113 protein-coding genes, 1 tRNA gene and 1 pseudogene (2 of these 115 only partly in view) are annotated in these 110,020 nt (G+C 63.5%); 65 read left to right on the plus strand and 50 right to left on the minus strand.

Going from position 1 to position 110,020, the window contains the following annotated elements:
• The 5 genes from ureE to NKI69_RS07575 form a co-directional block, all read left to right on the plus strand.
• Positions 1–310 carry the 3' portion of an urease accessory protein UreE gene (ureE, locus tag NKI69_RS07555; protein WP_352720807.1) on the plus strand. It extends 284 nt beyond the left edge of the window, so only the last 310 of its 594 coding nucleotides appear in the window; the start codon falls outside the window, past its left edge; it ends in the stop codon at positions 308–310.
• Positions 303–974 (plus strand): urease accessory protein UreF, encoded by a 672-nt coding sequence (locus NKI69_RS07560; RefSeq protein WP_023810697.1) that lies wholly within the window; start codon positions 303–305, stop codon positions 972–974. Before ureE ends, NKI69_RS07560 begins: the two co-directional genes overlap by 8 nt.
• Positions 971–1,411, plus strand: a complete 441-nt coding sequence (locus NKI69_RS07565; RefSeq protein ID WP_128304225.1) for a DUF3995 domain-containing protein — start codon at positions 971–973, stop codon at positions 1,409–1,411. The genes NKI69_RS07560 and NKI69_RS07565 overlap by 4 nt, the downstream gene beginning before the upstream one ends.
• Complete coding sequence (gene ureG, locus NKI69_RS07570) at positions 1,408–2,052, plus strand: urease accessory protein UreG (RefSeq protein ID WP_013528407.1); 645 nt, start codon at positions 1,408–1,410, stop codon at positions 2,050–2,052. The genes NKI69_RS07565 and ureG overlap by 4 nt, the downstream gene beginning before the upstream one ends.
• An 82-nt stretch (positions 2,053–2,134) precedes the next feature.
• Complete coding sequence (locus NKI69_RS07575) at positions 2,135–2,902, plus strand: class II aldolase and adducin N-terminal domain-containing protein (RefSeq protein ID WP_128304224.1); 768 nt, start codon at positions 2,135–2,137, stop codon at positions 2,900–2,902.
• 5 nt (positions 2,903–2,907) lie between these two features.
• Here NKI69_RS07575 and NKI69_RS07580 read toward each other — a convergent pair whose 3' ends face one another.
• Positions 2,908–3,540 carry an HAD family hydrolase gene (locus tag NKI69_RS07580; protein WP_128304223.1) on the minus strand — a complete coding sequence of 211 codons (633 nt, stop codon included), beginning with the start codon at positions 3,538–3,540 and terminating at the stop codon, positions 2,908–2,910.
• A gap of 259 nt (positions 3,541–3,799) precedes the next feature.
• On the opposite strand from NKI69_RS07580, the gene NKI69_RS07585 reads away from it, so the two are divergent.
• Complete coding sequence (locus NKI69_RS07585) at positions 3,800–4,759, plus strand: sugar-binding transcriptional regulator (protein ID WP_023810701.1); 960 nt, start codon at positions 3,800–3,802, stop codon at positions 4,757–4,759.
• A 37-nt stretch (positions 4,760–4,796) separates the two neighbouring features.
• On the opposite strand, the gene NKI69_RS07590 is transcribed toward NKI69_RS07585, so the two are convergent.
• Entirely contained in the window at positions 4,797–4,982 is a 186-nt protein-coding gene (locus NKI69_RS07590; RefSeq protein ID WP_023810702.1) for a hypothetical protein, read from the minus strand.
• A 110-nt stretch (positions 4,983–5,092) separates the two neighbouring features.
• Here NKI69_RS07590 and gcvA (NKI69_RS07595) point away from each other — a divergent pair, with 110 nt between their 5' ends.
• The 10 genes from gcvA (NKI69_RS07595) to NKI69_RS07640 all read left to right on the plus strand — a co-directional run bounded on the left by gcvA (NKI69_RS07595) (position 5,093) and on the right by NKI69_RS07640 (position 16,683).
• Positions 5,093–5,998 (plus strand): transcriptional regulator GcvA, encoded by a 906-nt coding sequence (gcvA, locus tag NKI69_RS07595; protein ID WP_023810703.1) that lies wholly within the window; start codon positions 5,093–5,095, stop codon positions 5,996–5,998.
• A gap of 224 nt (positions 5,999–6,222) precedes the next feature.
• Entirely contained in the window at positions 6,223–7,533 is a 1,311-nt protein-coding gene (locus NKI69_RS07600) for an ABC transporter substrate-binding protein (RefSeq protein ID WP_128304222.1), read from the plus strand.
• Positions 7,534–7,656: 123 nt separating this feature from the next.
• Positions 7,657–8,529 (plus strand): carbohydrate ABC transporter permease, encoded by an 873-nt coding sequence (locus tag NKI69_RS07605; RefSeq protein ID WP_013528414.1) that lies wholly within the window; start codon positions 7,657–7,659, stop codon positions 8,527–8,529.
• A gap of 11 nt (positions 8,530–8,540) precedes the next feature.
• Positions 8,541–9,365, plus strand: a complete 825-nt coding sequence (locus NKI69_RS07610; RefSeq protein ID WP_023810705.1) for a carbohydrate ABC transporter permease — start codon at positions 8,541–8,543, stop codon at positions 9,363–9,365.
• 69 nt (positions 9,366–9,434) lie between these two features.
• Positions 9,435–10,433: an ABC transporter ATP-binding protein gene (locus NKI69_RS07615; RefSeq protein WP_023810706.1), complete on the plus strand. Its 999-nt coding sequence runs from the start codon at positions 9,435–9,437 to the stop codon at positions 10,431–10,433.
• A 2-nt stretch (positions 10,434–10,435) separates the two neighbouring features.
• Positions 10,436–11,206 (plus strand): L-iditol 2-dehydrogenase, encoded by a 771-nt coding sequence (locus tag NKI69_RS07620; RefSeq protein WP_128304237.1) that lies wholly within the window; start codon positions 10,436–10,438, stop codon positions 11,204–11,206.
• A gap of 146 nt (positions 11,207–11,352) precedes the next feature.
• The gene (locus tag NKI69_RS07625; RefSeq protein WP_023810707.1) at positions 11,353–12,831 is read left to right on the plus strand and encodes a mannitol dehydrogenase family protein; all 1,479 of its coding nucleotides are present in this window, start codon (positions 11,353–11,355) and stop codon (positions 12,829–12,831) included.
• Positions 12,832–12,846: 15 nt separating this feature from the next.
• Positions 12,847–13,530 carry an HAD family hydrolase gene (locus NKI69_RS07630; protein ID WP_023810708.1) on the plus strand — a complete coding sequence of 228 codons (684 nt, stop codon included), beginning with the start codon at positions 12,847–12,849 and terminating at the stop codon, positions 13,528–13,530.
• Positions 13,527–15,113 (plus strand): FGGY-family carbohydrate kinase, encoded by a 1,587-nt coding sequence (locus tag NKI69_RS07635; protein WP_023810709.1) that lies wholly within the window; start codon positions 13,527–13,529, stop codon positions 15,111–15,113. The genes NKI69_RS07630 and NKI69_RS07635 overlap by 4 nt, the downstream gene beginning before the upstream one ends.
• A gap of 166 nt (positions 15,114–15,279) precedes the next feature.
• A complete protein-coding gene (locus NKI69_RS07640; RefSeq protein WP_352720812.1) occupies positions 15,280–16,683 on the plus strand; it encodes an MATE family efflux transporter in 1,404 nt (467 codons plus the stop codon).
• A gap of 86 nt (positions 16,684–16,769) precedes the next feature.
• Here the strand turns inward: NKI69_RS07640 and NKI69_RS07645 are convergent, their stop codons facing one another.
• From NKI69_RS07645 to NKI69_RS07690, 10 genes are all read right to left on the minus strand, one after another.
• The gene (locus tag NKI69_RS07645; RefSeq protein ID WP_023810712.1) at positions 16,770–17,351 is read right to left on the minus strand and encodes a cupin domain-containing protein; all 582 of its coding nucleotides are present in this window, start codon (positions 17,349–17,351) and stop codon (positions 16,770–16,772) included.
• Position 17,352: 1 nt separating this feature from the next.
• Entirely contained in the window at positions 17,353–18,609 is a 1,257-nt protein-coding gene (locus NKI69_RS07650; protein WP_128304220.1) for a cysteine desulfurase-like protein, read from the minus strand.
• Between the two features lie 71 nt (positions 18,610–18,680).
• Positions 18,681–19,439 carry a cyclase family protein gene (locus tag NKI69_RS07655; protein WP_023810714.1) on the minus strand — a complete coding sequence of 253 codons (759 nt, stop codon included), beginning with the start codon at positions 19,437–19,439 and terminating at the stop codon, positions 18,681–18,683.
• Between the two features lie 2 nt (positions 19,440–19,441).
• On the minus strand, positions 19,442–20,620 hold the full coding sequence (locus NKI69_RS07660; protein WP_023810715.1) for an ABC transporter substrate-binding protein: 1,179 nt from the start codon (positions 20,618–20,620) through the stop codon (positions 19,442–19,444).
• The gene (locus tag NKI69_RS07665; protein ID WP_023810716.1) at positions 20,617–21,666 is read right to left on the minus strand and encodes a branched-chain amino acid ABC transporter permease; all 1,050 of its coding nucleotides are present in this window, start codon (positions 21,664–21,666) and stop codon (positions 20,617–20,619) included. The genes NKI69_RS07660 and NKI69_RS07665 overlap by 4 nt, the downstream gene beginning before the upstream one ends.
• Positions 21,663–22,565 carry a branched-chain amino acid ABC transporter permease gene (locus tag NKI69_RS07670; RefSeq protein ID WP_352720814.1) on the minus strand — a complete coding sequence of 301 codons (903 nt, stop codon included), beginning with the start codon at positions 22,563–22,565 and terminating at the stop codon, positions 21,663–21,665. Before NKI69_RS07670 ends, NKI69_RS07665 begins: the two co-directional genes overlap by 4 nt.
• On the minus strand, positions 22,562–23,293 hold the full coding sequence (locus tag NKI69_RS07675; protein ID WP_352720816.1) for an ABC transporter ATP-binding protein: 732 nt from the start codon (positions 23,291–23,293) through the stop codon (positions 22,562–22,564). The genes NKI69_RS07670 and NKI69_RS07675 overlap by 4 nt, the downstream gene beginning before the upstream one ends.
• Complete coding sequence (locus NKI69_RS07680) at positions 23,280–24,038, minus strand: ABC transporter ATP-binding protein (RefSeq protein ID WP_352720818.1); 759 nt, start codon at positions 24,036–24,038, stop codon at positions 23,280–23,282. The genes NKI69_RS07675 and NKI69_RS07680 overlap by 14 nt, the downstream gene beginning before the upstream one ends.
• Before the next feature lie 493 nt (positions 24,039–24,531).
• A complete protein-coding gene (locus NKI69_RS07685) occupies positions 24,532–24,831 on the minus strand; it encodes a nuclear transport factor 2 family protein (RefSeq protein ID WP_352720820.1) in 300 nt (99 codons plus the stop codon).
• Positions 24,832–24,911: 80 nt separating this feature from the next.
• On the minus strand, positions 24,912–25,271 hold the full coding sequence (locus tag NKI69_RS07690; RefSeq protein ID WP_352720822.1) for a hypothetical protein: 360 nt from the start codon (positions 25,269–25,271) through the stop codon (positions 24,912–24,914).
• Positions 25,272–25,352: 81 nt separating this feature from the next.
• Here NKI69_RS07690 and NKI69_RS07695 point away from each other — a divergent pair, with 81 nt between their 5' ends.
• The 3 genes from NKI69_RS07695 (at position 25,353) to NKI69_RS07705 (ending at position 28,163) form a co-directional block, all read left to right on the plus strand.
• On the plus strand, positions 25,353–25,931 hold the full coding sequence (locus tag NKI69_RS07695; RefSeq protein WP_127297537.1) for a TetR/AcrR family transcriptional regulator: 579 nt from the start codon (positions 25,353–25,355) through the stop codon (positions 25,929–25,931).
• Positions 25,932–25,975: 44 nt separating this feature from the next.
• The gene (fabF, locus tag NKI69_RS07700) at positions 25,976–27,241 is read left to right on the plus strand and encodes a beta-ketoacyl-ACP synthase II (RefSeq protein WP_128304214.1); all 1,266 of its coding nucleotides are present in this window, start codon (positions 25,976–25,978) and stop codon (positions 27,239–27,241) included.
• 106 nt (positions 27,242–27,347) lie between these two features.
• On the plus strand, positions 27,348–28,163 hold the full coding sequence (locus tag NKI69_RS07705; protein ID WP_352720824.1) for an oxidoreductase: 816 nt from the start codon (positions 27,348–27,350) through the stop codon (positions 28,161–28,163).
• 22 nt (positions 28,164–28,185) lie between these two features.
• Here the strand turns inward: NKI69_RS07705 and NKI69_RS07710 are convergent, their stop codons facing one another.
• The 4 genes from NKI69_RS07710 to speB all read right to left on the minus strand — a co-directional run bounded on the left by NKI69_RS07710 (position 28,186) and on the right by speB (position 31,443).
• Positions 28,186–28,833, minus strand: a complete 648-nt coding sequence (locus NKI69_RS07710) for an amino acid ABC transporter permease (protein WP_128304213.1) — start codon at positions 28,831–28,833, stop codon at positions 28,186–28,188.
• Positions 28,830–29,486, minus strand: a complete 657-nt coding sequence (locus NKI69_RS07715) for an amino acid ABC transporter permease (RefSeq protein WP_023810724.1) — start codon at positions 29,484–29,486, stop codon at positions 28,830–28,832. Before NKI69_RS07715 ends, NKI69_RS07710 begins: the two co-directional genes overlap by 4 nt.
• Positions 29,487–29,492: 6 nt before the next feature.
• Complete coding sequence (locus NKI69_RS07720) at positions 29,493–30,299, minus strand: transporter substrate-binding domain-containing protein (protein ID WP_023810725.1); 807 nt, start codon at positions 30,297–30,299, stop codon at positions 29,493–29,495.
• 82 nt (positions 30,300–30,381) lie between these two features.
• Positions 30,382–31,443 carry an agmatinase gene (gene speB, locus NKI69_RS07725; protein ID WP_352720826.1) on the minus strand — a complete coding sequence of 354 codons (1,062 nt, stop codon included), beginning with the start codon at positions 31,441–31,443 and terminating at the stop codon, positions 30,382–30,384.
• Between the two features lie 206 nt (positions 31,444–31,649).
• On the opposite strand from speB, the gene gcvA (NKI69_RS07730) reads away from it, so the two are divergent.
• From gcvA (NKI69_RS07730) to NKI69_RS07765, 8 genes are all read left to right on the plus strand, one after another.
• Positions 31,650–32,624, plus strand: a complete 975-nt coding sequence (gene gcvA, locus NKI69_RS07730) for a transcriptional regulator GcvA (protein WP_128304210.1) — start codon at positions 31,650–31,652, stop codon at positions 32,622–32,624.
• Positions 32,625–32,760: 136 nt separating this feature from the next.
• Entirely contained in the window at positions 32,761–34,065 is a 1,305-nt protein-coding gene (pncB, locus tag NKI69_RS07735) for a nicotinate phosphoribosyltransferase (protein WP_352720828.1), read from the plus strand.
• Between the two features lie 195 nt (positions 34,066–34,260).
• Positions 34,261–35,709: a hypothetical protein gene (locus tag NKI69_RS07740; protein WP_352720830.1), complete on the plus strand. Its 1,449-nt coding sequence runs from the start codon at positions 34,261–34,263 to the stop codon at positions 35,707–35,709.
• A gap of 151 nt (positions 35,710–35,860) precedes the next feature.
• Positions 35,861–37,165: an ABC transporter substrate-binding protein gene (locus NKI69_RS07745; protein ID WP_352610972.1), complete on the plus strand. Its 1,305-nt coding sequence runs from the start codon at positions 35,861–35,863 to the stop codon at positions 37,163–37,165.
• Between the two features lie 215 nt (positions 37,166–37,380).
• Positions 37,381–38,262 carry a branched-chain amino acid ABC transporter permease gene (locus tag NKI69_RS07750; protein ID WP_352720833.1) on the plus strand — a complete coding sequence of 294 codons (882 nt, stop codon included), beginning with the start codon at positions 37,381–37,383 and terminating at the stop codon, positions 38,260–38,262.
• On the plus strand, positions 38,259–39,221 hold the full coding sequence (locus NKI69_RS07755) for a branched-chain amino acid ABC transporter permease (protein ID WP_352720835.1): 963 nt from the start codon (positions 38,259–38,261) through the stop codon (positions 39,219–39,221). The genes NKI69_RS07750 and NKI69_RS07755 overlap by 4 nt, the downstream gene beginning before the upstream one ends.
• Positions 39,218–39,946 (plus strand): ABC transporter ATP-binding protein, encoded by a 729-nt coding sequence (locus NKI69_RS07760; protein WP_352720837.1) that lies wholly within the window; start codon positions 39,218–39,220, stop codon positions 39,944–39,946. Before NKI69_RS07755 ends, NKI69_RS07760 begins: the two co-directional genes overlap by 4 nt.
• Positions 39,943–40,662, plus strand: a complete 720-nt coding sequence (locus NKI69_RS07765) for an ABC transporter ATP-binding protein (RefSeq protein ID WP_352720839.1) — start codon at positions 39,943–39,945, stop codon at positions 40,660–40,662. Before NKI69_RS07760 ends, NKI69_RS07765 begins: the two co-directional genes overlap by 4 nt.
• Here the strand turns inward: NKI69_RS07765 and NKI69_RS07770 are convergent, their stop codons facing one another.
• Both NKI69_RS07770 and pncA read right to left on the minus strand, forming a co-directional pair.
• The gene (locus tag NKI69_RS07770; protein ID WP_352720841.1) at positions 40,663–42,057 is read right to left on the minus strand and encodes a sodium:proton antiporter; all 1,395 of its coding nucleotides are present in this window, start codon (positions 42,055–42,057) and stop codon (positions 40,663–40,665) included.
• A 208-nt stretch (positions 42,058–42,265) separates the two neighbouring features.
• Positions 42,266–42,880, minus strand: a complete 615-nt coding sequence (pncA, locus tag NKI69_RS07775; protein ID WP_128309136.1) for a bifunctional nicotinamidase/pyrazinamidase — start codon at positions 42,878–42,880, stop codon at positions 42,266–42,268.
• Positions 42,881–43,125: 245 nt separating this feature from the next.
• Between pncA and NKI69_RS07780 the strand changes: the two genes are divergently transcribed.
• Genes NKI69_RS07780 through NKI69_RS07805 form a run of 6 tightly spaced genes read left to right on the plus strand, consistent with a single transcriptional unit; the run spans position 43,126 to position 50,268 of the window.
• Positions 43,126–43,980, plus strand: a complete 855-nt coding sequence (locus NKI69_RS07780) for an FAD binding domain-containing protein (RefSeq protein ID WP_352720843.1) — start codon at positions 43,126–43,128, stop codon at positions 43,978–43,980.
• Positions 43,977–46,811: a molybdopterin-dependent oxidoreductase gene (locus NKI69_RS07785; protein WP_352720845.1), complete on the plus strand. Its 2,835-nt coding sequence runs from the start codon at positions 43,977–43,979 to the stop codon at positions 46,809–46,811. Before NKI69_RS07780 ends, NKI69_RS07785 begins: the two co-directional genes overlap by 4 nt.
• Positions 46,808–48,349, plus strand: coding sequence for a 6-hydroxynicotinate reductase (locus NKI69_RS07790; RefSeq protein ID WP_352720847.1), 1,542 nt, complete (start codon positions 46,808–46,810; stop codon positions 48,347–48,349). The genes NKI69_RS07785 and NKI69_RS07790 overlap by 4 nt, the downstream gene beginning before the upstream one ends.
• Positions 48,349–49,233: a UPF0280 family protein gene (locus NKI69_RS07795; protein WP_352720849.1), complete on the plus strand. Its 885-nt coding sequence runs from the start codon at positions 48,349–48,351 to the stop codon at positions 49,231–49,233. Before NKI69_RS07790 ends, NKI69_RS07795 begins: the two co-directional genes overlap by 1 nt.
• A complete protein-coding gene (locus NKI69_RS07800) occupies positions 49,226–49,810 on the plus strand; it encodes an amino acid synthesis family protein (RefSeq protein WP_127271009.1) in 585 nt (194 codons plus the stop codon). The genes NKI69_RS07795 and NKI69_RS07800 overlap by 8 nt, the downstream gene beginning before the upstream one ends.
• On the plus strand, positions 49,807–50,268 hold the full coding sequence (locus NKI69_RS07805) for a MarR family winged helix-turn-helix transcriptional regulator (protein ID WP_127271007.1): 462 nt from the start codon (positions 49,807–49,809) through the stop codon (positions 50,266–50,268). The genes NKI69_RS07800 and NKI69_RS07805 overlap by 4 nt, the downstream gene beginning before the upstream one ends.
• A 40-nt stretch (positions 50,269–50,308) precedes the next feature.
• On the opposite strand, the gene NKI69_RS07810 is transcribed toward NKI69_RS07805, so the two are convergent.
• From NKI69_RS07810 to NKI69_RS07820, 3 genes are read right to left on the minus strand one after another with little or no spacing between them, the layout of a single operon-like run.
• Positions 50,309–51,277: a substrate-binding domain-containing protein gene (locus NKI69_RS07810; protein ID WP_352720852.1), complete on the minus strand. Its 969-nt coding sequence runs from the start codon at positions 51,275–51,277 to the stop codon at positions 50,309–50,311.
• Positions 51,274–52,590, minus strand: coding sequence for an ABC transporter permease (locus NKI69_RS07815; RefSeq protein WP_352720854.1), 1,317 nt, complete (start codon positions 52,588–52,590; stop codon positions 51,274–51,276). The genes NKI69_RS07810 and NKI69_RS07815 overlap by 4 nt, the downstream gene beginning before the upstream one ends.
• Positions 52,587–54,170, minus strand: a complete 1,584-nt coding sequence (locus NKI69_RS07820; protein ID WP_352720856.1) for a sugar ABC transporter ATP-binding protein — start codon at positions 54,168–54,170, stop codon at positions 52,587–52,589. Before NKI69_RS07820 ends, NKI69_RS07815 begins: the two co-directional genes overlap by 4 nt.
• 220 nt (positions 54,171–54,390) lie before the next feature.
• Between NKI69_RS07820 and NKI69_RS07825 the strand changes: the two genes are divergently transcribed.
• Positions 54,391–55,410, plus strand: a complete 1,020-nt coding sequence (locus NKI69_RS07825) for a LacI family DNA-binding transcriptional regulator (RefSeq protein WP_127296487.1) — start codon at positions 54,391–54,393, stop codon at positions 55,408–55,410.
• Between the two features lie 32 nt (positions 55,411–55,442).
• Here NKI69_RS07825 and NKI69_RS07830 read toward each other — a convergent pair whose 3' ends face one another.
• The 3 genes from NKI69_RS07830 to NKI69_RS07840 all read right to left on the minus strand — a co-directional run bounded on the left by NKI69_RS07830 (position 55,443) and on the right by NKI69_RS07840 (position 58,862).
• Positions 55,443–56,444, minus strand: a complete 1,002-nt coding sequence (locus NKI69_RS07830; RefSeq protein ID WP_352720858.1) for an LLM class flavin-dependent oxidoreductase — start codon at positions 56,442–56,444, stop codon at positions 55,443–55,445.
• A gap of 68 nt (positions 56,445–56,512) precedes the next feature.
• Entirely contained in the window at positions 56,513–57,682 is a 1,170-nt protein-coding gene (locus NKI69_RS07835; protein ID WP_352720860.1) for an AI-2E family transporter, read from the minus strand.
• A gap of 118 nt (positions 57,683–57,800) precedes the next feature.
• Positions 57,801–58,862, minus strand: a complete 1,062-nt coding sequence (locus tag NKI69_RS07840; RefSeq protein ID WP_352440589.1) for an LLM class flavin-dependent oxidoreductase — start codon at positions 58,860–58,862, stop codon at positions 57,801–57,803.
• A gap of 301 nt (positions 58,863–59,163) precedes the next feature.
• On the opposite strand from NKI69_RS07840, the gene NKI69_RS07845 reads away from it, so the two are divergent.
• Positions 59,164–59,592: a DUF6481 family protein gene (locus NKI69_RS07845; RefSeq protein WP_023761392.1), complete on the plus strand. Its 429-nt coding sequence runs from the start codon at positions 59,164–59,166 to the stop codon at positions 59,590–59,592.
• A 140-nt stretch (positions 59,593–59,732) separates the two neighbouring features.
• On the opposite strand, the gene sugE is transcribed toward NKI69_RS07845, so the two are convergent.
• On the minus strand, positions 59,733–60,047 hold the full coding sequence (sugE, locus tag NKI69_RS07850; RefSeq protein ID WP_013528463.1) for a quaternary ammonium compound efflux SMR transporter SugE: 315 nt from the start codon (positions 60,045–60,047) through the stop codon (positions 59,733–59,735).
• Positions 60,048–60,252: 205 nt separating this feature from the next.
• Positions 60,253–60,378, minus strand: a complete 126-nt coding sequence (locus tag NKI69_RS07855) for a hypothetical protein (RefSeq protein ID WP_013528464.1) — start codon at positions 60,376–60,378, stop codon at positions 60,253–60,255.
• Positions 60,379–60,588: 210 nt separating this feature from the next.
• Between NKI69_RS07855 and NKI69_RS07860 the strand changes: the two genes are divergently transcribed.
• The 3 genes from NKI69_RS07860 (at position 60,589) to NKI69_RS07870 (ending at position 62,955) form a co-directional block, all read left to right on the plus strand.
• Positions 60,589–61,398, plus strand: coding sequence for a transglutaminase-like domain-containing protein (locus NKI69_RS07860; protein WP_023810752.1), 810 nt, complete (start codon positions 60,589–60,591; stop codon positions 61,396–61,398).
• A 125-nt stretch (positions 61,399–61,523) separates the two neighbouring features.
• Positions 61,524–62,489, plus strand: coding sequence for a cation diffusion facilitator family transporter (locus tag NKI69_RS07865; protein WP_128304191.1), 966 nt, complete (start codon positions 61,524–61,526; stop codon positions 62,487–62,489).
• A 61-nt stretch (positions 62,490–62,550) separates the two neighbouring features.
• Positions 62,551–62,955, plus strand: coding sequence for a GFA family protein (locus NKI69_RS07870; RefSeq protein WP_127296482.1), 405 nt, complete (start codon positions 62,551–62,553; stop codon positions 62,953–62,955).
• Between the two features lie 20 nt (positions 62,956–62,975).
• On the opposite strand, the gene NKI69_RS07875 is transcribed toward NKI69_RS07870, so the two are convergent.
• Complete coding sequence (locus NKI69_RS07875) at positions 62,976–64,247, minus strand: DNA recombination protein RmuC (protein WP_128304190.1); 1,272 nt, start codon at positions 64,245–64,247, stop codon at positions 62,976–62,978.
• A 103-nt stretch (positions 64,248–64,350) separates the two neighbouring features.
• Here NKI69_RS07875 and def point away from each other — a divergent pair, with 103 nt between their 5' ends.
• From def to truA, 6 genes are all read left to right on the plus strand, one after another.
• Positions 64,351–64,881 carry a peptide deformylase gene (def, locus tag NKI69_RS07880; protein ID WP_023810756.1) on the plus strand — a complete coding sequence of 177 codons (531 nt, stop codon included), beginning with the start codon at positions 64,351–64,353 and terminating at the stop codon, positions 64,879–64,881.
• A gap of 116 nt (positions 64,882–64,997) precedes the next feature.
• Positions 64,998–65,258, plus strand: coding sequence for a hypothetical protein (locus tag NKI69_RS07885; protein ID WP_023810757.1), 261 nt, complete (start codon positions 64,998–65,000; stop codon positions 65,256–65,258).
• Positions 65,259–65,263: 5 nt separating this feature from the next.
• Positions 65,264–65,680, plus strand: a complete 417-nt coding sequence (locus tag NKI69_RS07890; RefSeq protein WP_023810758.1) for a type II toxin-antitoxin system VapC family toxin — start codon at positions 65,264–65,266, stop codon at positions 65,678–65,680.
• Positions 65,681–65,723: 43 nt separating this feature from the next.
• The gene (fmt, locus tag NKI69_RS07895) at positions 65,724–66,677 is read left to right on the plus strand and encodes a methionyl-tRNA formyltransferase (RefSeq protein ID WP_128304189.1); all 954 of its coding nucleotides are present in this window, start codon (positions 65,724–65,726) and stop codon (positions 66,675–66,677) included.
• A complete protein-coding gene (locus tag NKI69_RS07900; RefSeq protein WP_023810760.1) occupies positions 66,674–67,180 on the plus strand; it encodes a GNAT family N-acetyltransferase in 507 nt (168 codons plus the stop codon). The genes fmt and NKI69_RS07900 overlap by 4 nt, the downstream gene beginning before the upstream one ends.
• 121 nt (positions 67,181–67,301) lie before the next feature.
• On the plus strand, positions 67,302–68,072 hold the full coding sequence (gene truA, locus NKI69_RS07905; protein ID WP_023810761.1) for a tRNA pseudouridine(38-40) synthase TruA: 771 nt from the start codon (positions 67,302–67,304) through the stop codon (positions 68,070–68,072).
• Here the strand turns inward: truA and NKI69_RS07910 are convergent.
• Positions 68,039–68,674 (minus strand): hypothetical protein, encoded by a 636-nt coding sequence (locus NKI69_RS07910; RefSeq protein WP_023810762.1) that lies wholly within the window; start codon positions 68,672–68,674, stop codon positions 68,039–68,041. The genes truA and NKI69_RS07910 overlap by 34 nt on opposite strands.
• Positions 68,675–68,679: 5 nt before the next feature.
• Positions 68,680–69,873 carry a succinyl-diaminopimelate desuccinylase gene (dapE, locus tag NKI69_RS07915; protein ID WP_023810763.1) on the minus strand — a complete coding sequence of 398 codons (1,194 nt, stop codon included), beginning with the start codon at positions 69,871–69,873 and terminating at the stop codon, positions 68,680–68,682.
• Between the two features lie 127 nt (positions 69,874–70,000).
• Between dapE and NKI69_RS07920 the strand changes: the two genes are divergently transcribed.
• Entirely contained in the window at positions 70,001–71,041 is a 1,041-nt protein-coding gene (locus tag NKI69_RS07920) for a 2-dehydropantoate 2-reductase (protein WP_023810764.1), read from the plus strand.
• On the opposite strand, the gene NKI69_RS07925 is transcribed toward NKI69_RS07920, so the two are convergent.
• From NKI69_RS07925 to dapD, 4 genes are all read right to left on the minus strand, one after another.
• The gene (locus NKI69_RS07925; protein ID WP_023810765.1) at positions 70,944–71,717 is read right to left on the minus strand and encodes a hypothetical protein; all 774 of its coding nucleotides are present in this window, start codon (positions 71,715–71,717) and stop codon (positions 70,944–70,946) included. The two genes, NKI69_RS07920 and NKI69_RS07925, sit on opposite strands and share 98 nt — an antisense overlap.
• A 13-nt stretch (positions 71,718–71,730) precedes the next feature.
• Positions 71,731–72,108 carry a DUF805 domain-containing protein gene (locus tag NKI69_RS07930; RefSeq protein WP_023810766.1) on the minus strand — a complete coding sequence of 126 codons (378 nt, stop codon included), beginning with the start codon at positions 72,106–72,108 and terminating at the stop codon, positions 71,731–71,733.
• The gene (locus tag NKI69_RS07935) at positions 72,101–72,463 is read right to left on the minus strand and encodes a DUF805 domain-containing protein (RefSeq protein WP_023810767.1); all 363 of its coding nucleotides are present in this window, start codon (positions 72,461–72,463) and stop codon (positions 72,101–72,103) included. The genes NKI69_RS07930 and NKI69_RS07935 overlap by 8 nt, the downstream gene beginning before the upstream one ends.
• Positions 72,464–72,535: 72 nt before the next feature.
• Entirely contained in the window at positions 72,536–73,390 is an 855-nt protein-coding gene (gene dapD, locus NKI69_RS07940; protein WP_023810768.1) for a 2,3,4,5-tetrahydropyridine-2,6-dicarboxylate N-succinyltransferase, read from the minus strand.
• Between the two features lie 226 nt (positions 73,391–73,616).
• Between dapD and NKI69_RS07945 the strand changes: the two genes are divergently transcribed.
• The gene (locus NKI69_RS07945) at positions 73,617–74,462 is read left to right on the plus strand and encodes an LOG family protein (protein ID WP_023810769.1); all 846 of its coding nucleotides are present in this window, start codon (positions 73,617–73,619) and stop codon (positions 74,460–74,462) included.
• An 81-nt stretch (positions 74,463–74,543) separates the two neighbouring features.
• On the opposite strand, the gene NKI69_RS07950 is transcribed toward NKI69_RS07945, so the two are convergent.
• Entirely contained in the window at positions 74,544–75,269 is a 726-nt protein-coding gene (locus NKI69_RS07950; RefSeq protein WP_023810770.1) for a pyrimidine 5'-nucleotidase, read from the minus strand.
• A 160-nt stretch (positions 75,270–75,429) separates the two neighbouring features.
• Between NKI69_RS07950 and NKI69_RS07955 the strand changes: the two genes are divergently transcribed.
• The 3 genes from NKI69_RS07955 (at position 75,430) to NKI69_RS07965 (ending at position 77,999) form a co-directional block, all read left to right on the plus strand.
• A complete protein-coding gene (locus NKI69_RS07955; protein ID WP_023810771.1) occupies positions 75,430–76,191 on the plus strand; it encodes a GGDEF domain-containing protein in 762 nt (253 codons plus the stop codon).
• A 195-nt stretch (positions 76,192–76,386) separates the two neighbouring features.
• Positions 76,387–76,563 (plus strand): hypothetical protein, encoded by a 177-nt coding sequence (locus NKI69_RS07960; RefSeq protein WP_023810772.1) that lies wholly within the window; start codon positions 76,387–76,389, stop codon positions 76,561–76,563.
• A complete protein-coding gene (locus NKI69_RS07965; RefSeq protein WP_352720866.1) occupies positions 76,560–77,999 on the plus strand; it encodes a GMC oxidoreductase in 1,440 nt (479 codons plus the stop codon). Before NKI69_RS07960 ends, NKI69_RS07965 begins: the two co-directional genes overlap by 4 nt.
• Here NKI69_RS07965 and phhA read toward each other — a convergent pair.
• Positions 77,972–78,853: a phenylalanine 4-monooxygenase gene (gene phhA, locus NKI69_RS07970; RefSeq protein ID WP_352720868.1), complete on the minus strand. Its 882-nt coding sequence runs from the start codon at positions 78,851–78,853 to the stop codon at positions 77,972–77,974. The two genes, NKI69_RS07965 and phhA, sit on opposite strands and share 28 nt — an antisense overlap.
• Positions 78,854–78,992: 139 nt before the next feature.
• Here phhA and NKI69_RS07975 point away from each other — a divergent pair, with 139 nt between their 5' ends.
• Positions 78,993–79,469, plus strand: a complete 477-nt coding sequence (locus NKI69_RS07975; RefSeq protein ID WP_352553158.1) for an Lrp/AsnC family transcriptional regulator — start codon at positions 78,993–78,995, stop codon at positions 79,467–79,469.
• Positions 79,470–79,585: 116 nt separating this feature from the next.
• Positions 79,586–81,154 (plus strand): magnesium-protoporphyrin IX monomethyl ester anaerobic oxidative cyclase, encoded by a 1,569-nt coding sequence (gene bchE, locus NKI69_RS07980; RefSeq protein WP_352720870.1) that lies wholly within the window; start codon positions 79,586–79,588, stop codon positions 81,152–81,154.
• A gap of 8 nt (positions 81,155–81,162) precedes the next feature.
• Here bchE and argB read toward each other — a convergent pair whose 3' ends face one another.
• Positions 81,163–82,056: an acetylglutamate kinase gene (gene argB, locus NKI69_RS07985; RefSeq protein WP_128304177.1), complete on the minus strand. Its 894-nt coding sequence runs from the start codon at positions 82,054–82,056 to the stop codon at positions 81,163–81,165.
• 158 nt (positions 82,057–82,214) lie between these two features.
• Positions 82,215–83,714, minus strand: a complete 1,500-nt coding sequence (locus NKI69_RS07990; RefSeq protein ID WP_352720872.1) for an amidase — start codon at positions 83,712–83,714, stop codon at positions 82,215–82,217.
• Positions 83,715–83,866: 152 nt separating this feature from the next.
• Here NKI69_RS07990 and NKI69_RS07995 point away from each other — a divergent pair, with 152 nt between their 5' ends.
• The 4 genes from NKI69_RS07995 to msrB all read left to right on the plus strand — a co-directional run bounded on the left by NKI69_RS07995 (position 83,867) and on the right by msrB (position 86,626).
• Positions 83,867–84,406 (plus strand): sigma-70 family RNA polymerase sigma factor, encoded by a 540-nt coding sequence (locus NKI69_RS07995; RefSeq protein ID WP_013528490.1) that lies wholly within the window; start codon positions 83,867–83,869, stop codon positions 84,404–84,406.
• A complete protein-coding gene (locus NKI69_RS08000) occupies positions 84,403–85,131 on the plus strand; it encodes an anti-sigma factor (RefSeq protein ID WP_023810778.1) in 729 nt (242 codons plus the stop codon). Before NKI69_RS07995 ends, NKI69_RS08000 begins: the two co-directional genes overlap by 4 nt.
• A 223-nt stretch (positions 85,132–85,354) precedes the next feature.
• Positions 85,355–85,912 carry a fasciclin domain-containing protein gene (locus tag NKI69_RS08005; protein ID WP_352440603.1) on the plus strand — a complete coding sequence of 186 codons (558 nt, stop codon included), beginning with the start codon at positions 85,355–85,357 and terminating at the stop codon, positions 85,910–85,912.
• A gap of 210 nt (positions 85,913–86,122) precedes the next feature.
• Positions 86,123–86,626: a peptide-methionine (R)-S-oxide reductase MsrB gene (gene msrB / locus NKI69_RS08010; protein ID WP_352553164.1), complete on the plus strand. Its 504-nt coding sequence runs from the start codon at positions 86,123–86,125 to the stop codon at positions 86,624–86,626.
• A gap of 113 nt (positions 86,627–86,739) precedes the next feature.
• Here msrB and NKI69_RS08015 read toward each other — a convergent pair whose 3' ends face one another.
• Positions 86,740–88,335, minus strand: a complete 1,596-nt coding sequence (locus NKI69_RS08015) for a DHA2 family efflux MFS transporter permease subunit (RefSeq protein WP_023810781.1) — start codon at positions 88,333–88,335, stop codon at positions 86,740–86,742.
• A 22-nt stretch (positions 88,336–88,357) separates the two neighbouring features.
• Complete coding sequence (locus NKI69_RS08020; protein WP_352720875.1) at positions 88,358–89,557, minus strand: HlyD family secretion protein; 1,200 nt, start codon at positions 89,555–89,557, stop codon at positions 88,358–88,360.
• Positions 89,558–89,689: 132 nt separating this feature from the next.
• Between NKI69_RS08020 and NKI69_RS08025 the strand changes: the two genes are divergently transcribed.
• Positions 89,690–90,424, plus strand: coding sequence for a TetR/AcrR family transcriptional regulator (locus tag NKI69_RS08025; RefSeq protein WP_023810783.1), 735 nt, complete (start codon positions 89,690–89,692; stop codon positions 90,422–90,424).
• Between the two features lie 152 nt (positions 90,425–90,576).
• Here the strand turns inward: NKI69_RS08025 and yihA are convergent, their stop codons facing one another.
• The 3 genes from yihA to NKI69_RS08040 all read right to left on the minus strand — a co-directional run bounded on the left by yihA (position 90,577) and on the right by NKI69_RS08040 (position 92,291).
• On the minus strand, positions 90,577–91,236 hold the full coding sequence (yihA, locus tag NKI69_RS08030) for a ribosome biogenesis GTP-binding protein YihA/YsxC (protein ID WP_024502094.1): 660 nt from the start codon (positions 91,234–91,236) through the stop codon (positions 90,577–90,579).
• Complete coding sequence (locus NKI69_RS08035) at positions 91,233–91,871, minus strand: CatB-related O-acetyltransferase (protein ID WP_352720877.1); 639 nt, start codon at positions 91,869–91,871, stop codon at positions 91,233–91,235. Before NKI69_RS08035 ends, yihA begins: the two co-directional genes overlap by 4 nt.
• A gap of 123 nt (positions 91,872–91,994) precedes the next feature.
• The gene (locus tag NKI69_RS08040) at positions 91,995–92,291 is read right to left on the minus strand and encodes a hypothetical protein (RefSeq protein WP_352720879.1); all 297 of its coding nucleotides are present in this window, start codon (positions 92,289–92,291) and stop codon (positions 91,995–91,997) included.
• A gap of 195 nt (positions 92,292–92,486) precedes the next feature.
• Between NKI69_RS08040 and NKI69_RS08045 the strand changes: the two genes are divergently transcribed.
• The 3 genes from NKI69_RS08045 to NKI69_RS08055 are packed head-to-tail and all read left to right on the plus strand — an operon-like array spanning position 92,487 to position 95,774.
• Positions 92,487–92,951, plus strand: coding sequence for a MarR family winged helix-turn-helix transcriptional regulator (locus NKI69_RS08045; RefSeq protein ID WP_128304172.1), 465 nt, complete (start codon positions 92,487–92,489; stop codon positions 92,949–92,951).
• Positions 92,944–94,236, plus strand: coding sequence for an HlyD family secretion protein (locus tag NKI69_RS08050; protein ID WP_128304171.1), 1,293 nt, complete (start codon positions 92,944–92,946; stop codon positions 94,234–94,236). The genes NKI69_RS08045 and NKI69_RS08050 overlap by 8 nt, the downstream gene beginning before the upstream one ends.
• Entirely contained in the window at positions 94,233–95,774 is a 1,542-nt protein-coding gene (locus tag NKI69_RS08055; protein WP_352720882.1) for a DHA2 family efflux MFS transporter permease subunit, read from the plus strand. The genes NKI69_RS08050 and NKI69_RS08055 overlap by 4 nt, the downstream gene beginning before the upstream one ends.
• 183 nt (positions 95,775–95,957) lie before the next feature.
• Here the strand turns inward: NKI69_RS08055 and NKI69_RS08060 are convergent, their stop codons facing one another.
• From NKI69_RS08060 to rpmH, 4 genes are all read right to left on the minus strand, one after another.
• Complete coding sequence (locus tag NKI69_RS08060) at positions 95,958–96,518, minus strand: fasciclin domain-containing protein (protein WP_023810789.1); 561 nt, start codon at positions 96,516–96,518, stop codon at positions 95,958–95,960.
• Between the two features lie 176 nt (positions 96,519–96,694).
• Positions 96,695–98,506, minus strand: coding sequence for a membrane protein insertase YidC (gene yidC / locus NKI69_RS08065; RefSeq protein ID WP_352440595.1), 1,812 nt, complete (start codon positions 98,504–98,506; stop codon positions 96,695–96,697).
• Between the two features lie 14 nt (positions 98,507–98,520).
• The gene (rnpA, locus tag NKI69_RS08070; RefSeq protein ID WP_013528505.1) at positions 98,521–98,874 is read right to left on the minus strand and encodes a ribonuclease P protein component; all 354 of its coding nucleotides are present in this window, start codon (positions 98,872–98,874) and stop codon (positions 98,521–98,523) included.
• Between the two features lie 16 nt (positions 98,875–98,890).
• The gene (gene rpmH, locus NKI69_RS08075) at positions 98,891–99,025 is read right to left on the minus strand and encodes a 50S ribosomal protein L34 (protein ID WP_008833937.1); all 135 of its coding nucleotides are present in this window, start codon (positions 99,023–99,025) and stop codon (positions 98,891–98,893) included.
• 278 nt (positions 99,026–99,303) lie between these two features.
• Here rpmH and NKI69_RS08080 point away from each other — a divergent pair, with 278 nt between their 5' ends.
• Complete coding sequence (locus NKI69_RS08080) at positions 99,304–100,806, plus strand: ATP-binding protein (protein ID WP_352440594.1); 1,503 nt, start codon at positions 99,304–99,306, stop codon at positions 100,804–100,806.
• A gap of 277 nt (positions 100,807–101,083) precedes the next feature.
• Positions 101,084–101,160, plus strand: a tRNA-Arg gene (locus tag NKI69_RS08085).
• Positions 101,161–101,307: 147 nt separating this feature from the next.
• Here NKI69_RS08085 and NKI69_RS08090 read toward each other — a convergent pair.
• Entirely contained in the window at positions 101,308–101,988 is a 681-nt protein-coding gene (locus NKI69_RS08090) for a response regulator transcription factor (RefSeq protein ID WP_352720885.1), read from the minus strand.
• Positions 101,966–103,570: a sensor histidine kinase gene (locus NKI69_RS08095; protein ID WP_352720887.1), complete on the minus strand. Its 1,605-nt coding sequence runs from the start codon at positions 103,568–103,570 to the stop codon at positions 101,966–101,968. The genes NKI69_RS08090 and NKI69_RS08095 overlap by 23 nt, the downstream gene beginning before the upstream one ends.
• 212 nt (positions 103,571–103,782) lie before the next feature.
• On the opposite strand from NKI69_RS08095, the pseudogene NKI69_RS08100 reads away from it, so the two are divergent.
• Together NKI69_RS08100 and NKI69_RS08105 are read left to right on the plus strand one after the other, a co-directional pair.
• A pseudogene (locus NKI69_RS08100) lies at positions 103,783–105,213 on the plus strand (SLC13 family permease).
• Position 105,214: 1 nt separating this feature from the next.
• Positions 105,215–106,405 carry a glycerate kinase family protein gene (locus NKI69_RS08105; protein ID WP_352720889.1) on the plus strand — a complete coding sequence of 397 codons (1,191 nt, stop codon included), beginning with the start codon at positions 105,215–105,217 and terminating at the stop codon, positions 106,403–106,405.
• 171 nt (positions 106,406–106,576) lie between these two features.
• Here the strand turns inward: NKI69_RS08105 and NKI69_RS08110 are convergent, their stop codons facing one another.
• Complete coding sequence (locus NKI69_RS08110) at positions 106,577–107,398, minus strand: alpha/beta fold hydrolase (protein WP_352720891.1); 822 nt, start codon at positions 107,396–107,398, stop codon at positions 106,577–106,579.
• 168 nt (positions 107,399–107,566) lie between these two features.
• Here NKI69_RS08110 and NKI69_RS08115 point away from each other — a divergent pair, with 168 nt between their 5' ends.
• The gene (locus tag NKI69_RS08115) at positions 107,567–108,331 is read left to right on the plus strand and encodes an SDR family NAD(P)-dependent oxidoreductase (RefSeq protein ID WP_352440617.1); all 765 of its coding nucleotides are present in this window, start codon (positions 107,567–107,569) and stop codon (positions 108,329–108,331) included.
• Between the two features lie 62 nt (positions 108,332–108,393).
• Here the strand turns inward: NKI69_RS08115 and NKI69_RS08120 are convergent, their stop codons facing one another.
• Entirely contained in the window at positions 108,394–109,095 is a 702-nt protein-coding gene (locus NKI69_RS08120) for a GntR family transcriptional regulator (protein WP_352720893.1), read from the minus strand.
• A 239-nt stretch (positions 109,096–109,334) separates the two neighbouring features.
• Between NKI69_RS08120 and NKI69_RS08125 the strand changes: the two genes are divergently transcribed.
• A protein-coding gene (locus tag NKI69_RS08125) for an ABC transporter substrate-binding protein (RefSeq protein WP_352720895.1) crosses the window boundary here: on the plus strand, positions 109,335–110,020 show its 5' portion. It continues 355 nt past the right edge of the window; the window shows 686 of its 1,041 coding nt (coding positions 1–686); its start codon is at positions 109,335–109,337; its stop codon lies beyond the right edge, outside the window.

Below are 110,020 nucleotides of genomic sequence, written 5' to 3' on the forward strand. Positions count from 1 at the left end.
CGGCGTGCATCTGGCCGAGCTCGCCTGGCACATCGGCAATCGCCATCTCGCGGCGAGCATCGAGGCCGGGCGCATCCTCATCCTGCGCGACCATGTCATCAAGGCGATGCTGGAGGGGCTGGGCGCCACCGTGACCGACGTGTCCGAACCGTTCAAACCGGTGCGCGGTGCCTATTCCGGCCATGATGGGCAAAGCCATGATCACGGCCATGCGCATGCGCACAGCCACGCGGAAGCGCACAGCCATTCTCATGGCGAAGCGCATTCCCATTCGCACAGTCATGCCGGCCATCGCCACGATCATGACTGACCAGCCTTCGAACATCGCCCTGCTGCGGCTGATGGCGTGGCTGTCGCCTGCCTTTCCGGTCGGCGGCTTTTCCTACAGCCATGGTCTCGAGCGCGCGGTGCATGACGGGCTGATTGCCGATGCCGACAGCCTCGCCTGCTGGCTGGAAACGCTGGTCGAGATGGGCTCCGGCTGGAACGATGCCGTGCTGTTCGCCGAGAGTTGGCGCCGCGCGCGCAACGCAGGCGATCTCGATGAAGTAGCGGCACTCGCGGAGGCGCTGGCCGGCTCGCGCGAACGCCACACCGAAACCATGCTGCAGGGTGCGGCCTTCCTCAAAGCGGCGGCGGCCTGGCCAAATCCAGTGCTGGAGCGCTTGCCGGCTGAATGCGCCTATTGCGTCGCCGTCGGCGCCATTGCCGGCGGCAACGGCATCGGGCTTCAGGACGCGCTGTCGGCCTTCCTGCAAACCTTCTTCTCCAACCTCGTGCAGGCAGCGATCCGGCTTGGCATCGTCGGCCAGAGCAAAGCCACAGCTCTGTTGGCCGGCTTCGAGCCACTGGCCCTGGCGACCGCGACCCGCGCCGCGCGCTCGACACTCGACGATCTCGGTGGCTGCGCCTTCGTTTCCGATGTCATGGCGATGAAGCACGAAACCCAGTATTCGCGATTGTTCCGTTCATGATCCTTCTCGCCTTCTCGCTTTCGACCGTTCTACTCCTGATTACCGCGCTGCACGCCTATTGGGGCCTTGGCGGCATCTGGCCGGGCCAGGATGCGGCCTCCTGCGCTCACGCCGTCGTCGGCTTTCGCGGCGTCGATGAGATGCCGACGCCGTTCGCCAGTTTCGCCGTCGCCGCGTGCCTGTGCCTGGCGACGCTGTGGCCGCTTGCGCTCATAGGCGTCTTTGCCTCGCCCTTCCCCCAGGAGGGGCTCGCCGCCACCTCGCTGCTCATCGGTCTGGTGTTCCTGGGACGCGGCATAGCCGGCTTCACGCCGTGGTGGCGGCGGCTGACGCCGGAACAGCCTTTCGCGCGGCTCGATGTCCGCTATTATTCGCCGCTGTGCCTGTTGATCGGGCTCGGCTTTGCCATCCTCGCCATCACGGAGTTTCCGACATGACACAGACAAATGGTCCGCTGCGCGTCGGCATTGGCGGCCCGGTCGGTTCGGGCAAGACGACGCTGACCGAAAAACTGTGCAAGGCGCTGCGCGACGAGTTTTCCATCGCCGTCGTCACCAACGACATCTACACCAAGGAAGACGCCATGATGCTGGCGCGGCTGCAGGCGCTGCCCGAGGACCGCATCATGGGTGTCGAGACCGGCGGCTGCCCGCACACCGCCATCCGCGAGGACGCGTCGATCAATCTGCAGGCGATCGCGCAGATGAACAGGAAATTCCCGGATCTCGACATCGTCTTCATCGAATCCGGCGGCGACAACCTCGCCGCCACCTTCTCGCCCGATCTCGCCGACCTGACGCTCTATGTCATCTCGGTTTGCCAGGGCGAGGAGATCCCGCGCAAGGGCGGGCCGGCAATCACCCGCTCCGATTTCCTGGTGATCAACAAGAGCGACCTTGCTCCTTACGTGAACGTCAACCTCGATGTCATGGAGAGCGACGCCGGCCGCATGCGCGGCAAGCGGCCGTTCGGCTTCACCGACCTGTCGCGCGGCAAGGGGCTGCAGGAGGTGATCGATTTCATCATCGAGCATGGCGGCCTGCGAGCCGGCGCTGCCGCTGCCAGCACGGCGGCGTGAGACAGCTATCCCTGCACCAACCAAAACCGGTTGCGGGGATCGACTGGCCACGGCATTCTTGCCGAAACCGGAGGATTTTTCGATGAGCCTTGCCCGTCTGCAAAAGGAAACGCTGACCAACCTGCCCTACTATGAGGAGCGCGTCGATCTCGCCTGCGCCTTCCGCTGGACGGCGCGGCTCAACATGCACGAGGCTGTGGCCAATCATTTCTCGCTGGCCGTCAATGATGGCGGCACACAATTCCTGATGAACCCCAACCAGGTGCATTTCTCGCGCATCAAGGCGAGCGACCTTTTGATGATCGATGCCAACGATCCAGAAACGCTCTCCGGCCCCAATGCGCCCGACCCGACGGCGTGGGGGCTGCATGGCGCCATCCATCGCAATGTGCGCCACGCGCGCTGCGTCATGCATGTGCACTCGATCCACGCCACAGTGCTGGCATCGCTCGCTGACTCGACACTGCCGCCGATCGACCAGAATTCGGCGATGTTCTTCAATCGCCACGTCGTGGACGCGCATTATGGCGGGCTGGCCTTCGAGGAGGAGGGCGAGCGCTGCTCGCAGCTTCTCGTCGATCCCAAGGTCAAGGTGATGGTGATGGGCAATCACGGCGTGCTGGTCATCGGCGACACGGTCGCCGATGCCTTCAACCGCATGTTCTATTTCGAGCGCGCCGCCGAGACCTACATCAAGGCGCTGTGGACCGGCCGCCCGCTGCGCACGCTGTCAGATGCGATCGCCGAAAAGGCGGCGAGCGAGATGGACGACTATCCCGGCCAGGCCGAACGCCATCTCAGCGAGTTGAAGGCGATCCTCGACGAGCAGGAACCGGTCTACCGAAACTGATTGCCTTACAGGCCTAGTTCTGCCCGGAGCTGATCGGCGCTGTTGATGACGACGGCGCCGGGCGGGCCCTCCATCGGCTTTTCCGGCCAGAAGATCGTCTTCATGCCCGCCGCCAGTCCCGCCATGGCGCCCGGCCAGCTGTCGTCGATCGCCACGGCGTGCGCGGGGTCGACACCGGCCAGATACGCGGCGCGCAGGAACGGCTCGGCATGCGGCTTGCCTTCGCGCACATCGTTGCGGCTGATCGTCTTCATGCCGGGGTAGATCAGGCCGACCATGCTCAGATTGGCGTCGACGATCATCCGGTCCGAATTCGAGACCACGGCCTGCTGGATGCCTCTTGCACGCAGCTCGTTGAATATCTCGATCGCGCCGGGGCGCGGCTTCAAGCTCTCCACCAGCGGCAGGTAGTGTTCGTATTTGCGCACGATCCAGTCGTCGAAAGGCAGGTCCAGGCCGAACTCGTCTCGCATCATCTCGTAGACCGGCCAGGCGGCAACGCCGAGCACGCGCTCATGCAGATCGTCCGGCGGGACAAGGCCGACATTGCGCATCGCCGCCATCAGGGCTGCTTCGTGCAGCGGTTCGCTGTCGACCAGCGTGCCGTCCATGTCCCAGAACACCGCTTTCGGCATCATGTGAGGCTCCTTTTTGCCATCCCTTAAAGGGTTTGAGCCGGGAGATAAACCTTCGGAGCGCAAGAACCTGCCGCCTGCCGGGACCGCGGCCAAGTCTCTTTGGCGACAGAGACTTCGTGGGAGAAGAAAAACTGCGCCGTGCTTACGTCGATGAACAGCAAGCAATTGCTCCCGAGATTGACAATTGCGCAGTTGGCCGTTCCCTGCGAAAGTGGGGCATGGGCCGCTCTCACAACCGGCGGTCTCGGGAGGCAGGACTTTGAATAGCCGGCAGGATGGTGGCAGCAACAGGCTGGACGATGCGGCGCGCGCCGGCTGGCTTTATTATGTTGCCGGCAACACACAGGACCAGATCGCTTCGACGCTCGGCATTTCGCGGCAGACGGCGCAGCGGCTGGTATCGCTGGCGGTGTCGGAGGGCTTGATCAAGGTTCGCGTCGACCATCCGATCGCCAACTGCCTCGATCTGGCGGCACGGCTGAGATCGCGCTTTGCGCTCGATCTGGTCGAGGTGGTGCCGAGCGACCCCAATTCGTCCTCGACCACGATCGGCATCGCCGAGGCGGCTGCCGCCGAGATCGAGCGGCGGTTGCGGTCTCCGACCCCGATCGTCATGGCGATCGGCACCGGTCGCACGCTAAAGGCGGCGATCGAGCAGCTGCCGCCAATGGAATGCCCGCAGCACAAGGTGGTGTCGTTGACCGGCAACATCTCGCCGGACGGCTCGGCCGCCTTCTACAACGTCATCTTCACCATGGCCGACAGGGTCAAGGCGCGCTCCTTCCCGATGCCGCTGCCGGTCATCGCCTCGTCGCCGGAGGAGCGCGAGATGCTGCTCAACCAGCCGATGATCCAGCCGACGCTGGCGCTGGCGGCGGAAGCCGACGTCACCTTCATCGGCATCGGCGATCTCGGCCCCAAGGCGCCGCTCTACGAAGACGGCTTCATTTCGGAGAGCGAATTGAAGGCGCTGCAGAAGGCCGGCGGCATCGCGGAGATCGTCGGCTGGGTGTTCGATAGGGAGGGCCGCATGATCGAGGGCATCACCAACGACCGGGTGTCGTCGGCTTCGCTACCGTCACGCGAGAAATCGCTGGTCATCGCACTGGCCATGGGCGAACGAAAGCTGCCAGGCATCCTAGCGGCCGCGAACCGGCGGCTGATCAACGGCCTCATCACCGATGAACGGACCGCCGCCGCCCTGCTGGCTGGCATCTGACCGGACCCACAACCGGTTTGCGATAAGGCCAACCGCACTAGCCGTGCCGCCCGAAAGGGTCGTTGCCATCGAGAAACCCGAGATCGCGCTGCAGATGCGGCGACAGGTCCCTGATATCGAGATGTGCCCGTTTTTTGGTCGCGAACCAGCCGAATCCATCCGTCAGCCACGAAAACCAGCGGTGATCCGGTGCGGGAGTGCATTTTTGCTGCGCCATGGTCATGATCGTCAACCTTCGCTATCCTGGACCCGAATGACGGGTTGACTGGGAATGTCGGTCTTGCCGGCGGTCTTTGCCAATCGAACATCGATCATGATCCATAAGGAGGCCTTATGCCGGACCTCGGCTCGCGACAGGTTTCGCCACTCCCGCCGCTGCAGGCGATCCGGGTGTTCGACGCGGTGGCGCGGCATCTTTCCTTCACCAAGGCCGCCGGCGAACTCGCCATGACGCAAGCGGCGGTCAGCTATCAGATCAAGGTGCTGGAGGAGCGTGTCGGCGCGCCGCTGTTCCTACGCCGGCCGCGGCAGATCGTGTTAACCGAGGCCGGGCAGCGCCTGGCACCTGCGGTCAGCGAGGCCTTCGCCATCCTTGGCCAGGCCTATGCCGCGGTGCGTGGCGGGGCCGACGGCTTGCTGTGCGTCACGACGGTGCTGACATTCGCCTCGAACTGGCTCGCGCACCGGCTGGGGTCGTTCCAGATCGCCCATCCGTCGCTGGCGGTGCGGCTCGAAACGTCGAGCCGCCTGACCGACTTTGCCCGCGAGGATACCGATATTGCCATCCGCTCGGGCGGCGGCAAATGGCCGGGCCTGGAAGCGCACAAGCTGCTCGATGCCGACTTCACGCCGATGCTGAGCCCGAAACTCGCGGCGACCATCGGCGGCGTCAGGGAACCGGCCGACCTCTTGCGGCTGCCTATCCTCGATCCCGGCGACATCTGGTGGACGGAATGGTTCTCGGCTGCTGGCGTGCACTCGCACGATCTTGCCAAGCGGCCCGGCAGCAGCATGGGCGCGCAGGCCTATGAGGCCAATGCGGCGATCGCCGGTCATGGCGTCGCGATCCTGACCAGGGCGCTGTTCAAGGCGGAACTCGCGGACGGGCGCCTGATCCAACCTTTCGATCTGGTTGGCGACGACGGCCATGCCTATTGGCTGGTCTATCCCGAGGCGCGCCGCAACGTGCCGAAGATCCGTGCCTTCCGCGACTGGCTGCTGGCCGAGATCGCCTGCTGACCGGCAAGCTTCCGGGCTGCACCTGGTTCTCGCAGATGTATCCGCCGTTGCCTCACTGTATGCGGCCGGGACGATCCGCGCCCTGGCAATTTCGCTCGTCCCGGCCTGCGGTGTCGCCCAAGTGCTGCGCTGCAGCATCGAATCCGGCTTGACATAATTCACGCCAAGTGAGTAATTGCCCAAAGCCAAGGCAAATGCTCATCTTGGTTCAAGGGAGGAATTTGATGAAACTTCGCACGCTCACCCTGGGCTTGTTGACGGCCAGCACGCTTGCGTTCGCCGCACATGCCGAATCCATCACCATCGCCACCGTCAACAATGGCGATATGGTCCGCATGCAAAAGCTGACCGAGGACTTCACCAAGGCGAACCCCGACATCCAGCTCAACTGGGTTACGCTCGAAGAAAACGTGCTGCGCGAGCGCGTCACCACCGACATCGCCACCAAGGGCGGCCAGTACGACGTGATGACCATCGGCACCTATGAGGTTCCGATCTGGGCCAAGCAGAGCTGGCTGCTGCCGCTCGACAAGCTCGGCGACGACTACGACGCCAAGGATATCATCCCGGCCATCGCCGGCGGCCTTTCGGTCGACGGCAAGCTCTATGCCGCGCCCTTCTACGGCGAAAGCTCCTTCGTCATGTACCGCAAGGACCTGATCGAGAAGGCCGGACTGAAGATGCCCGACGCGCCCACCTGGGACTTCATCAGGCAGGCCGCCGACAAGATGACCGATCGCGCCAATGGCGTGAACGGCGTGTGCCTGCGCGGCAAGGCCGGCTGGGGCGAGAACATGGCTTTCCTGACCGCCATGTCGAACTCCTTCGGGGCGCGCTGGTTCGACGAGAACTGGAAGCCGCAGTTCGATCAGCCGGAATGGAAGAACACGCTGCAGTTCTATGTCGACCTGATGAAGGCCGACGGCCCTGAGGGTGCGTCCTCCAACGGCTTCAACGAAAACCTGGCGCTGTTCCAGCAGGGCAAATGCGGCATGTGGATCGACGCCACCGTCGCTGCGTCCTTCGTCTCCGATCCCAAGGCATCGCAGGTCGCTGACAAGGTTGGATATGCGCTGGCACCCGACAATGGCCTGGGCAAGCGCGGCAATTGGCTGTGGGCATGGTCGCTGGCGATCCCCGCCGGCACGCAGAAGGCCGATGCCGCCCAGAAATTCGTCTCCTGGGCGACCAGCAAGCATTATGCGGAACTCGTCGCTTCGAAGGAAGGCTGGGCCAACGTTCCTCCGGGCACGCGCTCCTCGCTCTACGCCAATGCCGAATACCAGAAGGCGGCTCCGTTCGCCAAGATGACGCTGGACTCCATCAACGCCGCCGATCCGACGCATCCGACCGTCAAGCCGGTGCCCTATGTCGGCGTGCAGTTCGTCGCCATCCCTGAGTTCCAGGGTCTTGGCACCACTGTCGGCCAGCTCTTCTCGGCGGCTCTTGCCGGCCAGTCGAGCGTCGACGATGCCCTGAAGCAGGCCCAGGACGCTGCCACCGCGGCAATGACCGAAGGCGGATACATCAAGTAAGGCTCCTCCCGGTGCCGAATGCCGGTCGCCTCCTGACCGGCAACGGCCGCCCGAATTCCCAGTTCGGGCGGCCGCCTTTAACGCCTTTTGAAAATTCCGTCTGACCAGTGAAGGGTGACCGTCATGGCTACTCAGCAGACCCGTTCGCTTGCCCGTTTCATGATGGCGCCATCCGTGGTGCTGCTGTTCGTCTGGATGATTGTGCCGCTGGTCATCACCATCTGGTTCTCCTTCCAGCAGTACAACCCGCTCAATCCGATCCGCGACGGCTTCGTCGGCTTCTCGAACTACGCGCTGTTCTATTCCAACCCGGCCTTCCTGCAATCGATCCTCAACACGCTCACCTTGGTGGTCAGCGTGCTCCTGATCACGGTGATCGGCGGCATCCTTCTGGCGCTGCTGATCGACCAGCCGATGTGGGGCCAGGGCATCGTGCGCATTCTCGTCATCTCACCGTTCTTCGTCATGCCGCCGGTGGCCGCACTGGTCTGGAAGAACATGATCATGCACCCGCAATACGGGGTGTTCGCCGATATAGCCCGCTTCTTCGGGGCCCAGCCGATCGACTGGTTCGGGCAGCATCCGATGCTGGCGATCATCATCATCGTCGCCTGGCAATGGCTGCCTTTCGCGACGCTCATTCTCTTGACCGCGTTGCAGTCGCTCGACGGTGAGCAGAAGGAAGCTGCCGAGATGGACGGCGCCGGCTTCATCAGCCGTTTCATCTATCTGACGCTGCCGCACATGTCGCGCGCCATCACGGTCGTCATCCTGATCCAGACGATCTTCCTCCTCTCCGTCTATGCCGAGATCCTCGTCACCACCAATGGCGGCCCGGGATACGCCTCCACCAACCTGCCCTTCCTCGTCTACCAGAAGGCGTTGCTGGAGTTCAAAATCGGCCAGGCATCCGCCGGCGGTGTGATCGCCGTCATTCTCGCCAACATCGTTGCCTTCTTCGCCATGCGCGCGGTCGGCAAGAACCTGGACAAGTAAGGGAGGCTACGATGGCACGCTCAGTCACCACCCAGCACAAGACGATTGCGACAGTTGCCGCCTGGATTGTCGCCCTGCTGATCTTCTTCCCGATCCTCTACACGATCATCACCTCGTTCAAGTCGGAGCAGGAAGCCATCCAGGGTTTCAGCATCATCCCGTCGGGAACGTTCGAGAGCTATGCCGAGGTTCAGGCGCAAAGCGGCTACTTCAAGTTCTTCTTCAACTCGGTGCTGCTCTCGGTCGGCTCGACCATCTTGGCCCTGCTGGTCGCCATACCGGCGGCATGGTCGATGGCCTTCTCGCCGACCAAGCGGACCAAGGACATCCTGATGTGGATGCTGTCCACCAAGATGATGCCCGCGGTCGCGGTGCTGTTCCCGATCTACCTGATCTTCCGCGACACAGGACTGCTCGACAGCCGCATCGGCCTGATGATCATGCTGATGCTGATCAACCTGCCGATCGTGGTGTGGATGCTCTACACTTATTTCCGCGAAATACCGGGAGAGATCCTGGAAGCGGCACGCATGGACGGCGCCTCGCTGTGGAACGAGATCGTCTATGTGCTGACGCCGATGGCGGTGCCGGGCATCGCCTCGACGATGCTGCTCAACATCATCCTGGCCTGGAACGAGGCGTTCTGGACAATCCGGCTGACGACGACGGAAGCCGCACCGCTGACCGCCTTCATCAGCTCGTTCTCCAGCCCGCAAGGCCTGTTCTGGGCCAAGCTTTCGGCCGCCTCGACGCTGGCCATCGCGCCGATCCTGATCATGGGCTGGTTCAGCCAGAAGCAGTTGGTGCGCGGCCTGACATTTGGTGCGGTCAAATAATTGGTGGTGCGGTGAAATAACGGAATTGTTCGAAGCAATCGGCAGAAATAACCCCTCGGGGAGGAAATCATGGGAAACATCACGCTCAAGAACGTCTCCAAATCCTTCGGAGCGACGTCCATCATCCCCGGTCTCGACCTGGTGATCGAGAATGGCGAGTTCGTCGTCTTCGTCGGCCCGTCGGGTTGCGGCAAGTCAACGCTGCTGCGCCTGATCGCCGGGCTCGAGGACACCAGCGGCGGCTCCATCAACATCGACGGCCGCGACGTCACCGGCGAGGCACCGGCCAAGCGCAAGCTGGCCATGGTGTTCCAGTCCTACGCGCTCTATCCGCACATGACGGTGGCCAAGAACATCGGCTTTCCGCTGAAGATGGCCGGTGAGGACAAGGCGACCATCGACAAGAAGGTGGGAGACGCGGCGCGCGTGCTCAACTTGACCAACTATCTCGAACGCCGGCCCGGCCAGCTTTCCGGCGGCCAGCGCCAACGCGTCGCCATCGGCCGCGCCATCGTGCGTCAGCCGACCGCCTTCCTGTTCGACGAACCGCTGTCCAACCTCGATGCGGCACTGCGCGGCACCATGCGGCTGGAGATCAGCGAGTTGCACCATCAGCTCAAGACCACCATGATCTACGTCACCCACGATCAGGTCGAAGCCATGACCATGGCCGACAAGATCGTCGTGCTGAACGCCGGCAACATCGAGCAGGTCGGCTCGCCGATGGAGCTCTACAAGACGCCGAAGAACCTGTTCGTCGCCGGCTTCATCGGCTCGCCGAAGATGAACCTGATAGAAGGCGCGCCGGCTGCCAAAAACGGCGCCAAGACCATCGGCATCCGTCCCGAGCATCTGGAGATCTCGACCACGGCGGGCGAATGGAAAGCCACTGTCGGCGTCGCCGAACATCTCGGCTCCGACACCTTCCTGCACGTCCAGTCCGATGGCGTCGGTCCGCTGACAGTGCGCGCCGACGGCGAACTCGCCGTCCGTCACGGCGACACCATCTATCTGACAGCGGACAAGGCCAAGCTGCACCGCTTCGGCGCCGACGGAAAGGCGATGTGAGCATGAGACTGGCCGGCAAATCCGCGCTGATCACGGGTTCGGCCCGCGGCATCGGCAGAGCCTTCGCCGAAGCCTATGCCGGCGAAGGCGCAACCGTCGCCATCGCCGACATCAATCTCGAGGCGGCGCAGAAGACAGCCGCCGAGATCGGCGGCAAGGCCTATGCGGTCAAGCTCGACGTCACCGACCTCGCCTCGATCGAAGCGGCGGTGAAAGCCGTCGAGACGAAGACCGGTGGCCTGGATATCCTGATCAACAACGCCGCCCTGTTCGACCTGGCGCCGATCGTCGAGATCACCAAGGCAAGCTACGACAAATTGTTTTCCGTCAATGTCGCCGGCACGCTGTTCATGCTGCAGGCTGCCGCCCGCTCGATGATCGCCGCTGGCCGGGGCGGCAGGATCATCAACATGGCGAGCCAGGCCGGACGCCGCGGCGAGGCGCTGGTCGGCGTCTACTGCGCCACCAAGGCCGCCGTCATCTCGCTGACCCAGTCGGCGGGGCTCGACCTCATCAAGCACCGCATCAACGTCAACGCGATTGCCCCTGGCGTGGTCGACGGCGAGCACTGGGATCACGTCGATTCGCTGTTCGCCAAATATGAAAACCGGCCGAGGGGCGAGAAGAAGAAACTGGTCGGCGAGGCGGTGCCCTATGGCCGCATGGGCACGGCGCAGGACCTTACCGGCATGGCGGTTTTTCTCGCCAGCGCCGACGCCGAATACGTCGTCGCCCAGACCTACAATGTCGACGGCGGCCAGTGGATGAGTTGAGGGCGGGGGACGGCCTCTGCTCCTCGTACCTCCGCGAGGAGCAGAGGCCGACATCAGCGGGCGCGTAGCAAGTGCCACCCCTTATCCTCTCCCCGACCGGGAGAGGAGCGTAACGAAGGCCGAAATCCGGCCAAAGGGTAAAACAGATGACCGTGAAACTCTCGTCCTCAAACCTCTCCAAGCTGCCCACTGAGGTCGCCGGTCCGAAGTATGACCGCGCAACATTGAAGGCCGGCATCGTGCATTTCGGCGTTGGCAATTTTCACCGCTCGCATCAGGCCGTCTATCTCGACGATTTGTTCAATGCGGGCATCGGCCATGACTGGGCGCTGATCGGCGCCGGCGTGTTCGACGGTGAAAAGATCGGTCGCGGCAAACTGGAAGAGCAGGATTGGCTGACCACCGTGGTCGAGCAGGACAGCGGCCATATGAGCGCACGCGTCACCGGCGCCATGATCGACTTCCTGATGCCCGGCGATGCGGCCGGCATCATCGAACAGCTGGCCGACCCGGCCATCAAGATCGTTTCGCTGACCATCACCGAAGGCGGCTATTTCATCGACCCGGCCTCCGGCGTGTTCAACCCGACCCATCCCGACATCGTCGCCGATGCGCAGCCCGGCGCGACGCCGAAGACGGTGTTCGGCATCATCCTTGCCGGGCTGGTGCGCCGCCGCGACGAGGGTACCGTGCCGTTCACGGTGATGTCGTGCGACAACATCCCCCACAACGGCCATGTCACCTCGGACGGGGTCATCGGCCTGGCCCGTTTGATCGACGAGGATCTGGCGAACTGGGCCAGCGAGCATGTCGCCTTTCCGAACGGCATGGTCGATCGCATCACGCCGGCGACCACCGATCGCGAACGCGGCATTCTCGCCAAGGATTTTGGCCTTGAGGACAACTGGCCGGTGTTCTGCGAGCCGTTCCGGCAGTGGGTGCTGGAGGACCATTTCACCGGCGGCCGGCCGCCACTGGAAAAGGTCGGCGTGCAGTTCGTCAAAGACGTTGCGCCCTACGAATTGATGAAGATCCGCATCCTCAATGGCGGCCACGCCACCATCGCTTATCCGGCCGGGCTGATGGACATCCATTTCGTCCATGAGGCGATGCAGGAGCCGCTGGTGAGCGGGTTTCTGGCCAAGCTCGAACGGGACGAAATCATCCCGACCGTGCCGCCGGTGCCGGACACGGTCCTGGAAGACTATTACCAGCTCATCGAGAGCCGCTTCTCCAATCCCAAGATCGGCGACACGGTGCGCCGGCTCTGCCTCGACGGCTCCAACCGCCAGCCGAAATTCATCATCCCGACCATCGCCGACCGGCTGAAGGCCGGGAAAAGCGTCGTCGGCCTGGCGCTGGAATCAGCGCTCTGGTGCCGCTATTGCTTCGGTACGACCGACAGCGGTGCCGTCATCGAGCCCAACGATCCGAGCTGGGACCGGCTGCAAGCGACGGCAAAGGCGGCAAAGGATGCTCCCGCCGCCTGGCTCGCCATGGAGGACATCTATGGCGATGTCGGCCGCGCGACGGCGTTTGTCGAGGCCTTTGCCCATGCGCTCAACGTGCTGTGGGCGAATGGCGCGCGCGCGACGCTGACGCGCTACCTCGCCGGCAAGCTCTGAGAGCCATTCTCCATCATGACGCCTGAGCTGGTCATCTTCGACTGTGATGGCGTGCTGGTCGACAGCGAGGCGCTCTCCGTCTCGGCGCTGCTTGGCATGGTCAAACTTGCCGGCGGCAGCGTCAGTGAGGACGCCGCCTACGAGCATTTCCTCGGCAAGAGCATGAAAAGCGTGCGCGAGATCCTCGGCCGCGACTTCGGGCTCGATATCACCGACCTGCACCTGACCGAGATGCGCGTCGAATTGATGCGCAAATTCCGCGAGGAGCTGAAGCCGATCGCCGGCGTCAGGAAGATGCTGCCCAAGCTTGGGCTGCCGTACTGTGTCGCGTCCTCAGGCACGCTCGACCGCATCCGCTACGCGCTCGACGTCACCGGATTGCTTGGGCTGATGGAGCCGCATCTGTTCAGTGCCACCATGGTGGCCAAGGGAAAGCCGGCGCCGGATCTGTTCCTGCATGCCGCCGCCAGCATGCGGGCCCATCCGCGCAAATGCCTCGTCATCGAGGACAGCCCGGCCGGCATCGCTGCTGCGCGGGCGGCAGGGATGCGCGTGCTCGCCTTCACCGGCGGATCGCATGCCGGCAATCCCGCCTTGAAAGCGCGGCTTGCGTCGAGTGAACCGGACTTTATATTCGCTGACATGCTGCAATTGCCCGATCTGATTGCAGGCTTGGGAGCGAGAGACAGAGCATCTTGACGAAACAGTTCGTTTGCGCGGTCGATGTCGGCACCGGGAGCGCTCGCGCGGGCATTCTCGACACCAGTGGCACCTTGCTCGGCCGCGCCGAGCGGCCGATCGCCATGAACCAGCCGAAGCCCGATCACGCCGAGCATGATTCGCGCGATATCTGGTCGGCCGTCTGCACCGCCGTGCGCGCTGCCCGCGAAAAAGCCGGTGTCGAGCCTGAGGACATTGTCGGCATCTCCTTCGATGCCACCTGTTCGCTGGTGGTGCGCGACCGGCAAGGCAGCCAGCTCAGTGTCTCGGTCACGGGCGACAAGCGCTGGGACACCGTCGTCTGGCTCGACCACCGCGCCATCGCCGAGGCCGACGAATGCACGGCAAGCGGCCACGCCGTGCTGAATTACATCGGCGGCGTCATGTCGCCGGAAATGGCGACGCCGAAACTGATGTGGCTGAAGCGCAATTTGCCGGACACGTGGAATGAAGCCGGCTATTTATTCGACCTGACCGATTTCCTGACCTGGCAAGCGACGGGTTCGCTGGCCCGCTCGCAATGCACGCTGACCGCCAAATGGACCTATCTGGCGCATGAGGAGACAGGCTGGCGGCGCGACTTCTTCGAGCTCGTCGGCCTCGGCGATCTTTTCGAGCACGGCAGCCTGCCGGAAAAGGCCAGTCCCGTCGGCGCCGATATCGGTCGATTGACGGCGCAAGCGGCGGCCGAGCTTGGGCTGAGCGAGAAATGCCGGGTGGGCTCCGGCGTCATCGATGCCTATGCCGGCGCGCTTGGCGTGCTCGGCGGCTTTGCCGGCGACGAACAGGACATCGGCCGGCATTTGGCGCTGATCGCCGGCACGTCGAGCTGCGTCATGGCGATGTCACCGGATCCGCAGCCTTTCGCCGGCGTCTGGGGGCCGTATTACGGCGCGGCGCTGCCCAGGCTGTGGCTGTCGGAAGGCGGCCAGTCGGCGACCGGCGCCCTGCTCGACCACATCATCCGCTGGCACGGCGCCGGCGGCGAGCCGGATGCCGCCATGCATGCGAAGATCGCCAGGCGTGTCGCCGAGCTGCGCGCCATCGAGGGCGACAGCCTCGCCGCAAGGCTGCATGTGCTGCCCGACTTTCATGGCAACCGCTCACCGCTCGCCGATCCGCATGCCGTCGGCGTCGTCAGCGGGCTGACGCTGGATTCCTCCTTCGACAGCCTGTGCAAGCTCTATTGGCGCACCGCCGTCGGCATCGCGCTCGGCGTGCGCCACGTGCTGGAGGCACTGAACGAGAACGGCTATCTGATCGACACGCTGCACGTCACCGGCGGCCACACCAAGAACCCGCTGCTGATGGAACTCTACGCCGACGCCACCGGCTGCACGGTGATCGAGCCGCTGGCCGACGAGGCGGTGCTGCTCGGTACCGGCATGATCGCCGCCACCGCTGCCGGGCTGTTTCCCGACCTCAACGCCGCCTGTCTTGCCATGCAGCAAGGCGGCAGGACGCGCCCGTCGAACCCGAAATCATCAGGGCGTTTCGAGCGCGACTACAAGGTTTTCCTCGAGATGCACCGCCAGCGCCGGATGCTGGACGCGATCCGCTAGAGCATCGGGCCGGTCGCTGGCTCAATCCGTTCCCGTCCCTCCTCTCTTGCCTTCATGTCGCGTTTCGTCCAGAAGCTGACGCAAACGCGGCGAAACCGAAGGTTTTGCCGTTTGACATGCGGCTTCCGGCTCTGGCCGACGTGCCGTAGGTGGAAAGAGCGGAACAATGTCTGCGATCGAAGCCGGCGCTCGCGCGCCGGAAAATCTTTGGCGTCAGGAAATCAGGGCGACGCTGGCGCTCGCCTGGCCGATGGTGCTGACCAATCTCGGCCAGACCGCGATGACGGCCACCGACGTCATGATGATGGGTCGTCTGGGCCCGGATACGCTGGCCAGCGGCGCGCTTGGCGCCAACCTTTATTTCATGCCGCTGATCTTCGGCCTCGGCCTGATGCTGGCGACCTCGCCGATGATCGCTACCGAGCTCGGCCGCCGCCGCTATTCGGTGCGCGACCTGCGCCGCACCGTGCGCCAGGGCCTGTGGCTGGCGATCCTGATCTCGATCCCGATCTGGCTCGTGCTTTGGCACGGCGAGGGCATTCTATTGGCCATGGGCCAGGACCCGGTTCTGGCCCATCAGGCCGGCATCTATCTGCGCTGGCTCGAATGGGCGGTGCTGCCCTTCTACTTCTATATCGTGCTGCGCTCGTTCATCTCGGCGCTGGAACGGCCGGGCTGGGCGCTGGTCATCGTCTTCGTCGCCGTCGCCTGCAACGTCTTCTTCAACTGGGTGTTCATGTTCGGCAATCTCGGCGTGCCGGCAATGGGCATTGCCGGGTCGGGCCTTGCCACCTCGCTGTCCTCAGCGCTGATGTTCATCGGCATGGCTGCCGTGGTGATGCTGGAGAAGAAGTTCCGCCGCTACCGTCTGTTCGGCCGTTTCTGGCGCGCCGACTGGCCGCGCTTCAAGGGCCTGTTGCGGCTCGGCCTGCCGATTGCCGGCATCCTCGCCTTCGAGGTGACGATCTTCAATGCGGCGGCCCTGCTGATGGGCCTGATCGACGCGGATTCCCTGGCCGCGCACGCGATCGCCATCCAGATCGCCTCGATCTCCTTCATGGTGCCGCTCGGCCTCAACCAGGCGGTGACGGTGCGCGTCGGCCTTGCGCACGGCGCCGGCAATCCGGAATGCGTCTCGCGCGCCGGCTGGACCGCCTTTGTCATCGGCGTCTCGTTCATGGCGCTGATGGGGCTGGTGATGATCCTGTGGCCGCATCCGCTGATCAGCGCCTTCATCGATCTGGGCAATCCGGCCAATGCCAGGGTGATCGAACTTGCCGTGTCGTTCCTGGTCTTCGCGGCGCTGTTCCAGGTCTTCGACGGCGCCCAGGCGGTGGCCGCCGGCATGCTGCGCGGCCTGCATGACACCAAGGTGCCGATGATCTATGCCGCGATCGGCTATTGGGGCGTCGGCCTGCCGCTCGGCGTGCTGCTCGCCTTCCATTTCGGCCTGCATGGCGTCGGCATCTGGATCGGCCTGTCGACGGGGCTGGCCGTGGTGGCCGCGCTGCTGCTGGCGCGCTGGCTGCGGCGCGACCGGTTGGCGCCGCCGCTCGCGTTCGGGCATTGAAACAGAACGGCCGATGGCCCGGCGGCTGTTGTCCTGTGGGCGTTGGCTCATTGAACAACGCCTTCACAACTCCGCGATAGAGGCGGTCAGAATGTCGGCGGCGTGTTGACCCAGAGGATACGGACCGTGGTCGAACCGATATTGCGGTAGCCGTGGCCGAGTTCGGAGTTGAAATAAAACGCGTCGCCTGCCTCGAGCGCCACCACGTTCGTCTCGACCAGCAACTCGACGGAACCTTCGAGCACGTAGCCGAATTCCTGTCCCTTGTGGCTGATCAACTCGAGGCTGCCGCCGCCGGCCTCGATCACGTGGACATTGATCTGCAGCAGATATTCCGGACCGGATGGCACCAATTGCTCGAGCACGACATGGTTGCCCGAGCGCCGATGTCCCGTCTCCATGTGCGGACGCTCGTTTTGCCGCAACACGAACACTTCCGAGGCATTGTGCTGCAGCGTGCCGAACATAGCGTTCATGTTGATGCCCAGCGCCTGCACCAGCCGGTGCAGAGCCGCCATCGAGGGCGTCGCGCGGTCGTTTTCGATCTTCGAGAGATAACCCTCTGTCAGCCCGATGCGGGCGCCGAGCTCTTCCAGGCTGAGGCCAAGCACCTGTCTGGCATGGCGCAGCTTGACGCCGATCCTCGGGGTTCCGTTTCTGTCGCGCATGTCAGGTCCGCGTCTTCATCCAGTCCGCCAGCTTCGCCAACAGAAAATCGACTTCCGCCTCGGTGTTATAATGGGCCAGCCCGATGCGGACGACGCCGTTGCGGTCCGCAAGCCCCAGCCGCTTGATTGGCTCCAAACCGTAATTGTGGCCATGCCAGAGATAGATGCCTTCCTTTGCCATCGCCTTGGCGATATCGGCGGGATCGGTTCCGTCAACGGTGATCGACACGGTAGGCACCCGGCGCGCCAGCGCCGCCACATCGGTTATACCCTGGACCAAGACGCCATCAATTCTGGACAATCCGGCAATCAGCCGTGCTGTCAGGACACGCTCATAACGGTCGGCGACTTCAATGCCGGCGACGATGCGCTCGCGCCGCGTCGCCTGCGGGTGGACGTTGCCGAAGGACTGTCCGAGCCAGGCATAGTGCTCGACGGCGCCAAGCACCCCGGCAAGCGACTCGCGGCTTGTCGTCCCCGTCTCGAATTTTCCAGGTGGCGTGTTCGAAGCCGCGCGCACCTTGTAGGCGGTCAGCGCCTGCAGCAGATCGAACCGGCCCCACAACACCCCGTGATGCGGTCCGAAAAATTTGTAGGCCGAGCAAACCAGGAAATCACAGCCAATCTCCTGGACGTCGATCACTCCATGCGGCGCGAACTGCACCGCGTCGATATAGCTCAGCGCCCCGACCGCGCGTGCGCGCTGCGCGATCCGCTTCACGTCGTTGATCGTGCCGGTAACGTTGCTGGCATAGCCGACGGCGACCAGCTTGACCTCCTCGTCGATAGTGGCCTCCAGCGTCGACAGGTCGAGTTCGAACGTTTTTGGATCGAGGTCGATCCAGCGTACCTCAAGCCCGCGATCCTCCGCCAGCATCAGCCAGGGTGCGACGTTGGCGTCATGATCCATGCGCGTCAACACGATGGCGTCGCCGGCGTTCAGATCGCGGCCGATGGCGCGCGAGACGGCGAAAGTCAGCGTCGTCATGTTCTGGCCGAACACCACCTCACGCCGGTCCGCGGCATTGAAGAAATCGGCCATCGCCTGATGCGCGTCGTCGACCATCGCCTGGGCCGCGAGTGAGGTTTCGAAATAGCCACCAAGATTGGCGTTGGTCTCGATCATGGCACGCGTCATGCGCTCGATCGAACGGCTCGCCATCTGGGTTCCCGCGGGATTGTCGAAGAAAATCCGCTTCTTCGGCTCGGCACCTCTCGCCATCGCCGGAAAAGCATCGCGGACTGTGTCTATATCCATGTCTGAATTCCGTGTGTCTGGTGATCGTTGTGTGGCGGCCCCTAGACGCCGCCAGCTGCGGTTTCACGCGTTCAGCCGGCCGCTTCATGGATGGCGACAGCGCGAGCCGGGAAGCCGGATCCGGCCTTTGGCTTTGGCCAGCTTGCCATTATCAACGCGCCGGCGTCAGGCACCTTGTCGAGATTGGCCAGGAGCTCGATCTGCCAGCAGTCGCGGGACAGCACATAGTATTCCAGGCTTGCGTCACCCGCGGAAGTGGCGCGGCCGGGATCGGTGTCCATGCCCTCGTGCCCGATGGCAGCGACACCGCGGCGTTCCAAAAGTTCCTCCAGCACCGGCTTCGACCAGCCCGGCGCATGCGAGATACCGTCGGCCGACTTGTTCTGAAACGCCACGGGGTCTGGCCAGCGCGGCCACCACCCGGTGCGAAGCGCGACAAAACACTTTTCCGGGATACGGCCGTTCCGTGTCTCCCAGGCGGAAATGTCGTCGAGCGTCGGCGTCGCGTCGGGATCGGCGGCGACCCTGTCGCTGATGTCGAGGATGACCAACGGCAGAAGCATCTCCGCCACCGACAGTTGGTCGATCGAGCGGCCGCCGTCGATGAAGTGCACCGGCGGATCGACATGGGTGCCCCACTGTCCGACGAAGGCGTAGTGGTGGACCTGGAAGGCGTCGCCCTTCGAAAAATCGAGCAACGCACGGCGCTCCTCGTCCGGGAAGGCCGGGAAGTGCGGCTGGCCCGGATGAAACGCATGCGTCAGGTCGGTGAAGGTCGCGGCGGAGAGCCGCGACCTGTAGATGTCCCAAAGGGAACCCGGAGTGGACAAGATCACGGCTCCGCGACGAAGGTCGGTGCCGCTTCACTTGCAAGGACAAGCTTGCCGTCCTTGACACCGATGACCGAGACCGATTTGTCCGGCACCGAAATGCCCGGGCGGTAGGTGATCGTTCCGGTCACGCCGTCGAGCCCGGACGTAGCGGCCAGCGCGTCACGGATCTTGGCCGGATCCGGCGCACCGGCACGCTTGATCGCGTCGGTCATCAGCTTGACCGAATCGTAGCCGAGCGCAGCGAACGCGTTCTCCGGGGCATTGCCGGCCGACTTGGTGTAGGCGTCGATGAAGGCCTGCACCTTCGGGGTGGCGCCCTCACCGATATAGGCATGGGTGGTGAAGTAGGTGTCCTTGGCCGCGTCGCCGCCGACCTGGATCAGCAAGGGCGTGTCGTAACCGTCGCCGCCGACCACCGGCAGGTTGATGCCGGCCTGGCGCATCTGCTTCAAGATCAGGCCGATTTCCTCGGCATTCGACGAGGCATAGACGAAGTCGGGCTGCGGTGACAGCGCCTTCAGTTTGGCGATCTGCGCGGTAAAGGTCTTGTCGCCGATCTTGTAGGTGTCGCGCTCCAAGATCTTGCCCCCGCCATGCTCGTAGGCGGTGACGAAGTAGTCCGACAGCAGCGTTGTGTATTCGGTGCCGATGTCGGTCAGCAGGTAGGCGGTCTTGCCGTTCAGCTTGTTCAGCGCAAATTCCGCGCCAACCGCAGCCTGAACGTTGTCGCCGAAGGCGGCGAGGAAGATCTCGTTGCCGAGCTGGCTCGGCAATTTCGGCGAGGTCGCGCCGGGCGTGATGAACGGGATCTGCGCCTTCTGGACCTGCGGTCCGATGGCCAGCACCGAATCGGAATCGGCGAAGCCGATGATGCCGACGACCTTGTCGCTGTCGATCAACTGGCTGGCGACGGTCGAGATCGTCGTCGAATCGCTCTTGGAGTCGTAGATCACCAGTTCTATCTGTTGGCCGAGCACGCCGCCGGCGGCGTTGATTTCGCTTGCCGCCAGCTTGGCGCCATTCAGCATCGGACCGTCGAGCGAGGCCTGAATGCCGGTCAGGTTTGCCGGATAGCCGATCTTGATCGTGTCGGCAGCAAGTGCCGTGCTGGCCGAGGCAAGCGCGAAGAATGCGCCCAGTCCTAGGCCGATGGTGTCGCGTCGAGTGAGTTTGATCATCGTTTTCGTTCCTCTGTCTGGTTCACCGTTGCCGATCTTTGGGTTAATCCGAACGTAAGTTCCCGGTCCCCCATGATCCCCTTCGGCCGGAAGATCATGACTAGAATGAAGATGAAGCCAAGCACGATCTGGCTGGCGCCAAACAGGGCCGGCACCGCGAAATCGCCGATCGTGAAGCCGCGTTCGACCGAGCGCAGGACCTCCGACAACAGCGAAACGCAGATGACGCCAACCACCGCGCCGGTCAGGGAGCCCATGCCGCCTAGCACCAGCATTGTGATCAGGCTCATGGTCAGCGCGAAGTAGAAGGTGTTCGGCGAAAACGAGCCGAGATAATGTGCGTAGAGCGACCCGCCGACGCCTGAGAAGAACGCGCCGATGACGAAGGCGATCAGTCTGGTCCGCAACACGCCGATGCCGACAGCGCTGGCCGCGATTGTGTCGTCGCGCACCGCCTTCATGGCGCGCCCGAAAGGCGAATAGACCAGGCGCGCCAGAACGAACACCGTGATGGCGAGCCAACCCATCACCCAGGGCAACGTCGTCTCCAGCGGCACACCGGTGAAAGTGCGGGCGCCTCGGGTGAAATCCGACGCATTGATCAGCACCACGTTGACGATAATCAAGAATCCCATCGTCGCCACCGAAACGAAATAGCCCGACAGGCGCATCAAGGGATAACCGACGACCACGGCAAGCAGCGCCGTCAGAAGACCTGCCACCAGCGTCGCCGGCAGGAAGGGGAGGCTGAAAGCATGCAGAAACGCCGGCAGATGCGGCAGCAGTGCCATCTTCTGCTGTACGGGAATCGACAGTATCCCCGATATATACGCGCCGGCGCCGATGAAGCCGACATGACCGAGCGAAAACACGCCCGTAAAACCGTTGCTCAGCGACAGCGCCAGCACCAGGATTGCATTCAGCGCGATCAGCAGGATAATCCGGACGAAATAGTCGCTCAGCACGTGCGGTGCACCGAAAGCGACAGCTGCTCCCGCCACCAGGGCGACGAGGACGAGGAGTGTGATCCGCGCTTCCCGGCTCACAGCTTTATCTCCCGGTTTGGCTGGAGCAGCCCGCCCGGGCGCACCAGGAGAAAGGCGATCAGCACGGCGAAGACGATTGCGTCGCGATAGGACGAGACGCTGCTCGGCAGGAATGCGACGATGAATATCTCCAGCGCGCCCAATATGTAGCCGCCCACCAGGGCGCCCGCGATCGACCCGAAGCCGCCGATGATCGCCGCCACGAAAGCCTTCAGGAGCGGCGTGAAGCCCATCTGCGGCTGCACCACGCCGGCCTGTGCCGCCCACAAAATGCCGGCGAGGCCGGCATAGGCGGATGCGACGATGAAGGCGACGATGATCAGCCGGTTGACGTTCAGACCGACAAGGTGTGCCGCCGACATGTCCTCGGCTGCGGCGCGCATGCCGAGCCCGGTCGTGGTGCGCGTGATGAACCAGCCGAGGAGCAGCAGCGACACGAAGGTCAACGCGATGGTCAGGAGATTGATGCTGGTGAAGGTGATGGCGCCGTTCGACATTTCCCAGGAGGTGTTGAGAATATCGGGGAGTGGAAAATTGCGCGGCGAGGAGGTGAACACCAGGATGCCGACGTTCTCGATGATGTAGGTGACGGCGAGGCTGGTGAGCAGTCGTGCGACGTCGGGCGCGTCGCGGATCGGACGATAGGCGATGCGTTCGATGAGGAAGCCCGCGACGGCCGCCGCGGCGATGCCGCAGATCACGGCGACAGGGAACGGAACGCCGATCCCTGCCAGCAGAGCTACCCCGAATGCGCCTACCATCATTACGTCGCCATGCGCGAAATTGGTGAGCTTGAGGACGCCGAAGACGATCGACAGGCCGACCGACACCAGCGCGTAGAGGCTGCCGAGGCTCACCGCGTTGACGATCTGCTGCAGGATATAGTCCAGCTGGGTCATGTTGCCGCCCCGAGATATGCCTGCGCCACGCGTTCGCTGTCGCGCAGTTCCGCGGACCGGCCCGACAGCGCCACCTGACCCGTGCGCAGCACATAGGCACGGTCGGCGAGGTCCAGCGCGAGCGTGATGTTCTGTTCCACCAGCAGCATCGTCATGCCCTGGCGCTTCAGTTCGGCAAGCGCGCTGAAGATGTGGCGCACCAGCAGCGGCGCAACGCCGAGCGAAGGCTCGTCGAGCAGCAGCAGGCGCGGCGCCGCCATCAGCGCGCGCGCCAGAGCAAGCTGCTGCTGTTCGCCGCCCGACAGCGTGCCGGCCAGTTGCTTCAGCCGCTGCTTGAGAACCGGGAACAGCATGAACATGCGCTCGCTATCTCTGACGACGGCCTCCTTGTCGGTGCGGGTGCAGGCGCCGAGCCGCAGATTGTCGGCCACCGTCAGGCCGCCGAACAGGCGCCTGCCCTCCGGGCTCTGCGCGATGCCCAGAGTTACGATGCGCGACGGAGCGACACCTCCAATCGGCTTGCCATCGAAGATGATCTTGCCGCCGCGCGGCCGCGACAGGCCGGAAATGGTGCGCAAGGTCGTGCTCTTGCCGGCGCCGTTGGCCCCCACCAACGCCACCACCTCGCCGGCATGGACGTCGAGCGAAATGCCCTTCAGCGCACGCACCGCGCCGAAATTGACCTCGAGGTTCTCGACGCTGAGCAGAACGGGGCTAGGCGTGGCCAAGATACGCCTCCCGCACTTTCGGGTGTTCGCGTACCTGCTCCGGTGTTCCGACGCAGATCACCTCGCCGGTCGCCAGCACCTGGATGCGTTCGCACAGCGCCATGATCAGGTCCATGTCGTGCTCGACAACGACCACCGTTACGCCGTAGCGGTCACGGATCGTCCGAATCAGCGCCGCCAACACCTTGGTCTCGTTGGAATCAAGCCCGGCTGCGGGCTCATCGAGCAGCAGCAACTGCGGGCCGGTCGCCAACGCACGCGCAATCTCCAGCCGCCGCTGATCGCCGTAGGGAAGATCCGCGGCGACCCTGCCGGCCTGATCTGTCAGGCCCATGAGGTCGAGGAGTTCGTCGGCCTGCTGCCGCGTCGCGGCCACCCGCTCGCGATAGCGCTGACCGCGCAGCACGGTATCGGCGGGCCCGACAGGATGGCGCAGCTGCGCCGCCGTCAGCACGTTCTGTGCGACGCTGAGGCTGCCGAATAGGCGAGAACCCTGGAAGGTGCGGGCGATGCCCATCGCGACGATCTGCGATGTGCGCAGGCCGACGATCGAACGGCCCTCCATCTCGATGCTACCGGAATTCGGCTGGGAGAAGCCGGTGATCAGGTTGAAAAGCGTGCTCTTGCCCGAGCCATTCGGCCCGATTACCCCAACGATTTCACCTTCGTGCAGCTCGATGGAATGATCCCGCAGGGCAACCAGCCCTCGAAAGGCTTTTGTCAGCCCAACCGTCTTCAACAGCACTCGACTCGACTGTCTATCCACGCGCCGGTTTGCCCCTGTCCGCCCTCGCCGCCCCGTTCGGCCCGGTCAAGCATCAAATGGACAATTCGAACGGCAAGATGTCAAGGCCTATTCCTAGCAGGAAAGCTATATGCCTGCCTTGGCTCGACCGTTGCCGCGACAGCACCGGCATCGATGCAGCGCTGCGCTACCGAACTGGGTTTCCTGGCTTGCAGTCCAGCGCCGGCGCTGGCTTCTCGAGCCTCCGCGCATACTGCGCGGGCGGAAGGCACGTGACGAAAAAGATCAGCGCGACCGGCCCGTAACCTTGGCCGTCCTCGGACCGCGCTTCTGCTAGCTTGTTATCTGCTCGGCGACAGCTTCTTCGAGGCCGGCTGCGGCCTGGGCGGCGAGACCGCGCGCCGCCGCCTGTGAATCATAAAATTCCTCGAGCGCATGAACCGTGCCCCTCCGCAGCGTGAACACGTGAAGACCACGGTTGATGTAGGACGTATCACCGTTGAGCAGGGTTGCGGTGCCATCCCACTGGGCAAACACGGTGGCATGCCACGGCCAGCCCTTCACCCAGACGTGGTTGACCGTTGAGATGGAGAGCGGGCAGAACACGGCCGAGGCGCTCGAACCACCGGCGCAGGGCTTGCTTGTCGTGGCGCTCCCCACCAAGCGCGTGGGCGCCACCAACCCGGTGATGGACATGCGGCGCGATGGCCTTCACCGCCGCGTCCCAGCGATGGTTGTTGACGTCGTCGAAGCTCTGCCGGATCGATTTCTCGACAATATAGCTGTAAAGCATGTGACCTCTCCAGGCTCATTGGGATGGCGTGACCGGACGCGAGAGCCCCGGCCAGCATCGCGGCCGCGGCTTGCGTCAGGTCAGGGCGTTGTCGCATCGGCTCGCAGGGATATGTCCGTCTCGGTCGAGACCGTCACCTCGCTGCCGGACCTTGAGAAGGCGTAGAGCGAGCCGGGGTGGCCCGGTATGGAAAACGCCACGGCGTCACTGTTGGCGAGGCCCATGACGAACCGCAGCGGATCACCCCCGGTCTTCGGTACGAAAGTGGCGGTGACCTCAAGCAGGTCGCCGCGCGGAACGTAGTAGGCCACCATGTCCAGGTGTCCCTGGTGCAGGCTGCCGCCTTCGATCGGGCGTCCGATGGTGGCTTCCTCGGCGAGAGCCGGGGTTGCAAGAAACAGCGCCGCCAGGAGCGAGGCGCTCAGCGTTTTGCGGATCATCTCATTTGTCCTTTTTTTAGATTGCGTTCACCCTCTATATAGGGTATGGATTACGAATGCAATCTAAAAAAGGAGATGACGATGCGTGTGAGTCGCACTCAGGCCGCGGAAAACCGCGAGACCGTGATCAATGTGGCAAGCCGGCTTTTTCGGGAGCGCGGCTTTGACGGCATCGGCCTCAAGGATCTGATGAAGGGTGCCGGGCTGACCCAGGGTGCCTTTTACAAGCAATTCGAGTCGAAGGACGATCTGGCGGCGCTGGCGTCCAGGCGGGCGATGGAAAGCGCCACCCACAAATGGTCGGCCGCGACCGCAGCACATCCTGGGAACCCGCTCGACGGGGTGATCTCATTCTACCTCAGCATGGACCATCGCAGGGAAAAGATGGACGGCTGCCCGGTCGTTGCGCTCGGTTCGGATGCAGCCAGGCAGGGTGCCGAGGTGAAGGCGTCATTCGAAGACGGCATCAAGGCGTACCTTGAGATGCTCGGCGGTTGGGTTGGCGAGGGCGACAGCGAAAAGAGCGGAAAAAAGGCAATGGCCGTTCTCTCGACGATGGTCGGCGCGGTCGTGCTCTCGCGGGTCGTCAACGATCCCGACCTTGCGCGGGCTTTTCTGGATGCGGCGGCCGATCAGGTTCGCGAAGCAGTCGCCACTTGAACGGCGCGAGCAGCGCCGCCGGCACACCAAGGACAGGAGAGCAGATGCAACGGATTGTCGTCACGGGCATGGGAGCGGTCACGCCCCTGGCCGCCAATGTCGAAGCGTCCTGGTCACGCCTGCTTGCCGGCCGGTCCGGCGTTCGCAGGCTTCCGGACGATGTGGTGGGAGAGCTGCCGGTTAAGATTGGCGGCGTGGTTCCCTCCCTGGGCGAAGATCCGGAGGCTGGTTTCGATGCCGATGCCGTCCTGTCCGCGAAGGATCAGCGCAAGGTGGACCGGTTCATTCTGTTTGCGTTGGCGGCGGCGGAAGAGGCGCTTGCGCAGGCGCAATGGAAGCCTGCCCTGGAAACGGAGCGCCTGCGCACGGCCACGATCATCGCTTCAGGAGTCGGCGGGTTCCCCGCCATCACCGAGGCGGTGCGCACGGTGGACCTGCGTGGCGCCCGCCGCCTGTCTCCCTTTACGGTGCCGTCCTTCCTGGTGAACCTCGCGGCGGGCCACATCTCGATCCGTCATGGTTTCAAAGGTCCACTCGGCGCACCGGTGACGGCATGCGCGGCGGGCATCCAGGCGATCGGCGACGCCGCCCGCCTGATCCGCGCCAACGAAGCCGACATCGCCGTGTGCGGCGGAACGGAAGCGTGCATCAACACCGTCAGTCTCGGCGGGTTCGCCGCGGCTCGCTCTCTTTCAACCGGCTTTAATTGGGCGCCGGCTCAAGCCTCGCGCCCTTTCGACACATCGCGGGACGGCTTCGTCATGGGCGAAGGGGCCGGCGTGCTGGTCATCGAGGCGTTGGACCACGCGTTGGCGCGCGGCGCAAAGCCGCTGGCTGAGTTCGTCGGCTACGGCACGACCGCGGATGCCCACCACGTCACCTCCGGGCCGGAGGACGGCGACGGCGCGCGCCGGGCCATGCAGATCGCGATTGCCCAGGCAGGGATTTCGCCACGCGAGGTTCGTCATCTCAATGCGCATGCGACCTCCACGTCAGTCGGCGACCTGGGTGAGATCGAAGCGATCAAGAGCGTGTTCGGGCGCGATTTCGCGATAGCTGTCAGTGCGACGAAATCGGCGACCGGACATTTGCTCGGAGCGGCCGGCGGGCTTGGTGCGATCTTCGCAATCCTGGCGCTCAGGGATCAGGTCGCTCCGCCAACCCTCAACCTGGGCGAGGCCGATCCGGCCGGCGACGGAATCGACTTCGTCGCAAACGCGCCCCGGCCGATGGAGATGGAGTACGCGATCTCCAATGGCTTCGGCTTTGGCGGCGTGAATGCCAGCGCCCTGTTCAGACGCTGGAACTAACCTGTGGCCAGACGCGAGCGCCAGACGCAGTCATGACCAACGCCCTTTGCCCCGGCCCCTCATGCTTTTCCCAATCCAATCCAACGCAAAGAAGGATATGATTTCCATGAACAAGACCAATCCTGGCGTCGCTCTGGTGACAGGGGCATCTTCCGGCATCGGGCGCGCTACCGCCGACGCCTTGCTGGGCGCCGGCTTTCGCGTCTTCGGAACCAGCCGTCGCACGGCCTCCCAGCAATCCGCCGGCGTGACCATGCTGACCTGCGACGTGACCGACGACGCGTCCGTTGCGACAATGGTCGATGACGTTCTGGCCAAGGCCGGACGCATCGACCTGCTTGTCAACAATGCCGGTATGGGCCTGTTTGGCGGCGCGGAGGAGTCCTCGACCGCCCAGGCCAAGGCGCTGTTCGACGTGAACGTCTTCGGCGTCTTGCGCGTGACCAACGCGGTGCTGCCGGCAATGCGAAGCCAAGGGAAGGGCAGAATCGTGAATTTGAGTTCGGTGCAGGGGTTCATCCCCGCTCCCTATTTCGCGCTTTACTCAGCGACCAAACATGCCATCGAGGGGTATTCCGAGTCGCTCGATCACGAATTGCGCCCGTTCGGCATCCGCGTTTCGCTGGTGGAGCCCGCCTATACCCGAACGGCATTCGAGGACAATCTTGCCGCCCCCGACCGGTCGCTCGAAATCTACGACGCCGCGCGCGCCGGGATGACTGTATCCGTGCGGAAATCGATGGAGAAAGGCGATGCGCCCGAAGTGGTCGCCAACACCGTTTTGGCCGCGGCGACAGATCCCGCGCCGAAGAAGCGCTATGCGGCGGGAAAAATGGCGCGCCAGGTCAGTTTCCTGCGCCGTTTCGTCCCCGCGTCCGCATTCGACAAGAGCCTGCGCAAGCAGCTTGGGCTGCCGGCCTGAAGTCGAGCGCTGCCTTGGCGCGTCAGCGAGCAGCCGCCTGTTTCTCGAGCCTGCGGGCGTATTGCGTCAGCGGAAAGCACATGACGAAGAAGATCAGCGCCACCAGCCCGTAGACCTTGAACGGTTCGAAGGTCGCATTGTTGATGGCGTTGGAGGTCCGCACCAGTTCCTCGAAGCCGATGATCGAGGTCAGCGCGGTCGATTTGATCAGCTGAACCAGGAAGCCGACGGTGGGTGCGCGGGTGATCGAAAAGGCCTGCGGCAGGATGATCAGCCTCAGCTCCTGCAGATAGTGCAGGCCAAGGCTGGCGCCGGCGTCCCATTGGCCGAGGGGTAGCGCCGCGACGCCCGAGCGCCAGATCTCGGCGAGATAGGCGCTGGCGAAGAAGGTGAGGCCGAGCGCCGCCGCCGTCCACGGTTCGATGCGCAGGCCGAGCATCGGCAGGCCGAAGAACATCAGGAACAGCTGCATCAAGAGCGGCGTTCCCTGGAACAGGGCGATGTAGCCGGAAGCAACACGCCTGCTCCACTTGTTCTTGGCGATCCTGAAGAACAGCACGACCAGGCCGACGATGCCGCCGCCGATGAAGGCGGCCAGCGATAGCAGCACCGTCCAGCGGGCGGCGAGCAGCAGGTTGCGTACGATGTCCCAGAAGGTGAACTCGATCATGACACGCCGGCTCCGAGCGCACGGCGTCCGCCTGACACCAGCAGCCGGCGCAAGGCCATCGACAGAGCAAGATAGACCAGCGTCACGACGAAATAGGTCTCGAAAGAGCGGAAGGTGCGCGCCTGCAGCATATCGGCCTCGTAGGTCAGTTCACGCACGGCGATCTGCGACACCACGGCCGACTCCAGCATCATGATGACGATCTGGCTGGTCAGGGCGGGATAGATGATCTTGAGTGCCTGCGGCAGCACGATCTTGATGAAGACCTGGCGTGGCCGCAAGCCCAATGCGAGCGCTGCTTCCGTCTGCCCGCCAGGCACGGCGTCAAGCCCGGCGCCGACGATCTCGATGGTGTAGGCCGCCATGTTGAGCGTCATTGCCAGCATGGCGGCCAGGAGCGGGTCGAGCCGGATGCCGAGGCTGGGCAGCCCGAAGAAGATGAAAAACAGCTGCACCAGGAACGGCGTGTTGCGCATCACCTCGACGTAACAGGCGATTGCCCGCTTGAGCAGAACCGGGCCGTTTCGTCGCCCCGCGGCACCCAGGATGCTGAGCAGCGTTCCGGCAAGCGTGGTCACGGCGATCAGCAGGATCGTCGTGGCCGCGCCGTGCGCGATGTCGCCCAGAGCATCCGGGAGCCAGGCAAAGGCCACGGAAACTCAATCCTTGAGGTTTTCGGGATTGAGCGGCGTCTTCAGCCAGGCTTTCGAGCTTTCGTCCAGCTTGCCGTCGGCCAGCATCTTGGCGACCGCATCGTTGACGGCCTTCTTCAGGCCGTCCTCGTTCTTGTTGAGGCCGATATGCGAAGGCGAGGTCAGAAGCTGGAACTTCTGCTCCGGCTTCAGCGCATCCTGCTTGGCCAGCACCTGCGCGCCGACATCGTTGCCGACGACCATCAGCTGCGTCTGGCCGGAGATGAAGGCCTGGATCACCGAATTGTAGTTGTCGAAGCGCTTGATGTCGGCCGACGCCGGTGCTGCCTCGGTGAGCGAGGTGTCTTCCAGCGTGCCACGATTGACGGCGATCGACTTGTCGGCGAGGTCTTCCTTGCCCTTGACCGTCAGTGCCGCCGGACCGATCACGGCGATGTAGTAGGGCGCGTAGGCGGCGGCGAAGTCGATGACCTGTTCGCGTTCCTTCGAGTAGCCGACGCTCATCAGGATGTCGACGCGCTTGTCGTTCAGATACGGGATGCGGTTCTGGCCGGTGACGGCGACGGGATTGAGCTTCACCTTGAGCGTGTCGGCAATGTATTGCGCGACGTCCATGTCATAGCCCTTGAGGCTCATATCGGCGCTGGCCGAGGAGAAGGGCGGAAAGTCGGCGAAGACGCCGACATTGATGGTGCCGGCCTTGGTGATGTCCGCCAGTGCATCGGCGCTGGCGGCCTGAATCGACAGGCCGAAGCCGGCCGTGCCGAGCATCAGCACGGCGGCGATGGCTGAAAATGTCTTGCGGATTGTCATTTTTTTTATTCCCCTCTGGAAGCTTGTTTGTTGGATAGGGCCGCCGGCTCCAGCGCGGCGGCCGCCTTTGCTTTTCTGAAATTCAGGCGCCCTTGCCTGTGATCGCCGGGCTGAACACCATCAGGCTCAGGATCTCGAACAGAACCTGTGCCGCGGCGTGCGCCGTGTTGGTGGTCGAGTCGTATTGCGGTGCCACCTCGACGACGTCGCCGCCGACGATGTTGAGACCTTTGAGGCCGCGCAGCAGTTCGAGCACCTCGCGTGTCGTCAGCCCGCCGACTTCCGGCGTGCCGGTGCCCGGCGCGAAGGCCGGATCGACGCTGTCGATGTCGAAGGAGACATAGGTCGGGCCGTCGCCGACTATTCTGCGCGCCTTCTCGATGATGGCCGAAATGCCGAGACCGGTCACCTCCTCGGCATGCACCACGGTCATGCCGGACTCGTAGGTGAATTCCCACAGATATTCGGCCGAGCCGCGGATGCCGATCTGGATCGTGCGCGTCGGGTCGAGCACGCCGTCAAGCACCGCGTTGCGGAACGGGCCGCCATGGTGGAACTTGGTCATGTCGAACAGGCCACTGGTGTCGCAGTGGGCGTCGATATGGATCAACCCGACCGGAGCTTTCTTCCCGACGGCCTTCAGGACCGGATGGCTGATCGAATGGTCGCCGCCGATCGAAAGCGGGATGACGCCGGCATCGACGATCTGGTTGGTGCGGCGCTCGATATCCTCATGGCTGGTCTCCAGCCGGTAGCGGCTGCGGAACGGCGTGTCGCCGATGTCGGCGACCCGGAGCTCATGTGTGGGCGCGCATTCCAGCACGTGGTTGTAAGGGCCGATGCGCTCGATGGCACGCAGCGCTCGCGGCCCGAAGCGCGAGCCTGGTCTGTTGGTGACGCCGAGATCCATCGGCACTCCGGTCATCGCTACCTGAAGGTCGCCGAAATCCGGATTGTCGGCCGATATTTCCCGGTAGGGCGCGGCGAGGAAGGTCGGGATGCCTGAATAGGGCGCCAGCCGCGTGCCGCTTTTGGAGAAGATCTTGTCGGCGACCTTGCGGAATTTCGGGTCGAACATCTCGCCGCCATGGCTTTCACCATATTTGCGACGCAATGCGTCGAGCTTGCCGCGATCGTATCCCATGTCCGCTCCTCCTGGGCTGATACAGTGCCGACGCGGGTGACGCCTGCGAACCGACCGTCATCCGGCCGGGCCGCTGTCCCGCTGGCTGCCTGCAGATTTCACGTCTTGATGCTGTTCCAGGCCAGTGTCTGGCAGCGGCATTGAAAAATCAATTGATATTGTTAGGGTGCTTTCTGTGAGAAAATCTCACAATAAAGTTGATACCCATGACCAAACGCCTGCCACCGCTCAATCCGCTGCGCGCCTTCGAGGCAACGGCCCGGCATGGCTCGCTGACCAAGGCGGCCAATGAGCTGAATGTCACGCATGGCGCCGTCAGCCACCAGATCAAGGCGCTTGAGCAGTCGCTCAGTGTCAAGCTGTTCGAGCGGGTCGGTCAGCGGGTCAAACTGACACCGCATGGCGCGGAGCTTCTGCCGGCAGTGTCGACCGCCTTCGACGGCATCGCGGCCGCCACCCAGCGCATGACAAGGCCGGCGAGCAGCGGCACACTTTCGGTCTCCTGCGTGCCGGCGCTTCTGTTGTTGTGGATGACACCGCGGCTCGGCAGTTTCATGGCGCAATATCCCGACATAAGGCTGACGCTTATTCCTTCCAACGATCCCAAGGATTTGCGGGCGCCCACCATCGATGTCTGCGTGCATTATGGCGACGGCAGCTGGACCGATTGCTGGATGCGCAAATGGTCGGGCCTCGAACTGTTTCCCGTGGTCAGCCCGACACTGATCAACAACCGGCCGATCCGCAGCGTCAGGGATCTCGCCGACCATGTCTTCCTGCATGGCGACGACGGCCGCGAATGGCACACCTGGCTGGCGGCGGCCGATGCGCTGGACCTGGAGCGGGGTCGTCGCCATCACCTCGGCGATGCGCGTATGGCGACCGAGGCGGCGGTGCATGGCCATGGCGTGGCGCTGGGCGACTCGGTGACGGCAAGCGCGCTGCTGGCCAGGGGCATGCTGGTCGCGCCGTTCAGCCTGTCGGTGCCGGCGGTCGACGATTTCTATGTCGTCTGCCGCAACGAGATGCGGACGACGCCGATCGTGCAGGTGTTCATCGACTGGCTGTTCGCCGAGAAGGCCGGGGATGACGGGCGCGCCGACGCCCCGGTGGCCGGCCGCATCGTCAGCCGCCGCAAGCGTCCGGCGCTCAGGGTGATGGGCGCCAAATCCGCAGGCTGATGCCAGGCTGCGCGCCGCCGCATGCAGGCAGCTCTTTTTGTCGGGCCAGCCTGAAAGCGGGCAGCGTTCCGGCCGATTCGATGCTATGAGGCCTGTCGCGATTGTGGATGGCAGGCAGCGAAGGCGGTGTTGAAACATGGCTAAGACCGATATTGCGCGGCGCGTCTACAATCACACCTGGAAGCTCGATCCTATCGTGCGCAGCCTGCTCGACACGGATTTCTACAAGCTTTTGATGCTGCAGATGATCTGGGGCATGTATCCCAAGGTCGACACCACCTTCTCGCTGATCAACCGCACAACTTCGGTGCGCCTTGCCGACGAGATCGACGAGAGCGAACTGCGCGAACAGCTCGACCATGCCCGCACGCTGCGCTTCTCCAAGAAGGAGATGATCTGGCTCGGCGGTAACAATTTCTACGGCCGCAAGCAGATCTTCGAGCCGGAATTCCTCGCTTGGCTGGAAGGCTTCCGGCTGCCCGAGTACGAGCTGTCGAAGCGCGACGGGCAGTATGAGCTGACCTTCAGCGGGCCGTGGATGTACACCACGCTGTGGGAAATCCCGGCGCTCGCCATCATCAATGAACTTCGATCGCGCGCGGCGATGCGGGCGTTCGGGCCTTTCGCGCTCGACGTGCTCTATGCCCGCGCCAAGTCCAAGATGTGGGCCAAAACCGAGCGGCTGAAGGCGCTGCCCGGCATCCGCATCTCGGACTTCGGCACGCGCCGGCGCCATTCCTTCCTGTGGCAGCGCTGGTGCGTCGAGGCGCTGAAGGAAGGCATCGGCGAAGCGTTCACCGGCACCTCCAACGTGCTTCTGGCCATGGACAACGACCTCGAAGCGCTCGGCACCAACGCACATGAGCTGCCGATGGTGTTCGCCGCGCTTGCCGACTCGGAAAAAGAGCTGAGGCAGTCGCCCTACAAGGTGCTGCAGGACTGGCAGCGTTACTATGGCGGCAATCTGCTGATCGTGCTGCCCGACGCTTTCGGCACCGCGTCGTTCCTGCGCGACGCGCCGGACTGGGTGGCCGACTGGACGGGCTTTCGCCCCGACAGCGCGCCACCGATCGAAGGCGGCGAAAAAATCCTGTCCTGGTGGCGCGACAAGGGCAAGGATCCCCGCCAGAAACTGCTGATCTTCTCCGACGGGCTCGAGGTCGAAACCATCGAGGAGACCTACCGCCACTTCAAGGGCAAGGTGCGTATGTCCTTCGGCTGGGGCACCAATCTGACCAATGATTTCGAAGGCTGCGCGCCGACGGAAACCAACAGCCTCGACGCCATATCGCTGGTTTGCAAGGTCACCGAGGCCAATGGCAGGCCAGCGGTCAAGCTTTCCGACAATCCGGCCAAGGCGACCGGCGATGTGAAAGAGATCGAGCGGTATCTCAGGATCTTTGGCGAGAAGGACCGCGTGGAGCAATTGGTCAAGGTGTGAGGGGATGGGGCTCCTGGCATCGCCTGCAAAGATGGAATCTCGGATAGCTTGAGTTCCCGCACACCCCCCTCTGTCCTGCCGGACATCTCCCCCGCAAGGGGGGAGATTGGCCGCTTCGACCAGTCCGCCTTTTTCTCCGAAGTTGAAAATTGGCGAAAGCCTGGGCGACATCCGATCTCCCCCCTTGCGGGGGAGATGGCCGGTAGGCCAGAGGGGGGTGTGAAGGATCGCGGCGGCGAAGGTTATCGCCTCTTGATCACAAGCTTCATCTGCTTATTCGTATCCCTCCCCACCCCCGCCTTCGCGCACGCCTCCGACCGTGGCCACGTCCTGCTCCTGCCGACCGGCTACTATCTGGTCGGCGGCGCCTTCGCCGTGGCCGTCAGCTTCCTCGTCCTTGCGCTGCTGCCTGCGGATTCACTTGACCGCTTTTGGCGACGGCGCCTGCCGTTATTCGCCCTCGGTGACGCCACCCGCGCCGCCATCAGCCTGCTATCCTTCGCCGGCTTTGCAATTCTCATCGCCGCCGGCCTTTTCGGCAGCCGCGACCCACTTTCCAATCCTCTGCCACTGGTGATCTGGACGCTGTTGTGGGCCGGCCTCACGCTGTTGCAAGGCCTCTTCGGCGACCTCTGGTCATGGCTGAACCCCTGGTATGGACCATGGCGTCTCGCCTCGCGCCTGTTCGGGACCGGGGATCACGGAGCATGGCGCCTGCCCCGTTGGGTCGGCTGCTGGCCGGCTGCCATCCTGTTCTTCGCCTTCGCCTGGTTCGAACTCATCGATCCCGCGCCCGACGATCCGGCACGGCTGGCTTTTGCCGCCGGCCTATATTGGCTGTTCTCTTTCCTCGCCATGCTGGCGTTCGGCTATCGCGGCTGGAGCCGCAGCGGTGAATTCCTGACGGTCTTCTTCTCGATGGTGGCGCGCTTTGCCATGGTCGAACGCAACCAAGACGGCCGGCTTGCACTTTGCTGGCCCGGCGCCAAGCTGCTGGCCGCGGAGCCCTTGCCGGCCAGCGGCATCGCCTTTCTGCTGCTGGCCCTGTCGTCGGTATCCTTCGACGGCCTGTCGAAGACCTTCTTCTGGCTCGGCCTGTTCGGTATCAACCCACTCGAATTTCCCGGCCGCACCGCGCTGATCGGCAGCGGCACTTTCGGGCTGATCCTGACATTCGCGCTGCTGGCCGCGGTGTTCCTGCTTGCCGTCCGGCTCGGCCAGCGTCTTGCCGGCAGCGATCACACTCTCGGCCAGGCCGCAGGCCTGCTGGTGTGGTCGATCGTGCCGATCGCGCTCGCCTATCACGTCGCGCATTATCTGACGGCGCTGCTTGTCGACGGCCAATATACGCTTGCGGCACTTTCCGACCCGTTCGCGATGGGCTGGAACTTGTTCGGCACCGCCGACATGCAGATCGAGGCCGGCATCGTTGCCGGGGCGGACTCGGCGTGGTGGCTGTGGAATGTCCAGGCCTGCGCCATCATCCTTGGCCATGTGCTCGCCGTCCTCGTCGCCCACGGCTTCGCCTGGCGCCTGCATCCGCAGCCCTCCCGCGCGGCACTCAGCCAGTTCCCGCTTACCTTGCTGATGATCGCCTATACGGTGTTCGGCCTCTGGTTGCTTGCCACGCCGACGGTTGGATGAGAAAAGAGCGGCCTCGATATCGTTGGGGAAGCTCGCTTGCCACATCGAGGCTTTGATGATTTAGTTTGTACACATGCAATTTTTGCGTCCTCTAAGCGAGGATGCCGAAGCCGCCTTATCGTTGGTCAAAACTGAAAACAGGGGAACGAACATGGCTGACAAGAACGGATTTTTCGACCTCTCCAAGACTGGCCTCACCCGCCGCACGGCGCTGAAGGGCCTGGCCGCGGGCGCCGGCCTCGCCGTCGCGCCGGGCTTCGTCCGCTATTCCCAGGCGCAGAGTTCCGCGCCGGTCAAGATCGGCTTCCAGTCGCACCGCACCGGCATCGGCGCCGCCTACGGCCGCTGGTATGAGAAGACGACGGCTGCCGCGGTGAAGGCGATCAACGCCGCCGGCGGCATCAATGGCCGCCAGGTCGAGGTGATCATCGAGGATGACGGCACCGACCCCGGCCGTGGCGCCGAGGTGGTCGGCAAGTTCGCCACCCAGCACAAGACCGACATCGTCTTCGGCACGCTGTTCTCGCATGTCGTCATCGGCTCGGCGCCCGCCGCCGGCGAAAACAAGATGCCCTATTTCGTCGTCAGCGAAGGCCATCACGTCGCCTCGACAAAGCTGAACCGCTATGTCTTCCAGCCCGGCATCACCGACGTGAAGAGCCAGATCCAGTCGATGGCGCCGTGGATCGCGGCCAATGTCGGCAAGAAGGTGACGCAGATCTTCCCCGATTTCGCCTTCGGCTACGACCATCGCGACTACCTGCCGCCGGCACTGAAGGCGCAAGGCGCCGAGGTCATCGCGCAGATCGCCATTCCGCCGACGGAATCGTCCTTCACCAAATACTTCCCGCAGATCCCGGCCGAGACCGAGGTGATCTACCACGTCATGGTCGGCCCGGCCGTGCTCACCTTCGTCAAGGAGCTCGGGGAGTTCTACGGCTCCAACCGGCCGCAACTGTTCGGCTTCATCGATTCGCTCGAGGCCACCGACATCAACAGCCCCGGCCTCGAATTCCTCGACGGCAGCCATTTCTGGGAAGGCTCGCCGCGCTATGCGCAGGCCGATGATTCCGAGGCGCAAAAGGCCTATCGCACCGCCGTCGGCATCGACGACGATGGTGCGGCCGTCGGCGACCCCAAGGACGTCTCCACCGCAGCCCACATGTTCGGCTGCTGGGAGACGCTCTACGTCGTCAAGAAGGCGATGGAAGATGCCGGCTACAAGGGACCGGAAGACCGCGCCAAGCTGGTCGAGGCGACCGAAGCCCTGACCGAATTCGCCGAAGGTGCCGAGCATCCGCAGGGGCCGAAAACCTTCAACGGCAAGATCCACCAGTGCTTCGGCATCCAGAACATCTCCAAGGTCGAAGGCGGCAAGCTCAAGGTCGTGCACAAGACCAAGATCGAAGACGGGCTTTACGAGGCCGAGGGAGATTACACGACGCAGGCGCTGTGAGGCTTAGCTTCAGCAGCGTGAGCGCCAAGGCACCCCCCTCTGTCCTGCCGGACATCTCCCCCGCATGGGGGGAGATCGGCAGTTCGTGCGGCGGCGTCCATCTGCGAGCGTTGATGGTTGGCGAAACCAGTGAGGACATCCAATCTCCCCCCTTGCGGGGGAGATGTCCGGCAGGACAGAGGGGGGTGCCTCGCGCATCCGCCGGTGCGTAGCCGATGCACTTCGGTCCCCACCTTCTCCTCGCCGCCCTCGAAGGCCTCGTCACATCCGCGGTGCTGGCGCTGACCGCGCTCGGGCTGTCCCTGGTGTTCGGCGTCATGCGGGTGGTCAATGTCGCGCATGGCGAGTTCTTCATGCTGGGCGCGGTGCTCGCCTGGGCGATCACCACGGCCATCGGCGGTCACCCTGTGCTCGGCTTCCTGGCGGCGCTGGTGATTGCGCCGCTGATCGTCGGCGCCATTGCGTTGGTCGCCGAACGGCTGGTGCTGCGCCGGCTCAACTACAACCCGGAAGCCACCATCGTCGCCACCATCGGCATGCTCTACATCATCCAGCAATTGGCGCTGACTTTTTACGGCCCGGAGGCGCGGCCGGTGGAGCCGCCGTTCAGCTACCGCATCCTTTTGCCTTGGTTCGGTTACTCCGGCTACAAACTGTCTGTTATCGCCGCTTCCGCGCTGCTGCTCACCGCGACATGGCTGGTGCTGACGCGCACCAGGATCGGCCTCGTCATGCGCGCCACGCAGTATGACAGCGAGACGGCGCAAGCCTTCGGCATCCCTGTCGGCCGTGTCTATGGCTGCGTCTTCGCGCTCGGCGCCATGCTGGCGGCCATTGCCGCGGTGCTGATCGTGCCGATCAGCCAGGCGCATTATCTGATGGGACAGGATCCGCTGCTGCTCTCCTTTATCGTCGTCATCATCGGCGGCCTCGGCTCGCTGCGCGGCACGGTCGTCGCCGCCGTGCTGATCGGCCTCTCCGACGGCATCATCTCGATGTTCTTCTCGCCGACTTTGGCCAAGATCATCGCAACGCTGCTGGTCGCCATGGTGCTGGTGTTCCGCCCGCAAGGCCTGTTCGGGACGGCATCGCGATGAGCGAAGCTTCGCCGGCAAAAGCCTATGCCTTGCATCTCGGCGTCATCGCGCTGCTCTTCGTGCTGAGCTTCCTTTTGCCGGAGTATTATCACGGCCTGCTCGCCCGCATCATGGTGCTGGCGGTGTTCGCCATGGGCTACAACATGCTGTTCGGCTATGTCGGCCTGCTCAGCCTTGGCCATGCCATGTTCTTCTCCGCCGGTCTCTATGGCGCCGGCCTTGCCGTCATCCAGCTTGGCTGGGGCGTACCAGCGGCATTTGCCGCTGGGATTGCCTGCGGTGCGCTCCTGGCGCTGGTGATCGGCCTGCTGGCGTTGCGCACCACGGGCGTCGCCTTCATGATCGTCACCATGATGTTCGCTCAAGTGTTCTACCTCCTCATCCTCTACTTCGCGACTTGGACCGGCGGCGACCAAGGCATGGTCGTGCCGCAGCCGGCGCGGGTGCTCAGCTTTGGCGCTACATCGCTCGAACTCACCAATCCGACGGTGCGCTACATGACAGCGCTGGCGCTGTTTTCCATCGTGCTGCTCGTCACATTGGCCATCGTCCGCTCCCGCTATGGCCGCGTGCTGGTCGCCATCCGCGAGAATGAGGAGCGCACGAAGATGCTCGGCTACGACACGTTTTCGAACAAGCTCGCCGCCGTCGTCATCTCCGGCACCATCTGCGCGGCCTCGGGGGCCGCCTATGCGCTGCTGTTCGGCTATGTCGGATCGAGCTTCGCGTCGGTGCAGTATTCGATCCTGCCGCTGCTGTGGGTGCTGCTGGGGGGTGCCGCGACGACGCTCGGACCGCTGATCGGCACGCTGTTCATGTACTATGTCATCGATATCACCAGCGGCTACACCTCCGCCTATCTGCTGATCGTCGGCATCGCGCTGATCCTGCTGGTGCTGTTTTTCCCGAAAGGCATTCTGGGCAGCATCCGCCAGCGCTGGCTCGGGTGGCTGCCATGATGCCGCTTTTGACCACCAAGGGCCTGTCGCGCAATTTCGGTGGTCTGCGCGCCGTCGACAATGTCGATTTCGCGCTGATGCCGGGCGAGATCCGCGCCGTGATCGGCCCCAACGGGGCGGGGAAGACCACCTTCGTCAGCCTGGTCAGCGGCCGCATCCAGCCATCTGCCGGCATGATCGTCTTCGACGGCGCCGACATCACCAATCTGCCTGCCTATGTCAGGGTGCGCAGGGGCATCGCCTACACCTTCCAGCTCACCAGCGTCTATGCCAACCTGTCCGTTTACGCCAACGTCGCGCTGCCCGCGCAACTGACGCTGCGGCATGACAGCCATTCCAAGAACGCGATACAGGCCGCTGTCATGACCGCACTGGAACGCACCGGCCTGGCCGATCGTGCCCACATGCCGGCCGGCCAATTGTCCTACGGCCATCAGCGCCTGTTGGAAGTGGCGATGGGCCTGGCGCTGAAGCCGCGCCTGCTGATCCTCGACGAGCCGACGCAAGGCCTGGCCGACTCTGAGATCGACAATTTCATCACGCTGGTGCGCGAGATCGCCAAGAACGCCACCGTGCTTCTGATCGAGCACAACATGCCCGTGGTCATGCAACTGGCCGACCGCGTCACCGTCTTCAATGCCGGCAAGATCCTGGCCGAAGGCACCCCCGAAGCGATCCGCGAGAACGCGGCGGTGCAGGAAGCCTATCTTGGGACCGCCCCATGACTGAACCTAAGTCTCAAGCACTCACCATTTCGGGGCTCGACTGCTTCTATGGCGAGGTCCAGGTGCTCTATGGCCTCGATCTGGTGCTGAACAAGGGCGAGGTGCTGTGTCTGTTCGGCCGCAACGGCGCCGGCAAGACGACGACGCTCAAAGCCATCATGGGGCTGGTTCCCTCAAGCGCCGGCTCGATCAAACTGGCTGGCCAAGAGTTGACCGGTCTACCGGCGCATGAGGTGCCCAAGGCCGGCGTCGCCTATGTACCGCAGGGCAGACGGCTGTTCGCCGAAATGACGGTGGCCGAAAACATCGAGATCGGCCTGATGGCGCGCGGCAAGGGCAAGGCCGTGCGGGAAAATGTCCTCGACCTGTTCCCGCTGCTGCGCCAGCGGCTGCGGCAGCGCTCGGGCACGCTGTCCGGCGGCGAACAGCAGATGCTGGCCATGGCGCGCGCGCTCTGTCTCGAACCGCAAGTGCTGCTGCTCGACGAGCCGACCGAAGGGCTGATGCCGTCGATGATCGCCAAGATCCGCGAGACGGTGTCGAAGCTGCGCGACATGGGCGTCTCGACCATCCTGGTCGAGCAGCGTGTCGATGCGGTGCTTTCGATCGCCGACCACGTTGCCTTCATCGAAAACGGCCGCAACCGCGAGACGGTCGACGTCGAGAAGTTGCGCGCCGACCCGTCGGCGGTCCGCCGCTATGTCGGCGTCGGGTGATCAGCCGAAGAACAGAAAGCCCGCGACCAAAAATATCGGGATCAGCACCAGCCCAGACCACAGCATGTAGCCGAAGAAGCCCGGCATCTTCACGCCGCGATGGCGGGCGATGGCGTAGACCATGAAGTTCGGTGCATTGCCGATATAGGTGTTGGCGCCCATGAACACCGCGCCGGCCGAGATCGCGGCAAGCGTCGAAGCGAACTCCGTCATCAGGTGCCGGGGGTCGCCGCCGGCAAGCTCGAAAAACACCAGATAGGTCGGCGCATTGTCGAGGAAGGATGACAGCGCCCCAGTCAGCCAGAAATAGGCGAGGTCGTTGGGCGCACCCGAGGGTGAACTGACAAGCGACACCAGCGGCGCCAGTGCCCCCTCATGGCTCGCCCTGAGGATGGCGATGACCGGCACGATGCAGACGAAGATGCCGGCAAACAATTTGGCCACCTCCGCTATCGGACCCCAGTTGAAGCCGTTCGCCTCGCGGTGGCTCTTGTAGGAGAGCGGAAGCGACAGCAGGGCGAGCGCCAGGATGATGGCATCGCGCACCAGGTTCTGCAGTTCCAGGCTAACCCCGAACACGGAGAAGCTGACGCCCGGCTTCCAGGCCGCCGACAGCAGGATGGCGCCGATCACACCTGCCAGCAGCGGAAGGTTGGCCAGGCCGCGCAGACGCACCGTCGTGTCCGGCGTCGGATCCTTGATCTTCGGCGCGCCAGCCTCGCGCCGATGCAGGATGATGTCGATGCCCAGAAAAACGGCCAGCACGGCACCGCCGACGAACAGGGTCTCGCGCCAGAGATTGGCGGTCGTCCAGAAGAAGTCGACACCTCTGAGGAAGCCGACGAACAGCGGCGGATCGCCAAGCGGCGTCAGCGAGCCGCCGATGTTGGACACCAGGAAGATGAAGAAGATGACGACATGGGCGTTGAACGGCCTGTTATCGTTGGCGCGGATGATCGGCCGGATCAGGATCATCGAGGCACCGGTCGTGCCTATCACCGAGGCCAGCAGTGCGCCGACCAGCAGCAGGCCTGCATTCACCAGCGGCGTGCCGTGAATGTTGCCGGCAAGGAGAATGCCGCCCGAAATGGTGAACAGCGCAAACAGCAGGATGATGAACGACATGTATTCCGTGAGCAACGCATGCAGCACCGCTTCGGTCGCTGTGGGAACACCGAAGGCAGCCGCCAGCGGCACGATCACCAGTGCGGCCCAAAGGGCCGATATCTTGCCGTAGTGATGTTCCCAGGCATGAGGAAACAGCAGCGGACCGGTGGCGATCGACAATAGCAGCCCGGCAAAGGGCAGCGCCCACCACAGCGACATCGAAGCGCCGGGCAGGCCGTGGTCTTCGGCCGCGAATGCCTGTGCCGGAAACAGCATCGCGGCAATCATTGCAGCGCATGCTGCCGACAAGGGGATCAAATATAAAAAAGGCCCCCTCATCCGGCCGCTGCGCGGCCACCTTCTCCCCGAGGGGAGAAGAGACTCGGCGCCGACGCTCGCCTTCTCCTCTCCCCTCGGGGAGAGGTCGGATTGCCCCGAATTGCCCTTCGCAATTCGGCTGGCAATCCGGGTGAGGGGGTGCTTGCCCAACGGCCGTTCAATCCGACAAAGGATCTTCGAGCGTCACGCCGGCGTCGCGCAGGCGCTGCAGCATGGCATCGAGCGAACCGTTGAGATCGATGCCGCGGCAGGCATCGAGCCGCACTGTGGTTTTGAAGCCCTGGCTGACGGCGTCCAGCGCCGAAAAGCCGACGCAGAAATCGGTCGCCAGCCCGACCAGGGTCAGCGTGTCGATGCCGCGCTCCCGGAGGTAGCCGGCAAGGCCGGTCTGGGTCGTGCGGTCGTTCTCGAAGAAAGCCGAATAGCTGTCGATATCAGGCCTAAATCCCTTGCGAATGACGAGCTCGGCCTTGGTCCAGGCGAGGCCGGAATGGAAATCCGAGCCCAAGCTGCCCTGGATGCAGTGGTCCGGCCACAGCGTCTGCTGACCATAGGGCATTTCGATCATCGTGAAAGGCTGCGCGCCCGGATGGCTGGAGGCAAAGCTGGAATGACCGGCGGGATGCCAGTCCTGCGTCAGCACGACATGGTCGGTTCGCCGGATCAGGTCGTTGACCAGCGGCACGATCTCATCGCCGCCGGCAACCGCCAGCGCGCCGCCGGGACAAAAGTCGTTCTGCAGGTCGATGACAACAAGCGCCTCGTCGGCCATGGGCTTTCCTCTTCCGTATGCAGGCTCCAGTGGAAAATGCCGCTGACGCGACCGGACGCAGAAACTTGACCAGATGGCCGGCGGCGTCAACCTCTCGCGACATAACAAATGCGTGCCGGCCGGGCCGCCGCAAACTCGGGCTTTGACAAATCCTGCGGGCTTGATATCATTTGCATACGAATGAGTTTCTCGGCTCGAACGCCGGAAATACCGGATTCGGAAAGTTCCTTTCTGGAAGGCAAAGCGTGATCCGTTACGCGAAACCCACCTCGGTCGACGAAGCGCTCGCTTTGCTTGGCGAGGGCGCCTGGCGCATCCTTGCCGGCGGCACCGATTTCTATCCGGCACAGGGCAGCAAACCCTTCCGCGACAATGTTCTCGACATCAACGGCCTGGCGGCGCTGCGCGGCATTGCCGAGACGCACGACCATTTCGTCATCGGCGCGCGCACGACCTGGACCGACATCGTCCGCCATCCCTTGCCTCCGGCCTTCCACGCGCTGAAACAGGCGGCGCGAGAGGTCGGCTCGATGCAAATCCAGAACGTCGCCTCGGTCGCCGGCAATCTCTGCAACGCCTCGCCGGCCGCCGACGGGGTGCCGGGCCTGCTCATCCTCGATGCCGAGGTCGAGCTGCGCTCGGTGGCCGCGACGCGGCATCTGCCGTTGCAGGACTTCATTCTCGGCAACCGCCGAACCGCTCTGCTGCCCGGTGAGATGGTCACGGCCATCCGCGTGCCGAAGCCCAGCGGCACGTCGGCTTTCGTCAAGCTCGGCGCGCGCCGTTATCTCGTCATTTCCATCGCCATGGTGGCGGCGCGTCTGGTCGTCCAGGATGGCCTTGTCCGGCAAGCGGCGGTCGCCGCCGGCTCCTGTTCGGTGGTGGCCAAGCGGCTGGCCGGCGTCGAAGCCGCGCTGCACGGTCTGCCGGTGGACGGCGGACTCGCCGACGCGGTCCTGGCCGCGCCGATGGCAGAACTGTCGCCGATCGCCGATGTGCGCGGCAGCGCCGAATACCGGCTCGATGCGGTGCGCGAGATTGTTGCCCGCACGGTGCTCGCGGCTATGGGGCGTACGACTGGCGAAGAGGTGGCGGCATGAGCCAAAATTGGCCTGACGCGCGTGAAGCCCTGCCCGATCCGGGCAGTGCCCAGCCAGGCTTCGGCGCTGCGCGCGCCGATATCGCCTTCGAGGTCAATGGCACCGCCGTCTCGGTCAATGTGCCGCCCCTGCGCCGCCTGTCCCTGGTGTTGCGCGATGAATTGCTGTTGACCGGCACCAAGATCGGCTGCGACGCCGGCGACTGCGGCGCCTGTACGGTGCTGGTCGACGGCGATCCGGTCTGCGCCTGCCTGATGTCGGCGGCTTCCGCCGCCGGGACGGCGGTAACATCCGTCGAAGGCCTCGCCAATGGCCGGCTGTCGGCGCTGCAGGCCTCGTTCCTTGCCCATGGCGCGGCGCAGTGCGGCATCTGCACGCCGGCGCTGCTGGTCGCGGCAACGGCGTTGCTGGACAAACAGCCAAGCCCGACCGAGGCCGAGGTGCAGGATGCGCTGGGCGGTATTCTCTGCCGCTGCACCGGCTACCGGAAGATCATCGCGGCGGTGATGGATGCGTCCCTGCAGGGCGCAAGCCTCGATTTCCGCTTGCCTCGATCAGGCCATGCGATCGGCTCCTCACCCGTCCGGCTCGATGGCGTGCCGAAGGTCACCGGGGCTGAGAAATTCGGCGGCGATTCCTTCCCCGCCGATGCGCTGGCCGTGCTGGTGGTCCGCTCGCCGCATTATCACGCCAGCTTCGCCTTCGGCGACCTCGACGGCTGGACGAAGGCGCATCCCGGCATAGCCGGTGTCTTCACAGCAGCCGACATTCCCGGAAAAAACTGTTTCGGCGCTATCGGCCCGTTCGCCGACCAGCCGGCGCTGGCCGAAGGGTTTGCGCGGCTCCGTGGCGAGGCGGTGGCGCTGGTTGCCGGCGAGCGCGAGGCGATACTCGATCTCGATTTGTCGGATTTTCCTGTCCGCTGGAGCGAACTGCCGCATTTTCTGCAACCTGCCGAGGCGCAGGCTGAGGGTGCTGCGCTGATCCATGAAAGTCGGCCGGCGAACCTGCTCACCTCCGGCCTGGTCGAGCGAGGCGACCCCGAGACGGCGCTTGCCGGCGCTGCGTTCACCGTGTCCGGCGCCATCGACACCTCCTATGTCGAGCACGCCTATATCGAACCGGAAGCCGGCTATGCCTATCTGGACGGCGACACGCTGGTCGTCGTCGCCTGCACCCAGGCGCCCTATATGGACCGCGACGAGACGGCGAAGGTGCTCGGCCTAGCCGTCGACAAGGTGCGCATCGTGCCGACCGCGACCGGCGGCGGTTTCGGGTCCAAGCTCGACGTTTCGCTGCAGCCGCTGATCGGCCTGGTGGCGATGAAGACGGGGCGGCCGGCGGCACTTGCCTACACCCGCAACGAATCGATGGTGTCGACCACCAAGCGCCATCCGGCCGAGATGAAGGCGACCATCGGCGCCGATGCCGACGGCCTTGTCACCGGCATGATCTTCGAAGGTGACTTCAACACTGGCGCCTATGCAAGCTGGGGCCCTACCGTGGCCAACCGCGTGCCGGTGCACGCCTCCGGACCCTACGCGACGCCGAATTACCGCGCCGAAGGCCGCGCCATCCACACGCATGGGCCGATCTCCGGCGCCTTCCGCGGCTTCGGCGTGCCGCAGGCGACGATCATGCAGGAGACGCTGTATGACGAGCTAGCCGGCAAGCTCGGCATGGACCGGCTCGATTTTCGCTTGAAGAACTGCCTTCGTAACGGATCCGAAACGGTTACCGGGCAGCTTCTGGAGTCCGGCGTCGGCATTGCCGAATGCCTCGAATCGCTGCAGCCGCACTGGGTGCGCGCAACGGCTGATGCGGATGCATTCAACAGCGCCAGCAGGGATAGAAAGCGCGGTGTTGGCATCGCGTCCTGCTGGTATGGCTGCGGCAACACCTCGCTGCCCAACCCGTCGACCATCCGGGTCGGCATCGCGGCTGACGGCACGGTCATCCTGCACCAGGGCGCTGTCGATATCGGCCAGGGTTCGAACACGGTCATCGCCCAGATATGCGCCGACGCGCTCGGCCTGCCGCTTGAGAAATTTCAGTTGAAGAGCGCCGATACAGCCATCACCCCCGACGCCGGCAAGACCTCGGCCTCGCGCCAGACCTTCGTCACCGGCAAGGCGGCCGAAAAGGCTGGCCGCGCCTTGCGCGAAAAGATCCTGCGCTTCGCCAATGTTTCGGAAAAAGCCGCTCTGCAACTGGACGGTTCGGCGATCGTCATCCGCGAGGGAGAAGCCACCCGCCGCATCGATCTCACCACATTGGACGTGGATGCCGAAGGCTTCGTCTTTCGCGCCGAGGAGACCTACGACCCGCCGACGCTGCCCCTCGACGCCAAGGGCCAGGGCAAACCCTACGCCGTCTACGGCTATGGCGCGCAGATCGCCGAATTGGAGGTCGACCTCAAGCTCGGCACGGTGAAGCTGCTGAAAATCACCGCCGCGCATGATGTCGGCAAGGCGATCAACCCGCTGCTGGCCGAGGGCCAGATCGAAGGCGGCATTGCGCAAGGCATCGGCATGGCGCTGATGGAAGAGTATATCCCCGGCCGCACCGAGAATTTGCACGATTATCTCATCCCGACCATTGGCGACGTGCCGCCGATCGAAACCATCCTGATAGAAGTTCCGGATCCGGAAGGACCCTTTGGTGCCAAGGGTTTGGGCGAGCACGTGCTGATCCCGACGGCGCCGGCGATCCTCAATGCCATCCGCCACGCCACCGGCGTGCTGGTCACCAAGATTCCGGCGACGCCGACGCGTATCCGCGCTGGCATCCGCGAAAAAGATGGCATCCGCGAAAAGGAGGCACGCCGATGAGCGAGCTTGCCGAGCGCTTCGAAACGCATGATCCCGGCGAGAAGCTTGTGGCGGAGAAGATCCGCTGCGATGCCTGTCCGGTGATGTGCTACATCGCTGACGGGCGCACCGGCGCATGCGACCGCTACGGCAATGTCGGCGGCAGGATCGTGCGGACGGACCCGCTGACCATCCTCGATCATGCGGCCGAGACCGGCGCGGCGATCGTGCCGTTCGTCGCCGAGGGCGAGGCCTGGGACGGCGAACTGGTCAACACCGGCCGCCGCTTCGTCACCGCAATCGGCGCCGGCACCACCTATCCCGACTACAAGCCGGCCCCCTTCATCGTCAGCCAGGAGGTCGAAGGCGTCGATCTCGTCACCGTCGTCACCGAGGGCATCTTCTCCTATTGCGGCGTCAAGGTGAAGATCGACACCGACCGTCATATCGGACCCGAAACGGCTGTCGTACGATCGCAAGGAGAAGCGATCGGCCATGTCACGACGGGCGAGTATGGCTCGCAGATGCTGTCGCTGGGCGGTGTGCACCATCTGACCGGCGGCTCCAAGGCCGAGGGACGCGCCACCTGTGACGCGCTGCTCAATCTGTGCAACCGCAAGCCGGTGGAACTGGCCATCGACGGCGGCGCCACCATCATAGTCGAAGCCGGCAAAGCACCTGTCATCGACGGCAAGCAGGAACACCGAATGCGCGTCGGCTGCGGCTCGGCCACCATCGGCATGTTCGCCACGCAATGGCGCGGCCTTGTCGACGAGGTGGTGGTGGTCGACGACCACATCACCGGCGTCGTTTCCGAGCATCAGGCCGGCAAGGTGCTGGGCTGGCAGGATACCGGGATAAAAATCATCGGCCGCCGTTCGACGCCGGGCCGCTATTTCAAGGTCTCCGAACCCGGGCTTGGCTGGGGCGGCACCAGCATTTCAGACCCGCTGTCGATCCTCGGAGAGTGGAACGCCAAGAAAGGCGCGCGGCCGGGGCTGTCGCTGCTGATGGTGTCGACCACCGGGGAACAGTTCGCCTATTACGAACTCGACGACGAACTGAAACCGGTGCAAAAACCTTTCCCCGAACGGCTGCAGAAGTCGGTCGGGCTGATCGAGGACAATTGCGAGCCAGCTTTGTGCACAGTGCTGTTCATCGGCGGCGCCGGCGGCTCGCTGCGGGCCGGCGTCACCGAAAACCCGGTCAACCTCACCCGCTCGGTTCAGGGCCTGACCACCTATGTCACGGTCGGCGGCGCGCCGGTCTATGTCTGGCCGGGCGGCGGCATCACGCTGATGGTCGATGTCACCAGAGTGCCTGAGGGTGCCTTCGGCTATGTGCCGACGCCGGCGCTGGTGGCGCCTATCGAATTCACGCTGCGCCGCGACGACTATGTCAGGCTCGGCGGGTACGAGGCCGAGATCCGCAGCGTCGAGGATATTGTCGCAAAAGGCGGTGAGTACCTCAATCCGCGCCGCGGCACAGGCGCCGAAGCCACCAATCCATGGCCGCCACTCGCGCAGCTGCGCCGTGCCGGCTCGAACGGGGCCGGGTGATGCAAGGGCCGCAAGCCAACTGGCTGCAGGACGGCAAGCGGCTCCATCTCAACCACGGGCCGATCGACCTGATCGTCGAGGTTTTTGGTGAGGCGGATGAATGCCGCCGAGCCTATGAACAGGCGGTAGCGCGGTTCCAGACGATCCTGATGGAGCTGGTCGAGGAGCTCCCCGAATTGCGACTACCGGCGTTTTTCCTGGCGCCTCGCAGCTTCGCCGGCCCGACGGCGCGCCGCATGGAAGCAGCCGTCATGCCCCTGGCGGAATGCTTCATAACACCGATGGCCGCCGTCGCGGGATCGGTAGCCGACGAAATGCTCGCCGCATTGCTTGCCGGCCGCAAGCTCGATCGCGCCTATGTCAACAATGGTGGCGACTGCGCAATCCATATCGGCAGGGGACAGTCGATGGGATTGGCGGTCGCCGGCACCGGTAACGGCATGGCGGACCGGATCACGATCCGCGCGGAAGATGGCGTTCGTGGCGTTGCCACCAGCGGCTGGCGCGGCCGCTCCTTCTCGCTTGGCATTGCCGACGCCGTCACCGTGCTCGCGCGGACCGGCGCCGAGGCAGATGCGGCAGCGACCCTCATTGCCAACGCGGTGGACCTGCCCGGCAATCCCGCCATCAAGCGCATTCCCGCGCACGAACTGTCGCCCGACAGCGATCTCGGCGCGCGGCTGGTGACACATGGTGTCGGCACGCTTGGCCTTGGCGAAGTGGCGCGGGCGCTGGACAAAGGCCTTGCCGTCGCCGAAGATTTTCGCCGGCGCGGCCTGATTGCCGCATCGGCGCTGTTTCTTGGCGGTGAGATCCGCATCAGTGGCTCGGTTGCGCTTGCAGCGCCCAACAAAAGTTCGAGGGAGGAAGTTGCCCATGCCTGAGTTTTCGATCCGCAAAATCGCGGTGCTGACCGAAGAGATTTTTCACGAGGGCGGGCCGGTGGCCCAGGTGCCGCGCCGCCGCGCCGCCGCCATGGCCCTGGTGAAAAACCCGTTCGCCGGGCGCTATGTCGAAGACTTGCAGAGCGCCATGGACGATCTGAAGCCGCTCGGCCTGTTGCTCGCCGACCGGCTGATCGCGGCGCTCGGCGGCGACGTCAAGCAGATCGACGGCTACGGCAAGGGCGCCATTGTCGGCACGGCGGGCGAGTTGGAGCACGGTGCGCTGTGGCATGTGCCCGGCGGCTACGCCATGCGCGAACGGCTCGGCGACGCCAAGGCGATCGTGCCGTCGGCCAAAAAGGTCGGCGCGTTCGGTTCAAAGCTCGATGTACCGCTCGGCCACATCAACGCCGCCTATGTGCGCAGCCATTTCGACGCCATGGAAGTCGGCATCAGCGATGGTCCGCGCCCAGACGAAATCCTGTTCTGCCTCGCCATGACCTGTGGCCCGCGCATCCACAATCGCATGGGTGGTCTCGCGGCCGATGACATCAAAGCCTGGGATGGCTTGCGGTGAGCGGCGAGGACAATCTGCTCAAGCTGGTCGAGGTCGAGGCGCCGGACGACCAGGATTACCTGCTGCAGGAGCAGGTCGGCTTCATCCTGCGCAAGGCGCATCAGCGCCATGTGGCGATATTTGCCGCGCATATCGGCGATCTGACGCCGCCGCAATTCGCGGCGTTGGCCAAGCTGCGTGACGTCGGCGAGACCTCGCAGAACCAGCTCGGCACGCTGATCGCGATGGATGCGGCGACGGTGAAGGGCGTCATCGACCGGCTGAAGGCGCGCGGCCTGGTCGAGCTTTCCAGGCACGAGGTCGACAAGAGACGGCTGCTGGTCAATCTGACCGCGGCAGGCCGCGATGCCATCGACCGCCTGATCCCGCTGGCGCGCGAGATCACCCAGGAAACGCTGGCGCCGCTCTCCGCCAAGGAGATCGCCACCTTCATGAAGCTGCTGGTGAAGCTGGCTTAGACCGCCGGGCGCCAAAAAGGCACCCGGCAGGAAGCTTGGCTCAGAGGCCGTTGTCCTTCAGCACCTGGGCGGCGTTTTCCTTGGTGATCTTCTCGGTCGGCAGAGTGATGGTCTTTTCGACCTTCTCGCCGTTGAGGAACTTGATCGCCTGGCGCAGGCCTTCGGCACCGGGAGTGACATAGGTGAAGGTTGCCGTCAGCTCGCCCTTGTTGACCATCTGCACGCCTTCGTTGGGCAGGCCGTCGATACCAATGAACTTGATGTCCTTCTCGCGGCCGACATCCTTGGCGGCGAGATAGGCGCCGTAGGCCATCGGATCGTTGTGTCCGTAAACGAGATCGATCTTCTCGTTGCTCTTCAGCGCGTTGGCCATCAGATTGTAGGCCTGATCCTGCTTCCAGTCGCCCGACTGCTGGTCGAGCAGATATTTGATGCCCGGCTCTTTGTCGGTGAATTCGTGGAAGCCGTCGTGGCGGTCATGCGCCGGCTGGGTGCCCATGCCGCCCCAGATCTCGACGACGTTGCCTGCAGCCTTGCCCTTGCCGCCAAGCAGTTCGACGGCATATTCGCCGGCCGCGCGGCCGATCAGCGCGTTGTCGCCACCGACGAACTGCGTGTAGTCCTTGGTCTCGACATTGCGGTCGAGCACGAAGACCGGGATCTTGGCATCGATCGCCTGCTGCACGACGCCGGTCAGGCCGGCCGATTCCTTCGGCGACACCAACAGCGCATCGACCTCCTGGCGGATCAGGTTCTCGACATCGGCGACCTGCTTTTCGGTCTTGTCCTCGCCGTCGGTGATGATCAGTTCGACCTCGGGATGCTTGGCGGCTTCGGCCAGGATGTCCTTGTTGAACTGCGCGCGCCAGGGCTCGATGGTCGTCACCTGCGAGAAGCCGATCTTCCACTTCTTGTCCTGGGCGAAGGCATTGCCGGTGGTCAGAAGCGCGGTGGTGGTCAGCAGCGCCGCGGTCAGGGCGGCAAGCTTCAGCATGTCACGTCGTTTCATTTTTTGTTTCCTCCGAGATTGAGAGACGGTGTCTCTTGCGACGGCCGCTTTGCCGCGGCCGTTTCCTTGTGCGCCGATTGCCCGCCGGGCAGGCGCAGATAGGCCAGGAGATCACCGGCATTGCGCTCCTGCACGAGCACGGTGCCGATGATGATCATCCCCTTCAGCACCAGCTGAAGGTTCGAATTGATGTTGTGGAGCTGCAGGATGTTGGAGAGCAGGCCGAAGATCAGCACGCCGCAGAACGTGCCGGTGAGACTGCCGCGGCCGCCCATCAGGCTGGTGCCGCCGATGACCACGGCGGCGATGGCATCGAGCTCCAGCCCGGCGCCGGCATCCGGCTTGCCTTGCCGGTACTGCGCGACATAGAGCACGGCGGCGATGCCGGCGAGCAGCCCGGAGACAGCATAGGTAGCGATCTTGACGCGACCGGCGGCGATGCCGGAGAGGCGCGCCGCCTCCTCGTTGCCGCCGATGGCGTAGACATAGCGGCCGAACGGCGTGAAGCGCAGCACCGCGCCATAGATCAGGATGGCGCCGAGGAAGAACAGGCCCGGCATAGGGATGATGCCGAACACCAATGAGCGCAGGATCTCGAAATCGGCGGTCGCGTTGGAGCCGGTATAGACCGGCAGCACCGCATTGTTCTGGCCGGCGGTCAGCCGGGCGATGCCGAGCGCCGTCACCATCATCGCCAAGGTGACGATGAAGGGTTGCAGCCGCCCGGCAACGATGATGAAGCCGTTGAGCGCGCCGAACAGCAAGCCGACGCATGGCGCCACCAGCAGCACGCCGAGCACGCCGAATTTCGGCTCGATCTGCGGCAGCAGAAACCACAGCGACAGGCAGCACAGGACCACGCCGACGACGGCGGGCGTGACCAGGCCGCGAATCCCGTCCAACTTGATCTCACGGAGGAGGTCGGCGCCGGCACGGGATTTTGCCAGGTTCTGGAAAATGAAGCGGGTGACGACGAAACCGAGGCAAAGCGCCACCAAAGCGACGGTCGGCACGCCCAGCACGACGCCTGGTGTCACGCCTGGAACCGTCAGCAGCATGGCGCAGACCACCGAGCAGATAGCCATCAGCGAGCCGACGGAGAGATCGATGCCGCCGGTGATGATGACAGCCGTCATGCCGGTGGCGATCAGGCCGGTGGTCGACACCTGGCGCAGCACATCGAGCAGATTGCCGTAGGAGAGGAAGATGTTGTTGCCCTTCGAGCTCATCGGCGAGCCGAGCACGCCGATCAGGAAGATGGCGATCAGGCCCCAATAGAGCTTGGTTCGGGACAGGAGTTTCAGGGCAGTCATGCGGCTGGTCTCGATATGGTCCGACGCGGGGCGGCGAGGCGCATGATGGCCTCCTCACTGGCCGCGTCGCGGGAAAGAATGCCTGTCTGGCGGCCATCGGCCATCACCAGGATGCGGTCGGAGAGGTGCAGCAGCTCCGGCAGTTCGGAGCTGATGACGGCGATGGCGAGGCCGTCGCGCGCCAGCCTGAAGATCAGGTCGTAGATCTCGCGCTTGGCGCCGACATCGATGCCGCGCGTCGGCTCGTCGAGCAGCAGCACCCTTGGCCTGGTTGCCAGCCACTTGCCGATGACGACCTTCTGCTGGTTGCCGCCCGACAACGTACCGGCGGGCTGATCGATGTCCCGGCAGCGGATGCCGAGGGCCTCGACCGCCTGCCGCGCCAGCCCCTGCTCGCCGGCCAGCGAGCGGATGCCGAAGCGGGCCAGCGAGCCGACCAGCGGCAGCGCGACATTGTCCGCGATCGAAGCCTGCAGATGCAACCCTTGCGTCTTGCGATCCTCGGTCACCAGCGCGATGCCCAGCCGCCTTGCATCGCGCGGCGAACGGATATACACGGGCCGGCCGTCGACCTGGATTTCGCCACCAGTACGGCCATCGCTCGAGCCGAAGATCGCTTCCAGGATCTCGGTGCGGCCCGAACCCAGCAGCCCGCCAATGCCGAGGATCTCTCCGGCGGCAAGATCGAAGCCGACGCCGTCGATCACCGTGCGCCAGCCATGCGCATCGGGTTTCGACAGCGACAGGTTTTCGACCGAAAGCACGATCTTGCCGCCGGAGTGGCGCTCTTCCTGGGAGGAAGCAAGCAGGTTGCGGCCGACCATCGCCGAAATGATCGCATCTTCGTCGAGCCTGGCCATCGGCTCGGTCAGCACATGGCGTCCGTCGCGAAACACGGTGACGCGACCGGCCAGATGCATGACCTCGTCGATGCGGTGCGAGATGTAGACGATGGCGACTCCGCTGTCGGCAAGCTGGCGGATGATGCGGAACAGCCGCTGGCATTCGGCCGGCGACAGCGCCGAGGTCGGCTCGTCCATGATCAGGATGCGCGCCGACATCGACAGCGCCTTGGCGATCTCGACCAGTTGCTGCTCGCCGACACGCAGGGCGCCGACGCGGGCTTGCGGATCGAGTTCGATGCCGAGCCGCTGCAACAAAGCACCCGCCGCGCGGCTGCTTGCCTTGCGGTCGACGATCAGCCCGGCGATCAGCTTCTCGCGGCCGAGGAAGATGTTGTCGGCGACGCTGAGTTCGGGCACCAGGTTGAGTTCCTGATGAATGATGGCGATGCCGGCATCCTCGGCGTCGCGCACGCCGCCGAAGCTGACCGGGCGGCCATCGACGCTGACCGTGCCGTCATAGCCGGTATAGACGCCGGAGAGGATCTTCATCAGCGTCGACTTGCCGGCGCCGTTCTCGCCCATCAAGGCATGAACCTCGCCGCGACGCAGCTCGAAGCCGACATCGACAAGCGCGGCGATGCCGCCGAAGCTCTTGGAAATGCGCTCGGCACTCAGAACGGTGTCCGACCGATCAGCCGCACCGTGCTGCGGGGAAAAGGAATTGCTCTCTTGCATGACAATGGCGGCCTCCCTCCGTCGTCGTCAATTTCCCGCAAACGCTAATCTAAACGTTTCGATCATGTCAAGCCGGTATAAGGTGCCGGACGTTTGATGCAATTCGATTCTTGCATAAAAGGACAGGATTCCGTACGTATTGGCCAGCAAGGGGTGTCGAAACGTTTCGAAAATGACAGCGTCAGGGCAAAAAAGACACCGCAAATCCACCGCGCCCACCATGCTTCATGTGGCTGAAGCGGCGCGTGTTTCTGTCGCCACCGTTTCGGCGCTGATCAATGGCACGGCGACAGTCAGCCCGGAGCTTAGCCAGCGCATCGAGCAGGCGATCCGCGATATCGGCTACAAGCGCAACGCGATCGCCCGCAGCCTGAAGATGGGCACGACCCGCACCATCGGACTGACCGTGCCGCACATCACCAACCCGTTCTTCACCGATGTCGTCTCGGTCATCCAGCAGGCCTTCGACCGGGCCGGCTATGCCGTCATGCTGTGCTGTACGGACGAGGATTTGAACACCCAGGACGACCAGATCAAGCTGCTGCTCGACCGCATGGTCGACGGGCTGATCGTGGCGCGCGTCGGCGACGGCGCGATCCTCAAGCGGATCGTCGACGACGCCAACGTGCCGGTCGTGCTGCTCGATCGTATCTGCAAAGGCGTCGACACCGATGCCGTGGTGCTGGACAACCAGCGCGCGGTGTTCGACGCCATCACCTATCTGATCAATCTCGGCCACCGGCGCATCGGTTACATCACCGGCACCTCGGACATCTCGCCGATGCATGACCGCATGGCGGGATATCGCGAGGCGCTTCACGCCGCCGGCCTGCCGATCGCCGAAGAACTGATCCGCTTCGGCAATTTCCATGAGATCGACGGCTATAACGAAACCATGCAGATGCTTTCCTCGCATGATCGGCCAAGTGCTATCTTCTCGGCCAACAACCCGATGGTGATCGGCACCATGAAGGCGATCCGCGACATCGGCCTGTCCTGCCCGGAAGACATTTCGGTCGCCTGCTTCGACGACTTTCCATGGTCCGACGTGTTCCAGCCGCAGTTGACCACGGTGGCCCAACCGGTGCAGGCGATCGGAGAACAGGCGGCCAATCTGCTTCTCGACCGTCTTGCCGGCAACAGGGACGCGCCGCCGCGCAAGCTTTTGCTCAAGGGCCGGCTGATGATCCGCAATTCATGCCGTCCGCTCGGCGCGATTGCGCAGAGCGTGAGCGCGTAGCCTTCCCCCGGCGTAAGTCGTACCAGGACTTCTCAGGCCGCCTGCGACAGGGATTTGTGCGCCTCGGCCAGGATCTCGAACGACCGCACCCGCGCCGCATGATCAAAAATCTGCGCGGTGACCATCAGTTCGTCGGCGCCGGTGCGGCGCACGAAGGCATCGATGCCTTGCCGTACCGTTTCCGGGGAGCCGACGACGGCGCAGGACAGTGCCTGGCCGAGCATGGTCTTGGCCATCGGATCGAGATCGCGGTCATAGTTCTCGACAGGTGGCGGCAGCCGGCCGGCCCGACCGGTGCGCAGATTGACGAAGGCCTGTTGCAGCGAGGTGAATAACAAACGTGCCTCGGCGTCGGTGGGCGCGGCAAAGACGTTGAGGCCGAGCATGACATGCGGCTTGTCGAGCTGCTCCGACGGCTGGAAGCGCGAGCGGTAGACGTCCAGCGCGTGATCCAGCTCCGCCGGCGCGAAATGCGAGGCGAAGGCGTAGGGCAGGCCGAGCATGGCGGCGAGCTGCGCGCCGTAGAGGCTGGAGCCGAGGATCCAGACCGATACGTCCTGGCCTTCGCCGGGCACGGCCCGGATGCGCTGGCCCTCCTCGGCTGGCTGGAAATAGCCCATCAGCTCGACGACATCCTGAGGGAAATTGTCGACCCCGGTCTCGAGATTGCGGCGCAAGGCACGGGCGGTGCCCATGTCGGTGCCGGGCGCCCGGCCGATGCCGAGATCGATGCGGCCCGGATGCAAGGCGGCCAGCGTGCCGAACTGCTCGGCAATCACCAGCGGCGAATGGTTGGGCAGCATGATGCCGCCGGCGCCGACGCGAATGGTCTTGGTGCCGCCGGCGACATGGGCAATGACGACTGCTGTGGCGGCGCTGGCGATGCCCGGCATGTTGTGATGCTCGGCGAGCCAGAAGCGCTTGTAGCCCAGCCGCTCGGCATGGCGGGCAAGATCGAGCGAGTTGGCCAGCGACTGCGAGGCATCGCTGCCTTCGACGATCGGCGACAGGTCGAGAACGGAAAGGTCGGTCATGAACGGGATCCTGTGTCAGGACCGCATGTAGGAAGCATCCGGCAGCGCCGCAAATTCAAAAATATTGATCAGCCTTTGACAGCTTCAGTGTCGGCGACGTCCTCGTCCTCGATGACAGCCGTGTGCTGCGCGGCGAGAAAATTGCCGACATGGCTGAGCCCGTCGAAATGATCGCAGAATACCTTGATGACGACCAGCAGCGGCACCGCCATCAGGGCGCCGACGAAGCCCCACAACCATGACCAGAAGGCGATGGCGATGAAAATCGCCACGGCGTTGATCTCGAGGCGCCTGCCGACCACCATCGGTGTGACGAACTGGCCTTCGATGATGTCGCACAAGATCACGAAGGCCGGCGCCAGAAGCGCGTAGAAGATGGTATCGAAGCTGATCAGCGCCATAATCGTGACCAGCACGATGGTGATCAGCGCTCCGACATAGGGCAGGAAGTTGAGCAGGGCGGCAGCGACGCCCCAGACCAGCGGATTTGGCATGCCGAGCGCCCACAGACCAAGAGCGATGACCGTGCCGAGGCCGGCATTGATGATGGTGACGGTGAGCAGATAGTGCGAGATTTCGCGCTCGACGTCATAGACGACGCGCAGCGCCCGCTTCTTTTCGCTTAGGCGGGCGAAGGACTGGATGATCTTTTCATAAAACATCGTGCCGGAGGCGAGCAGGAACAGCGACAGCACGAAGATGATGGTGAGACCTGTTCCCGCCGACAGGATGTTGCTGGCGGCCGCCGACAGGATGCCGGACTGCGCCACCGCCACCTTCTGAATGCCCGACTCCTGCGAGGTCTCGGTCAGCTGCTCGATCTGGTGCGAAATCTGCATGATCTTTTCGAATGGCTGGCGCAATTGCGCCAGCCGTTCGGCGAGCTGCTGGCCGATCGACGAGGTGTTGTTGATGAGGTCGATGATCGGGCCGCTGAGCAGGTAGCCTACAATGGCAAAGGCGCAGATCGAGAGCAGCACCAGGAGGGTCGCCGAAATCACTTCGGGGATGCCGTGCTTGCGCAGGAGCCGGACGATCGGCGTCAGCGTCAGCGCAAGCAGGAATGCCAGCATGACCGGCATGAAGAAGGCGCGGGCGAAATAAAGCGCGTAGATGGCCATGAACAGGAAGATGCCGATCAACAACGAACGCATCAGACGCGTGTCGGCGCGAGCCGCGGCACGCGATTCCGGTTCATCGGAAATCTCCTGACCCCAGGCAGTGGGTTCGGTTTTCATAGTCACCCCTCAAGCCGGCGCCCCTTCGCACGGCAACCGCCTCCAAGAAACGCGGAGTTACGGGCGAGGGTTCCATGAGCCGGCTTCGGGATTGAGGCCGCTCGCACCGGACTCCGGGTCAGGCGACCGGCGCTGCCGGTGCCGGCTCAGCCTTGGCTGTTTCCTTGCGTACGATCGGCGCGACCCTGGTGCCGTAGAGTTCGATCGCCTTCATGATCTTGGCATGCGGCATGGTGCCGATCGCCATCTGCAGCAGGAAGCGGTCGTTTTTGAAGATCTTGTGCTGGGCGACGATCTTCTCGGCCACCTGCTCGGGGCCGCCGACGAACAAAGCGCCGTTCGGGCCGCGCGACTGGTCGAAATGCGCTTGGGATGTCGGACCCCAGCCGCGCTCGCGGCCGATGCGGTTCATCACCTCCGCCTGCGGGCCGTAAAAATCGTCGGCCGCCTGCTCGGTCGTCTCGGCGATGAAGCCGTGCACGTTGATGCTGGTGGCGAGGCCCGCCAGATCACTACCGGCGCGCTTGGCGGCTTCGCGATAGAGATCGAACAGCGGCGCGAAACGCGCCGGCTCGCCGCCAATGATGGCGAGCGCCAGCGGCAGGCCGAGCGCGCCAGCGCGGGCGGCAGACTGCGGCGTGCCGCCAATGGCGATCCAAACCGGCAGCCTGTCCTGGAAGGGCCGGGGATAAACGCCGCGATCGTTGATCGGCGCGCGCAGATTGCCGGACCAGGTGACCTTCACGCTGTCGCGGATGGCAAGCAGCAGATCGAGCTTTTCGGCGAACAGCTCGTCATAGTCCTCGAGGTTGTAACCGAACAGCGGGAAGGATTCGATGAACGAGCCGCGTCCGGCCATGATCTCGGCGCGGCCGCCCGACAGAAGGTCGAGCGTGGCGAACTGCTGGAACACGCGCACCGGGTCATCGGAAGACAGAACGGTGACCGCGCTGGTCAGCTTGATGCGCTTCGAACGCTCGGCCGCCGCGGCCAGGGCCACGACCGGTGCGGAGGCGGCATAATCGGGCCGGTGATGCTCGCCGAGGCCGAAGACGTCGAGGCCGACCTGATCGGCCAGCTCGACCTCCTCGATCAGGTTGCGCAGCCGCTCATGCGGGCCGATTGCGCCGGGGCCCGGCTGCGGGCTGACGTCGGCGAAGGTGTAGAGACCGAGTTCCATCTAATGTCATCCTGGTGTTGGAATTTGCCGCTAGACGTAGCCATCCGCCAACCTCGCTGCCAGAGGGGCGACGGTGAACAGTGCATGTCGTTTTCGACTCTATCTCTTCGTCGCAATTCCCAAGGGAAAGCGCTGCGCGCTTTTCCGGGGAAAACCGCTTCACACTTTTCCTGGAATTGCTCCAAAGGCGTCTCCCGGCTGCAACAGCCGACAATTTCATGGCTGCCATGCCGTTTTGGCGCTTGAACTCTCGGTTTTCGCGCGTATGTAAGCGTCGCGAATTGACTTCAGGGAAGTGGACTTGGCTATCTACAGGGAAAAAGACGTTTTCGAGCGGCGCAATGCCGCAAACGAGGCAAAGAAGGCGCTCCTCGAGCGCTTCAAAGCAAAGCCGGCGGCGGATGATCCCGCAGTGCTGGCGCGGCAGGCTGAACGCAAGGCTATCCTTGCAGCTCGCGAAATCCGCGAGGCTGAAAAGGCCCGGCTTAAGCAGGAGAAGCTGGCACGCGAAGCGGTCGAGAAGGCCGAGCGCGAGGCAGCAGCCGAAGCGGCACGTATCGCCGCCGAGGAAGCTGCACAGGCTGAGGCCAAGATTCGGGAATCCGAAGAGAACGAGCGCATCGCGCGTTTTCTGGCCGACGAAGCCGAACGCAAGGCCAAGCGTGACGCGCGTTATGCGGCACGCAAGCAGCGCACCGGCAGGACGCCGCCGGGCTTCTCCGCCCGCTAGCCTCCAGGCTACGAAGCAATCTGCTTCGAGAATCAGGGTCGCCTCGCAGCGGCCCTGAACGTGTTTGTCCCATGCATGTCGCCCAAAAATGATCCCGGTTTTGTGAGGACGGCATGCATAAAAACAAGAAGCGCTATTGGTCAGGCGGCGAACTTCAATCCCATGATGCCGCAGACAATGAGCGCGATGCAGGCCAGCCTGATCGCGGTGGCCGGCTCGCCAAGCAGCCAGATGCCGAGCAATGCCGTACCGACGGTGCCGATGCCGGTCCACACCGCATAGGCGGTGCCGACCGGCAGCGCCTTCAGCGCCAGGCCGAGCAGAGTTAGGCTGACGACCATCGAGGCAACGGTCAGCACGGTGGGCACGAGCTTCGAGAAGCCATCGGTGTATTTGAGGCCGATTGCCCAGCCGATCTCGAACAGGCCGGCAAAAAAAAGAAGAATCCAAGACATCGACAACGCTCCATCAGAGCATCGGACCGAAAAACGATTTTCGGAGTCCGACGATCAATCAAACAATGGCGGGTCGTCCCGTCCGGATTTTGAGGAAGCGCGAGGTCGTCCCCGCCATGCCAATATAGGAATTTCGGGCGCTCGATCAACAACGACCGGCAACAGCGCTGCCGGTCAATCCCATTTCGAAGCAAATTGGCCGGACTTACTTGTCCTTGAGCTTCATCGCCTTCACCGGCGGCGCCTTCAGGGCCGGAGCCGGGGCGGGCTTCTTGGCGTCCTTCTTCGGCTTGCGGGCTTCCTTGCCTGCCTTCATCGCACCTTTAGCCATGATTCGTTCCTCCTGATGTGGGAAGCGAAGTGAAACAAGAGAACCGCCGGACTGCAAGGGGTTAGCGACTGCTGCCGCCGTCAACGGCTCGCTTTCAACCGGTTTCTAATTTGCTCGTAAACCATGGCCGTCCATGCCATGGTTGTCTTCGCACTGCAGCATCGGCCCGAGCTTCGCCGGGTGATCGTCAGGCAGGCCGTCAGGACGACAATGCGAATTCACATCGGCTGCGAGATGAGCTTCGACTTTCCGCAGGAAACGCCGCTCATCGCGATGCTGAATGTCCACTACTCGCGTGCCTCCGATCTCGAGCGGCCGGACTTCCTGATCTCTAACCCGCCGGTGCCGATCGAAAGCTATCGCGACAGTTTCGGCAACTGGTGCAACCGGTTCGTCGCGCCGCCCGGGCGTTTCACCTTCGGCACCGACGCGGTAATCCGCGATCCCGGCACTTTCGAGATGGGCGACCTGATGGCCTGGCAGCACGAGGTGCGCGACCTGCCGGCGGACACGCTGCTGTTCCTGCTGCCCAGCCGGTTTTGCGAGAGCGACCTTCTGGCTGATGAGGCGTGGCGGCTGTTCGGCAACACGCCGCTTGGCATTCCACGCGTACAGGCGGTCTGCGATTTCGTCCACAACCACATCGTCTTCAACTACGGCAATGCGCGGCCGACACGCACCGCCGCGGAAGCCTATCGCGAACAGAGCGGCGTGTGCCGAGATTACGCGCATCTCGCGGTCACCTTCTGCCGGGCGCTCAACATCCCGACGCGCTATTGCACCGGCTACATCAGCGACATCGGCATGCCGAAACCATGGGCGAGCATGGATTTCTGCGCCTGGATGGAGGTCTATCTCGGCGGCCGCTGGCATGTCTTCGACCCGCGCAACAATGCACCGCGCATCGGCCGCATCCTGATCGCCTCCGGCCGCGACGCCGCCGACGTGCCGCTGACCCATATATTCGGGCCGGGAACGCTTGCCGGCTTCAAGGTGTGGACCAGCGAGATCATCGAGTAGTCACCGTCTTCCATAGACCGATCTCTTATGGCCGCTGCCTTGGACGACCCGACATTCGCGCGGTGATGCCTGTGGAGCTTTAGCGGCCTGGCCGCTAGACTGCGCCTTGAACGGGGACAAATGCCATGGCCGGGCACGGCGGCTCAAAAAAGGTGATCTACGCGGCGCTCGCCGGCAATCTCGCCATCGCGCTGACCAAGTTCGCCGCCGCCGCCTTTACCGGCAGTTCGGCGATGCTGTCGGAGGGCGTGCATTCGCTGGTCGATACCGGCAATGGCGGCCTGCTGCTCTACGGCATGCACCGTGCCGCCCGCCCGGCCGACCGGACGCATCCCCTCGGTCACGGCCGCGAACTCTACTTCTGGAGCTTCATCGTCGCGCTCCTCGTCTTCGCGCTGGGCGCCGGCGTGTCGTTCTACGAAGGCGTGATCCATATGATGGCGCCGGAGCCGGTCGCCAACGGCAAGGTCAACTACATCGTTCTTGGCCTGTCCTTTCTGTTCGAGGGCAGCTCCTGGCTGGTCGCGCTGAGGGAGTTCCGCAAGCAGAAGGGTAAGCAGGGCTGGCTGCGGGCGGTGCAATCGAGCAAGGATCCGAGCGTCTACACCGTGCTGTTCGAGGACAGCGCAGCACTTCTCGGCCTGATCGTCGCCTTTGCCGGCATCCTGGCGGCGGAACTGCTGGAGATGCCGGAGCTCGACGGCGCCGCCTCGATCGGCATCGGGCTGATCCTGGGCGCGACGGCGATCTTCCTGGCGCGCGAAAGCAAGGGCCTGCTGATCGGCGAGCCGGCCTCGCTCGAGGTCCAGATGAAGGTGCTGACGATCGCCCAGCAGGATCCGGCGGTACAGCGGGCGAACGGCGTCCTGACTGTCCATATGGGGCCGACAGAGATCGTCGCCGGGCTCAGCATCGAGTTCGAGGACCATTTGACGGCGCCCGAGATCGAAGCTTGCGTCGAGCGCCTGGAGGCGCAGCTCAAGAAGGAGATGCCGGAGATCACGCGGCTGTTCGTCAAGCCGCAGACATCAGGCACCTGGGAGCAGCGGCGCAGGCTGATCGAGAACGCATCCGATCCGACCCTGGACTAGCGCTGCACCATTGCCTCACGGCCATGCCCCGCTAGATTGACGGGACTTTGGAGGAACGAAGATGAGAATAGACGGCGGCTGTCATTGTGGCGCCATCACCTACGAGGCGGAGGTCGACCCGGAGAACACCGGAATCTGCCACTGCACCGATTGCCAACAACTGACCGGAACGGCTTTTCGCGTGACCGTGGGCGCGCCGGAAGGCCACTACCGGATCACCAAGGGTGCGCCAAAGGTCTATATCAAGACAGGATCGAGCGGCGACAAGCGCGCGCAGGGCTTTTGCGGCGAGTGCGGCTCGCATCTCTACGCGACATCGGTTGGCGACGGGCCGAAGGTTTATGGCATCCGGGTCGGCACGGCGCGGCAACGTGAACAGCTGGTCCCGAGACGGCAAAGCTGGCACCGCTCGGCGCTGCCCTGGTTGCCGGAATTCCCGGGTATGACGACCAAGGAAGAGCAGTAGGGCGGATCCGGCGCTGCTGCTCAGTCGTCGCCTTCGACGACCCTCAGCCTGAGCTGCCCGGTTTTCGAATCGGCAACGCGCGCGCCAGTATCGACTTTCGCGGCGGGAGCCCGTGACGCTGCGTCCGCGGCGGCATCGCCGTCGGGCTGCGCGCCGAACTCCAGCGCTTCGATCTTCTGGCCGCGCTTGGTGACCTTCGACGTCGAAACCAGGATGTCGTCGATGTCCTTGGCCGACTGGCCGAAATGGACCTGCAGCTTGCGCACCCGCTCATCGACACGCGCGACATCCTCCATCAGCCGAATGACCTCGCCCTGGATCAGATGCGCCTGTTCGCGCATGCGGGCATCCTTGAGGATCGCCTGGATGACCTGGATCGACAGCATCAGCAGCGACGGCGAGACGATGACGATGCGGGCACGGTGCGCCTTATGGACGATCGCCTCGAAATTCTCGTGGATCTCGGCGAACACCGATTCCGACGGCACGAACATGAAGGCCGTGTCCTGCGTCTCGCCCTGGATCAGGTATTTTTCCGAGATATCGCGGACATGGATCTCGATGTCGCGGCGGAAGGCCTGCGAGGCGGCCTTCTGCAGGTCGGCGCCGTCGGCGGCGCGGATGGCATTCCAGGCCTCGAGCGGAAACTTGGCGTCGATGGCCAGCGACGGCGCGCCGTTCGGCATCTTCACCAGGCAGTCGGGACGGCTGCCGTTCGACAGCGTCGCCTGGAATTCATAGGCGCCATGCGGCAGGCCGTCGGCAACGATCGCCTCCATGCGCGACTGGCCGAAAGCACCGCGCGTCTGCTTGTTGGAGAGGATCGCCTGCAGCTGCACGACCTGGCCGGCGAGCGATTGGATGTTGCCCTGCGCGACATCGATGATAGCCAGCCGCTCCTGCAACTTGGCCAGGCTCTCATGCGTGGATTTCGTCTGCTCGGTCATGGTCTGGCCGAGCCGGCCGGTCATGGCGTCCAGGCGCTGGCCGATCGATTGCGTCAGCTCCGCCTGCCGTGCGCCGAACACTTCCGCAATGGCGCCCATGCGACCCTGCATTTCGGCCTGGCTTTGCAGAATTCCGGCCATCCGCGCCTCGGCATCGCGGGCATGATCGGCGGCTTCCGCAGCCGCCACGGCGCGCGCCTTCGCCGACCGCCACAGCGCAACGACCAGCGCCACGAACAGGGCCAGAAACAGCAAAGCGCCGAAGGCCAGCGCATGGCCGAGCGTGATGGTTGTGGCGCCAAGCCGGGCGACAGGCTCCGAAAGGATGGTGCTCAAATCATTCATGTGGACAGCATAGACGATTCGCCGCGATAGCACAGATCAAAACGTGAACGAGCCTCATGCCAACCGGTTGACGCTTTTCGCTGGAGGTCTTACGTGGAACGCCATGCCGATCAAGCCGCTCATCATCCTTCCCGACCCCATCCTGCGCCAGGTTTCCCAACCGGTGGAGCGTGTCGACGCGCCCCTGCGCAAATTAGCCGACGACATGCTGGCGACCATGTATGACGCACCGGGCATCGGTCTGGCGGCAATCCAGATCGGCGAGCCGCTGCGCTTGCTGGTGATCGATCTCGCCAAGGAAGACGAGACGCCGGCGCCGCATGTCTTCATCAATCCGGAAATCCTGGAGAGCGCCGATGCGCGCTCCGTCTACGAGGAAGGCTGCCTGTCGATCCCGGATTATTACGCCGAGGTCGAACGCCCGGCCGCCGTACGGGTCAAGTATCTCGACCGCGACGGCAAGCTGCAGGAGATGGAGGCCGAGGGCCTGATGGCCACCTGCCTGCAGCATGAGATCGACCACCTCAATGGCGTCCTGTTCATCGACCACATCTCGAAGCTGAAGCGCGACATGGTGGTGAAGAAATTCAAGAAGCTCGCCAAGGACAAAGCGCCGGGCAAGCTGGTGGGATAGGGCATGCTCTGTCGGAGCACGGCCCCTCCGATCAGCCTCGGCGGTTCAGCTTCACGAACCTTCGATTGAAAATACCGACTTGCTGTGATATCAGTGATATCACGTAGGAGGTGTCTATGGGTGACATGCTGATCCGTGGGATCAATCCGGAATTGAAACGGCGTCTCGAGGAAAGTGCGCGGCTGAACAGGCGCAGCCTTTCGGAGGAAGCGGTCGTCTTGATACAGAAGGGTTTTGCAACACAATTTGCTGGCGCCGAAAAAGTCGGCGATCGCCTCTATTCGCTCGTCGGCGATGATCGTTTCACAAGCGACGAGATTCAGGAAATAGCGAGGTCGCGAAGTGAGGCCGATCGTGGGCCGCCTGATTTCCGTTGACCGAAATGATTATACTGGACACCAACGTCATATCGGACGTGCTATCGCGGCAACGGAGCAAAAACGTTCTCAACTGGTTGAATGGCCAAGAGCCTGCGACCCTTTTCCTCTCCACCATTGTTTTTGCAGAGCTCTATTTCGGAGCCTACCTCGTTCAGGAGGCGATCCGGCGGGATGGTCTTCTCCAAAGCATTTCGAGGATCCGGGGCGAATTTTCGGGTCGGATCCTGGTTTTTGGGGATCTGCCCGCAGAACACTATGGCCGCATTGCCGCGGCAAGACGACTCGCTGGCAGACCTGTCGAAACCAAGGACGCGATGATAGCTGCGATCTGCCAGGTGCACGACGCCACGCTTGCCACCCGCAACGTTCGAGACTTCGACGGACTTGACCTGAAGCTGGTAAACCCGTTTGAAGCCTGAGCTGACTTCCCGGCGCAGGTAGAGAGAAGGTCTCGGAAGAAAAATGCCCCTTCGCGTCATCTTCATGGGCACGCCGGAGTTTTCGGTGCCGACTTTGCGCGCGATCGCCGAGGCTGGCCATGAGATATCAGTCGTCTATACCCAGCCGCCGCGCGCTGCCGGACGGCGCGGGCTGGAGCTGACACCGTCGCCGGTGCAGCGCGAGGCGGAGCGACTGGGCATCGAGGTGCGAGCGCCGGTTTCGCTCAAAGGCGAGGCCGAGCAGACCGCCTTCCGTGCCTTGCAGGCCGACGTCGCCGTGGTCGTCGCCTATGGCTTGCTGCTGCCGAAGGCGGTTTTGGAGGCGACCCGGCTCGGCTGCATCAACGGCCATGCCTCGCTTCTGCCGCGCTGGCGCGGTGCCGCGCCTATCCAGCGCGCCATCATGGCCGGCGACCTGGAAAGCGGCATGATGGTGATGCGCATGGAAGAGGGGCTGGACACCGGCCCGGTCGGGCTGATTGAAAAATGCGCCATCGAACCCGATATGACAGCCGGCGATTTGCATGATCGGTTGATGAGCGTCGGTGCTGCCTTGATGGTGGAAGCGCTGGCGCGGTTGGAAGGGAACACCCTGACATTCACCACACAAGCTGTGGAGGGGGTGACCTACGCCAAGAAAATCGATAAATCCGAGACTCGCGTGGACTGGACTCGCTCAGCAAGTGAGGTCCACAATCATATTCGCGGCCTGTCGCCCTTTCCCGGCGCCTGGTCGGAGATAGGAATTGGCGGCCGCCGGGAGCGGCTGAAACTGCTTCGCTCGACGCTGTCGCAAGGCCTGTCGCTTTGGGAAGAGTTGGGCGAGTCGGGAGGAATTCTCGATGACCGGCTGACGGTCGCCTGCGGGGCAGGCGCGATCAGGCTGGTCGAAGTTCAACGGGCGGGCGGAAAGCCCGCTGCCGCGTCGGAATTCCTGCGCGGGGCCAAGATCGAAAAAGGACTGAAATTCTCATGAGCATGATGTCGATACGCGCGGCAACGCCGCGGGATCGCGAGGCCATCCGCCTCGTCGAGGAACACGCTTTCGGCCAGCAGGCGGAGGCCGGTCTGGTCGACGCGCTGGTGACTGGCGGCAACGCTGTTGCCGAACTGGTGGCGGAAGAGGACGGCCAGGTGGTCGGCCACATCCTGTTTTCGCGGCTGTTCGTCCAGAACGGCGGCAAGACCTTCGCCGCCGTGGCGCTCGCGCCGCTGGCGGTGGAGCCCTCGTTCCATGGCAGCGGCATCGGCGGCGCGCTGATCCGCGAGGCGCATATCCGCCTCAGGGATGCCGGCGAAACGCTGGCCGTGGTGCTCGGCGACCCCACCTATTACGGGCGTTTCGGATATAGCCACACGCGTGCCGAGAACTTCGAGAGCGAATACCAGGGCGAAGCGCTGCAGGCGCTGGCTTGGGGCGACGCGCCTGACGCCGGCAGGCTGGTATACGCCTCCGCCTTCACCGCTCTCGCCGCCTAGAACAGTCCACCGTTTCATGGAAACGGCGAACTGCTCTACCTCTTTGTTTGAACGCAATTCCGAACGGAAAACCGTTTCACACTTTTCCTGGAATTGCCCGAGGCGAGAGCTCTAGTCGCAAATGCCGCGTTTTCGCCTCGACATCGAATATGATGGCAGCCTGTTTGCCGGCTGGCAGCACCAGGCGGATCAGCCTTCGGTGCAACAGGCGATCGAGCGGGCGATTGAAAAATTCTGCGGCGAAGCGATCAGGCTGCGCGCCGCCGGACGCACCGATGCCGGCGTGCATGCGACAGCGCAGGTGGCGCATGTCGATCTCGTCAAGGCGTGGCCGGGCGACAAGGTGCGCGATGCCGTCAACGCCCATCTGCAGGCGGCCGGGGCGCGCATCGCCATCTTGAAAGCGACGGTCGTTTCCGACAGCTTCGACGCCCGCTTCTCGGCCATCGGCCGCCACTATCTCTACCGCATCCTAAACCGCCGTGCCCCGGCCGCGCTCGACAAGGGCAAGGTGTGGTGGGTGCCGAAGCGGCTCGACGCCGGCGCCATGCACGAAGCGGCGAAAGTCCTGCTCGGACGGCATGACTTCACCACCTTCCGCTCGACCCAGTGCCAGGCCAACAGCCCGATCAGGACGCTGGAACGGCTCGATGTGAGCCGACAGGGCGACATAGTCGAGGTCAGGGCTTCGGCGCGCTCGTTCCTGCACAACCAGGTGCGTTCGATGGTCGGCTCACTGAAGCGCGTCGGCGACGGCGGCTGGAGCGCGGCCGACCTGAAAACGGCGCTCGAGGCGCACGACCGCGCCGCCTGCGGCCAGGTGGCGCCGCCCGACGGGCTGTTTCTCACCGGTGTCGATTATCCAGTCGAGACGAGCCCGGACAGGCTCTGAACTCCGACATCGTCCGGCACGGTGATGCCGAGCAGCGTCTGCAGGCCGAACAGCACCAGCAGCGAGGCGATGAACATGCCGACGAAAACGGCGGTGCCGACCGATGCGCCCCTGCCGATCGTGGCGTTGGTCATGCGCCAGGTCAGCACCATCGACAGGGCAAACAGGAACAGCGACACAAGGCTCGCAGCCTGGCTTGCGGACGACAGGAAAAGCCGGATCAGCGCCGAGGGCAGCATCAGCCAGGCGGTGATGGCCGAAGCCCAGTTGCTGGCGACGACGTAGTGGACGAAGCGGCCGCCGATGCCGGCGCGCGGCGCGATCAAAGCGAGCGCAACCAGCGGCAGCACCCAGGAGCCGATGTCGACCGTCGCCAGGCGCACCAGCATGCTGAAGCGCCCCGCGAAGGCGTCGGGATCGCCGATTTCGTTGGCGATGCCGACCCAGCCGACGATCAGCGCCGGTGCTGCAACGACAATGGCGAAGAAGGAATTCCAGAAGCCGTCGGCCGATAGGTCGAGCAGGCGCAGGCCGTCGGCCTTGCCGAGCATCAATCGCCAGGCGCCCGTCAGCGAAGCTTGGGTTTCGTCCGCCGAAAGCATGCCGTTCAGCCCTGTCCGAACCAGTCTTCTATGAAGCGCTGGTAAATTTGCGTCAGCGTTTCGAGATCGGCAATGGCGACGCGCTCGTCGACCATGTGCATTGTCTTGCCGACCAGCCCGAACTCGACCACCGGACAATAGTCCTTGATGAAACGCGCGTCGGACGTTCCACCGGAGGTGGACAGCGTCGGCTCCTTGCCGACCGCCGACTTGATCGAGCCGCGCAGCGTGTCGATCAGCCTGTCGTCACGTGTCAGGAAGACATGGCTCGGCCGGTCGCGCCAGACGAGTTCGTAGTCGACCGGCGTCTTCTTGCCCTGCCGGTACTTCTTGCGCCTAGCCGCCTGGTCGAGCCGGTTGTGGATCTCGGCCTGCAAGGTCTCATCAGTCCAGGTGTCGTTGAAGCGGATGTTGAAGGTCGCGGTCGCTTTGGCCGGGATGACATTGGTGGCCGGGTTGCCGACGTCGATGGAAGTGATCTCCAGATTGGTCGGCTGGAAATCCCTGGTTCCCTTGTCGAAAACCGGATGCAGCAAGGCGTCGACCAGGCTCATCAGCCCGCGCACCGGATTGTCGGCAAGCAAGGGATAGGCGACATGGCCCTGGCGGCCATTGACGGTGACCGCGCCGGACATCGAGCCGCGGCGGCCGATCTTGATCATGTCGCCGAGAGCGTCCGGATTGGTCGGCTCGCCGACGACAGAGGCATCCCATTTCTCGCCCCGCGAAGCCGCCCATTCGAGCAGCTTCACCGTGCCGTTGATCGCGGGGCCTTCCTCGTCGCCGGTGATCAGCAGCGAGACCGACCCTTTCGGACCGCCATTGGCCTCGACATGGCGCGCCACGGCGGCGATGAAACAGGCAATGCCGCCCTTCATGTCGACGGCGCCGCGGCCATACATCTCGCCATTGGCGATCTCGGCGGCGAAAGGCGGATGCGTCCAAGCGGCTTCGTCGCCGACAGGCACCACGTCGGTGTGTCCGGCGAACATCAGATGCGGGCCATTGCCGGAGCGCCTTGCATAGAGGTTTTCGATATCGGGCGTGCCGTCTTCGGAAAACACCGGCCGATCGACCAGGAAGCCGAGCGGTTTGAGCATCGTCTCCAGCGCGGTCAGCGCGCCGCCCTCAGCGGGCGTCACCGAAGCGCAACGGATAAGGGCGGCGAGGTTTTCGGCGGGATCGGTCGGCAGCGTCATGGCAAAAGCGATAGTCGAAAGCGCAGGGCCTGTCACGGCCAGACATAGGGGCCAGCGTCATGGCTGGCGATACCGCCGATATTATGGTTTTCATGTCTTATAGTTGCGACCCGGCGCGGGCGGCAGGATGGCAGACAAGCACAAACGGATCGTCATAGCCGGTGCCGGCAGCATCGGCTGCTATGCCGGCGGCTGCCTGGCGCTGGCCAACCGAGAGGTCATTCTGCTGGCTCGGCCTCGCATCGAGGCAGCGTTGCGGCAGGGTGGATTGCGGGTCAGCGACCTCCAGGGCCCCGATCGCTCGATCAAGCCCGAGGCGCTTGTCGTCACCGCCGATCCGGCCGTCGCCCTGCCGCCGGCGGACGTGATCCTGGTCACGGTCAAGAGCGGCGCCACCCAGGATATGGCGGACCTCATCAAGGCCCATGCCCGCCCCGATGCCGTGGTGATCAGCCTGCAGAACGGTGTCGGCAATGCCGACAGGCTGCGCGCTGAACTTGCCGGACGTACGGTGCTGGCCGGCATGGTGCCGTTCAATGTGGTGCAGTCGCCGGACAGCGAACTGCCGCTGCGCGTTCACCGCGCCAGCGACGGCACGGTAATGGTCGAGGATGGCGACGCCGGCTTGGCCGACCTGCTTGGAGTCGAAGGGTTTGCGGTCGAAACCCGTGGCGACATGAAGGCTGTGCTGTGGGGCAAGCTGCTGATGAATTTGAACAACGCACTGGTGGCGCTTTCCGGCCTGCCGCTGACGGCCGAACTGGCCGATCGGCGCTGGCGGCTGATCCTGGCCAGCCAGATCGACGAGGCGCTCACGGCGATGAAAGCGACCGGCATCGAGCCGGCGCGGATCGCCGGCCTGCGGCCGGCGCTGCTGCCGAAGGTGCTCAGGCTGCCTGACTGGCTGTTCAAGCTTCTGGCGCGGCGCATGCTGGCGATCGACGCGCAGGCGCGCTCGTCGATGTGGGACGATCTTCAGCGCGGCCGGCCGACGGAGATCGACGACTTGCAAGGCGCCATCTTGCAGCTGGCGGGGAAGGTCGGCACGCCCGTGCCGACGGTTCAGCGGATCACCGCCTTGGTGCGCGCGGCGGAAGCGGAGCGGCTTGGCTCGCCGGGCCTGCCGCCGGAGCAGGTTGTTGCACCGGCCGGCCGTCGATCAACGTGATCTTCTGCCAGATTTTCCGCGACAGGTTTGACGCCAGGTTCTCGATGTCGTTGACGCCGTCGATGACCACGTCGTCATTGACCGACTGTGCGAACAATGCGGCGATCTTGCCCGTGATCGACAGCATTTCGGAGCAATAATCGAGGTAACGGGCCAGGTCGGCGGCATTGGTGATGCGGGCGGGCGAATGCGACGTCGGCTTGAAATCGGCCGACAGCGCCGCCGGATCCTTGGTCAGCTGATGCATGTCGATGACGTGGATCAGCGAGCGCAGGCCATGCAGCTGGCGAAAGACCTGCTTGCGCTTGATGCGCTCCTCGGAGCGGATCAAGGCGAGAAATCCGACAATGGCGAGGATGAACATGTTGAGCGAAGCTTCGATGCCTTGCACCGACTGGACGGCATCACCGGGTTTGGAAATGCGGTCGAATGGCAGGACGGTGCCGACGAAGATGAACATCAATGCGCCGGCAACGACAGCGGCGACGATGAGGCCGCGCAGCCACCAGATCGGCGCTTCCAGGGCCTTGGCGCCCTGTGCCAGATCGCGCGACAGCGAGACCAGTTCGGCGGCAACGCCGCGCAGGCCGGCCTTGGGGAAACGCTCCGCAACACGCGTCTCCAGCCGTTCCGCGGTCTCGATGATCAGCTTCGGATCAAGCGTGCGGTAGCGCATGTCCGATCGGCCCTCAGGATTGTTCCGGCTCGTTGGTGCGCCGGCCATAGCGGTTGGGTCCAGGCTGCCCCGGAAACAGGCACAACACAAGGAAGGCGACGATCGACACTACCGGCACGAACAGGATCAGCGCGGCAATGCCCGGCTTGTCCAAATCGTGCAGCCGCTTCACCGCCAGGGCGATGTTCGACCACAGCGAGGCGATGAAGGCGACGAAGAAGATGAACGACCACATGTTGCTCTCGGCCGAACCTTCCGGCACTAGCGTGAAGCGGTAGAGCGGGAAGGCCTGGATGATGGCGACGAGCAACCCGCCAAGAAAATAGGCCGCGCGACTGACGCGGCCCGAGGTTTTGAAGAAAAGCCAGGTGAGATCTGATCTGTCAGGCAAGCGGGTCCGGTCCATATTGATTGGCGCCCCTGGCGCCTTCGAGAATGCCGCATTCCACCAGAAACCAGATCGGGCCGATGAGCGGCACCAGCATGATCAGGCTCCACCAGCCCGACTTGCCGCGATCATGCCAGCGCTTGGCGTAGACTGCGAGTGCGAAATAGATCGAGGCCAGAGCGATGAGAATGCCGATGATGCCGATCTGGGCGCCACTGGCGGTGGTGATGCGTGTACCGAGAATCGCATCGAGAATAAAGGCAACGATGCCAATGACGATGAAAACGCCAATCGCGGCCCAGAACTTGCCACGGGTTATGCGACCATCAAAACTTGTGAGCAGATCCTTCCAGTCCATGTCACCCCTCCATGTTGAACCAGCGCGACCGATTGTCGCGCCGGCGGAAGGTGCGCTCGCTTTGCGCAAAGATCAATCGCGCAGCAATTCGTTGATCGAGGTCTTGGAGCGGGTCTTGGCGTCGACACGCTTGACGATGACGGCGCAGTAGAGGCTCGGACCTGGCTCGCCGTTAGGAAAGGACTTGCCCGGCATCGTTCCGGCGACGACGACGGAATTCGGCGGCACTTCGCCATAGAAGATCTCGCCGGTGGCGCGGTCGACGATCTTGGTCGACTGGCCGATGAAGACGCCCATGCCGAGCACCGAGCCTTCGCGCACGATGCAACCTTCGACCACTTCCGAACGCGCGCCGATGAAGCAATTGTCCTCGATGATGGTCGGACCGGCCTGCATCGGCTCCAGCACGCCGCCGATGCCGACGCCGCCGGAAAGATGCACGTTCTTGCCGATCTGGGCACAGGAGCCTACCCCGACCCAGGTGTCGATCATGGTGCCGGTATCGACATAGGCGCCGACATTGACGAAGGACGGCATCAGCACGGCGCCCGGCGCGATATAGGCCGAGCGACGCACGATCGACCCCGGCACGGCACGAAAGCCCGACTTTTCGAAATCGACAGCGCCCCAGCCATCGAACTTCGACGGCACCTTGTCCCACCACATCGCTTCGCCGGGACCACCCTTGATGATCTCCATCGGATTGAGCCGGAAGGACAACAGCACGGCCTTCTTCAGCCACTGGTTGACATGCCACTTGCCGTCGGCCTGCCGCTCGGCGACGCGGACGGCGCCGCGGTCGAGCAGGTCGAGCGCCGACTGGATGGCATCGCGCGTTTCGCCGCGCGTCGCAGTCGAAATCGCGTCGCGTTCCTCGAAGGCCTTCTCGATGGTCTTTTCGAGGCTCGCCAGATCGGGCTTCGACATGAATTCGCTCCATTACCAAGCTGTTAAGGGGCTGCGCCTTAACCTGTTTTGAAAGTCGCGCGGACCCCATGCATGCTTCGCATGCTTGCGTCTTTGCATGTAGCAGGTTCTTGTCACAAAACCGCGGGACACTTTTGCGGAACCTGCTTATGTGAAGCCTTGGTGAGGGTCAATCGCGGCTGCGTCATGGGGCGGCGCAAGTTAAGAATTTGGACGGGTAGAGCATATGACACCTATGGAAAAGGCGGGCTGGACGCCACTGCCGCATTCGGACGAGGATCTGGAGCGGTCGAAGAGTGTGCCGGACACGCCGCAGACGCGTGCCGAAACCTACCGGCTCGCCTGGAACGATCCCGACTTCATGACGCGGCGCGAGTTGCGCGCGGTCCGGCTGCAACTCGAACTCCTGAAACCGGAGATGATCCTGGCCGAACGCGGCATCCGTTCGACGGTGATCCTGTTCGGCGGCGCGCGCCTGCCGGAACCCGGCGGCGAGGCCTGGGCGGCCAAGAACGAGACGCAGAAGAAGAACCTCGAGGAAAACAGCAAATACTACGAGGAAGCGCGCAAATTCGCCCGCCTCTGCTCGCAGCAGTCGGCTACCTCCTATTACCGCGAATATGTCGTGGTGACCGGTGGCGGGCCCGGCGTGATGGAAGCGGGAAACCGCGGCGCCGACGATGTCGGCGCGCCGTCGATCGGCCTCAACATCGTCCTGCCGCACGAGCAGGCGCCGAACATCTATGTGACGCCGGAGCTCTGCTTCAACTTCCATTATTTCGCTATCCGCAAGATGCATTTCGTCATGCGCGCCAAGGCGGTCGCGGTGTTTCCGGGCGGCTTCGGCACGATGGACGAATTCTTCGAGACGCTGACCCTGATCCAGACAGGGCGCATGGAGCGCGTGCCGGTGATCCTGTTCGGCAAATCCTTCTGGAAGCGGGCGATCAATCTCGATTTTCTCGCCGAGCAGGGCACGATCAGCCCCGGCGATCAGGACATCATCGACTTCGTCGACACCGCCGACGAAGCCTGGGGGATCATCAGCCGGTTCTACAAGCTGGGGGAGTAGGGCAGTGGGGAATTGAAGAGCTGGTGAATTGAAGAACTGGGGAACTTGATCCGTGGAGACCGTCCTTCATTCTTCAATTCTTCAATTCTTCAATTCCCCTCTTCCTTCCCCCTCCACAATCGCCGTCAGAAACCCCGCCAGATCGTCGGTTACGAAATCGACATCATCCTCGTTGGCCGGGTCGCGCTCCCAGATCTCGGCAAAGGTCGGCTCGAAATTGCGCGGCACGATAAGCACCGTGGTCATGCCGAGCGACTTCGGCACCGACAGGTTACGGGCAAGGTCTTCGAACATCACCGCATTGTGGCCGGTGACGGCGTGCAGTTCGGCGAACTTCTCGTAGGTCTGGCGCGCCGGCTTGGGATTGAGCCCGGCGGCGACGATGTCGAAGATGTCGTCGAAATGGTCGAGGATGCCGAGTTGGCGCGCGGTGCGCTCGGCGTGCCTGCGGTCGCCATTGGTGAAGATGAACTTGCGGCCCGGAAGCTGGCGGATGGCGGTGCCGAGAACGGGATCGGGCACCAGCCATGAATAGTCGATGTCGTGGACCTTCTCGAGGAAATCGTCGGGGTCGATGCCATGACGTGTCATCAGGCCGTTCAGCGTCGTGCCATATTCGCGGTAGAGTTCCTTCTGCAACTTGCGCGCATCGTCGCGCGGCAATGCCAACAGTTCGCCGACATAGGCGGTCATCTTGACGTCGATCTGCGAGAACAGATTCGAATGATGCGGATAGAGCGTGTTGTCGAGATCGAAGACCCAGTCGGTGACATGGGCGAAGCGGGCGGGGTCAGGGAGCGTGGTCATAGGCTCCTTATGGCATGAAACGCGCATTCCGAAAGCGACTTTATCCACAACTTCTGCTCGTTGAGGTTGCGTAAATCGCCTCACGATTCAAATTTTAGGCATCTGGGAAAGGTGGCCTTCAGGGCTTGCTGGCAGAGAGGCAGTCTTGTGGGAGCAAGCGATGAACAGCATAATTCTGAGATCCGCCGCCGTTGCTTTCGCCTCAGTCGCGGCCTCTCTCCTGCTGACCCTGATCATCGTTCCGGCCATGGGATTTCCGGTCAATCGTACGATCTGGCTGACCTCCACCCTCTGTCCGCTGGTGCTGGCGTGGGCCGCCAGCGCAAGCACTTTCTGGCAAAGCGACAGGCTGAAAAACGCGCATCGCGATCTCGCCCGCGCTCATGCCCAGCTCGCCGCCGCGCATCGCCGACTGGCGGAAAAGGCGAGCCGCGACGACATGACCGGCATGCTCAACCGGGAAAGTTTCTTTGCCGCGCTTGACGGTTCGCGCCGCAAGTCCGATCGCGGCGCGCTGCTGATCATCGACGCCGACCACTTCAAGACCATCAATGACAATTTTGGCCACCTGACCGGCGATGACGCGCTGCTTTTGATCGCCAGCGCGATCCAGCGCGGCGTGCGCAGCGGCGATGTGCTCGGCCGCATCGGCGGCGAGGAGTTCGGCGCCTTTCTGATCGGCGCCACCGAGCAGGAGGCCAAGCGCGTCGCCGAGCGCATTCGCCGCGAAGTCGAGCTGATCCGCTTCCGGCCCGTCGACGAGCGGACCATCCCGCTCACGGTCAGCATCGGCGGCACCATCTGCGGCGAGGAAGCCAGTGTGTCGGAGCTGATGCGCGCCGCCGACCGGCGCCTCTACCAGGCCAAGCACCAGGGCCGCAATCTGACGATCATCGATACCGGCATTTCCGAGGCGGCGTGATCCGATCTGCCGCAACCGGCCTGTTAAGCAAACTCTAACCCTGTTTGCACTCGGTTGTACCGCTTAGCCGGGTTTTCACTGCTTCACGGCCAGACTTGGCACGATACTGGCTTCCACGGTGATGCATGTGTCGTTCCGGGAATTGCCGTTCTGGGAACGCCCATGCAGTGCCGAAGCCCAGACGAGAAACCAGCCATGAGTTTCATCATCAAAAGAATGTCACGCCGCGCGCTCGTGCAGGCGTTGATCGCATTGCCTGCCCTGTCTTTGTTCCGCAAGCTGCCTGATGCCGATGCCGCCGATCCAGAGCCCGACCCGAACGAGATCGTCGAGGTCAATGGCTGGATCCTGAAGCGGAGCGACTTGGCATGATCTTTGACAGCTACGAGGCGTATCGCGCCGCGAACTTCACTCCAAAAGTCTGCATCCTAGGCTCCGGCCCGGCCGGCACGACGATTGCGCGCAAGCTTGGTGCGGCCGGCATTCCGGTGGTGGTGATGGAGGCCGGTCCGCGCGAATTCAGCGACGAGTCGCAGGACTTCTACCGGGGCAGCACGGTCGGGGATTTCTATTTCGATCTCGACATAACCCGGCTGCGGTTCATGGGGGGCAGTTCCAACCACTGGGCAGGCTGGTGCCGCGTCCTCGACAAGCAGGATTTCGAGCCGAAGGCCTGGGTACCCGACACGGGCTGGCCGATCCGCCGCACCGACATTGAACCCTATCTGCCGGAAGTGCGCGACATTCTCAACCTTCCGGCCCTCCGGCCCGATATGCCGATCTCGGACGACATTCGCTGGGTGCAGCTGATCAAGAGCCCGGCCGTGCGCTTCGCCGAGAAGTTCGGCGATGAACTCGACAAAGCCGCGAACATCGCGGTGGTACTCAACACTTGTGCCACCGAACTTGCCGGCGATGGCAGACGCGTGACTGGCGCCAGACTGTGGTCGAACGGGCAGGATGCCGGCTCCTTCAGCGCCGACTATTTCATCGTCTGCACCGGTGGGCTGGAGAATTCGCGGCTGCTTCTGTGGTCCAACCAGCGCTCGAACGGCGGCGTCGTGCCGAATGCGACGGCGCTTGGCCGCTACTGGATGGAGCATCCGACCTTTGAGGGCGGCAATGCCATCCTGACCGACTACAACGCGTTCGAGGTCGATGCCGTCAACGAGGCCTTCTTCTCGCCGACACTTGCCGCCATGGAGCGGCTGCAGATCATGAATTTCGGCATCCGGCTGATCGAGACGCCGTATCCCGGCGTCAAGAGCCTTATCGCCGACCTCGCCTGCACGGCGCCCGACATGGCCGAGTGGATGTCCTCCAAGCTCAGCCAGAGGCTGCGCTGCGCCGCCCAGCTCTACGTCGCCTGGGAACAGGCGCCGCTGGCATCCAACCAGATCGAGCTGTCGAAGACCGATGTCGACCACGCCGGCGTGCCGCGCATCGAGCTACACTGGAAGAAATCGGAAATGGAGCGCCGCACCCTGCTCGAAGGGCTCAGACTGTTCGGCAAGACGCTGATCGAGAAGGATCTCGGCCGCGTGCGCATTGCCGACTGGATCAGCAATGGTCAGGACTATCCGACCAATGACGAGACGGCGGGCCATCACCATATGGGCGGCACGCGCATGGGCACCGACGTCAGCAAGAGCGTGGTCGACGCCAACTGCAAGGTGCACGGCATGGACAATCTCTATGTCGGCGGCTCCTCAGTGTTCTGCACGTCAGGTCAATGCAACCCGACGACGACAATCACCGCGCTGGCCTGCCGGCTCGGCGATCATCTGAGCAAGGTGGTCACCGCCTGACGGCTGCAGGGCAACGTGCTGCCTAGAGCCGGGTCAAGCGCCGGCTGGTCCTTGCGCCGGGCGACGATCGCCTCGAAATCGGCGGTCTGGAAGGCATCGCGCAAGGCGTCGAAGGACGGCAGCACGAAATAGGCGCGCTGGAACTTGTCGATCTCGTAGCCGGTGCGCATCACCGTTTCCAGGTGGAAGGGCACGTGGTGGGCGTCGTTGCCTTCGACCGCGAACTGCAGCTCGGTAAACGACGACATCAGGCCGGCGCCAAAGGCCTTTAGCGGCTGGCCGGCCTCCTGCATCAGGCCGTATTCGGCCGTGTACCAATAGAGCCGGGAAATCATCTCGTCGCCACCCAGCGCGATGATGTTGCCGGCCTTCTCGCCATACATCTGCATGAAATCGGCGAACACCGGTTGCGACAGCGCCGGCACGTGGCCGAAGAAGTCATGGAACATGTCGGGCTCGACAATGTAGTCAAGCTCCTGCCTGGTGCGCAGCCAGTTGGTGACCGGGAAGCGGCGATCGGCCAGATGGTCGAAAAACGGGGCCGCGGGAATGAGCCCCGGCACCGCGACGATCTGCCAACCGGTCAGTTTGCGCAGCTTGGCGCTGACCTCGTCGAAATCGGGAATACGGTCGAGCAGGCCGAGTTTTTCGACGCCGTCGAGATAGGAATGGTGGGCGAGCTTGCGCGTCAGCTTGGTCTGGCGGTCGCACAGCGTGCGCCACACCGCCTGCTCTTCTTCGCTGTAATCGTAACCCTGCGACACGGTGAAATCGGCACGGCAGACCGAATAGTCACCGCGCAATCCTTGCGCCGCGCAGTCGCGGGCGTATTCGGCAACGCTCATCGTCGTCATGGTTTTCTCCTCGCAAAATCATGAATGGCAGACGTGCCGAAAGGCTACCCGGATTTGCCGAGGCAAATCGGTTTTGATGATGGCTCGAACGGAATATTCGAGATAACATCCACTCACAAAACCCTCTGTCGGAGTGAAAATGCCTCAGTTCGACGATTTCGAGATCAAGATGCTCGATGTCCTGCAGCGCGACGGGCGCAAGCCGGTTTCCGAACTGGCCCAAGAGATCGGTCTGTCGACGACGCCGTGCGCGCGGCGCTTCGAGGCGCTGCAGGAGGCCGGCATCATCAAGGGATTTGCCGCGGTGATCAGCCGCCGCGCGGTCGGCCTGATGGTCGAGGTGTTCATCCAGGTGCGCCTGGTCAGCCACAGCGACGGCTCGCCCGAAAGCTTCATCGCCGCCGTGCAGCGCATGGACGAGGTGTCGTCGTGCTGGACGATGACTGGCGACCATGATTTCCTGCTGCATGTCATGGTGCCGTCGGTCGACGAGCTCAACGCTTTCGTCATGCACCGGCTGATGCGGCTCGACGGCGTGCGCGACGTCCACACGCAGTTGGTGCTGCAGAACATCAAGGGGCCGGGCCATGTGCCGCTCGGGCATCTCCGGAAGTGAGAATGCCTCCTTTCCTCACCCCTTAAGCAAAAGCTGCACGCAAACTGCTGAAACGGGCCAAGCGCGTGTCCACATCGCCGGCCAGCTTGCGCGGACCAACCGCCCAGAGGTCCGCAATGAAAATCGTCCTGATCAATCCACCACACACCGCCATCGGCAGCCGCGTGCCCGACGACCACCTGCCGCCGCTCGGCCTGCTGGCGCTCGGCGGCCCGCTGATCGATGCCGGCCATGAAGTGCGGCTCGTCGATGCCGAATTCGGGCCGATGCCGCTCGACAGGGTCGTTTGCGATGCACTCGACGATCACCCCGACTTCGTCCTGATCGGCCATTCCGGCTCGACCTCGGCGCATCCGACCGCCTTGCTGATCGCTGAGCAGATCAAGCAGCGGGAGCCGGCGACCATCATCATCTATGGCGGCGTTTTCCCCACCTATCATTGGCGCGACATCCTGGCCGCAACGGATACGTTCGACTTCATCGTGCGCGGCGAGGGCGAAGCGACCGTCGTGGCGCTGGTCGAGGCGCTGGAAATGCGCCAGCCACCGGCCAGCGTGGCCGGCATCGCCTATCGCGACGATCTCAGCCGTCCCGTAGCCACGCAGCCGGCCATGACCATCGCAGAACTCGATGCCTACCGCGTCGGCTGGGAGCTGATTGAGCACTCGCGGTACAGTTACTGGGGCGGCAAGCGGGCCGTGGTCATGCAGTTTTCGCGCGGCTGTCCGCATCTGTGCAACTATTGCGGCCAGCGCGGCTTCTGGACCCGCTGGCGGCATCGCGATCCCGTAAAGTTCGCCAAGGAGATCGCCTGGCTGCACCGCGAGCACGGCGTCGAGCTGATCAATCTCGCCGACGAGAATCCGACGGTCTCGAAGAAGGCCTGGCGCGTCTTCCTCGACGCCCTTATCGCCGAGAACGTGCCGGTGCTGATCGTCGGTTCGACCCGCGCCGACGACATCGTGCGCGATGCCGACATCCTGCATCTCTATCGTAAGGCCGGTGTCATCCGCTGGCTGCTCGGCATGGAAAACACCGACGAGCAGACGCTTCAATTGATCCGCAAGGGCGGCAGCACCTCATCCGACCGCGAGGCGATACGGCTGCTGCGCCTGCATGGCATCCTGTCGATGGCGACCTGGGTGGCCGGCTTCGAGGATGAGGGGTTTCGCGACCTGTGGCGCTGCTTCCGGCAGCTCATCGCCTACGACCCGGACCAGATCCAGGCACTGTATGTGACGCCGCATCGCTGGACACCGTTCTTCAGGATCGCGCGGGAGCGCAAGGTGATCCAGCAGGACGCGCGCCTGTGGGACTACAAGCACCAGGTGCTTCACATGACGCGTCTGAAGCCGTGGATGCTGTTCTTCAGCGTCAAGCTGATCGAGCTGGCTGTGCAGTCGCGGCCGAAGGCGCTGGCGCGCATCCTGTTCCACAAGGATCCCGAGCAGCGGCATTCGATGCGCTGGTACACGCAAATGGGCCGCCGCGTCTGGTTCCGCGAGGTCTGGGGCTTTCTGGTCCGCGACATCAGGGTGAAAGACGGCCCGACGCTGGCCGAATTCTGGGGCGCGCCGCAGGACGCCGAAGAGGAATCGATGTCCGTTCGACGCCCGGCCAGAAAGCCTGCCATTCCCATCATCGGCAATATTGAAGATTCCGAGGCGAAAAAGTTAGCCGGCTGAAGAGCCCCTCAGGGCACGATCAGCGTGCCGGCACCATGCTCGGTGAACAGTTCCAGCAGCACCGCATGCGGCGTCTTGCCGTTGAGGATGACGACGCCTTCGACACCGCGTTCGATCGCTTCGATGCAGGTCTCGACCTTGGGGATCATCCCGCCCGAGACCGTGCCGTCCTTGATCAGCGCCTTGGCCTCGGCCACGGTCAGTTCGTCGATCAGCTTCTTGTTCTTGTCGAGCACACCCGGCACGTCGGTGAGGAACAGCAGGCGCGTCGCCTGGCAGGCGCCGGCAATGGCGCCGGCAAAGGTGTCGGCATTGATGTTGTAGGTGTGGCCGTCGCGGCCTGGCGCCACCGGCGCCAGCACCGGGATCATCTCGGAGCGTGCCAGAAGATCGAGCAAGGTGCGGTCGACCTCGACCGGCTCGCCGACGAAGCCGAGATCGAGCACGCGCTCGATGTTGGAGTCCGGGTCGATCATGGTCTTGCGGGCCTTTTCGGCGAACACCATGTTGCCGTCCTTGCCGCACAGGCCGATCGCCCATTCGCCCTCGGCGTTGATCAGCGCGACGATCTCCTTGTTGATCGAACCGGCCAGCACCATTTCGACGATCTCGACCGTCTTCTGGTCGGTGACGCGCAGGCCGCCCTCGAACTTCGATTCGATGCCCATCTTGGCCAGCATGGCGCCGATCTGCGGGCCGCCGCCGTGGACGACGATCGGGTTGACGCCGGACTGCTTGAGCAGCGCGATGTCGCGCGCGAAGGCCTTGCCGAGCTCGATGTCGCCCATGGCATGGCCGCCATATTTCACCACGACCGTCTTGTGCTCGTAGCGCTGCATGTAGGGCAGCGCCCGCGACAACAGGGCTGCCTGCATTTCGGCGGTGGCGGTTACTTCCGTCATCGGCTTGGCTCCCGGCTTTTTATTTTAAGCATGTCGCTGTCCCAAACCGCTGGACACTTCCGGGCGACATGCATCAGGTAAGGACGGCGGCGTCTTAGCGGGAATTGGCGTCGCCCGCAAATGGCTTTGCTGTCATATTCGAGCGCTTCACGACCTCGTCATCGTGTCGGCACCATCAGCGGCGCCCTGCGGTCCAGCCAACCCGAGATCTTCTCCATCTGCGCGGCGAGCGACAAAAGCGTCTCCTCGTCGCCCGGACGGCCGGCCGCCTGGACGCCGAGCGGCAGGCCGGCGTCAGTGACATGGACCGGCAGCGCGATCGACGGCTGGCCGCTGACATTCTGGATCGCCGGCCAATGGGTGAACCAGAGGCTCTTGTCCATCAGCTGGCCGAAGAACGGCTTCAGCTTCAGCAAGGGCGTCAGATGAAGCTTGTCGAGCAGGTTCTCGATGAGTTCGTCGGCGCCTTTCGGATCCATGGCGCCGCAGGCGAGCGGCGGGTGGGCAATGACCGGCATCAGCACGGCGTCATACCGCGCAGTCTCCGAAATCAGCCGTCGCGAGGCGGCATGCAGCCGCTGCAGGTCGGCATAGGTCTCGCCCGCCGACACCAGTTCGCCGAAGCGGGCGAGCACGCGCGTCGCCCGCTCGATGTCACCGGTAACGGAGCGCCCGACACGCAGCGCGTCCGCGCGCATCGTGCCGGCAACGGCGGAGGCAACCGTCCTGCAGAAATCGGCGAAGAAATCGCGGCCGATAAAGGGCAGGTCGATCTCTTCGACCGTGTGGCCGCCCTCGCGGGCAAGCGCCACCGCCGTGTCGAGCGCCTTGAGCGTCTCGTCCGAGATCGGCAGGCCAAGCGGCGATTTGCGGTACACGGCCAGGCTGAGCTTGCCGGGATCGCGCGCGGCGGCAGCCGCGAACGTGCCTTTCGGCGGCGGCGCGGCATAGGGCGACAGAGGATCGGGGCCGTGGATGAGGTCGAGCAGCAGCGCGCAATCGCGCACCGAACGGGTGAGCGCATGGTCGACGACCATGCCGTACCAGCTTTCGCTCACCAGCGGCGTCAGCGGTGTGCGGCCGCGCGACGTTTTCAGGCCGACAAGCCCGGTGCAGGCGGCAGGCACGCGGATCGAGCCGCCGCCATCGGAGGCATGCGCCACCGGCACGACGCCGGCTGCGACCAAGGCTGCCGAACCGCCCGAAGAGCCGCCGCTGGTATGGCCGGTGTTCCACGGATTGCGGGTGATGCCAAAGGCCCTGGATTCGGTCATCAATCGAAGCCCGTGCTCCGGCGATGTCGAGGTGACGATCGGGATAAGCCCGGCAGCGAGATAGCGGTCGGTCAGCACCGAATTGACATCGGCCAGCCATGCCGGAATGCGGCTGCCGCCATGCGTCGGCACGCCCTTGATGGCGATGCCGAGATCCTTGATGGCGAAGGGAACACCGGCCAGCGGCAGCGAGCGGTCGATGGTCTTGGCGCGGGCCCGGGCGGCATCGTAGAGCGGTTCGGCCGTGGCATTGATGTCGGGACGGGTGGCCTCGGCGCGGGCAATCGCGGTGTCCGTCAGCTCGACGGCCGAAACGTCGCCCTTGCGGACCAGATTGGCGAGGCCCGTGGCATCTTCTTCCCAAAGGATCCGTTCGACCGACATGCGCGCTCCCCCATCACTGAGGGCAAGCTAGCCAGTGGCGATTCCATTGGCAATCGGTGGACGGATCCGGGCCGGCGACACACAAAAGCTTAGGCGTGCACAAGATTATTTCCGCCGTTGCAAATACATCGCAATCGCCTAACTTGCCTGCAATGACGCCGCAGGACATCACCAAGCTGATCGTTCGGACTTCGATGAAGGATCGGGCCGCGTTCGATCTGCTTTACCGGCAGACCAGCGCGAAACTTTTTGGCGTCTGCCTTCGTGTCTTGAACGACCGGGGAGACGCGGAAGAAGCGCTGCAGGAAGTCTTCGTCAAGATATGGACGAAGGCGGATCGTTTTGCGGTCTCCGATCTAAGCCCGATCTCCTGGCTGGTGGCAATCGCGCGCAACCATGCGATCGATCGCATACGAGCGCGACGCAAGCCCGCCGCCGACATCGATGCCGCGCTCGACGTGGCCGATCCGGCGCCGGGGCCTGAAGCGATGGCGGTGGCGGGCGACGAATCCGAACGTATCCACCATTGTCTCGATGAGTTGGAGAAGGACCGGGCAGCCGCCGTCCGGGGCGCCTATCTCAAGGGCGAGAGCTATGCCGAACTGGCGGAGCGCCATGGCGTGCCGCTGAACACGATGCGGACATGGCTGCGCCGCAGCCTGTTGAAACTCAGAGAATGTCTGGAAAGATGACGCTGGCAGAAGACACAGGACCGGAACGTGGAGGCGACGACCTGCTCGCCGCCGAATACGTTCTCGGCGTGCTCGATGCCGACGAACGCCAGATCGTCTCCCGCCGCATCGATGCGGATACGGTTTTCGCTCGTCTTGTCGAGAGTTGGGAGGTCAGTCTCTCACCGCTTGCCGCCGCCTATCGGGAAGTCGAGCCGTCGGTTTCGGTGAAGACCGCTGTCGACCGCCGCCTGTTCGCCAACGCTGCCGCCGTGACCACGCCCGCCGAATCGCGCGGCGGCCTGTGGTCCAGCCTGGCCTTCTGGCGCGGCCTTGCCGCGGCCGCGGCTGCGGCACTGGCGATTTACATCGCCGTGCCAGTCCTCAACCCCCCGGTCGAGCAGCCGCAGGCGCGCCTCGTCGCTTCGCTGGCCGCCGAAGGCAGCGACGTCAGATATCTCGCCGTCTATGATGCCGCGCATCACGAAATCGGCCTGTCGCATGTCTCCGGTGAGCGTGCTTCCGGCAAGGACTTCGAGCTGTGGATGATCGAGGGCAAGAACCCGCCGGTGTCGATGGGCGTCATTCCGGCCGGTGCTACGGCACATATTGTCGTCTCGCCGGCGGCCCAGCAGAAGCTTGCCCAAGGCGCGGTGCTTGCCGTCAGCCTCGAGCCGTCAGGCGGTTCGCCGACCGGACAGCCGACCGGACCGGTAGTCGCCGCCGGCGACCTGAAGAGCATCTGACCGGCTCCGCGCGCTTGAAAAATCACAAAAGACTATCATAAGTCTATCCCTCACTGAACATGCCCATAGACAGCATGTCGGCCGCGACCGATTGCTTGGGAAATCCGCCGGGCGCGTTAGATAAAATAAAAAATCACGATATTTCTGAAACTCGGGCGATTTTGTCCCGTATCTCCTCGCGTCCCCAAAAATGGGAAGAGAAAAACCCGAGGAGTTCGACATCATGCGTAGATACGTCACCCTTTTGCTCGCCGGTACGATCGCCGTTTCGGCCCTTGCCACCGCCGCCTATGCCGAAAACCCGATGGTTGGCGGCGCCGCGATGTTTGCCGACAAGAACATCGTCGAGAACGCCGTGAACTCGAAGGACCACACCACGCTGGTCGCCGCCGTGAAGGCCGCCGGCCTTGTCGAGACGCTACAGGGCGCCGGTCCGTTCACTGTGTTCGCTCCGACCAACGAGGCCTTCGCAGCCCTTCCGGCCGGGACGGTCGAGACGCTGCTCAAGCCTGAAAACAAGGACAAGCTCACCAAGATCCTCACCTGCCATGTCATCGGTGCCAAGGCGATGGGGGCGGACGTGGCCTCGATGGCCAAGGCTGACGGCGGCACCCACAAGGTCAAGACGGCCGGCGGCTGCGAGCTGTCGCTCAAGGCTGACGGCGGCAAGGTCACCGTCACAGACGAGAACGGCAATGTCGCCAATGTGACGATCGCCGATGTCGAACAGTCCAATGGCGTCATCCACGTCATCGACAAGGTTCTTTTGCCGAAGATGTAACAAGGGGCTTGCTGCCGGCGAACTGGCAGCAAGGGCCCTCCGTCGATTGCACGATCCCGCTCTGTGATCCGCAATTGACCCGCGCACTCCGCGCCTCCCACATTCGGATGTGGGCGGGCGCGGAGTGTTCGTTCGAGGGGCTTCCGTCACCGGCTTTTGATTTCCGCGCGACGGTATAGTTTGGCAAAAGGACATCAGGAGGAACTGGTCATGAACCGTCGCGACTTTCTTTTGAGCGGTGCCGCCGCCATCGGCGTCGTCGGGATCGCGGCAACGATGCTGCGCATGGGCGATCCGCAGGCAGCACAGGCCGCCGAAAAATTCGAAGTCACCAAGACCGACGCCGAGTGGAAAGCCATCCTGTCGCCTGCCGCCTTCAACGTGCTGCGCAAGGAAGGCACGGAGTATCCCGGCACCAGCCCGCTGCTCAACGAACACCGCAAGGGCATCTTCGCCTGTGCCGGCTGCGACCTGCCGCTCTATTCGTCGGAGACGAAATTCGATTCCGGCACCGGCTGGCCGAGCTTCTGGCAAGAGATCCCCAAGGCTATCGGCACGACCGTGGACCGCTCGCTCGGCATGACGCGCACCGAGGCGCATTGCCGCCGCTGCGGCGGCCATCTCGGCCACGTCTTCGACGACGGTCCGGCGCCGACCGGCCTGCGCCACTGCATCAACGGCGTCGCGCTGACCTTCAAGCCCGCCACAGCCTGACAAATTCCAACTGGATATGAAAAACTCCGGGCTTGCGGGCCCGGAGTTTTTTGCGCGGTCAGAGCTTTTTCAGGCGTGGACTGGAGGAGCTTCCCGAAACAGCTGCCCACGTATCAGTGGCCGCCGCCGCCACCTCCGCCCGCCGCGGCCGGCTTGCGGATCAGCATGGTGAACATGCCAAGCGTCGCAAACAGCACCGTCAGCATGAAGAACACATCCATGAAGGACAGCAGCGCCGCCTGCTGCTGGACCATGCCAGACAGCTTGGAAATCGCGGCACTTGTCGCGTCGAGGCCGGGGGTCTGTTCGAAATTGAGCGTCATGTTCTGCAGCTTGGTCTGCGCGGCTTCACTGCCCCATTGCACATGTTCGGAGAGCCTTGCGTAGTGGAAGGCATTGCGGTCGATCAGCACGGTGTTGATCAGGGCGAGGCCAACCGCACCGCCAAGGTTGCGGGTGAGGTTGAACAGGCCTGAAGCGTTCTTCAGCCGCTCGGGCGGCAAGGTGCCGAGCGCGATGTTGTTGATCGGCACCATGCACAGCATCATCGAACAGCCGCGCAGGATTTGCGGGATGAGCAGCTCATAGAAATCCCAGTCGGCGGTCAGATGCGTCATCCACCAGGTGCCGGTGGCGAAGCCGAAGAAGCCGATCATCATCATCAGCCGCGGGTCCATCTTATTCGACAGGATGCCCGAGATCGGCGCGGTGAAGAACATGGCCAGGCCGCTGACGAACAGCGCCTCGCCGATCATCATCGAATCGTAGCCACGGATGCGCCCGAGATACACCGGGTAGAGATAGGTCAGGCCGTAAAGGCCGATGCCTATGACGAAGGAGAACAGCGAGCCGAAGGCGAAGTTGATGTTGGTGAAGGCCTTCAGGTCGACGATCGGCTCCTCGGCGGTGAACGCCCGCCAGAAGAACAGCACCGCGCCGATGGTCATGACAATGGCGCAGATGAAGACGCCCTGATCCTGCATCCAGTCATTGTTGGGACCCTCCTCGAGCACATATTCCATGCAGCCCAGGAGAGCCGCCATGCCGGCGAGGCCCCACCAGTCGAACTTGCTGAACAGCTTGAGGTTGGGTTTGTCGAAGTCGATCAGCGTCCAGGCCGCCGCTGTGACCAGGATGCCGGGCACGACATTGACCAGGAACAGCCAGTGCCAGGACATGGCATGGCTGATGTAGCCGCCGACAGTCGGGCCGATGGTCGGCGCCAACGTCGCCACCAGGCCGATCATCGGCGAGACGAAGGCGCGGCGCGAGGGCGGGAAGATGGTGAAGGCAGCGGCGAAGACGCTCGGGATCATGCCGCCGCCGATGAAGCCCTGGACGGCGCGGTAGACAATCATCTGGTCGATGTTGGTGGCGGTCGCCGCCAGCGCACTGGCCGCGGTGAAGCCCGCCGCCGAGATCGTGAACAGCACGCGCGTCGACAGCATCCGGCTGAGGAAGCCCGACAGCGGGATCATCACCACTTCGGCGATCAGATAGGCGGTCTGCACCCACGGGATTTCGTCGGAGCTGGCGCTCAGGCCGGCCTGGATTTCCGACAGAGAGGCGGAGACAATCTGGATGTCGAGGATGGCCATGAACATGCCGAACACCATCGCCAGGAAGGCGATGACGCGCCGCGTCGAAATGGTGTCAGGCACAGCCGGCCTCGCCGGCGGCGCTCCTGCTGTCAGGGTTGCGGTTGCCATGGCATTGCTCCCCGGCGGCCGCTCAGTTCGACGCTGCCGCTGATGCCGAACCAGATGGGGCGGTACGGCTGTCGACGGCGACGACGACGCTCAGGCCGGCGCGCAGCTTGCCGCTCTTCAGCGCATCGGCGGGCACATCGATGCGGACCGGAACGCGCTGCACGACCTTGGTGAAGTTGCCGGTGGCGTTTTCGGGCGGCAGCAGCGAGAACACGGCACCCGAAGCCGGCGCCAGCGACGAGACGGTTCCCTCGAAGTCCTGGCCGTCGGTCGCATCGACCGAGATCTTGACCTTCTCGCCGGGCACCAGCCGGGCAAGCTGCGTCTCCTTGAAGTTGGCGACGATGTAGAGCTTGTCCATCGGCACGATGACGGCGAGCTTCTGGCCGGGGCTGACAAGGTCGCCCTGTTCGACAGAGCGGTTGCCGACGATGCCGTCATAAGGCGCCTTGAGCACGGTGAAGGAAAGATCGCGCAGCGCCTTGTCATGGCTGAGCTGCAGGGACGCCAGCGTGCTCGCCGATTCCGCGCGTTGCGCCTGCAGCACGCCAACATTGGCCTGCGCGGCGGCGATCTGTGCGTCGGCGCCGACAAGGGCGGCATCGGCCTGCTGGACCGCCGTCTGGGCGTCGTCCAGCTGCGCCTGCGTGCCGACATGCGTCTTGAGCAGCTGCGAGGCGCGCGCCGCGACCTTGGCTGCATTGTCGGCGGCGGCCTGATCGGCGACCTTCTGCGCCTGGGCCTGCTGCAGCGAGGCGCGGGCTGCGTCGGTCTGGGCGTCAATACGGTCGAGCGTCTTGCTCAAGGTGGCGATCTGCGCCTCGGCCTGGGCGACGGCAATCTTGTAATCGCCGTCATCGACGACGAGCAGCGGATCGCCGGCCTTGACCAGCTGGTTCTCGCTGACCTTGACCTGATCGACATAGCCGGAAATCTTGGGCGAGATGAACGCCATGTCCGCCTGGACATAGGCGTCGTCCGTCGAGATCATGAAGCGGCCCGTTGTCCAGTAATCGTAACCGTACCAGGCGCCGGCGCTCAGCAAGGCAACGCCGATGATCGGCAGCAGGAAGGAACGCACCGAGCGCTTCTTCTTGACCGGAGCCTCTGCCGGCGGCGACGAGACGGGCTGGACAGGCATATCCGGCGCTTCCGTCGCCGGCGCAACCTTGGCGTTGGGGAAGGGACGGACTTCGGCTGTGGTCGGCGCGTTCGAGGACATGACATCTCTCTAAAGTTATAATATGATACTGAACCGTTCGGTTCGATCCGGCCGTTGACATAGCGCGTAAAGAGGACCATATCAAGGGCAATCGAACCGCTTGGTTCGAATTATTTTCGAGGTGTGACTTTCATGGCCGAGACCCCGCCCAATGTCGAAAACGAGTCGTGCGATGACCTGTTGGAAAGCTTGCGCCGTGGCCGCCCGGCCGCGGGGCAGGATCCGGTCAAGCGCAGCCAGATCATCGACGGCGCCCGTCGTGTCTTCATCGACAAGGGCTTCGAAGCCGCCTCGATGAACGACATCACCCGCGAGGCCGGTGTCTCCAAGGGTACGATCTACGTCTACTTCGCCAACAAGGAGGAGCTGTTCGAGGCGCTGATCGAGGAAGAGCGCGGCACCATCTTCAAGAACATGTATGACGTGCTGGACAACGCCGACAACCTGCGCGAGACGCTGGTGAAGTTCGGCAAGGTGCTGGCCCTCAAGATCACGTCGGCCAAGGTCATCCAGGCGCAGCGCACGGTGATCGGGGCATCCGACCGGATACCCGACATGGGCGCGCGTTTTTACGAGCGCGGCCCCAAGCGTGGCCACGACAAGGTCGCGGCCTTTCTCAATGCCGCCATCGAGCGCGACCTGCTGCGCATCGACGATGTCGATCTTGCCGCCTATCAGTTCACCGAACTGTGCCTGGCCGGTCTGTTCCGCCAGTGCATCTTCGCCTACCGCACGAAAGCCCCGACCCAGGACGAGATCGATCACATCGTCAGGTCAGGCGTCAGCATGTTCCTCAGGGCATACGGCACCGAAAGGCTTGTGGCGGAAGAAGGCCATCAGACGATTGCTATCGAGGCCAAGCCTTAACCCAGTTCTAAGGTGTGTTGAGATTCAGGTCAGGCCGAGCCGAAAACGGTGGCTTTCGAGAACCGGAGCGGAGCGGACATTCGGGTCCGTGAGCACCGGAAGCGCAGAAAGCCGTCGTTTGCAGGCCGGCCTGACCTGAATATCGACATAGCTTAGCCGCCATTGGCGGCAAGCACGATGGCGGCCTGCAATTCCTGAAGGCCCTCGGCTTTTTCCGAAGACGTTGCCAGCACGAACGGAAACGCCGCCGGCCGCTTCTTGATCTTTGCCAGCGTCTCCTCGATCAGCCGCGGCACGCCGGCAGTCTTGATCTTGTCGGTCTTGGTCAGCACGATCTGGTAGGACACCGCCGCCTTGTCGAGCAGCGACAGCACTTCATCGTCCTTGGCCTTGATGCCGTGGCGGGCGTCGATCAGCACATAGACGCGCTTCAGCGTGACGCGGCCCTTGAGATAGTCGAAGACCAGCTTGGTCCACTCGTCGACTTTCTCCTTCGGCGCGGTGGCGTAGCCGTAGCCGGGCATGTCGACCAGCGCCAAGGGCGGCAGGTCGGCACCCTCACCCGAAAATCCGTCCGGCACGAAATAATTGAGTTCCTGCGTGCGCCCCGGCGTGTTGGAGGTACGCGCCAGCCCCTTCTGGTTGACCAGCGCGTTGATCAGCGACGACTTGCCGACATTCGAGCGGCCGGCAAAGGCGATTTCCGGCGGCCCTTCCGGCGGCAAGAATTTCATGGCCGGCACGCCGCGGATGAAGATCCATCCTCGCGTGAACAGTTCGGTGCCGATTATGCTGCTGTTCAGAGCGTTCAAGCTGCTGCCTCCAGAAGAGAAATATTGGCACCCCGGATAGCATCGAGGTTGCGGCTGACCTTGTCCACCGGCCAGTCCCACCACGCCACCGCCAGCAGCCGCCTGATTGTCCGGTCGTCGAAACGCATCTTTACCACCTTGGCCGCGTTGCCGGCGACGATCGCATAGGGCGGCACGTCGTGCGTCACCACCGATTTCGCGGCAACGATGGCGCCGTGGCCGATTTCCACCCCGGGCAAGATCACCGCTTCCATGCCGATCCAGACGTCGCTGCCGACGATGGTGTCGCCGCGCACTTCCCTGGACCAGGTCGCCGGGTCAAAACCTTTTTCCCAGCCATGGCCGAAAATATTGAACGGATAGGTCGAAAAGCCGGACATGGCGTGGTTGGCGCCGTTCATGATGAAGCGCGCGCCCTCGGCGATGGCGCAGAACCTGCCGATGATCAGCTTGTCGCCTATGAACGGATAATGATGCAGGACGCATTTCTCGGCGAATTTGTCCGGCCCGTCCGGGTCGTCATAATAGGTGAAGTCGCCGATCTCGATATTCGGCGCATTCACCAGTCCCTTGAGGAAGCCGACGCGGGTATGCATCGGGATCGGGTGCTTGATGTCTGGGTTGGGTCCGTCCATGTCGAATCCGTCAGAGAAATGGCCGCCGGGCGCATCCGGAACTCGAATGCGCCCGTTCAAAATAGCGTGATCCGCCCTATAGCACCAATCGGGCGACGAGCGAGCTTTCCTTGACGGCCTTGCTCATTTGCTGCCGCGGCAAATCACGATCGGATCGGACAGCGCACCGTCGAAACCGCTGCCCTGATAGACGGTGACATTCGTGGCGCCGGGCGGCAGCATGAAGCTGCCTTCGACGATTTTCTGGTCGCCGGCCGGTATGTGGAGAGCCCAGCTATAGGTGCAAAACTGAGGCGGCGCCTGGGGTTCGACGTGGCTGCAGTTCAATTGCGCGCCACCCAGCATGGCGGCGCCGCCGCAGCTGACGGCGTCCTTTGCGAACGCAATGCCCGGCCATCCCGCGATGGCCGATACGGTCAAGATCTTCAGCCAATTCATCGTCTCATCCCTGCGCGGCAACAGCCTGCTACCGGAGCCTTTTTGTGGCGTCGCAGCCCATGCGTCATTTTTTCTAGGCGGGCTTAGTCCGTCTTGCGCACCGCGTCCAGCGGGATTATGTGCATGATGATAATAAGCATGCTCACTAAAAGTTGCGCCGAAACTCCAGTACCTCCCATGCCATCGTCACCCAACATCAGCTTCGTGCTGCACGATGTCGCGCGCCTGCTTCGAAAGCGGTTCGAGCAGAGGTCGCGGGCATCGGGGCTGACCCGCGCCCAGTGGCAGGTGCTGGCCTATCTCAGCGTGCATGAAGGCATGCACCAGAACAAATTGGCGGACCTTATCGAGATCACGCCGATCACGCTCGCCCGGCTGCTCGACAAGATGGAAGCACGTGGCTTCATCGAGCGCCGGCCCAATCCCGCCGACCGCCTGGCATGGCTGCTTTACCTGAAGCCGCAAGCCCATCCGCTTATCGAAATCATGCGCAGCAATGGGCAGAAGACGCGTGACGAGGCCTTCGTCGGCCTTTCCGCGGATGCGCAACTGCATCTGCTGCAAACCCTATCCCTCATCAAATCCAATCTGCTCGCGGCTTGCGCCCAGCCTGCCGCCGACCGGGAGAAAACACATGGCTGAATCAACCTCACCAAAGAAGCCTGTCGAAGAAGACGGATCCGCCGCCGACCGGGCGCGCGACCAGGTCATCCGACTGGACAGCGAACGCGAGCAAAGGCGAGCCGGCACCGTCATCGACAATGACGAGCTCGAAGCACCGGTCGCCCTGGAGCCGGCGGCGCTCGAGGCTCCGTCCAAGGAGCCACGCCAGGCCGGGGTTGCGGTGGCGCCTCCGGCGCCGGTCAAGCCCAAGCGCGGCCGAGCACGGCCGATCCTGTTTGCCCTGCTTCCGGTCGCGCTGGTCGTCGGCGGCTATTACTACGTCATCGGCGGCCAGGTCATGACGACCGACAATGCCTACATCCAGGCGCAGTCGCTCGGCGTTTCCACCGATGTCTCCGGCACTGTGTCCGAGATCGATGTGCACGAGAACGAGGCGGTGAAGAAGGACCAGGTGCTTTTCCGGCTGCGGCCGGCCTCTTTCGAAACCGCTCTTGCCGCCGCCCAGGCGCAGCTCGGCACGGTGCGCAACCAGGTGCTGACCCTGCAGGCGAGTTACCTGCAGTCGCAGGCGCTGATCGAGCAGGCGCAGGCCGACATCCCCTACTACGAGGCCGCTTTCCAGCGCCAGCAGGATCTGCTCAAGACCTCCACCTCCTCCAAGGCGACCTTCGACAGCGCCCAACACGACCTCGTCGCCGCCCGCCAGAAAGTGTCCGTTGCCCAAGCGCAGGCACAGGCGACGCTTGCCCAGCTTGGCGGCGACGCCAGCCAGCCGGTGGAGAAGAATCCGTTCTACCTTCAGGCGCAATCGGCGGTCGACGACGCCCAGCGCAACCTTGCCGATTCCATCGTCAAGGCGCCGTTCGACGGCATCGTCACCAATGTCGACGCGCTTCAGGTCGGCAAGTACCTGCCGGCTTCGCAGCCGGCCTTCAGCCTGATTTCGGCGACCGATCTGTGGATCGCGGCGGAGCCGAAGGAAACCGAACTGACCTATGTGCGGCCGGGACAGACGGCGACGATCAGCGTCGACAGCTACCCGGGTGCCGTCTGGCACGGTACGGTCGCCTCGATCAGCCCGGCGTCGTCGTCGAGCTTCTCCTTGCTTCCGGCGCAGAACACCACCGGCAACTGGGTCAAGGTCGTACAACGCATTCCGATGCGCGTGACGTTGGACGATCTCCAGGGCAAGCCGCCGTTGCGTGGCGGGATGAGCGTCGTGGTCGGCATCGATACCGGCCATGCGCGCGGCCTGCCGGACTTCGTGACGGACCTCCTCGGCCGGTTCGGACAAAAGTCATGACCGGCGCGTCCGCGACAGGTGGCGTGGTCGCCAATCGCGGCGCCATCACCGCCTGCGTGATCCTCGCCGTCATCATGCAGGCGCTGGACACGACCATCGCCAATGTGGCGCTGCCCTATATCCAGGGCAGCGTTTCGGCGAGCGCCGACCAGATAAACTGGGTGCTGACGTCCTACATCGTCGCGGCGGCCGTCATGACGCCGCCTTCGGGCTATCTTGCCAATCGTTTCGGCCGCAAGCGCATCCTTTTGATATCCATCACCGGCTTCGTCGTCGCATCGGTGCTGTGCGGGTTCGCGCAGTCGCTGCCGCAGATCGTCGGCTTCCGCCTGCTGCAAGGCCTGTTCGGCGCGGCCCTGGTGCCGCTGGCGCAGAGCATCCTGCTCGACATCTACAGCGTCGAGGAGCGCGGCTCGGCGATGGCGCTGTTCGGCGTTTCGGTAATGGTCGGGCCGGTGCTCGGGCCGGTCATCGGCGGCTGGCTGACCGAGAATGTCAGCTGGCGCTGGGTGTTCTACATCAACGTCCCGATCGGCGCCCTGGCTTTCGCCGGCGTGTCGATGTTCGTCCAGGAAACCAAGACCGACCTCAAGGCCAGGCTGGACTGGCTGGGCTTCGGCATGCTCAGCATAACCATCGCCGCGCTGCAGATGTTCCTTGATCGCGGCGAGCAGCTCAACTGGTTCTCGTCGTCCGAGATCATCGTCGAGGCGCTGATCTGCGCGTCGGCCTTCTACATCTTCCTCGTCCACACCTTCACCGCCAAAAACACCTTCGTGAACCCGCGGCTGTTCCTCGACAGGAATTTCGCAGTCGGCATGATCTTCATCTTCATCATCGGCATCACCTATCTGGCCTCGCTGGCCCTGATGACGCCTTATCTGCAGACGCTGATGGGCTATCCGGTGGTGACGGCCGGCATCGTCATGGGGCCGCGTGGGCTTGGGACCATGGCTTGCATGTTCCTGGTCGGCAGGCTGATCGGCAAGGTGGACACGCGCTGGCTGCTGCTGACCGGCCTGCTGGTCACCGCCTGGGCGATGTACGACATGACCGGCTGGACCCCTGATGTGTCGCAATGGACGATCATCAGCACCGGCTTCATCCAGGGCGCTGGCCTCGGCTTCCTGTTCGTGCCGCTGACCACCATCACCTTCGCCACGCTGGCGCCGGAGCGGCGCGCGGAAGGCACAGGCCTTTACAATCTGTCGCGAAACATCGGCTCCAGCGTCGGCATATCGGTGGTCACCGCGCTGTTAACGCAGAACGTGCAGATCAACCACGCCAACATCGCCACCTATGTGACGCGCTACAATCAGGCGTTCAGCAATCCGGCGATCTTCCAGGCGATGAACCCTTACAGCGCCGCCGGGCGTGCCGCGCTCGACGGCGTGGTGACGCTGCAGGCGACCATCATCAGCTACATGAACGACTTCAAGCTGATGATGATCCTGTCGCTTGCCGCCATTCCACTGGTTCTGTTGCTGCGCAAGCCGGCGACTCCGGCCAAGATCGACCACAGCGCCGTGATGGAGTGACGGTCGAAGCTCATCCGGCAGGACAAGCAACAGCCGAAAAGAAACCGGGGTCCTGTGAGGGACTACAGGACCCCGGCCGATGCCGATACGACTTCCCAAGAAACATGGCACCTCGTCATGAGGTGGGACGGCAGGCCGAGAAAGCCCCAACGGACCTGCCTTGATCCCCTTTGCCGAAAGCCGTTACTTTGGCAACAGCACCTTGTTGACGACATGGATGACGCCGTTCGACTGGTTGACGTCGGCGATCGTCACTCGCGCCTCGCCGCCTGACTCATCCATGATGTAGAGCTTGCCCTTCTTGACTTCGGCGGTCAGCGTGTCACCGGAGACGGTTTTCATCTCGTACTTGCCGCCCATCGCCCTGGCCTTCTTCATCATTTCGGCGCCCGAAATCTTGCCGGCCACGACATGCGCGGTCAGCACCTTGGTGAGCTTGTCCTTGTTCTCCGGCTTCAGCAGCGTGTCGACGGTGCCCTTGGGCAATTTCGCAAACGCTGCATTGGTCGGGGCAAAGACTGTGAACGGGCCAGCGCCCTGCAGCGTGTCGACCAGGCCGGCGGCCTTGACCGCGGCGACCAGCGTCGTGTGATCCTTCGAATTGACGGCGTTCTCGACGATGTTCTTGGTGGTGTACATCGGCGCGCCGCCGACATTCGGGTTTTTGGCATAGGCGGGCGCGGCAATCGCCACGCCGGCGATGAGCGCGGAAAAGGCGATGGTCCTGAATGACGGCAAGCGCATGTGGTCTTTCTCCGGGTGAGGGCTGATCGGAATTGATAGCCTTTGGAAACGCACAGGCAGTCACGCCCCCGGCGAGGCGCAAGTTTCGCCGATCACGGGAACGTGATCCCGGAGTTGCTTAAACGGAAAAAGCCCCGCGCGAGCGGGGCTTTGAGGCTGGAGAAAGCGCTGCGCTTCTATTCGGCCGGCGATGGTTTCTTTCGGAACAGCGCGACCAGATTGTCCCACAGCTCGATCTTGGCGCCCTGGCGCTTCATGATGATGCCCTGCTGGAGGATCGACAGCGTGTTGTTCCAGGCCCAGTAGATGACCAGGCCGGCCGGGAAACCCGCCATCATGAAGGTGAAGATGACAGGCATCCAGGTGAAGATCGCCGCCTGCGTCGGGTCCGGCGGCGTCGGGTTCATGCGCATCTGCAGGAACATGGTGACGCCCATGATCAGCGGCCAGACGCCGATCATCAGCATGTGCGGCAGGGTGACCGGGATCAGGCCGAACAGGTTGAACAGCGACGTCGGGTCGGGTGCGGCCAGATCCTGGATCCAGCCGAAGAACGGCGCGTGCCGCATCTCGATGGTGATGTAGAGCACCTTGTAGAGCGAGAAGAAGACCGGGATCTGCAGCGCCACCGGCCAGCAGCCGGCAAGCGGGTTGATCTTCTCGGTCTTGTACAGCTCCATCATCGCCTGCTGCTGCTTCATCTTATCGTCCGCGTATTTCTCGCGGATCTCGAGCATTTTCGGCTGCACCTTCTTCATGTTCGCCATCGACGCGTAGGACTTGTTGGCGAGCGGATAGAAGATGGCCTTGACGATGACGGTGGTGGCGAGGATGGCCAGGCCGAAATTGCCGAAGAATTTGTAGAGCGTGTCGATCAGCCAGAACATCGGCTTGGTGATGAAGTGGAACCAGCCCCAGTCGATCAGGAGATCGAACCGCTTGATATGACGGTCTTCCGCATAGGCGTTGATCTTCCCGACTTCCTTGGCGCCGGCGAAGATTTCGCTCTCCACCGTCGCCGACTGGCCGGCATCGACGGTGATCGGGTCGGTGAGGAAGTCGGACTGGTAGCGATGGCGGCCGTCCTCGAAATAGGCGTAGCGCGGCTGGAACGGCTGCTTCTCCGTCGGCACCAGCGTCACCGCCCAGTATTTGTCGGTGATGCCGAGCCACCCGTCGGTCGACTTGCCCGGCGTGAACTGCTTGTCCTTCTCGATGGACGCGTATTTGTGCTCCTGCAGGCCTTCGGTGCCGGTGAAGCCGATCAGGCCCTCATGCAGCACATAGGTGCTGGCAACGAGCGGCTTGTCGAAGCGGGTGACGCGGCCGTAATTGGACAGCGAGACAGCGGCCGTGCCCGCATTCTGCACCGTATCGGACACCGTGAACATGTAGTTGGTGTCGACGGAAAAGGTGCGCTTGAAGGTCAGGCCCTTGTCGTTCGAATAGGTCAGCGTGACCGGGGTCGTCGGCGTCAGCGTCGCATTGCCGTCGACGGCCCACACAGTCTCGGGACCAGGCACCGCGCCGGTCTTGTCGTTGCCGACGAAGCCGATCTCGGCATAGTAGCCATTGGGCAGTGCCGCCGGGTTGAGCAGGCTGATCTCGGGCGAGTTCTTGTCGACCGTCTCAGTGTAGTGCTTGAGCTTGAGGTCGTCGAGACGGGCGCCGGTCAGGTTGATTGAACCCTCGAGGCTCGGCGTGTCGATCCTGGCGCGGGTGGTCGTGGCGAGTGCCTGTTCGCGGCCGGCCGGCGTGACGGCGTCTGTTCCCGGTGCGTTGGGAATGGCGCCAGGGGCGACGGGCGTTCCGGTGTCGGTACCGGGATTTGTGCCGGCGGCCTTCTTCTGCTCCTCGACGCGCTGCTGTTCGACGCGGGCTGCCTCGCGCTGCGCTTCGCTGCGCGGCAACACGTAAAAATATTGCCATACCGCCAGGATCAGCACCGACAGCGCGATGGTGATGAAGAAGTTCCGGTTGTTTTCCATCGAAAGCCCTTGGCCTATCGTGTTCCGCGCAGTCGGCGGGAGAGTTCGGCCTTCAACTGGCCGAACGGAGTGGTAAGCACGTCTTCGCGCCCGACGATGACATAGTCATTGCCAGGCGCCATGTCACTTGCAGCATGCGTGCGGACGGCTTCTCGCAGCCGCCGCCGGACACGGTTGCGGACAACCGCATTGCCGACCTTCTTGGTGACGGTGTAGCCGACGCGCGGCGACAGGCCGTCGCCGCGGTCGAGAACCTCAACGAGAAAAAGCCGCCCGCGTCGCTTTTCACCACGACGGACGGCCAGGAATTCCGCGCGCTTCAGAAGCCGCTTGGGATTTGGTCCCACTGGCTTGCCGGATGCGGGCAACGATCTCGTCTTCCGTTCAGGCGCTGAGCCGCTTGCGACCGCGGTTGCGGCGAGCTGCGACGACGCCGCGACCACCCTTGGTGGCCATGCGGGCACGGAAGCCGTGCCGACGTTTGCGGACGAGTTTAGACGGTTGGTAGGTACGCTTCATTTGTTTTAATACCGCGGGGTGCGGCCCTTCTTGATTCTGTCACTGTGTAACAGGAGCTTTGCCGGGCCGGCTTTGGCGCGATCGAAACCGCGCCGGGACGAATGGCCCGAGCGTGTGCGGGCTTATAGAAAGAAGGCTTTTGGAAGTCAATCCGGAGTCGTCGGGCGCAATCCGGCTCCGTTCAGGCCGGTTTATGTTTGCGACCAAGGATGAAATTGGCAAGAAAGCCGTAATCGCCTAATCTGCGTTGATCAAGTGATCGTGAAGACATTAGCCGCATGAGCGAAACCATACAGGCACAGGAAGGGATCGGCACGGCGGGGTCCACCGAGGCGCCAGCCACCGTGCGCACGGTTCCGCTGTCGCGCGGCCTGTCGACCAAGCTGCTGCTGCTGACCATCGTCTTCGTGCTGTTGGCCGAAGTGCTGATCTTCCTGCCCTGGATCGCCAGCTACCGGCTGAACTGGCTGAAGGAGCGGCTGAGCACGGCGGCGGCGGTGTCGATCGTGCTGGTGCAAGGCGAATCCACCTCGCTGTCGCGCACGGCCCAGAACGACGTGCTGATGGCGATCGGCGCCAAGGCGATCGCGGTGCGCGACGGCGGCGTCTCGCGGCTGCTGGTGGTGGCCGAAATGCCGCCGAAGGTCGACGAACACATCGATATCGCTTCGATCGGCATGATCAAGGGCATGACCGGCGCGCTCGACACGCTGTTTTTCGGCGGCGACCGGATGCTGCGCGTCTTCGGCCCGGTCGGCGAGTCCGACAAGGAGTTCGAGCTGATCATGCCGGACAACAGCCTGCGCAATGCGATGCTGCGCTATTCGCGCAACGTCGCCTTCGTCTCGCTGCTGATCTCGCTGTTCACCGCCATGCTGGTCTACGCCGCCATCGACCTGATCATGATCGGGCCGATCCGGACCATGACGCGCTCGATGCTGTCCTTCTCCGAAGCGCCCGACGATCCCGGACGGATCATCCATCCGGCTGCCCGCGCCGACGAGATCGGCGTTGCCGAGCGCGAGCTGTCGCAGATGCAGGAGCGGCTGCAAAAAATGCTCTCCGAGCAGAAGCATCTTGCCGACCTCGGCCTCGCGGTCTCCAAGATCAACCATGACATGCGCAACATCCTGGCCTCGGCGCAGCTGATGTCGGACCGCCTGCGCCAGGTCAAGGATCCGACCGTGCAGGCCTTCGCGCCGAAACTGCTGCGCGCACTCGACCGCGCCGTGTCTTATTCCGAAGGCGTGCTTCACTACGGCCGCACGCAGGAGCCGCCGCCCGCGCGGCGCCGGCTCCGGCTGCGGCAGCTGGTCGAGGACGTGCAAGGCTTGCTCGACATCGAGCAAGGCATCGAGTTCGTCAATTCGGTCGAGCCGACCTTCGAGGTCGATGCCGATTCCGACCAGTTGTTCAGGGTGCTGACCAATCTGTGCCGGAATTCCGTGCAGGCGATGGCGGCCGACAGCGAAAACGCCCTGGTGCGCCGCCTGGCGGTGTCGGCCGTGCGCCTGGGCAGCGTCAGCCGCATTGCCGTCAGCGACACCGGCCCCGGCCTGCCGCCGAAGGCGCGGGAAAACCTGTTCGCGGCGTTCCGCGGCTCGGCCCGCAGCGGCGGCACCGGCCTTGGCCTGGCGATCGCGCATGAATTGATCCGCGCCCATGGCGGCACGGTGGAGCTGGTCGAGAGCATCGGCGGACGCACCACATTCGCGGTCACCATTCCCGACCAGCCGGTCCGGCTCGACCAGGCCCGCAACGGCCTGCGCCGCCCGGCATGATGTTTCGGGCGCGTTTTGCTCCGATGCTCGTGCCTCCGGGTCCGGCGCTCCTTTTCTCAGGGATCGGCGCTCTTCCCTTCAAGGATTGAGTTCGGGCTCAACTCCGGAGCCATTTCAAGCGCCGGGATCCGGGCCGTCATCGCCAACAAAGGCACTTGTGACAAAACTTTTGCCGGATCGACTTGCTTTTCGGAAATTCAGTCGCTAGGGAACACGTCTCGTCGCGACCGGTCGTTTACGATCGGATTGCGGGGTCATGGAAAGCATGGCCTGTTGCGCGCCCGTAGCTCAGCTGGATAGAGCACCAGACTACGAATCTGGGGGTCAGGAGTTCGAATCTCTTCGGGCGCGCCATTCCATCCAATTGAAATCTTTGGCATTTTGCCTCAGCCGGCTGCGGCACTGGCTTAATTCCGAAATTCAGCCGATTTGGATGAACGATTCCTTTGAAACATGTCGCAGCCAGCAGACAAGTTGGTCGCCAGGAATTTGGCTCCGCTTCTATGCCTTCCGCTCAACCAGCATGTAGCCGACCCCGCGGACAGTCTGAATGCCGGCTGACGCACTTGGTCCCAGCTTGGCCCGGAGATAGCGAATGTACACCTCCACGATCTTAGTCCCGGGTTCGAAGCTGTATGACCAGACATTGTTGAGGATGCGCTGGCGGCTAACCACTTTTCCCGCATTAAGCATCAGGAAGTGCAGAAGGTCGAATTCACGTCGGGTGAGGCGGATTTCCCGGTCGCCATCCGTTAGACGGCGAGCGCTCGTGTCGAGGTTGAGGCCGCCGATTCGAAGCGACTGCTCCTCCCCTGTTCCCGGACGGCGTCGGCGCAGGGCATCAATCCTGGCCACCAGTTCATCAAAGGCAAACGGTTTGGTCAGGTAATCGTCGGCACCCCCCTTGAGCCCATCCACGCGATCCTGGATTGTCTCTTTGGCCGTCAGCATCAGGATGAGAACCGGCCACTGCTCTGATCGAACGATCCGGCACAGTTCAAGACCATCCAGGTAGGGGAGCAGGCGGTCCAGGATCACCAGATCGAACGGATCCGTGCGAATGGCGGCCAATCCCTCTCGACCGTCCTCCGCGACACTCACGTGAAAGCCTTCTGCCTCCAGCCCTCGGCGGAGGAAATCGGAAACACGCCGGTCGTCTTCAACGATCAGGATTCGAATCATCGGTGTGTTGTACCAGCGGGAGTTTAATTCTGAGGAGGGTTCCCGAAGGCTCAATCCGTTCAAGGCCGATCGTGCCGTCATGCCTGTCTATGATCTTCTTGGCGATCGCAAGGCCAACACCGAGCCCATCGGCAACAGATCTCTCGCCAGCATGTCCGCGATAATAGCGGTCAAACACGAACGGAAGATCACTGGCACCGATGCCTGAACCGCTATCGCGGATGACAATCTCAAGCGCGCCGTCGCGCCCGGTCATCTCAACCGAGATCGTCTGGTGTGGTTTTGAATACTTTATGGCGTTGTCGAAGCCGATCAGCAGCGCCTGCTTGAGGCGCTGGGCGTCCCCTCGAATGAGGCTATGGTCTGCGTTAAGTGAGAGATCAACGGATATTTGCTTGGGGGTAGCGAGTACGGACGCTTCCTGAACGGCCGCCTTCACAACCTCGCCGACATCGATGATTTGCGACGAGAAGCTCATATCTTCCGCTTCAGAGCGGGCGACGGCGAGAAGGTCCTCCAGGTTGCGAGCCATATCCTCGGCGTAGTTGCGGATTCGGTTCAAGGCCTCCCCGTAAGGTCGAACACGCGGTTGGCCGCGAAGGGCAACATCCGCCTCTCCACGGAGAATCGTCAGCGGCGTGCGTAGCTCATGGCTTGCCTCCGCAAAAAATTGGATTCGCCGGCTGTTGAGAGCCCTGAGTTGTTTATTCGCTTCACGAAGCTCGCGCGTGCGCAGCTGAACTTCAGCCTCCAGCCGACCCTGGACCGAAATCAGAGCGGCACGTTCGATCTCAAGTGCCTCGGCCATGCTGTTGAAACTTCGCGACAAGGAAGCGAACTCGTCGCGCCCGGCTGCGGGGATGCGATGGTGAAGCTTACCCGCGGCGATGGCTTTGGCACTTTCATTCAGCTCACGCACAGGTGCGGCGATCGACCGCCGCAGAACGAGGCCGAAGCCCAGGCTGCCCAGCATGAGCAAGGTGGAGGAGCCGCCGGTCATGAGCAGCAGATGCCATTGCGCACCACGAACCCGTTCGAGTTCCGCTCCAACTTCGCTGCGCTCCTCGTGCAAGGCAGCCTCGATCATTCCTTCGAAATCGCTCTCCAGCCGATGCTCTACATCATTTCGGAAGCTTTCCACGATGCCTGCCGGCTCGCCTCTTGATCGCTGGCTGAACAGCCGTTGGGCAGCTCGATCGATAGCTTCAAACAGCGCCTTGATGCGGCCGACGAACTCGAGTTCACCCTCCTCCTGGCTTCTGTCGCTCCAAAAGCCAAGCGCGCCAAGTTCCTCGCGCGTTGCGCCTTCCAACTTATGGAATCCAAAATACAATTCTCTTCGTGCCGCCTCGAAATCCGGCATCTGCTCAGGGCCGAGCAGCAGGACCTCGGCGACTTGCTCGGTGTAGTTGTTGGCCTGGCCATTGAGCTCCGCAAGAGCCTCAAACCGTCCGTGGACGCTGTCTACTCGGCGGACGAATTCTTCCGTTAGGTGCAGTGTGGCGAGTGCCAATCCGGAAATCAGCCCGACGAGGGCGAGGATGAGGATTTGAAACAGGAGGATGCGACCTCGAACAGTCATGCGGGTGATCCCTGCTGGCGATCGACTAGCGTTTCTCACCAAATTCTAACCGGAGCTCTCCCGTCCGTCTAACCAGAAGCCCCTAAATTCGAACGCTGGGACGTGCGGCGACCGTGCGCCTGTCCGATCGCCAGAGCGGCGACAAGCTCGAAGAGGTTCGGTTGGTACAAGTAGAGCTCCAAGCTGAGATCGGTTCCCTTGTCGGGAAAAAGATGACGGCGGTCTGGCCGGAGTGGCGCGCCGCGCTGATCGGAATCGGTGCATGTCTCGTCGTTGTCAGTATCGAATTCGGCCTCCCCGCTCTCCCATCGGACGCTCGGCGAGCGCTCGAGATCCTGCTTGTCGCGATCATAGGCTGGACCTTGACGCCGTTCGACGACACCTTCGTTGCTATCGTCGCCGGACTGGCAATGGCGCTGCTCGTCAACCGTGATCCCGGGGCGCTGTTTCACGCGCTTGGGGATGAGTTGATCTGGCTGTTGCTCGCCTCTTTCATCCTTGCGGCCGCCGTCAAGGCAAGTGGGATCGCGGATCGCATCCTCGGCCTCGTGACAGGGCGCATGCGGTCGGTTCGCGCGGTCGCGTATGCTTTGGCGGCGGTCATGGTCGCCACAGCCTTCATTATTCCGTCAACGTCGGGTCGGGCAGCCTTAATGATCCCGGCTTATCAAGCGGTTGCGGGGCGCTGTGGAAATGCTCGGTTGCGAAGGGCATTCGCGCTGTTGTTTCCCACTGCTATTCTCCTCTCGGCCTTTGCGTCGCCCGTGGGGGCCGGTGCCCATCTCCTGGCGATCGAAATGGTCGACCGCCTCTCAGGGGTGAAGGTGAGCTACCTGGAATGGATCGCCCTCGGTCTGCCGTTTGCGGCCGTGAGCACCTTTGTTTCAGTTGAGTGTCTTCTCCGGCTTTTCCTGTCACCCGCAGAACGGCGGGCAGCGCTTTTGCTGCCGACGACGGTAAGCAATGATGGGGTGGGGTTGGCACGGCAGCCGATACTCTGGATCGCCGCGGGCGTTGTCATCGCGTGGCTGACCGAATCTTTGCACGGGCTCAATGCCACCGTCATCGCACTCAGCGGCGCTCTCGCCGCATCGCTTCCGGGGCTCGGCGCGGTGAGGTTTGACGATGCCATTAGGAGTACCGAGTGAAAGTTGCTCCTGTTCCTTGCGGCGACCATCTGCCTGGCAGACGGCCTGGTGGCGTCGGGTCTTCATCAATGGTTGATCGAGACGACGGTGAACCCACTGCGGGTCGTCGGCTTGGGGCCGCTGGCCCTCCTCTCGTTGCTCGCTTTGCTGGGCCTTTTCAGCCATCTCCTTATTCACAGTCGCACGGCGCGCGTATCGGTGCTGCTGCCTCCGGTTCTGATGATTGCGTCGACAGCGCGGCTCGACCCCCTCCTTGCGATGCTTGTGCTCGTCTCAGCGACCGGCTTTTGCCAAACGCTCATGATCTGCGCGAAGCCGGTCGCACTTTTCGGGGGACTCGACGACGAAGGCTACGGCCCGAGGGACTTGGCCCTCCTGAGCGCCGTCCTGCTGCCGGTGCAATTCCTTTTGATCGTCGTGTTCGCGGTGGGCGCGTGGCCAATGATCCAAGGTCTGCTCATCACGCTCGGTCTGCAAGTTTCCGGAGGGTCATAGCATGTCGAAAAAGAAAGAGCCGAAGAAGAGAAAACGGCTTCGAGTGCTGGTCGCACCGTCTGGTTTTAAGGAGAGCCTCGGCGTTCGTGATGTTATCGATGCATTGGCGCGCGGCGTCCGCAATGCGGTTCCGACAGCAAAAGTGTTTAGCCTTCCGATGGTGGATGGAGGCGAGGATTTTACGCGTACGCTTGTTGAGCTGTCCCATGGTGAGTTGCATTCCGTCACCGTCACGGGGCCAGTCGGGCAACCTGTGGAGGCGACCGTCGGTTTTCTCGGCCGAGGAAAGAAGCGGACGGCTGTTCTGGAGATTGCGGCGGCTGCCGGGCTGCGGCTCGTTCCCACGGACATGCGCGACCCGACCCGTACTACAAGTTATGGGGTGGGGGAGTTGATTCATGTGGCACTCGATCTTGGCGCCGAAAGGATTCTGATCGGCTGCGGTGACTCGGGCGTCAACGATGCGGGAATGGGGATGGCCCAAGCTCTAGGCGTGCGCTTGCTCGACGGGGACGGCCACTCTATTTCGGGGAGCGGCTCGGCGCTTTCGTCACTCGCTCGCGTCGATCTTTCCGATCGTGACCGCCGCCTTTCGAATGTTCGTATCGACGTCGCCGTGAACCCCTACAATATGCTGCTCGGCGAGAGAGGCGTCGCTCGGGTATTTGGTCCGCAAAAGGGTGCAACCCCTGACCAGGTGGCGTTGCTCGATCAGGGCATGGAAAATCTCGCTCATATCGTCCGCCGCGACCTCGGCATCGACGTAGCGCCGCTTGTCGGCGGAGGAGCTTCCGGTGGACTTGGCGCCGGGCTTCACGCCTTTGTTGGAGCGCGGCTGCAGCCACGCTTTGATCTTATCCGGCGGTATATTGATCTTGATCGCCGACTGGCAGATGCCGACATGGTCATGACGGCCGAGGGCGGTCTGGACGGACAGACTGGCTTTGGCAAGGTGCCGGCGGAGATTGCACGGCGCGCGAAACGTTACAATCTGCCTGTGATTGCCTTGGCCGACACGGTCGGACTGGGCGCCGAGGCGACCCACGAAATTGGCATTGATGCGTTCTTTAGCATTCTTCGCCGGCCATGTTCCCTCGAAGATGCGATCCGTGACGCCGACATGCTGCTGGCGAACGCCGCCGAACAGGCGATGCGGCTGATGTGGGCCGCGCGCGCTTTTAAGTTCAGATAATGGGTCTTGTCTCGCCCAAGGCCGCGAGGCGTGCGGCTTCGGCCCGAAGTTTCCTGGGCCATGTGAAGGCTCACATCAACAGCGGTTTACGTCGTCGCATTGCTTTCGCGACTTGCCCGGACCTACGCAAGTATACGGCTCAGGGCGAGCCCGCATCGACGAACTCCCGTATCAGCTCTGCAGCCCTGGGCCCCTGCGTCTCCAGAAGGAGATGGCCTGCGTCGAAGATGTGAGCCTCCATCCGAGGAAGGTCGATGAGCCAGGACTGAACCTCCGCAATGTCGAAAAAGACATCGTGGCGACCCCAAAGAAGCATGGCTCGAGGTTGATGCTTCGCCAGATAGTCAGCCACCTCCCCAAACCGGTCGACATATCGGCCGTAGTCGGCCAGCAGCGCCTTCTGCAGATCAAGCCGTCCCGGTAGACACATGACCCGCCAGTCCTCAATCCAACGCTCTGCATCGATCCGCGCCGCGATCTCGGGTGGCAGCCGGCGACGTACTGGTCGCGGGTTCCCTCAAGGGTCAAATGGGCGGTGGCGGCCTCCTCGTTGCCGGCATTCGGCGCAGCCCAGAAGTCCAATGTGGCTGCCCACTGCGGACCAAAGCCGGAGCGGTGGGCATTGGCATTCTGAATGATGAGGCCTTCGACAAGTTCCGGAGCGCGCATGGCGAGCTGAAAAGCCACCGGAGCGCCGAAATCATGCAAATAGAGTAACCTGCGGCCCACGTTGAGACTCGCAAGCAGCTCTTCAATCGCGTTGGCCAGCATGTCGAACGATGGCTCGGGTGGGAGATCGGATGCGCCGAAGCCCGGAAGGTCAGGCGCAACGACATAGACGGTGCCGGAGAGCCTGGCGGTCACGTCGCTGAACATCCGAGAGGAATTGGGGAAGCCGTGCAACAGGACTAGCGCGGGCTTGGAAACATCGCCGGCCGTCCGGACGGCCACCTCGCCGCCAGAGGACAAGGATATTTTCTGGATCTCCGGCACGTCCTTTCCTCCACGCCCACGCGATCGCCAAGCTGCACGCTTCGTTCGGTTCGACTTTCGGATTTTCAGAGAACTCAAAGCGGCGTGGAATGTTGCAAAGCCAAATCCTCGCGGGCTGTTGCCCAAAGCGCGTGGTAAGACCGGGAGCGGAAACCAGCGGAGCCTGATTTGACCATCTCCTCTACCAACACCAAGCGCGCACTTATCACCGGGGCCGGTGCGGCCGACGGGATCGGCTTTGCCATTGCCCGGCAGCTCGGCCGTGCCGGCCATGCGGTCTTCCTCACGGGAGCCAGTACGCGCGTGCTCGATCGCGCCGCCGAGCTTTGCCGCGAAGGCATCGATGCCAAAGCCGTGGTCGCCGATCTCACCATCGCTGCCGATGTCGCGCGGCTGCGGGCCGATGTCGGGGCGGTCGGTATCCTGGTCAACAATGCCGGCATGGGCTCGCTGGCATCGCCCTCGGTCGACAAGGCGTTTCTCGCCATGACCGAGGCCGACTGGGACCAGGGGATCGACGTCAGCCTGAAGACCGCATTCCTCGTCACGAAGGCCTTTCTGCCGGCGATGGTCGAAGCGGGCTACGGGCGCATCGTCAATGTGGCGTCCGTCACCGGACCGCTGGTATCCTTCGAAGGCACATCAGCCTATTCCGCCGCCAAGGCCGGCATGGTCGGCCTGACGCGCACGCTGGCGCTGGAAGTGGCGAAAAGCGGCGTAACAGTCAATGCCGTGGCGCCCGGCTGGATCGAAACGGGTTCGTCGAGCGAGATGGAGCGGCAAGCCGCCCTGCACACGCCGCCGGCGCGGGCCGGGCGGCCGGATGAGGTGGCCGCAGCGGTGGTGTTCCTGGCCTCGGAAGGTGCCAGCTATGTCAATGGCGCCCTGCTGGTGGTCGACGGCGGCAACCGCCTTCAGGAGCGCAAGGGCTAAGCTCAAAGGCGCTTGTCGTCAGGGTCGGTCGGCGGGCAGGCCTCGCCCAAGTTCCTCACCCCTCAAGACGCCTTGGCCAGAAAGTTCCGATAATCCGACTTGGCCTGCAGCAGGCGCAGCACATTGTCGCGCGACCCGCGCACATGGGCGCGCGCCAGCGTGCCGGCTTTGGCGGCGTCGCCAGCGCAGATGGCATCGACGATTTCGGCATGCTCGTCGCGGGCGATCTTCCATTCGTCCAGCCACAAAAGTTCGGTCCAGACATAGTGCTGGCACTTGTCGAGGATGCCGCACAGCATGCCGTGCAGCATCACATTGCCGCTGATTTCGGCGATGACGCGGTGCAGGTCAATGCCGACCTCAAGCTCCTGGAATTTTTCCCTGTTGGTGCGCTCCGGAATGGCGGCCAGCCGCTCGCATTCGGCCAGCATGGCGCGCAGCCGTGCCTTGTCCTGGTCCGTCGCCGCCGCTGCCGCCAGTTCCGTCGCGTGGCCGTCGAGCAGCTCGCGGATCTCGAAGGCCTCGCGGAACATGTTGATGTCGAACTCGGTGACGACATAGCCCTGGCGCGGCCGGCCGGTGACCAGCCCGTCGCGCTCGAGACGGTTGAAGGCCTCGCGCACCGGGGTGCGGCTGACAGTCAGCTTCGCCGCGATGTCGTTTTCGGTGACGCGCGAGCCCGGCGGAATCTGGCCGGTCACGATCATCGCCTTGAGCGCGGAGTAGACCGAGTCACGCAACGTATTTTTGGTTTTCTTGGCCAAGCTTCCCTTCCCACTTCTCCGGCCTTTCAGCCGGAACACGCATAGCTGTAGCCGCAGTCGGCATAATTTGCCACGCCCCCGGCGACGCCGTTCCTCGCCACCTTGTCCGGCTCGAAACCCGTGAATTCGATCGAGCCGGCGGTGTTGACAACATCGATCGCTAGGCTACACTCAAAATTGTATACAAAATAGCATGCCAAATCAAAAACAATGGGAACACCGGTTGGAGAGCCGAAAAAATGAACAGGACCAGAAGCGTTAGTATCGTTGCGATGGCGGGCCTCATGGCTTCGCTCGCGGCCCCCGCCATGGCGGGCGACACCATCACCGTCGCCTCATGGGGCGGCACCTACCAGGAGGCGCAGACCAAGGCGTTTTTCAAGCCTACCGCCGACGCGCTCGGCATCACCATCAAGGAAGACACCACCAACGGCCTCGACGACGTCCGGCTGCAGGTGACCGGCAATGCGGTGAAGTGGGACATCACCGAACTTGGCGCCGACGAATGTGCGCGCGGCTCGAAGGAAGGGCTGTTCGAGAAGCTCGACTACGGCATCATCGACAAGAGCGGCATTAACCCGAAGCTGGTCCACGACGACTGGGTCGGCATTTCCTACACATCCGTCGTGCTGATCTACCGGACCGACGTGTTCGGCGACAAAGGCCCGAAGACCTGGGCCGACTTCTGGAACGCGGAAAAGTTTCCGGGACGGCGCGCGCTGAGCGGCAGCCAGGCGACCGAAACGCTGAGCGTCGCGGCACTGGCCGAAGGCATTCCGATCGACAAGGTCTATCCGGTCAATATCGACGGCGCGTTGAAATCCGTCGACAAGATCCGTGGCCATATCGACGCCTGGTGGACCTCCGGCGCGCAGGCCATGCAGCTGGTGAAGGACGGTGAAGTCGACATGGCGAGCATCTGGAA

The organism is Mesorhizobium sp. M0491 (assembly GCF_040321265.1).
Classification (GTDB): Bacteria; Pseudomonadota; Alphaproteobacteria; order Rhizobiales; family Rhizobiaceae; genus Mesorhizobium.

Excerpts from the sequence above, each read along its gene's own strand:
- NKI69_RS07560 (WP_023810697.1), top strand. The coding sequence starts at position 303 with ATGACTGACCAGCCTTCGAACATCGCCCTGCTGCGGCTGATGGCGTGG.
- NKI69_RS07565 (WP_128304225.1), top strand. The coding sequence starts at position 971 with ATGATCCTTCTCGCCTTCTCGCTTTCGACCGTTCTACTCCTGATTACC.
- ureG (WP_013528407.1), top strand. The coding sequence starts at position 1,408 with ATGACACAGACAAATGGTCCGCTGCGCGTCGGCATTGGCGGCCCGGTC.
- NKI69_RS07575 (WP_128304224.1), top strand. The coding sequence starts at position 2,135 with ATGAGCCTTGCCCGTCTGCAAAAGGAAACGCTGACCAACCTGCCCTAC.
- NKI69_RS07580 (WP_128304223.1), bottom strand. The coding sequence starts at position 3,540 with ATGATGCCGAAAGCGGTGTTCTGGGACATGGACGGCACGCTGGTCGAC.
- NKI69_RS07590 (WP_023810702.1), bottom strand. The coding sequence starts at position 4,982 with ATGACCATGGCGCAGCAAAAATGCACTCCCGCACCGGATCACCGCTGG.
- gcvA (WP_023810703.1), top strand. The coding sequence starts at position 5,093 with ATGCCGGACCTCGGCTCGCGACAGGTTTCGCCACTCCCGCCGCTGCAG.
- NKI69_RS07600 (WP_128304222.1), top strand. The coding sequence starts at position 6,223 with ATGAAACTTCGCACGCTCACCCTGGGCTTGTTGACGGCCAGCACGCTT.
- NKI69_RS07605 (WP_013528414.1), top strand. The coding sequence starts at position 7,657 with ATGGCTACTCAGCAGACCCGTTCGCTTGCCCGTTTCATGATGGCGCCA.
- NKI69_RS07610 (WP_023810705.1), top strand. The coding sequence starts at position 8,541 with ATGGCACGCTCAGTCACCACCCAGCACAAGACGATTGCGACAGTTGCC.
- NKI69_RS07615 (WP_023810706.1), top strand. The coding sequence starts at position 9,435 with ATGGGAAACATCACGCTCAAGAACGTCTCCAAATCCTTCGGAGCGACG.
- NKI69_RS07620 (WP_128304237.1), top strand. The coding sequence starts at position 10,436 with ATGAGACTGGCCGGCAAATCCGCGCTGATCACGGGTTCGGCCCGCGGC.
- NKI69_RS07625 (WP_023810707.1), top strand. The coding sequence starts at position 11,353 with ATGACCGTGAAACTCTCGTCCTCAAACCTCTCCAAGCTGCCCACTGAG.
- NKI69_RS07630 (WP_023810708.1), top strand. The coding sequence starts at position 12,847 with ATGACGCCTGAGCTGGTCATCTTCGACTGTGATGGCGTGCTGGTCGAC.
- NKI69_RS07640 (WP_352720812.1), top strand. The coding sequence starts at position 15,280 with ATGTCTGCGATCGAAGCCGGCGCTCGCGCGCCGGAAAATCTTTGGCGT.
- NKI69_RS07645 (WP_023810712.1), bottom strand. The coding sequence starts at position 17,351 with ATGCGCGACAGAAACGGAACCCCGAGGATCGGCGTCAAGCTGCGCCAT.
- NKI69_RS07650 (WP_128304220.1), bottom strand. The coding sequence starts at position 18,609 with ATGGATATAGACACAGTCCGCGATGCTTTTCCGGCGATGGCGAGAGGT.
- NKI69_RS07660 (WP_023810715.1), bottom strand. The coding sequence starts at position 20,620 with ATGATCAAACTCACTCGACGCGACACCATCGGCCTAGGACTGGGCGCA.
- NKI69_RS07670 (WP_352720814.1), bottom strand. The coding sequence starts at position 22,565 with ATGACCCAGCTGGACTATATCCTGCAGCAGATCGTCAACGCGGTGAGC.
- NKI69_RS07685 (WP_352720820.1), bottom strand. The coding sequence starts at position 24,831 with ATGCTTTACAGCTATATTGTCGAGAAATCGATCCGGCAGAGCTTCGAC.
- NKI69_RS07690 (WP_352720822.1), bottom strand. The coding sequence starts at position 25,271 with ATGATCCGCAAAACGCTGAGCGCCTCGCTCCTGGCGGCGCTGTTTCTT.
- NKI69_RS07695 (WP_127297537.1), top strand. The coding sequence starts at position 25,353 with ATGCGTGTGAGTCGCACTCAGGCCGCGGAAAACCGCGAGACCGTGATC.
- fabF (WP_128304214.1), top strand. The coding sequence starts at position 25,976 with ATGCAACGGATTGTCGTCACGGGCATGGGAGCGGTCACGCCCCTGGCC.
- NKI69_RS07705 (WP_352720824.1), top strand. The coding sequence starts at position 27,348 with ATGAACAAGACCAATCCTGGCGTCGCTCTGGTGACAGGGGCATCTTCC.
- NKI69_RS07710 (WP_128304213.1), bottom strand. The coding sequence starts at position 28,833 with ATGATCGAGTTCACCTTCTGGGACATCGTACGCAACCTGCTGCTCGCC.
- NKI69_RS07720 (WP_023810725.1), bottom strand. The coding sequence starts at position 30,299 with ATGACAATCCGCAAGACATTTTCAGCCATCGCCGCCGTGCTGATGCTC.
- speB (WP_352720826.1), bottom strand. The coding sequence starts at position 31,443 with ATGGGATACGATCGCGGCAAGCTCGACGCATTGCGTCGCAAATATGGT.
- gcvA (WP_128304210.1), top strand. The coding sequence starts at position 31,650 with ATGACCAAACGCCTGCCACCGCTCAATCCGCTGCGCGCCTTCGAGGCA.
- pncB (WP_352720828.1), top strand. The coding sequence starts at position 32,761 with ATGGCTAAGACCGATATTGCGCGGCGCGTCTACAATCACACCTGGAAG.
- NKI69_RS07740 (WP_352720830.1), top strand. The coding sequence starts at position 34,261 with ATGGCCGGTAGGCCAGAGGGGGGTGTGAAGGATCGCGGCGGCGAAGGT.
- NKI69_RS07745 (WP_352610972.1), top strand. The coding sequence starts at position 35,861 with ATGGCTGACAAGAACGGATTTTTCGACCTCTCCAAGACTGGCCTCACC.
- NKI69_RS07750 (WP_352720833.1), top strand. The coding sequence starts at position 37,381 with ATGCACTTCGGTCCCCACCTTCTCCTCGCCGCCCTCGAAGGCCTCGTC.
- NKI69_RS07755 (WP_352720835.1), top strand. The coding sequence starts at position 38,259 with ATGAGCGAAGCTTCGCCGGCAAAAGCCTATGCCTTGCATCTCGGCGTC.
- NKI69_RS07760 (WP_352720837.1), top strand. The coding sequence starts at position 39,218 with ATGATGCCGCTTTTGACCACCAAGGGCCTGTCGCGCAATTTCGGTGGT.
- NKI69_RS07765 (WP_352720839.1), top strand. The coding sequence starts at position 39,943 with ATGACTGAACCTAAGTCTCAAGCACTCACCATTTCGGGGCTCGACTGC.
- NKI69_RS07770 (WP_352720841.1), bottom strand. The coding sequence starts at position 42,057 with ATGATTGCCGCGATGCTGTTTCCGGCACAGGCATTCGCGGCCGAAGAC.
- pncA (WP_128309136.1), bottom strand. The coding sequence starts at position 42,880 with ATGGCCGACGAGGCGCTTGTTGTCATCGACCTGCAGAACGACTTTTGT.
- NKI69_RS07785 (WP_352720845.1), top strand. The coding sequence starts at position 43,977 with ATGAGCCAAAATTGGCCTGACGCGCGTGAAGCCCTGCCCGATCCGGGC.
- NKI69_RS07790 (WP_352720847.1), top strand. The coding sequence starts at position 46,808 with ATGAGCGAGCTTGCCGAGCGCTTCGAAACGCATGATCCCGGCGAGAAG.
- NKI69_RS07795 (WP_352720849.1), top strand. The coding sequence starts at position 48,349 with ATGCAAGGGCCGCAAGCCAACTGGCTGCAGGACGGCAAGCGGCTCCAT.
- NKI69_RS07800 (WP_127271009.1), top strand. The coding sequence starts at position 49,226 with ATGCCTGAGTTTTCGATCCGCAAAATCGCGGTGCTGACCGAAGAGATT.
- NKI69_RS07810 (WP_352720852.1), bottom strand. The coding sequence starts at position 51,277 with ATGAAACGACGTGACATGCTGAAGCTTGCCGCCCTGACCGCGGCGCTG.
- NKI69_RS07815 (WP_352720854.1), bottom strand. The coding sequence starts at position 52,590 with ATGACTGCCCTGAAACTCCTGTCCCGAACCAAGCTCTATTGGGGCCTG.
- NKI69_RS07820 (WP_352720856.1), bottom strand. The coding sequence starts at position 54,170 with ATGCAAGAGAGCAATTCCTTTTCCCCGCAGCACGGTGCGGCTGATCGG.
- NKI69_RS07825 (WP_127296487.1), top strand. The coding sequence starts at position 54,391 with ATGCTTCATGTGGCTGAAGCGGCGCGTGTTTCTGTCGCCACCGTTTCG.
- NKI69_RS07830 (WP_352720858.1), bottom strand. The coding sequence starts at position 56,444 with ATGACCGACCTTTCCGTTCTCGACCTGTCGCCGATCGTCGAAGGCAGC.
- NKI69_RS07835 (WP_352720860.1), bottom strand. The coding sequence starts at position 57,682 with ATGAAAACCGAACCCACTGCCTGGGGTCAGGAGATTTCCGATGAACCG.
- NKI69_RS07840 (WP_352440589.1), bottom strand. The coding sequence starts at position 58,862 with ATGGAACTCGGTCTCTACACCTTCGCCGACGTCAGCCCGCAGCCGGGC.
- sugE (WP_013528463.1), bottom strand. The coding sequence starts at position 60,047 with ATGTCTTGGATTCTTCTTTTTTTTGCCGGCCTGTTCGAGATCGGCTGG.
- NKI69_RS07855 (WP_013528464.1), bottom strand. The coding sequence starts at position 60,378 with ATGGCTAAAGGTGCGATGAAGGCAGGCAAGGAAGCCCGCAAGCCGAAG.
- NKI69_RS07860 (WP_023810752.1), top strand. The coding sequence starts at position 60,589 with ATGCGAATTCACATCGGCTGCGAGATGAGCTTCGACTTTCCGCAGGAA.
- NKI69_RS07865 (WP_128304191.1), top strand. The coding sequence starts at position 61,524 with ATGGCCGGGCACGGCGGCTCAAAAAAGGTGATCTACGCGGCGCTCGCC.
- NKI69_RS07870 (WP_127296482.1), top strand. The coding sequence starts at position 62,551 with ATGAGAATAGACGGCGGCTGTCATTGTGGCGCCATCACCTACGAGGCG.
- NKI69_RS07875 (WP_128304190.1), bottom strand. The coding sequence starts at position 64,247 with ATGAATGATTTGAGCACCATCCTTTCGGAGCCTGTCGCCCGGCTTGGC.
- def (WP_023810756.1), top strand. The coding sequence starts at position 64,351 with ATGCCGATCAAGCCGCTCATCATCCTTCCCGACCCCATCCTGCGCCAG.
- NKI69_RS07885 (WP_023810757.1), top strand. The coding sequence starts at position 64,998 with ATGGGTGACATGCTGATCCGTGGGATCAATCCGGAATTGAAACGGCGT.
- NKI69_RS07890 (WP_023810758.1), top strand. The coding sequence starts at position 65,264 with ATGATTATACTGGACACCAACGTCATATCGGACGTGCTATCGCGGCAA.
- fmt (WP_128304189.1), top strand. The coding sequence starts at position 65,724 with ATGCCCCTTCGCGTCATCTTCATGGGCACGCCGGAGTTTTCGGTGCCG.
- NKI69_RS07900 (WP_023810760.1), top strand. The coding sequence starts at position 66,674 with ATGAGCATGATGTCGATACGCGCGGCAACGCCGCGGGATCGCGAGGCC.
- truA (WP_023810761.1), top strand. The coding sequence starts at position 67,302 with ATGCCGCGTTTTCGCCTCGACATCGAATATGATGGCAGCCTGTTTGCC.
- NKI69_RS07910 (WP_023810762.1), bottom strand. The coding sequence starts at position 68,674 with ATGCTTTCGGCGGACGAAACCCAAGCTTCGCTGACGGGCGCCTGGCGA.
- dapE (WP_023810763.1), bottom strand. The coding sequence starts at position 69,873 with ATGACGCTGCCGACCGATCCCGCCGAAAACCTCGCCGCCCTTATCCGT.
- NKI69_RS07920 (WP_023810764.1), top strand. The coding sequence starts at position 70,001 with ATGGCAGACAAGCACAAACGGATCGTCATAGCCGGTGCCGGCAGCATC.
- NKI69_RS07925 (WP_023810765.1), bottom strand. The coding sequence starts at position 71,717 with ATGCGCTACCGCACGCTTGATCCGAAGCTGATCATCGAGACCGCGGAA.
- NKI69_RS07935 (WP_023810767.1), bottom strand. The coding sequence starts at position 72,463 with ATGGACTGGAAGGATCTGCTCACAAGTTTTGATGGTCGCATAACCCGT.
- dapD (WP_023810768.1), bottom strand. The coding sequence starts at position 73,390 with ATGTCGAAGCCCGATCTGGCGAGCCTCGAAAAGACCATCGAGAAGGCC.
- NKI69_RS07945 (WP_023810769.1), top strand. The coding sequence starts at position 73,617 with ATGACACCTATGGAAAAGGCGGGCTGGACGCCACTGCCGCATTCGGAC.
- NKI69_RS07950 (WP_023810770.1), bottom strand. The coding sequence starts at position 75,269 with ATGACCACGCTCCCTGACCCCGCCCGCTTCGCCCATGTCACCGACTGG.
- NKI69_RS07955 (WP_023810771.1), top strand. The coding sequence starts at position 75,430 with ATGAACAGCATAATTCTGAGATCCGCCGCCGTTGCTTTCGCCTCAGTC.
- NKI69_RS07960 (WP_023810772.1), top strand. The coding sequence starts at position 76,387 with ATGAGTTTCATCATCAAAAGAATGTCACGCCGCGCGCTCGTGCAGGCG.
- NKI69_RS07965 (WP_352720866.1), top strand. The coding sequence starts at position 76,560 with ATGATCTTTGACAGCTACGAGGCGTATCGCGCCGCGAACTTCACTCCA.
- phhA (WP_352720868.1), bottom strand. The coding sequence starts at position 78,853 with ATGACGACGATGAGCGTTGCCGAATACGCCCGCGACTGCGCGGCGCAA.
- NKI69_RS07975 (WP_352553158.1), top strand. The coding sequence starts at position 78,993 with ATGCCTCAGTTCGACGATTTCGAGATCAAGATGCTCGATGTCCTGCAG.
- bchE (WP_352720870.1), top strand. The coding sequence starts at position 79,586 with ATGAAAATCGTCCTGATCAATCCACCACACACCGCCATCGGCAGCCGC.
- argB (WP_128304177.1), bottom strand. The coding sequence starts at position 82,056 with ATGACGGAAGTAACCGCCACCGCCGAAATGCAGGCAGCCCTGTTGTCG.
- NKI69_RS07990 (WP_352720872.1), bottom strand. The coding sequence starts at position 83,714 with ATGTCGGTCGAACGGATCCTTTGGGAAGAAGATGCCACGGGCCTCGCC.
- NKI69_RS07995 (WP_013528490.1), top strand. The coding sequence starts at position 83,867 with ATGACGCCGCAGGACATCACCAAGCTGATCGTTCGGACTTCGATGAAG.
- NKI69_RS08000 (WP_023810778.1), top strand. The coding sequence starts at position 84,403 with ATGACGCTGGCAGAAGACACAGGACCGGAACGTGGAGGCGACGACCTG.
- NKI69_RS08005 (WP_352440603.1), top strand. The coding sequence starts at position 85,355 with ATGCGTAGATACGTCACCCTTTTGCTCGCCGGTACGATCGCCGTTTCG.
- msrB (WP_352553164.1), top strand. The coding sequence starts at position 86,123 with ATGAACCGTCGCGACTTTCTTTTGAGCGGTGCCGCCGCCATCGGCGTC.
- NKI69_RS08015 (WP_023810781.1), bottom strand. The coding sequence starts at position 88,335 with ATGGCAACCGCAACCCTGACAGCAGGAGCGCCGCCGGCGAGGCCGGCT.
- NKI69_RS08020 (WP_352720875.1), bottom strand. The coding sequence starts at position 89,557 with ATGTCCTCGAACGCGCCGACCACAGCCGAAGTCCGTCCCTTCCCCAAC.
- NKI69_RS08025 (WP_023810783.1), top strand. The coding sequence starts at position 89,690 with ATGGCCGAGACCCCGCCCAATGTCGAAAACGAGTCGTGCGATGACCTG.
- NKI69_RS08035 (WP_352720877.1), bottom strand. The coding sequence starts at position 91,871 with ATGGACGGACCCAACCCAGACATCAAGCACCCGATCCCGATGCATACC.
- NKI69_RS08045 (WP_128304172.1), top strand. The coding sequence starts at position 92,487 with ATGCCATCGTCACCCAACATCAGCTTCGTGCTGCACGATGTCGCGCGC.
- NKI69_RS08050 (WP_128304171.1), top strand. The coding sequence starts at position 92,944 with ATGGCTGAATCAACCTCACCAAAGAAGCCTGTCGAAGAAGACGGATCC.
- NKI69_RS08055 (WP_352720882.1), top strand. The coding sequence starts at position 94,233 with ATGACCGGCGCGTCCGCGACAGGTGGCGTGGTCGCCAATCGCGGCGCC.
- NKI69_RS08060 (WP_023810789.1), bottom strand. The coding sequence starts at position 96,518 with ATGCGCTTGCCGTCATTCAGGACCATCGCCTTTTCCGCGCTCATCGCC.
- yidC (WP_352440595.1), bottom strand. The coding sequence starts at position 98,506 with ATGGAAAACAACCGGAACTTCTTCATCACCATCGCGCTGTCGGTGCTG.
- rpmH (WP_008833937.1), bottom strand. The coding sequence starts at position 99,025 with ATGAAGCGTACCTACCAACCGTCTAAACTCGTCCGCAAACGTCGGCAC.
- NKI69_RS08080 (WP_352440594.1), top strand. The coding sequence starts at position 99,304 with ATGAGCGAAACCATACAGGCACAGGAAGGGATCGGCACGGCGGGGTCC.
- NKI69_RS08090 (WP_352720885.1), bottom strand. The coding sequence starts at position 101,988 with ATGATTCGAATCCTGATCGTTGAAGACGACCGGCGTGTTTCCGATTTC.
- NKI69_RS08095 (WP_352720887.1), bottom strand. The coding sequence starts at position 103,570 with ATGACTGTTCGAGGTCGCATCCTCCTGTTTCAAATCCTCATCCTCGCC.
- NKI69_RS08105 (WP_352720889.1), top strand. The coding sequence starts at position 105,215 with ATGTCGAAAAAGAAAGAGCCGAAGAAGAGAAAACGGCTTCGAGTGCTG.